Genomic DNA, 109309 nt, shown 5'->3' on the forward strand with positions numbered 1-109309 from the left:
ATGCGCGCCGACAGCCTTGGCGGCTTCGATGACCTCTTCGCGCGTCGCTTCCGCCTTGTTGTAGCGGATGTTCTCCAGCACCGTACCGGTGAAGAGGAAAGGCTCCTGCAGCACCATGGCGATCTGCCGGCCGAGCGAGTCCTGGGTGAGGGACCTTACGTCATGGCCGCCGACCAGCACCTGGCCCTGCTGGACGTCGTAGAAGCGATGGATGAGCGCCATCGAGCTCGACTTGCCCGAGCCCGTCGGGCCGATCAGCGCCACCGTTTCACCGGGATTGACCCTGAAGCTGACATTCTTCAGCACGGGATGCTCGGGATTATAGCCGAAAACGACGTCGCGGAATTCGACCGAGCCATCCATGTCGCGCGAAAGCTCGACAGCGTTTGGCGCATCCTTGATGTCGATCGGCACATCGAGCACCTCGGTCAGCCGCTGGCCGGACGCCATGGCGCGCTGCATGACCGAATATTGCATGGTGAGCGAGCGGATGGGGTCGAAGAAGCGCTGAATGTAGAACAGGAAGGCGACCATGATGCCGACATCGAGCCTATGGTTCAGCACCATCGAACCACCGACGATGATGACGATCGCCATCGCCATGCCGGTCAGCGTGTCGACGATCGGCACCATGATCTGGGCATAGCGCGCCGCCGTCAGATGCGTCTGGAGATTGGCATGGGCCTTGTCGTCGAATAGGGAGAAGTTGACGCCTTGCCGATGCATGCCCTGAACAGCGCGCACGCCGTGGATCGCTTCCGCCAGCGCGCCATTGGTGACGGAGTTGGTTTCATGCGCGTTCATGAAGGCGACGCGCGCCTTCGGCAGCCAGAACAGCCGCACGATGAAGAGGATCGGCATGACGGAAAGCGTCAGCAGGCCGAGCCGGAAATCGAGCGACAGCATGACGATGACGATGCCGAAGAGCAGGGCTATGTCGCCGACGGAAAGTACGGACGTTTCAAGGAATTCCTGCATGGAGTTAACGTCGCCCTGCAGGCGCGACATCAAGCGTCCGACTTCCGTTTTGTCCATGAAGGACAGCGAGACGCGCTGCAGATGCGCAAACATCGCACGGCGTATGTCGAACAGCACCTCTTCCGCGACTTGGCCGACATAGGTTTCCTGCACATAGCTCGCGCCGTAATTGACGAGGATCGCCGCCGCGAAAATGGTCAGGGACAGCCACAGCGCCGAGTAGTCGATGGCGCCGGGTGCCATCGCCTTGTCGATCGCATGGCGGATGACAAGCGGTATGACGATCTGCGATCCGGTGAACAGCAGAACGGCCGCGACCGAAATATAGATCTGGCGGTGATAGGGGCTGACGAAGGCCCAGATGCGGCGAATGATCTTGGTGTCGAAGACCTTGCCGAAGATTTCCTCTTCCACCCGGTGCGAGCCGACCACGGCTCGGGGAGGGCGTCGACCATCCTCGCGCACGTCATTGCGCTCGGTTTCGATGATTTCCGACATTGTCAAACCTCCCTTTTCGCCCTTTCGAGCGTGCCGCCGCTGGATGTCCTGAGGACATCGTCCTCCGGGCGAACCTGCAGATCGTAAAGCGCCTTGTACCGCCCTCCCGCGGCCAGCAGCTGCTCATGGGTGCCACGCTCGACGATCTCGCCATCCTCGATGAAGAGAATCTGGTCGGCATGCATCAGCGAACTCAGCCTGTGGGCGACGATCAGCGTCACCCGATCCCGCGCAAAGCGCTTCATGGCGCTGCGGATACGCTGCTCCGTCGCCGCGTCGATCGCCGCCGTGGAATCGTCGAACACCATCACGGCCGGCTTCAGCATCAACGTGCGGGCGATCGTCAGGCGTTGGCGCTGGCCACCGGACAGCGATACGCCGCGCTCGCCGACAACCGTGCCGTAGCCGCCCGGCAGGCCGAGAATGTAATTATGCAGCTGTGCCGACTCCGCTGCGCGCTCGATGCGGGTTTCCTTTGCCCAGGGGTCACCATAGGCGATGTTGTTCTCGATGCTCGTCGTGAACAGGAAGGAATCCTGCTGCACGACGGCAACGTTCTGCCGCAGCGATTGCAGCGTCGCCTTGCGGATATCCTGGCCGTCGAGTGTGATCTGTCCGGCCGTGACGTCGTAGAAGCGCGGAATGAGGTGGGCGATGGTGGACTTGCCGCTGCCGGGCGGGCCAACGATCCCGATCGTCTCGCCGCGCTTTGCCTCGAAACAGATATTCTTCAGCACCGGCCGTGTTTCCGAGCCGGGATAGTTGAAGTCGACATTCTCGAAACGCAACGTACCGTCGGCCACGACAAGCGGCTTGGCATCCGGCGCGTCCTTGATGGGGATATCGAGATCCAGCAGCGCAAAGAGGCGTGATCCGCAGGTCGACGCGCGCGCAAAAGCATTCACCATCAGGCCGAGCTGGCGCACCGGCATCTGCAGGATGGTCATGAAGGTCAGGAACGAGGCCAGCGTGCCGACGCTGATCTCGCCCGCGATAACCTTGAGGCCGCCAAGCCAGAGCACCAGTCCCATCGACACGAAGAAGGAGAGGTTCATGGCGCTGGTATTGACGACGCGGATGCCGACGCGCTTATGGGCGAGGGACAGCGCGTTGTGCGAAGCACGGTCGAACTTCATGAGTTCGTGCGCCTGCGCGGCGAAGGCGCGAACGACGCGGATGCCGCCGAGATTTTCCTCCATCACGCGCGTCAGTACCGAGAGCCGTTCCTGCAGGTCGAGCCATGTCGAGCGCAACCGCAACTGCGTGGCGGAAGAGCGCCATGCGACGAAGGGCACGAAGCTCAGGGCCAGCAGGCCAAGCGCCACATCGGTCGAAAGCAGCATGTAGGCGCCGACGCCGATCAGCATGGTCAGCAGCACCATGCGCACCAGCGCGGTCGAGAAATACATGCGCACACCTTCCAGATCGAGCAGCCCGACGGTGATGAGATCGCCGGAATGGGCCTTGTCGTGGAAGCTGAAGGAGAGCTGCTGGATCTTCTCGTAGCAGGCGAGGCGAAGCTCGTAGCCCATATGGTGGCCGACGGACTCGCTGTAATAGTTCTGCACCATCGTGAACAGGCCGCGCAGGATGCTGACGACGAGCAGCAGCAGGGCGGTCGTCAGCAACGCATTCTCTGCGATCTGGCCGGCGGCACCGCCAGCAACCGCCGTTTGTGTCTGGTCGACGGCTCGCCCTAAAAGCCTGGGGATCGTCAACTGCAACGTTGCAGCTACAAAAGTAGCCCCTATGGCAAAGCTTGTCTGCCAGGGGTGGCGCAGCGTCATATGGGTGATGCGAACGATCGTCGACAGGCCTTGGCCCCAGCCGACCGCGTTGATATGCGCGCGCGAAACCAATGGCCGCGCCGCGCTTCTTGATGAATCGCTGCTCACGCTTTTATCCAGGCATGTTTAAACGAGGCGGGCCCGCAGACGGGTTCGTATCTCAGGGGAAGTATTGATAGGATGAATTTCGCCGATTCCGTGGCGACGTTCAAGAGTCAATCGGTCACAAGTCCCACGCGAACGTTAGATTGCGTGTTCAAAAAAGATCGATGATATGTCGGCGTCGAAACCGGTGAGACGTCCTTCGGGCATAATGCCAGACAAGGAGGATATCATGCGCAAGGTCGTAGCAGCCACATTCATCAGCCTCGACGGCGTCATGCAGGCACCCGGCGGTCCGGATGAGGATCCGACCGGCGGTTTCAAATATGGCGGCTGGGTATTCCCTTATGCCGACGAAGAAACCTTCAAGACACTCTTCGAAGTGTTCGAAAAGCCGTTCGATCTGCTGCTCGGACGCAAGACCTATGATATTTTCGCCGCCTATTGGCCCTATATCGACAACGACAATCCGATCGCCGCCAAATTTAATAGCGTCACCAAATATGTTGCGACGCGCGGCAACGTCGAGCTGAAATGGAGAAAGAGCCAGTCCCTCGGCAAGGATGTCGTGTCGGCGATCAAGGAGCTGAAAGCAGGCGAGGGGCCGGATCTCCTCATCCAGGGCAGCGGCGATTTCATTCAGACCCTGCTGCGCCACGGACTGATCGATGAATTCAACCTGATGATCTTTCCGCTCGTGCTGGGCGGTGGCAAGAAGCTGTTCGCTGGCGGAGCGATTCCCGCCGCAATGAAACTGCTGCGCACCCGGTCGTCTCCGACCGGCGTCATCTTTGCCACCTATCAGCCGGACGGCCCGGTGAAGACGGGTTCCTTCGTCGGGCCGGATCCGTCCGAAGAGGAGATCGAGCGCCGCAAGCGGTGGAAATAGACAGTCGCATGGTCGGGGCGGTCGAAGGATGCCTCGCCACGACTACATCGCATGTTCGACCGTCCGAAATTCGCGAAGGGATTTCATGATTTCGCGAAGACCTTTCGTGAGATGCTTGTCCCGGCGCAGCACCATGCCGAGTTGCCGAACAAGTCTCGGCCGGAGCGGCGAGGTAACCAGCAGGTCCGACCTGTCGCGCTTCAGCGCCATTTCCGGGAGGATGGACCACCCGAGGCCCGCCGCGACCAGCTCCTTGATGGCCTCGACGCTTCCGAACTCCATAGCCGGCTCGGGACGGACTCCTTCCGCCTCGAACCAGTCATCGGTGGCGCGACGCGTGTTGCCGCCTTCGTAAAGCAGCAGCGTCTTGTCTTTCATGAATTCCACATTCGGTCCGCCATCCGGCATCACGCTTCCCTTCGGCGCCACGGCCAAAAGCTCGTCGTCATGGAATGGTTCGACTTCGAGGGAACGACCGGCGGCGGGCAGGGCGACGACTGCGAGGTCAAGCGCATTGGCTTCGAGATCGCGCAGAATCTCTGCAATATTGCCGATGCGGACGATGATCTCGAGATCGGGCATCCGCTTCTTCGCCATGGCGATGGCGCGGGGCAGCAGGCGGATCGAGGCAGTGCCGCCGCTGCCGATCCGCACGCGGCCGACCGACCCCTCGCGAAACGGCATCATCGCCTCTTCCGCCATGGAGCAGGCTTCGATGACGCGGCGCGCATGCGGAAGCAGATCGATGCCGGCCGGCGATGGCTGCGCCCGCCGACCGGCACGCTCGATCAGTTTCACGCCGAGGCGCTGCTCCAGAAGCTTCACCTGCAGGCTGACGGCCGGTTGCGTCAGCCCGGCCCTGTCGGCCGCGGCGGTGAAGCTGCCGAGATCGACGACGCTGATAAAGGCGGCGAGCTGATCCAGATTGAGCATCAGAAGAATTCCTTATGGATTGCATAAAGATCATAAGCTTCATTCGTTGCCAATACCAGTGCATCCTGAAGCCATGTTGATGCGGGTCTAAGGAGCACGAAGATGACGATCGATATCGATAGAACAATGCCGGCGGCGGCTGGCTCGGGCAGGGGGTGGCGAAAGCCAGGATTTCTGCGAGCGGCGCTTACGAAATTTCTGGCCTATCTCGAAAAGCGCGAAACAAGATGGGACCTGCGCGACCTGACCGACGATCAGCTTCGCGATATCGGCATGACGCGCGCCGAAGCGCGAACCGAGGTCGGCAAATCATGGTTCTGGAGCTGAATGGCCCGGAGTTGCGTGATGGGAAAGTTCCGGAGAAGGGCCGCATGACGCTGTTGTTTGCATCGACGGGACCATGCAGGGCTGATCCTTGGGTCGGGCAGGGCCGGCGTTCCGGATGATCCCGGCTTCGGTGCACAGCAATTATGCGTCATGCAGCCCTTTTTGTGGCAGCGTTCTTCTTTCCGCCACAGAATTGTCTGATCCATCGCCTTCCAAATTCAGCGATGCCTTTCGACCGCTGCCCGCCTTCGCCCGGATCGTCAATATAGAGTGCCAGATAGAGTTCCATGCTCAAGACAACTTCCCTGCTCCTCACCACGGCGCTTTCGGCCGCATCCCTTCTTGGCAGTCTTTCGATAGCGCAGGCCGGGCAGGCAAGTTATGTCGTGGATGCCCATAGCGGCCAGGTGCTCGAGGCATCGAATGAGAACGAGCTGAACTATCCGGCATCGCTCACCAAGATGATGACGCTCTATCTTGCCTTCGAAGCGCTGCATGGCGGCCGCCTGAAGTGGGATCAGAAGCTGACCATGTCGGAAAACGCCGAAGGCAAGGAGCCTTTCAAGTTCGCCGTGGGTGTTGGCCGCAAGGTCACCGTGCGCGAAGCTGTCGAAGGCATCGTCGTCCTGTCGGCCAATGATGCGGCCGTCGCGATCGGCGAGCAGCTCGGCGGCTCCGAGGACAGCTTCGGCCGGATGATGACCGAAAAAGCGCACAAGCTCGGTATGAGCAACACCGTCTTCAAGAATGCCTCGGGCCTGCCGGATCCGGAGCAGGTGACGACCGCCCATGACATGGCGACGCTCGGTGTCGCGCTGATGCGGGATTTTCCGGAGGAGTTCAAGCTCTTCTCCATGCGCGGCATCAAATTCCGCGGCATGAAGCTGCGTGGTCACAACAATCTCATGTATCGCTATGCCGGAGCCGATGGGATCAAGACCGGCTATACCGACGCCTCCGGCTATAATCTCGTGACCTCTGCGACAAAGAACGGTCGCCGCGTCGTCGGCGTGGTCATGGGTGAGAAGACCGCCGAAATTCGCGACAACAAGATGGCAAGCCTTCTGGACACGTATCTGGTCCCAGTGGCGACAACAGCCACGGTATCGACCGGTGCTCCCAAGCAAAGCTCGGCGAACTGATTTCTGCTCGATTTCAGCATCCAGCCGGCCATTCATCTTTGGACAGCTGACAGGAAGATGGCTCCGCTTCCGGAGTTGCTCCGCCGACGGAGAAGCTAAACCAACCACATCATGCCTATCGTACAGGGTAGGGGATCGGGTTTCTTCGTGCAAAAGTGCGATGAAAACCCCGACACGGTTGAATGCTGAGATGGCTCTCTTACGATAAATAGTTGAGTAATGATTGCCGAGCTGGCGGGCTGCCCTATGTCTTCTGCGGAAGTTGCTCGTTCGTTGCGCTTGTCATGATCTGGTAGGAATCAGCGCCGAACTGCGAATTCGCGTAGGCGGAGATATCTGGTTTCAGTTTGTTATTCTCCGGAAATGAAGGATCCATCATTGGCCGCGACCGGCCGGATGCTCCTATAAGATCTCGCAAACATTTCAACGCATTAGGTCAAGTTGGGAGGACCGGAATGACGTATGATGCACGTTTGACGCGTGAGCGCGACTTTCACAATGAACGCTTCGGTGCGGTGGAGGAGCGCAAGGAGGACTCGTTCTATTTCGCCGTAAAGCCCGCTGTGGACGCCTATTGGCGGCTGGTGAGGGCGGCCTGTCCCGAAAGGGACGTGCTTGAATATGGATGCTCAAACGGCATGAGCAGCATTGGTCTCGCGCACTCCGCCAAGCGGATTACCGGTATCGACATTTCGGACGTCGCTATTCAGCAGGCCACGGATACGGCGGTTCGCCGCGGCATCGACAATGTGGCGTTCCAGGTCGATAATGCGGAAGATATGAAGCTGCCGTCGGCGGGTTTTGATGTCGTCTTCGGCAGCGGCATCCTGCACCACCTGGTCCTGGAGAAATCACTTAGCGAGATCCGGCGTGTGCTGCGACCCGGCGGCAAAGCCTTCTTCTTCGAGCCACTCGGCCACAATCCCGTGATCAATCTCTATCGCAACCGGACGCCAGCCGCCCGTACGGTTGACGAGCATCCGCTCTTGAAATCCGACTTCGAGATCGTGCGCAAGCATTTCTCGAAATGCAATCTGGAATTCTTCGGGCTTGCTGCGCTTGCCTCGATCCCGTTTCGCAGGAGCCCGCTCGGCGCCGCGGTCCGGGGCACCGGCGAACAGATCGACAATTTGCTGCTCAAAATCCCGGGCGTCAGATGGCAGGCCTGGATCGTCGTTATGACCCTGGAGGCATGAGGGGCAGGCCTGTTCAATTACGCAAAAGAGCAGGCCATTCCATCCTCAAGAAATCATGGCCGGTGCTGTCTCTGTCGCATTTGAAAATGGAATCCACCCCGGTACATGAAAATATCAGATAAGATAGATTATGGAACAAAATCGGGTGTGACCGCGATGAAGGAGATCGCCATTTTTCGGTTTATTTCAGATAATTGGCAAGATTTTCGAGAGTCGATTTCAAGCCCTCGTCATGGTCTTTCTTGCCGATGCCATATGGCACGTCCTCGCAAACTACGGTGACCTTCGTACCGGACGGCACCTCCACCCACGACCACGTAATAATCATCGTGCCGGCGAATGCTGCGTCGTCAGATTCGAAATCCACCGCCTGAACGATGCGCTTGTCAGGAACGATTTCGAGGAACCGGCCGGAAACGATATCGGTGTGCTCGGAGGATTTTCCGGGTGTCGAATGATCCGCTGCATCATAGTACAGCGCCAGCCGATAATTGCCGCCTTGATGTGGCTCGAAGACGTGAACATGCCCCGTCATGCCTTCGGGCGGAAGCCAGGCGATCAATGCATCGGGATTGACGAACGCATCGAAGACCGCGTGTGGCGTGGCGCAGATTATTCTGGAAGCCGTGTCGGTTCTCTTCGTGCCTGTTGCCTCGCGCATTACGTCCTCCTCGTCGTGAGTATCGTAGCGGTTCGTCCGGCTCGGCCGATCAAATGCCCACGGCGTCGCCGCTTCAGTTCGCCTTGATGCGGATCGCCTTGGCTGCGATCTTCTCGGCCAGCAGTTTCGGATTGCAGGCGAAAATACTGTCCGGGCGTCCGGCCGCGCACCAGACCTGATCATACGCCAAAAGGCTCTCATCCATGAAAACAGGCAGGTCGACGAGATGGCCGATCGGTGCGACGCCGCCGATGGCAAAGCCGGTTTCGTCGCGAACGCGATCGATATCCGCACGCTTCAGTCGAACCCCGTAAGCCGTTGCAATATAAGCCGTATCGGCATTATGGTTGCCCGAAACAAGAAGCAGCGTCAGTTCGTGCGTATCGGCGTTGACGAAGACCAGCGACTTGACGATCTGGCCGACGGCGCATCCGACCGCCTTGGCGGCTTCCTCGGCCGTCCGCGTCGATTGCTCCATGCGCCTGATCGAAATATCCAGGCCCAGATTGCGCGCCGCCAGCTCGACGCGCTCCAGGCTCGAAAGCTTTCTGGTGTCTTCGCTCATGGATCGTCATCCTCCACGTCAAGCTCGATCTGCATCTGATCGTAGGCCGGCTCGACATGATCGGGCGTTTCTGCCAGCACGGTGTCATAATCCAGCGGCGTATGCATATGGGTCAAGATGGCATGTTTCGGCCGCAAGCGTTCGATCCATCCAAGCGATTGTTCCAGCGATAGATGGCTCGGATGTGGCCGATACTGCAGAGCGTCGATGATCAGGACGTCGAGATCCTCAACTTTTTCTACCGATTCCGGCGGAAAGTCGCTGATATCGCTGCAATAAGCGAGCTTTCCGATACGAAAGCCGAGCGAGTGAATATCGCCGTGCAGCTGCTTGTGAGGCCAGAAACGGATCGGACCGCCCGCCCCCGCGATCGTGAAGCTTGTCTCGAGGCTTTCTATCAGCACCGGCCGCACGATGGGCGGATAGCTGCTGCCGGGCGGTGTCTCCAGACAGTAACGAAACCCCTCGCGAATGCGATCCATGGTCGGCGGATCGGCGTGGATCGGTATCAGCTCTTGCGAGATATGAAAGAAGCCGCGCAGGTCGTCGATGCCGTGAATATGGTCGGCATGGGCGTGAGTATAGAGCACGGCGTCGATGGAGCTGACGCCGGCGCGGATCATCTGTTCGCGGAAATCCGGTCCCGTATCGATAACGACGGTGGTAATCCCGCCATCCGGCGCGATCTGTTCGACGAGAAACGCCGCGCGCGTGCGCCGGTTCTTCGGGTTCTTGGGATCGCAATCGCCCCAATCCCCGGTAATGCGGGGAACACCCGGCGACGATGAGCAGCCCAAAATGGTGAAGCGTCGCCGGTATGTCACGACGTCAGACCCTCGTCATCTTGGAGAAGCAGCGGAACGCGTTCGCCGTGGTGATCTCCGCGATCTCCGCCGTGCTGACGCCGATCGTATCGGCCAGCACCTCGGCGGTGTTGACGACATAGGACGGTTCGTTGCGTTTTCCCCGCCAGCGCTTCGGCGCAAGATATGGCGCATCGGTCTCGACCAGCAGCCGGTCATGCGGGATCGTCTTGGCGATCTCCCGCAGTTCCTCCGATTTCGGGAAGGTCAGAATGCCGGAAAAGGAGATGTAGCCGCCGAGTTCGACGCCCGTGCGGGCAAGGGCAGGGCCGGCGGAGAAGCAATGGAGAATGAAGGGGAAGGCCCCCTTCCCCGTCTCTTCCGTCAGGATCGCCGCCATGTCCTCATCGGCGCTACGGCTGTGAATGACCAGCGGTAGCTTCGTTTCGCGCGCGGCAGCGATATGGCGCAGGAAGCCGGTCTTCTGGTCTTCTGGCTTGACGGTATCGTAGAAATAGTCGAGGCCCGCCTCGCCGATCGCCACGATCTTTTCATGCTGATTTGCCAGCCGCACCAGGTCTTCCGTCTGGATGTCCAGCTCCTGGTCGGCGCTGTTCGGATGCGTGCCGACCGAGCAGAAAACCGACGGATAGCGCTCGGTGAGCGCAAGCAATCCATCGAGCTTCCTGACCTTGGTCGAGATGGTGACCATCTGCTTGACGCCGACCTCATGGGCGCGCGCGACGATCGCGTCGCGCTCCTCCTCGAAGTCGGCAAAATCCAGATGGCAATGCGTATCGATCAGCATGGAAAACCCTATTCGACGGTCGGCGCGACATAGCGCGGGAAGACCGGTTTCGGTGCCTCCAGCGGCGTTCCGGCAACGAGGCGGCCTGCCTCGCCGAGCGCCGCGAAATCACGCTTGTCGGCAGGGATTGCAATGAGGTCTAAAAGCTTTGCAGAGGATTCCGGCATGAAGGGCTGCAATAGAATGCCAATCTGGCGCACGACATCGGCCGTGACATGGAGCACGGTCGCCATGCGTGCCGGGTCGGTCTTCTTCAGCGCCCAGGGCTCCTGGCTCGCGAAATAGCGGTCGGTCTCGGAAACGACTGATATGATGGAAGCAAGCGCGCGATGGATGAGCTGCTTGCCCATGTCCTCGCGGTTCGAGGCCAGCAGAGCGTCGGCCTGCGCGAGAAGTGCCTTGTCCTCGTCGGTCAGCGGACCGCATTCGGGGATCTGGCCGTCGCAGTTCTTGACGATCATCGACAGCGAGCGGCTGGCGAGGTTGCCGATACCATTGGCGAGATCGGAATTGATGCGCGTGCCGATCGCCTCTTCGCTGTAGCTGCCGTCCTGGCCGAAGGAGACCTCGCGCAGGAAGAAGTAGCGCACCTGGTCGAGGCCGAAGTGGTTCACGAGATTGACGGGATCGACCACATTGCCGAGCGACTTCGACATCTTCTCGCCCTTGTTGAGCAGGAAGCCGTGGGCATAGACGCGCTTCGGCAGCGGCAGCTTCGCCGACATCAGGAAGGCGGGCCAATAGACGGCGTGGAAGCGGATGATGTCCTTGCCGATGACATGCAGGTCCGCCGGCCAGTATTTCGCCCGGGGATTGTTGCGGTCTTCGATATAGCCGGTCGCCGTGATGTAGTTCGTCAGCGCATCGACCCAGACATACATGACGTGAGCCGGATCGTTCGGCACCTTGATGCCCCAATCGAAGGTGGTGCGTGAGATCGACAGATCCTTGAGGCCCGACTTCACGAAGGAGATCACCTCGTTGCGCCGCTCGGCCGGACCGATGAAGTCCGGGTTCTCTTCGTAAAGCTTCAGCAGGCGGTCCTGGTATTCGGAAAGCTTGAAGAAATAGCTCTCCTCCTGCACCCACTCGACCGGCGTGCCCTGCGGCCCGTAGCGCACGCCGTCGGCGCGCAGCTCGGTTTCATTTTCCTGGTAATAGGCTTCGTCGCGCACGGAATACCAGCCGGCATAGGAATCCTTGTAAATGTCGCCGGCATCGGCCATCAGGTTCCATATGTTCTGCGACGTCTCGTGATGGCGCGGCTGCGTGGTGCGGATGAAGTCGTCGTTCGACGCGTTCAGCAGCTTACCCATTGCCTGGAATTCGTCTGAATTACGGTTGGCGAGCTGTTGCGGTTCCATGCCCTCGGCGCGTGCCGTCTGCTGCATCTTCTGACCATGTTCGTCCGTACCCGTCAGAAAGAAGACGTCGCGGCCATCGAGGCGCTGGAAACGGGCCATCGCATCGGTGGCGATCAGCTCATAGGCATGGCCGATATGCGGCTTGCCATTGGGATAGGCGATCGCGGTGGTGATGTAGAACGGAGTTTTTTCGGTCATGTCGGGCAGTGGTCCGCTTTTACTGTTGCGTCTCTGTTATTCTTGGCTCCGCTCGCTTTAGCGCATGTTTGCCGGGAGCGAAACACCAAGTTTCGCGCCCGCAGCATTCGGAACTTCGGGATGATGCCTTGCTTGACTCGACCCCGCCTCGCCTTTACCCCTTCGGAAGACGGGAACGCAGGACAGAGATGACCGTGAATTTCATCGTTTTATGGGTTGATCCGCCCAACGGCTTCAAGGGCCTCTGAATTTGAGTTTGATTGGTTCCTTTCAGCCGCTTTATTCCGTTTCCGGCTTTTTCGTCGGTATGCTGGTCGGCATAACCGGCGTCGGCGGCGGCTCCTTGATGACGCCCCTGCTCGTCCTGCTCTTTGGCGTGCACCCGGCGACGGCCGTTGGCACCGACCTGCTCTATGCCGCAATCACCAAGACAGCGGGAACGGCCGTGCACGGCATTCACGGGCGGGTCAATTGGCGGGTCGTCGGTCTCCTGGCCTCCGGCAGCGTCCCGGCGGCGCTCGCCATGCTCTGGATCATGGCCGGCGTCAATCGCGAGAGCCCTGCCGTCGCCCATACCATCACCCTGTCCCTGGGCTGTCTCCTGGCTTTGACGGCACTGATGCTGATCTTCCGTGGCCAGATCCTGGCGGCCATTCGCAAATGGCGCGGCGAGCGCGGAACCATATCGCCTCGCAACATCGCTTTGCTGACAGTCCTTCTCGGCCTTATACTCGGCATTCTTGTCACCATGACCTCTGTCGGCGCGGGCGCGCTCGGTGTCACCGTCCTGCTGGTGCTTTATCCGCAGACGGATGTGCGCGAAATCGTCGGCTCGGACATCGTCCATGCCGTGCCACTAACCCTGATCGGCGGCATGGGCTATTGGTTCATCGGCGAGATCAACTGGACAATGCTGTTCGCCCTGCTGGTAGGCTCGATCCCGGGCATTGTTGCCGGCAGCCTGCTGGCGCCGCGCCTGCACGAGCGGTCCGTGCGCATCATCCTCGCCGCCACGCTGGCCATCGTCGCCTGGAAGCTGATCCTTCCCTAGCGTATTCAAAGATAAGTGCGGAATTGGGTAGTGCGTGCGATCAACCAGATTCCGTTACCGGATGGGCGGCAATGTGCGAGGGGCGGTCATTGAAAATTTTCGCCAGTTATCATTAAAGGGAACCTCGGTTGTTGCCATGACATCGATCAACGAGGTTCGATATGAATCGGCTTGGTATAGCGTTCCTCGCGTCGAATAATGGAACATCCTTTCGCGCCGTCAACGAGGCCATTCGCGCGAATAGAATAGACGCGGCAGCCGTCGTGCTGATCAGCAACAAAGCTTCTTCCTCGGCGCTTGCCTATGCTGAAGCCAATGGCATTCCCTCGTTTCACATCCCGACAAAAGACAGGGAGGCGGATGCAGGCAAACAGCTTCGGGACACGCTCATCGACCATGGAGCTGAACTCGTTGTCTTATCTGGCTATCTCAGGAAACTAGGCCCCCTCTCGTTGGAGGCGTTTGATCGACGGATATTGAATGTTCATCCAGGGCTCTTGCCGAAATACGGCGGGTTGGGAATGTATGGGCGCAGGGTGCATCAAGCGGTGCTCGAAAATGGAGAGACCGAAACGGGCGCAACGATCCACCTTGTCGACGGAGAATATGACCATGGTGGAACAGTGGCCACTGCGACTGTTCAAATCGATCCATTAGATGACGTGCTTTCGCTAGAGCAGCGGGTTATGGCTGCGGAATGCGACCTTTTCGTTGACCTCATACGTCGCATCGCAACGGGCAAACTGCGACTACCTTTGTAAATTGGCATCTGCTTTGGGCCGCGAGCAGCAGACGCCATCAATTCCGGCAAACTGCGCAGCGGTTTTCCGTCAGCGATTGCATAATAAATCTACGCCGAAAGTTGCTGCTTGAGCTCGCCGAGAATGGTGATCAGCGTTTGCTTGCGGTCGAGATTATAGGCTTGCGACACGTTCAGCCGCTCGGTGGTCTCGAAATGCAGGCGGGCCAGCTTTTCGGCCGTGGCAACGGAACCGTCGAGCGCGGCGGCGCGGGCGCGATCGATGATGTCATCGCCGATATGAGCCACGAAGAAGCCGAAGATCGTGTCGCTGTCCTTGCCTGAAAGCGCATCGGCGAGGCGGTGCATTGCCTTGCGGGCCGCGGGGCCATCCGCTGAAAGCGCCTGGCGATAGGCCTCGATGATTTCACCGCCGCCGTAATTCAGCAGTTTGAGCGCCTCGCTGACGCTGCCCTTGGCGGCCGCGAGCAATTCGCTCCCCTGCCCGGCCGGCACGCCTAGATTTTCGAGCGCCATGCGCAAGGAATCATCTGCAAGCGGCGCGAGCTTCAAAGGCAGGCAGCGCGAGCGGATCGTCGGCAGAAGCCGGCCCGGCGCATGCGAAAGCACGAGGAACAAAGCGCGCTTCGGCGGCTCCTCGAGGATCTTCAGGATGGCATTGGCGGCGCTGCGGTTGAGATCGTCGGCTGGATCGATGATGACGATCCGCCAATTGCCCGTGCCCGAGGTCTGCGAGAAGAACTTTCCGGCGCGGCGCACCTCGTCCACGGTGATTGCCGACTTCACCTTGCCGGTCTTGTCATCGACCGGTCGGCTGAGATGCAGCAGATTGTGGGAGGCGCCACCGGAAATCTGCCGGCTGACGGCGGATGCCGGGTCCGGATCGCCGATCGTCTCCGGCGCGGATGCGGGATCGGGATGGGAGAGAACATGATTGGCGAAACGAAAGGCAAGCGTCGCCTTGCCGATGCCCTCAGGCCCCTCGATCAGCATGGCATGATGCCCCTTGCCGGAGCGATAGGATTGGGCGAGGAAAGCCTCGGCCTGCTCATGGCCGAAGAGCTTCACATTGTCCTGTGGAGGAATGGCGCCGTCGAGGACGCCCGGCCGTTCGTCACTCATTGTGCCGCTTCCGATCCCGCGGCGATATTGGCAGCCCCAAGTCGCTTGTCCACGATCCCGGCTATTTCCGCCGCGATATCGTCTTCGGACCGCTGTGCGTCGATGACGTGGCAACGATCGGGTTCGCGGGCGGCGATATCGAGAAAGGCCTCGCGGCGTTTCTCATGGGTTTGCATCTCTTCCTTCTCGAAGCGATCGGGCGCGGCGACGGCGGAGGCGCGTTTGCGTGCGCGCTCCAGGCCGATTTTGGCCGGGATGTCGAGAATGAGCGTGCAGTCCGGCACGACGCCGTTGACGGCGACCCTTTGCAGGGCCTCGACATAGTCAGGCTCGAGATTGCCCGTCACGCCCTGATAGACGCGCGAGGAATCCATGAAGCGATCGCAAAGGACGATGGTGCCGCGCGAAAGCGCCGGACGAATGACTTCCTCGACATGATCGTTGCGGGCGGCGGCGAAGAGAATAGCCTCCATTCGCGTGCCGAACATTTCCGCCGCGCCGGAAAGCAGGACGTGTCGCACAGCTTCCGCGCCCGGTGATCCGCCGGGTTCGCGCGTCACGAGAACCTCATGGCCACGGTCGCGCAACCGTTCAGCCAGCCGGCGAATCTGGGTGGATTTGCCGGCCCCTTCCCCGCCTTCGAAGCTTACGAATAATCCGTTTGCATCAGCCAATGATCATGTCCTGCACTTTTCGCGTGCCATCCGTCTGGTATGCGATACGCATCCTGTTTAACCCAAGACATGCCTCGGTGGAACCGTGCATGTCTCGATGTGCGTGACTCTATATGGGGTGTGAACAGAGATTTCGCGAGCCGTTCGGCTCTCTCAGCTCGGCAAAGGCTTATCCCATAGCCAGGAAAACAGCAGGGATTCCGTCAATTCCATGAAGGCATCGAAGGCGCGGCGGCCCAATGTGCCCTGCCCGACCGATTCCTTCGTGTAGAGCGGGAGTTCACGCACCAGCCGCGCGCCGAGGAACACGCGAAGGGTTCCCGCTTCGTAGCCTGCGGCCACGGGCGCGGCCAGCGGCCAGCGATAGACGATGCGCGCCGACAGCCGATCCGGCGTTTCGATCGGGACATAGACATCGACGGGTATCTTCGCCTGCAGGCCGACGGTGGAGGCGGCGCCACCATAGACGCTGGCATCGCCGATCACTTCGCCATCGGCGAAGATGCGTTGGCTCTTGAAGTTGCCGAGGCCCCATTCAAGGACGCGCCGCGTCTCCTCGATGCGTTCCTTGTCGCTTTTCAGGCCTCCAAGCGCCAGGAACAGCCGGCGGCCGTCGCGCTGGATGGAGGCGACGATCGAAAAGCCTTCGCCTTCGGCAAAGCCGAGCCCCAGGCCGTCCACGCCGATATTGAGCAAAAGCATCGGGTTCTTGTTGCGCTGATAGATCTTGTTCCAGGTGAAGTCGGCCTGCCCGAAATATTTGTAGAGATCCGGGTGCTTCTCCTGCAGGTCCTGCGCCAGCATGACCATTTCCCGCGCGGAAACCTTGCTGCCGCCCTTGGGGTCGCTCGCATCGGGTAGGCCGGTGGAATTGGTAAAGGTCGCCCGCGACATGCCGATCTCGCGCGCGCGGGCCGTCATGCGCCGCGCGAACTCGCGTTCGCTGACGGACATGCCTTCCGCCAGAATAATGCAACCGTCATTCGCCTGCTGGACGGCCACGCCCTGGATCAAGTCGCCGACGCGTACGCGCGATTTCAGCGCGGCGAACATCGTCGATGCGCGCGAGGGAGCGCCGCCCGTCCGCCAGGCGTTTTCCGAGACGGGATATTCGGTATCGAGGCTGAGTTGCCCTCTTCCGATCGCGTCGAAGACGACATCAAGCGTCATCAACTTCGCAAGCGATGCCGGCGAAATCAGCTGGTCCTCGTTCTTCGCAAGCAGGATTGTGCCGGTCGAGGCCTCGATCAGGAATGCCTGCGCGGCCTTGGTATCGAAAGTACCAGGTGCCGCCTGCGCAAAGGCGGAGGCGTGGCCGATCCCGAGGACAAAAAGGAACAAAAGAATCAAGCGCTTTGGCATATCGTCCCCTTCATCCGATCACCGGCACGATTATTTTAGTGACGGGTTGAGATTCAGGCAATGATACCGATCAATCCGCCTGCGTCGCGCCTTGATGCCCGCGGTGATAGGACGAAAGGATCGATTCCTGCGTCAACCCGTCATTGCGAACCATGACGGCATCGAAGGCGAGATTGACATAAACCGTCTTGACGGGAGCTTCCTGGTAGGCGGCAACGGTCGAGCCCGGGGTTTCATCCTTCAGGCTTGCAAGACGTCGCGAGAAGTCCGGCCGTTCATAGGGGATCGGGCCGATTCTCGGAAGGACGACCATGGACGGATCTCCCGACTCCGCTGCCGGCATGGCGCCGCCGTTCCATTCCATCGGCGGCGGATCGTTGCGCTTGCTGCGGTTGTAACCGGCATCCGGCGTCGAGCCGGCGAAAGCCGTCGTCGCGTAAGGCGATTGGCGCGGAATGGGAGCGATCGCCGGCGCGGCGTCATAGCTGCGCTGCTGGCGGCTTGCGCGAAGCGGGGTTTCGGAATCAGGCAGCTGATCTGCGGTCATACGGCCTGCGGAAGCAACCATCACGCCCGTCGCGATCTGACCGCCCGGATTGATACTGGGCAAGCGCGAACCCTTCGGAATGTAGGAAGCCATCAGATAAGGGTCGTCATGGCCGTCCATCCGGGCGCGGCCGACATATTGCACGCGCACATCGCCGGTGCCGCTGTGCTGCAGATCGAGCATCTGCGCGGTCTTATTGGAAAGGTCGATGATGCGGCCGGGGTGGTAGGGGCCGCGATCGTTGACGCGCACGATGATGGATGAGCCGGTCTCGACATTGGTAACGCGGGCGTAGCTCGGCAGCGGGAAGGTCGGATGCGCGGCGGTCAATGCCTGCTGGTCGTAGACTTCGCCATTGGCCGTCAGGCGGCCGTGAAAGGCAGAGCCGTACCAGGAAGCGATGCCGACCTTGCTGTAACCGTAATCTTCCTTGGGGTAATACCACTTACCCTTCACCTGATAGGGATTGCCGACCATGAAGCGGCCGCCGCCCTTCGGCACGGGGCCGTTGTTGACGACGCGAGGGCTCGCCTTCACGCCATATTCCTTCTCGGAGAAATATTCCTTGCCGTGTTGGCGCGTCGAGGCGACCTTCTGAGACGTTCCGCAGGCCGTGATGGTTGCGCACATCAGGGAAAGAGCAAACCAACGCATACCCGTTGCGCATGTCACCGCACGATTTTCTGATGTCATCTGTCCCAAGCCGCTACTCATTACTTTGACGGAGGTATGCTACCGGCACATTCCCTCATTCCGGTATCCTGCTACGCTCCAATCACCTAACGGTGCTTTAATCATGATTACAGTTTGTCGTTTTTGCGATGCAAATTGAGCGCACTGAAGAAATTCTGAAAGTCATGGTTAATGCACGGTAAAGCGGCGCCGGCTTGAAGTAGCGAGGGGGACCGTTTCGCATCCGGTTCTTCGCGCCGTCAACCATCAATGGGGCATTGCGCCGATAATGTGTTGCAGCTTGTCCGGGTTGCGCATGCAATAGATGGCAACGACCTTTTCGCGCTCGATGTGCAGCGCGGTCGTCTGCACGACGTTCCCGCCTTCGATCGTTACGAAGCCTGGCAAGCCGTCGATGACGGCATAATGGATCAGTCGCGAGGGCTCCGTGCGGAAAAGCCGCGCCAACTGCTCATGAAGCAGCATGACTGCCGGAAGCCCGATGTGCGGTCGCCGCGAGGTCGGTACCTTGCCACCGCCGTCGGCATAAACAACGACATCCTCGGAAAGCAAGGCGCGAAGAGCGGCCATGTCCCCCGTTCGCGACGCGGTGAAGAAAGCGGTGGCAAATTTGAGCCCCTGTTCCCTGCCCACGGCAAAGCGCGGCCGCGCCTCGGTGACATGCGCCCTCGCCCGGCTGGCAAGCTTGCGGCAAGTGGCGGCCTCGCGGCCGATCGCGAACGCAACGTCGTCGAAATCCATGCCGAACACGTCATGCAGGAGAAAGGCGGCACGCTCCAGCGGTGACAGGCGTTCCAGCGCCAGCATCAACGGCAGCGTTATGTCGTCGGCCGCATCGGCATCTTCCGGATCGAAGATCGGCTCGGGCAGCCAGGAGCCCACATAGGATTCCCGGCGACGGCGTGCCGATTTCAGCTCGTTCAGGCAAAGCCTGGTGACGATGGTTCGCAGAAGCGCGGCGGGCGTGCGAACGGCAGCACGATCGATCGCCAGCCAGCGCAGCCAGGTATCCTGCACGACGTCCTCGGCATCCGCGACCGATCCGAGCATGCGGTAGGCAAGCCTAACGAGGCGCGGGCGCAGTTCGGAGAAGATCGGATCCGAAGGCGTTTCACTCATGGGCGGCAAGCTCGCGCGGGAATGACATGATTTCGCAGCCACGGGCGAATTGCAGCGTCGTCAGCGCCACCCGTCGCCCAAGATGGCGGGCGGTGGCGAGATCGGATGCAGGCGGCGCGGTCTCCGGGCCTTCATCCGTGTTCGCCTGCGCCGCCGCGCCAAGCCAGAAGCCGAGGCGGTTCATATCCTCTTCGGAACCCGTCGAAGAGCAGTTCGCCGGCGGAAGATCGAGGCCGACCCAATGCATTCCGTGCTGGGCTGCGAAGATCACCATCTGCATCAGCGTCGAAAGCTTGTCGCCGGATCGTGACCCCGAGGTGGTGAAGCCCGCCGCGATCTTGTCCTTCCACAGGTAGCCCTTGGCGAGAACGGCATTCGATGTTGCCTCCTGGAACGCTTTGAACGATGCGGAAACCGCGCCCATATAGGTCGGCGACCCGAAGATGATGGCCTGCGCGGCATTGAGATCATCCCAGTGGCGCTCCACCTTGTCCACCGTCAACAGCATGGCCTCGACGCCATCCACCTGCTCAACCCCCGCCCTCACGGCTTCCGCCTGCCGGCCCGTATGCCCATAGCCGCTATGATAGACGATTGCGATGCTCTGCCGGATCATTCTCATCTCCTTCGAAATTGGTGTTGCGAAGGGGATGACAAGGCATGGGTGCGGATTGTGACATGCCGGGATTTTATGGGAAGGTAAATTTTGGAAAAATCTACTGGCGGCCCGTGTCCGACGATAATGAGCATTACTTTTGCGCTGTAACCCTCTAACGCCGCGCGGCGCTAAGATCGGCAGAACTCAAATATGCACGTCTCGCGCCTCCTGCTGAGTCAAGCGTAGGGCTGCCTGTGCGACGAGATCAGCAATGCGTTCCGACAGCCCAGGATCTGAGACGGCTCGGGCAAGCGTAACGCCTCCGCTGAGCATAGCGAGCAGCACGATTGCCTGATCGTCTCGCGAAGCTGCGAGCGCGTTTGGATCCCGGTTCTCTGGCAAACCTGCGGCCACCTCTTCGACGAGGCGCTTCAGCTCCACCGTATAAGCGGCTCGCGTATCATCGTCCGAGCGCATAACGTCAGGGGACAGACTGGGCAAGGCACAGCTTTCGCCGAGATCGCAGGTTCGCTTATAACCAAGATAGAAGCTCACGAAGGTCGTCAGCCAGCCTCGCGGCTCTCTGGCTCTGAACGTCGCCACACCTTGCCGCAACTCTTCCAAGCCCGATAGCACAGCAGTGCGGAAAGCCTCGCTCTTGGACTTGAAGTGTCCATAGAAAGCGCCGTTGGTCACGCCTGCAGCCTTGGTCAATGCATCAATGCCGGCGCCACCATAGCCCTCCTTCCGAAAAACTTGCCCCGCCGCCGCTACGACCTTGGCTTTAGTCTCTTGTTTATGTTCCGCGCTGTAACGCATGCCGACTCCATTGAGAGTGACCACTCTTTATATCTTGCATAGAGAGTGATCCATGTGTATGGATAGAGAGCATTCGATATATATCAAATGCTATCCCTATTCAAATGAGGAGAAATCCATGCCCATTACGCTCACCGTGCCCGAAGGCTTACTGTCGCCGGAAGCTCAGGCCGAAGTTTTCGCCGGACTGACTGACGCGATCCTCGAAGTCTCGGGTCTGACTGGGAATACCTTCATGGCGGCCAATATCGTTGGTTCGATCAACGTGCTGCCGAAGGAACATGTACTTGCTGGTGGCAAGCCGGTGGCGGCAGCTTTTGTCGAACTCAAGCTGCCGGAAATCGCGCTGGCGACGCCGGATGCAAAAAGGATATTCATCGCGAGGGCTACCGATGTCGTCGAAAAAGCCGGCGGAGGACGGTTGAAGCGAGAGCATATCTGGTCAAACATTGTCTACGCGCCCGAAGGAGCCTGGGGCATAGCAGGACGCAGCTACGACAATGCGGGTTTGGTCGAGGCCATATCGGGCGCCGCTAGCGCACTCTAGCGATTATCAGCTTGAAATTCCTCAAAAGCTGGACCGCGCGAAGCGAAGAATTCGCGGTCTGGCGCCACCTTGTTGGAGACCGTGTCATGCAGCTTGCCAACTATCTCTTTTTTACGACTCAGTGTGAGGCGGCGCTTGATTTCTATACCGAATGTGGACTTGGTCGGGTCACGACACTAATGCGTCATGGCGATCATGGTATGCCACTCGCCAGCGAGGCCATGCGGGGCAAAGTCATGCACGCTCGCTTCGAGGGGCCAGGACTCCTGTTCTTCGCCTCGGACAATCACGACGCTGAGCCCATGCGCGGCTCGGCTCACATGCTCATCATGGACGATCGTGCCACCACCGACAGATTATTCACGAGGCTCGCCGATGGCGGCAAGGTCACGACGCATCTCGCGTTGCAACCGTGGGGGAGTTACTACGGCAAACTTACTGATCGGTTCGGTGTTCAGTGGATGCTGGACTGTCTTTTGTAGACGTGAGGTAGTCGGCGGTATTTGCTGAACCGCCGCCAGCTTAAACTTGCGACTGAATCGTCGCCCAGGATCGTCCGTCTTCATCAGTCCTCCCAATGGAGAACTGTTACCTATGTCTCAGGAATAAAACCTAACCTATGTGTCCGGGCTGGACACTGCGGAACTGGCGGAAGAGGTGGGATTCGAACCCACGGTACGGTTTCCCGCACGCCGGTTTTCAAGACCGGTTCCTTAAACCACTCGGACACTCTTCCAAGTCATTGAAAAGGCTAAAAAATCGACACTTTGTTGATTCTTCGAAATCGGATGCGGTTGCCGATTTTCTACCCAATCACTCGACGGCTGGCTTTTTAGCAGCTTTGATCGCCGCGTCAATGTGTTCCGCCTACCTCTCTTGCATTCTCGACATCAGATGGATGGTGATTGAGAATGATGTCGATCGAGCGCCTGGCGGGGCAGTGCGCGAGGTTCGTTTCGTCAAGGCGACACAGATAAGGTGGCCCGGCCGCTGGAGACGGTCGAGCCACCTTCGCCAGGTCAGGGGTCAAATCTGACTGAAGCAGGTCATTAATAAGCTAAGCTTAGTTATTGTCAATTATCAACACGTTGGGCGCGAAGACCTTGATTTCTCGACCTCGTGTTGATGGCTTCGGCTATCCGGGATAGTTTCCTTGCCATGACTTCTGACGATCATTCCCTGTCGCTCGGCGCCAAGCCCCTCGCCGGTCCTGCCCTTACTAGCTTTTTCAACCGAGATGCCGTCGTGGTCGCGTCCGATCTCATCGGCGCGCGTTTCACGGTTGCGGGCATAGGAGGTCGCATCGTCGAGACGGAGGCCTATCGGCCCGATGACGAGGCTTCCCACGCATATCGCGGGCCGACGCCGCGCAATGCGGCCATGTTCGGACCGGCCGGCCATGTCTATGTCTACCGCTCCTACGGCATTCACTGGTGCCTGAATTTCGTCTGCACCAAAGCGAGCGCGGTGCTCATCCGGGCGATCGAGCCGGAAAATGGCATCGAGGAGATGATCCGGCGGCGGGGGCTTGCCGATATCGTCTCGCTCTGCAATGGGCCGGGCAAGCTTTCGCAGGCGCTTGCTGTCGATATAAGCCTCGACGGCCGCTCGCTGGATGCGGCGCCGTTTTCGATATCCCTGGCGGAACCAGTGCCGGTTGTCTCGGGCAAGCGCATTGGAATCACCAAAAACATCGATCCGCTCTGGCGTTTCGGCGCGGCGGGCTCGCGTTTCGTCAGCCGGCGTTTCCCATGATCTTGGTCAAAAAGACCGCCGGGGTGGTGCCCGGCGGTCGCTGCGCCACGCAGTGAAACTGGAAAGGCTGCGTGGCAAGCATTTCTGCTTTTCCTCGAATCGCGAAAACGCTTTATCTTTTTATTTCCCAGCGCATTCCGGACGGAAAACCGCTGCGCACTTTTGCTGGAAATGCTCTATTCCATCGCGACGCTGTGGTCGACGGCCGGAGGCGCCTTCGGCTTGCGCAGCAGCACCAATAGCGGCATGGCGAAGATCGACATCAGCATCAGCAATTTGAAGTCGTCGATATAGGCGATGACGGTTGCCTGGGTGGTGATCATGCCGTCGAGCGTCGCGCGGCCGACCGCCGTGAAGGGGCTCACGCCCTGCGCGGCCGTCGCATCGAAATGGCGGTTGAACGGCGTCACATAGGCGGCAATGTTGGCGTGGTTGACCTGCATGTTCTCGGTAATGAGCATCGAAACGACGGAAATGCCGACGCTGGAACCGATATTGCGCGAGAGATTGTAGAGACCCGTCCCCTCGCCGCGCATCTGCGCCGGCAGCGTCGCAAAGGCGACCGTCGTCAACGGCACGAAGAGGAAACCGAGGCCCGCACCCTGGACGAAGCCGACTGATATCAGCGTCCATTGCGAGACATCCGGCGTCCAGCCGGTCATGTCATACATCGCCCAGGCCGTCAGCGCGAGGCCGATGAACAGCAGCCAGCGCGTATCCACCTTGCCGATCAGGCGCCCCACCAGGAACATGCAGAACATGGTGCCGAGGCCGCGCGGTCCCATGACGATGCCGGCGGTGACGACCGGATAGCCCATCAGCGTCTGCAGATAGGGTGTCATCAGCGCCAGCGAAGCCAGATAGGTCACGCCGACGATGAAGATGAACAATATGCTGACGGCGAAGTTCTGGTCCATGAAGAGCCGCGGATTGACGAAGCTTCGCTCGGCCGTGAACATATGGACGATGAAGAGATAGAAGGCGCTGACGCAGACGAGCGCCTCGATGATGATTTCGCTCGAGTAGAACCAGTCGAGCTGTTCGCCGCGGTCGAGAAAGAGCTGCAGCGCCGCAATCGTGATCGAAAGCATGCTGAAACCGAACCAATCGAGTTTGGCGAGCGCATCGAGCTTCGTTTCCGTCACGTAGACGACGATGCCGAAGAAGGCGAGCGCGCCGATCGGCACGTTGATGTAGAACACCCAGCGCCAGCTGATATTGTCGGTCAGCCAGCCGCCGATGACCGGCCCCAGCACCGGACCGACCATGACCGAGACGCCGAACAGCGCCATGGCGCGGCCGCGTTCCTCGACACTGTAGATATCGAGCAGGATGCCCTGCGACAGCGGCACCAGCGAGGCGCCGAACAGCCCCTGCAGCAGGCGGAATCCGACGATCTGCGCCAGTGATTCCGACAGGCCGCACAGGACGGAAGCGGCGACGAAGCCGGCGATCGCGACCAGCAGGACGCGCTTGCGGCCGAACTTCGCCGAAAGGAAGCCGGAGGGCGGCGTCATGATCGCCGCCGCGACGATGTAGGAGGTCAGGACCCAGTTGATCTGGTCGGCGCTGGCCGAGACGTCGCCCTGGATATGCGGCAGCGCGACGTTGGCGATCGTGGTGTCCAGCGCCTGCATGATGACGGACAGGATGACGCAGGCGGTGATCGCGCCGCGATTGGCGACGGGCGCCGACGGTGAAGCGGTGGTAGCGTTACTCATGATCCTGGCCGCGGGAATGGCCCAGTAGGTTGGCAACGAAGTCCGGCAGGCCGCGGGCATGGCCGGTGTCGACACCGGCGATGACGCTCATCCCGACGCGCAGCGGCGGTTTGCCCTGCATGTCATCGATGCTGATGATCATCGGAATGCGCTGCACGACCTTGACCCAGTTGCCGGTCGTGTTCTGGGCCGGCAGCAGCGAGAAGCTGGAGCCGGATGCGGGCGAGATGCTGGCCACCGTGCCCTTCCAGGTCACTTCCGGATAGGCATCGACCGAGATGTCGACCTTCTGACCGGGGCGCACATAGGTAAGCTCGGTTTCCTTCGGGCTCGCATTGATCCACATATGCGTGGTCGAAACCAGCGAGAATCCCTGCTGCGCGGCCGTCAGATAGGCGCCGACCTGAAGCGAGGGGACGTTGGCGGTGATGCCGTCGAAAGGCGCGCGCACCACGGTATCGTCAAGCTCGCGCTGCGCATTGTCGACCGCGGCCTTGGCTTGGAGATAAAGCGGATTTTGCTCGACGGGCTGATCGGCGGTGCCCTCGCCGCCCAATTGTGCGAGTGTCGTTGCCGCCTGCGCTTGCGCGACCGATACCTTCTGCTGCGCGGCCTCGAGGTTGTGCTTGGCTTGGTCGAATGCCGCCTTCGAGGCAACCGAGCTGTTGATCAGGTTCTGTTGGCGCTCGAATTCCGTCTGGTAATAGGGAATGTCGGCCTGTGCCTGGGCGATTTCGGCCAGGGCCTGCTTGTAATTCGCCTGCAGGTTCAGGATCTGGTTCCTGGCGTTGCCGAGCTGCGCCTTTGCACCCTCCAGTGCGATCCGGAAGGAGTCGGGCTTCAGGCGGAAGAGCACCTCGCCCTTTTTCACCGCTTCGTTCTCATGCACATCCACCGAGATCACTGTGCCCGAGACATCCGTGGAAACGCCCACCATGTCGGCCTGGATATAGGCATTGTCCGTGGACATGATCTGTCCGCCGGTGACGTAGTAATAGCCGCCGATGACGAGCGCGACGGGGAGCAGTGCAAACAGGACCGGTCGCGTCGGATTGCGGCGCTTGCGCGGCGATTCCGGGCGCGCGATCGGGGCCGTGGCTGCAGGCGCCGCGGGCTGCGGCGACGGATTGGAGGACGGGGCCTCGGCCACCGGGGTCTCATTCCGTTCAGCGGAATTTGCGTTTGCGGGCATGCGAAGTGAAGAAGATGCGTCAGCCATGTTGTAACTCTTTGTCGACTGCCTTCGAACGGCAGGCGCTAAGCAGGTTCGATTTCATGAGGGTAAGCAATTCATGAAGGCGCTCGTGATCCTCCTCTGAGGTTCCTTCGAGCGCTTCCTTGCGTGTCTGGTCGCCCATATCGCGCATGGTATCGATCAGCGGCCGGGCTTCCTCGCACATGTAGAGAAGCCAGCTTCGCCGATCATTCGGATGCTGCCGGCGCTCCACCAGGCCGCGCTCGCTCAGCTTGTCGAGGATGCGAACCAGCGTAATCGGCTCGATCTCCAGCATTTCCGCCAGGCCGGCCTGATGGATGCCTTCGTTGTTTGCGAGATAGGCGAGCGTCTGCCATTGAGAACGCGTCAGGCCCAAATCTTTGGCGCGCTGCTCGAACCGCTTGCGAAGCAGCCTGGCAACGTCATGGAGGAGAAAACCGAGGGTGGGTGTCGAATTCATGGTATGAAAAGCCTGCTATTGATAAGCAACCTCATAATTGCCGATACGTATAGTAAGCGCCCACGTGATACAAGAGGGCGAGCGATCAAGAAATGGCTGTTGTCGAAGATGTCGCAGGGGTGTCGCAAAGATGCCGCAGTGCCCCCTCGTTTTCACGGGTGAGGATTCCCTGACGGATCGAAAGCGGCCGAAACTGCCCCGATATCGGCATATGCAGGGCATCGTGGCAGGCGTCCGTTTGGAAACATCCAAAAATATATATGTCATAATAATAAAATATATTAATGGTTGCGTATTTCTAAATTCTTTGTATATTAGAATTGCCTAAAACATTATGGGAGGAATTGGAAAAATGACTAGTGCAATCAATGCTCTAACCAACCAGGTCGATGACAGCTCCGGCCCGAAATACCAGCCGCCTTGGGATTTCATTCCGGTGGATACAAATACCGGCGTTGGCGGAAAATATATCTACATCGGTTATCAGCGCGGCAGCAACAACCCGGTTACCTCGCTCAATTTCGTCGCCTACGATCAGGCCCAATCCAATCCTCCCTCGGGTTGGAGTTGGACCGGGCAGGATCTGAAGCAGGGCGCGGGCGGCAAATTCATCTATATGATCTGGAAGAGCGGCGAGGCAAGAAGCCCCATCACGGCGATTACGCTTCTCGTGACCAACCAGTCGTCGCCGCCGTCGATTCAAGGCTATGAATCGATTAGGCAGGATTTGAACCAGGGCGCGGGTGGACCTTTCATCTGGCCATATTTCAGCACGACCATATCGATGGCCCCGAAAGAAGAAGCGGTGACCCACAAGGCGTAGCAAGCCGACCCTTTCCCAGGCGGACAACCGGCCGGCGCAGGCAACTGCGTCGGCCGTAGATTGAGTCGATGAAGAAAAGATGAGATCACAGTATGAAGCGGCAGGTTGGCCGCCTAGAGCAATTCCAGGAAAAGTGCGCAGCGGTTTTCCGTCCGGAATGCGTAGCAAAACAAGAAGGTAGGGCGCTTTCGCGATTCGAAAAAAAACGGAAATGCTCTAACGTCGACTGAGAAGGCCGATGAGATAGCCGATGCCGGCTGCGGCAGCGACCATGAAGATCGGCTCCTCGCGAACTCTCTCGCGTAACTGTTCGGTGATCTCCTGGGCTTCCTCCGCGACGACAGATTTCGCTCCCTGTCCCACGGCTGCCATGCTCTGCGACAACCTCGACAGATCTTCGCGCAGCGCAGCGACCTGCGCGGCAAGGTCCTCCATTGCCATTTCGGTCTGTGCTCGCGCGGAAGAAGATTGAGCGGAAGCCGATTTCGTCTCTGCCATCGTGTGCTCCTTGTTGTCTTCTGGTTCGTAGAACGCCGCTGTCTGTCAAAGGTTCCGGTGCGTTCGTTCGCATGCCGTCCGGCGATTTCCCCAGTGGCCCTTCAATTCCGGTTCGGATTGTTCTAAGGAACTCCGATTGTTTCGCCCGCGTGCGAAGACTTGATGATGACGAGGTTTGCTTTCCGATGTTCGACGTGCTGAGAAAAATCGCCCAGACATGGCTTGCCAAGGGCTTGTTGCTTCTTCTTGCGGCAGCCTTCGGTGTATGGGGCGTCGAGCGGTCCCTCATCAGCGGCGGCAGCAGCAATACGGTTGTCACCGTTGGCGATCAGCACATCGATACCAATGAATTCCGCCTCGCCTACCGTCGCCAGATTCAGGCGATCAGCCAGCAATTGCGCATGCAGATCACGCCCGAGCAGGCCCGCGCCTTCGGCATCGGGCAGCAGACGGTGGCGCAGCTCGTCGCCGGCGCCTCGCTCGACCAGCTTGCCGCCGACATGGGCCTCGGCCTTTCCCAGGACCGGCTGGCCAAGCTGATCGGCGACGATCCGGCCTTCAAGGCGACGAACGGCGCTTTCGACCGGCAGAAATTCGACACGCTGCTTCGCAACAGCAATATTTCGCCCGACGACTACATCAAGGAGCGCAGCAAGGTTGCGATCCGCGGCCAGATCGTCGAGGCGGTATCGAACGGCTTTACCGCACCGCAGGTGCTGGTCGACGCCGTCAAGCAATATCACGACGAGAACCGCAGCATCGACTATCTGCTGCTCACCAATGCCAATATCGACCCCGTCAAGGCGCCGGCCGACGATGTCCTGCAGAAGTGGTTCGACGGCGTCAAATCGAAATATCGCGCTCCGGAATATCGCAAGTTCGGCTATGTGAAATTGCAGGCCGAGGATATTGCCGATGCGGCGAGCGTGTCTGACGACGAGGCGCGCGCGCAATTCGACAAGCGCAAGGACAGCTTCACGACGCCGGCGACCCGCACGATCGAGCAGCTGACCTTCGCCAACAAGGACCTCGCCAACGCCGCAGCCGATGCGCTGAAGACCGGAACGACCTTCGATCAGCTGGTTTCCGATCAGGGCAAGAAGCCCTCCGATGTGCTGCTCGGCACCTTCACCAAGGATCAGGTTCCGGACAAGACCGTTGCCGAAGCCGCCTTTACCGTCACCAAGGAAGGCGGCACGAGCCCCGTCGTCGACGGTTCGTTCGGCCCGGTCATCCTGCGCGTGACCAATGTGAAGAATGAAACCGCCAAGAATTTCGACGAGGTCAAGGAAGATATCCGCAAGCAGATTGCGCTCAGCAACGCCGCCAACGAAATTACCAGCGTCCACGACAAGTTCGAGGACCTGCGCGGCTCCGGTGTATCGCTGCAGGAAGTTGCCTCGCAGCTGAAGCTGAAACTGATCGCCATCGATGCCATCGATCATACCGGCCTCGACCAGAACGGCAATGAGGTCAAGGATCTGCCGGCACGCCAGCAGCTGCTTTCGGAAATCTTCAAGGCCGATCAGGGTGGCAACCCCGCCCCTATGACGGTCGGCAACGATGGCTATATCTGGTATGACGTCATGAACGTCACGCCCGACCACGATCGCCCGCTTGCGGAAGTTCGCGAAAAGGCTGTTGCCGACTGGACTGCCGAACAGCAGAAGATCGCGCTCGCCGCCAAGGCGACCGAACTGAAGCAGGAGGCGCAGAAAGGCAAGTCGCTTGCCGATATCGCCGCGCCGCTCGGCATTGCCGTCGAAAACAAGACCGGTATCAAGCGCTCGACGGATGATCCTGTTCTGGGCCGTGGCGGCATCGCGGCAGTCTTCTCCGGCCCGGTCGATGCGGTCGCCAATGCCGTCGGTGCCGATGATACGACGCAGATCCTGCTGAAGGTTACCGATGTCAACGACAATCCGACGACGGATGCGCTGAGCAATGACGATCAGCAGGTCGCGCAGATCGCCAACGCCGCCGGCGACGACATCCTCGATCAGATGGTCAGCCAGCTGCAGGGCAAATATACCGTCTCAGTCAACCAGAGCCTCGCCGAACAGGCGATGTCCCGCTAGGCCCGCTCGGGAGGATGGATAGCCGATGAGCGAATTGAAGCCTTTCCTCGCCAAGGTCGCCAATCGCGAGGCATTGACGCGGGACGAAGCCCGGCGGGCATTCGAAATCCTGATGTCGGGTGAGGCCACGCCGTCTCAGATCGGCGCATTCCTGATGGCTCTGCGGGTGCGCGGCGAAACCGTTGACGAAATCGTCGGCGCCGTGACCACGATGCGCGCTAAGATGCTGCCGGTGAAAGCCCCGGCCGATGCCATCGATATCGTCGGCACGGGCGGCGATGGCGTCGGCACATACAATATCTCGACGCTGGCGGCATTCATTGTTGCCGGCGCAGGCGTGCCGGTTGCCAAGCACGGCAACCGCGCTCAAAGCTCCAAGGCCGGCACCGCCGATACGCAATCCGTGCTGGGCATCAAGCTCGATATCGGGCCGGAGACGATCGCCCGCTGCATTCGCGAGGCCGGCATCGGCTTCATGTTCGCGCAGCTGCACCATTCGTCGATGCGCCATGTCGGCCCTTCGCGCGTCGAGCTCGGCACGCGGACCATCTTCAATCTCCTTGGCCCGCTTTCGAACCCGGCTGGCGTGCGCCGGCAGCTGCTGGGCGTTTTCGCGCCGCAATGGGTATTGCCCCTGGCCGAGGTGCTGAAGGATCTCAATGCGGAAAGCGTCTGGGTCGTGCACGGCGACGGTCTGGACGAGATTACGACGACCGGCGCGACCTCCGTCGCGGCGCTTGAGAACGGCAAGATCCGCACCTTTGAACTGACGCCGGCCGACTTCGGCCTGCAGCATGCCGACCTTGCCGACCTCAAGGGCGGTGATGGCATTGCCAACGCGGCGGCGCTCCGGGGCGTGCTCGGCGGCGCAAAGAATGCCTATCGCGACATCGCGCTCGCCAACGCCGCAGCGTCCCTGGTCATTGCCGGCAAGGCGGAAACGCTCCATGATGGCATGAAGCTCGCGGCCCATTCGCTCGACAGCGGCGCCACGGCCGTTGCATTGGAAAAGCTTGTTGCCATTTCCAACGAGGAAGCAGAGGACTAGGACGTCATGACCGATATCCTTCAAAAGATCGAGGCCTATAAGCGCGAGGAGATCGCCGCTGCCAAGGCCAAGCTCTCTCTTGCCGATCTCAAGGCGATGCAGGCCGGGCAATCCGCGCCGCGTGGCTTCCACAAGGCGCTGCTCGCCAAGGAAGACGCCGGCGTTTTCGGACTGATTGCCGAGATCAAGAAGGCAAGCCCCTCGAAAGGCCTCATCCGCCCCGATTTCGACCCGCCTGCCCTCGCCAAGGCCTATGAAGCCGGCGAAGCCGCGTGCCTTTCCGTGCTCACCGACACGCCGAGCTTCCAGGGTGCGCCGGAGTTCCTGACGGCTGCCCGCGCCGCCTGTTCGCTGCCGGCGCTGCGCAAGGATTTCATGTTCGACACCTACCAGGTGCAGGAAGCCCGCGCCTGGGGCGCCGACTGCATCCTGCTGATCATGGCTTCGCTCTCCAATGATGACGCGCAACGCCTGCAGGACGAAGCATTCGGCCTCGGCATGGATGTGCTGGTCGAGGTTCACGATGCGGAGGAGATGGAACGCGCGCTGAAGCTGTCTTCGCCGCTGATCGGCATTAACAACCGCAATCTGCGCACCTTCGAAGTCAGCCTCACGGTTAGCGAGAAACTTGCCGCGATGGTTCCCGAGGGAAGGCTGTTGATCGGCGAAAGCGGTGTCTTCACCCATGCCGATTGCGAGCGTCTCGAAGCCGCCGGCATCACCACCTTCCTCGTCGGAGAAAGCCTGATGCGCAAGGATGACGTCACGGCGGCGACGAAACTGCTGCTGAACGGCGAAGCCGGCATTCTGGCGGCCGAGTGAAATGAGCACCGAGAAGGCCGCTCTGACCCATATCGACGCTTCCGGCGAAGCGCATATGGTCGACGTCGGCGATAAGGCGGAGACCGCACGCAGCGCCACGGCGACCGGTTACGTCAGAATGAAGCCGGAAACATTGACGCTGATCCGCGACGGCAATGCCAAGAAGGGCGATGTCATCGGCACGGCGCGGCTTGCCGGCATCATGGCCGCGAAGCAGACGAGCAATCTCATTCCGCTCTGCCATCCTCTCATGCTGACGAAGGTTGCCGTCGATATCGAAGAGGATGCCGCCCTGCCCGGCCTGCGCGTAACGGCGACGGCAAGGCTGACCGGCCGTACCGGCGTCGAGATGGAAGCGCTGACGGCGGTTTCCGTTGCCTGCCTGACGATCTATGACATGGCCAAGGCCGCTGATCGGGGCATGGAAATCGGCGGTATCACATTATTGGAGAAATCCGGCGGCAAATCCGGAGATTTCCGCCATCCCGAGGCGTGACAGATGAGCCTATTGCCCGTTGCCGAAGCGCAAGCGCGCCTGCTTGATAGCGCCGCGCCGATCCATCGCTTTGAGAGCGTTCCGCTCGATATGGCGGAGGGCCGGATCTTGGCCAGGGATCTGACCGCTCGCCTGACCCAGCCGCCTTTCGATGCATCGGCGATGGACGGCTATGCATTGCGCTTCGAGGACGCGGCAACGCCGGGTTCGGAACTGCGGGTCATCGGCGCCTCCGCAGCCGGCCATGCCTTCGAGGGAGCCGTCGGCAAGGGCGAAACGGTTCGCATCTTCACCGGCGCGCCGGTTCCAGAGGGCGCCGATTCGGTTCTCCTGCAGGAAGATGCGGAGCGGCTGGAAGGCGATCATATCCGCACGACCTATCCCCTGCGCAAGGGGCAGCATATACGCCCGCGCGGACAGGATTTCCTGGAAGGCGAAGCCGTACTTCCCGCCGGCACGGTCATGGACTTCTCGCGGCTCACTGTCGCCGCGGCCATGAACCATCCGGCATTGGATGTCTACCGCCGGCCGCTGGTGGCGATTCTCGCGACCGGCGACGAGCTTGTGGCGCCCGGCAATGAACCAGGCCCCTCGCAGATCATCGCGTCGAACACCTTCGGTATCGCCGCGCTGGCGCGCAACGCGGGCGCCCATGTGCTTGATCTCGGCATCGTCGCCGACGACAGCGACGAGATCACCGCTGCCATTGGCCGGGCGCAGGTAGCCAAGGCCGATATCATCGTCACGCTCGGCGGCGCCTCGGTCGGCGATCACGATCTGGTGCAGGCGACGATGATCGCCGCGGGCATGAAGCTGGATTTCTGGCGCATCGCCATGCGCCCCGGCAAGCCGTTGATGGTCGGCAGCCTCGGCGACATGCATGTCCTCGGCCTTCCCGGCAATCCCGTTTCCAGCCTCGTCTGCGGCCTGCTTTTTCTCGAGCCGTTGATCCGCAAGCTCGCATCCCTGCCGCCCGTCAAGCGTGAAGGCGTTGCGCGTGCCGCCGTGACCTTTGCGGCGAACGATCAGCGCCAGGATTATATACGCGCGACGCTGACGAAAGCTGCCGACGGCGGCTGGCTCGCCGAGCCCTTCTCGAAGCAGGATTCGTCGATGATGAAGGTCTTTTCGCGCGCCGACTGCCTGGTCGTCCGCCCGCCGCATGCACCGCAGCTTGAAGTCGGCTCGCCCACTCCGGTCATATTGCTGCGGCCCGATTTGCTCGGGTAAGGTTATCTTTGGAAATGCGCATGGCGATTTCCGTTCTGGAGTTTTGTGGCGGACTTCATATCAATCGGAATGATTGAGGCGATAGTGAAGACGTACGCATCCTCTATCCAGCGCTTGCGCGCTGATGAGCTTTGGACTGGCGCGATAGCCTGCAGAGGGAAACAGCGGGCGCCCGCCGCCCAGCAACTCCGGCATGAGATAGATTTCGAGCTCGTCAAGAGCACCCTTTTGCAGGAAGCTCATTTGCAGTTGCCCGCCTCCGAGCATCCATACGTCACCATCTTCCAGCACACGCAACTCGGCGATGAGGGCATCGACGTCGCTGCGCACCTCAAGTTTCCCTTTCGGACTATCGATGGGGCTTGAAGTGACAACCAGGACCCGTTGGTCTCCATAGCTCCATGGTGTCGGATCGTTGGCGATAAAGTCGTAGGTGCCGCGCCCCATGACAACCGTGCGGATACGCTTGATAAACAGCTCGTAGCCGTGTTCTCCCAAGTTCATATCGTTGTATTTGAAAAGCCAATCCAGGTTGTCGTTTTCGTCGGCAATGAAGCCGTCGAGACTCGAGGCAATGTAGCCGAGAATCCTCGCCATTCTTTTCCATCTCCTGTTGATTCATAAATGAACGTATGTTTATTAATTAGCCATGGCAAGACACAAGAGCATATCTGACGAGGCCATCCTCGACGCCGTGCTGGATCAAATGCTGGCAGCCGGCCCGTCCAACCTGACCCTCGCTCAGGCAGGTAAGGCCGCCGGGCTCTCACCAGCGACGCTTGTGCAGCGCTACGGTGATAAGGACACCCTCATCGAAGCGGCTCTTCTGCATGCCTGGAATTTGTTGGATCAGGCGACGGCGCTTGCGGATTTAGAGGAGCCTTTGACGCCGGAAGGCGCGATCCGCCTGTTGCTGCGGTTGGTTACCCGCGAGAACGCCGAAAAGAACGAGACCGATGGGTTGCTCATACTGCGCGAGGATATTCGCAATCCGATCCTTCGCGCACGAGGTGCCGCTTGGGGCGCGGCTCTTGCTGCCGCCTTGGGCCGGAGATTGACCGACGATGCCGCCAAGGCAACGTCACTAGGATGGCAGATGGCGGGTGTCTGGATCGGCGCGCGCATCTGGTGGGCATTCACGCGCACAGAAACATTCGACATCGCGATACGCTGCTCGTTGGAAGAGTGGTGCAGCGTCGCGACCCGCGTCACTTCGCAATAAAGTGCTGCAACGTTGTCCGAAGCACGGGGAGACTACGGAAACGTTCGTCGCAGAAGTCATTCGCAAAGGTAGCTTGGCGAATGACTTCTACAAATCGATAGAGCAATTACTTGACAGGCTTCTCGTGGTGGCCGCCGAAGCCGGCGCGCATGGCGGAGAGAACCTTGTTGGCGTAATCGTCATTGCCGCGCGAAGCAAAACGGCCGTAAAGCGCAGCACTCAGCACCGGCGTCGGAACGCCCTCGTCGATCGCGGCCGAGATCGTCCAGCGGCCTTCGCCGGAGTCGGAAACGCGGCCAGCATACTGCGAGAGCGCCGCGTCGCCATGAAGGGCGTCTGCCGTGAGGTCGAGCAGCCAGGAGGTGATCACGCTGCCGCGGCGCCAGACTTCGCTGATTTCGGCGATGTCGAGATCATACTGGTAGTATTGCGGATGCGAGAGCGGCGCGGTTTCGGCATCCTTCTCGGCGGTCACCTTACCGATATTGGCATGATGCAGCACGTTCAGACCCTCGGCATAGGCAGCCATCAGGCCGTATTCGATGCCGTTATGGACCATCTTGACGAAATGGCCGGCGCCGGAGGGGCCGCAATGCAGGTAGCCCAGCTCCGCCGTGCTGTTCTTGGCGGCTTCTTCGGAGCGCATCTTCGACGGGAGTACGTCGCCGACACCCGGAGCAAGCGTCGCGAAGATCGGCGAGAGATGCTCGACCGTTTCCTTCTCGCCGCCGATCATCAGGCAATAGCCGCGCTCGAGGCCGAAGACGCCGCCGCTGGTGCCGACGTCGACATAATGGATGCCCTTGGGCTTCAGCTCTTCGGCGCGGCGAATGTCGTCATGATAGTAGGAGTTGCCGCCGTCGATGACGATGTCGCCTTCCTCAAGAAGCGGAACGATCGCTGCCAGTTCCTGATCCACGATCGCGGCCGGCAACATCAGCCAGACGACGCGCGGCTTCGCGAGCTTCGATACGAAATCTTCGAGTGACTTGCTGCCGGTGGCGCCGAGCTGCTCCAGCCCTGCGATGCTTTCCGGACGCGCATCGAAAACAACCGCGCTGTGACCGCCCCTCATCAGGCGCTGCACCATGTTGTTGCCCATGCGGCCGAGGCCAATCATACCGATTTGCATATTTCAGTCTCCTAGGACGGTTTCAATCGTTTTGAGTACTCAATAAAGACATTTCGCAATCTTTTCCAATGAACAAATGACGGGCGAGCTATGCGCTGGCTCGGGAGCGCAGAAAAAATTGCACGCTCACGCATCTGTGATATCGCCGGCCGAAACCTCGCGCTTTTTGCCATGATCACGCTTTTCCGGCCTTGAGGAAATCTGTATTTTGCCCTTCTGTTCGAGTTCATAAATTTAGCATCGGTTCCGACTCCTAGTACATTCTCTTCAGGCCCACGCTCGCCATGGAGCGTTAAAGGAGGCATATGGCTGCGTCTCTGAAACTTCCGCTCATTCCCGCCGCGTTCTTCGGCATGGTGCTGGGGCTCTCCGGCCTCGCCAATGCCTGGCGGGTTGGTGCCCGCATCTGGCAATTGCCGGCGGTTGTTGGAGAAGTGCTGACCTTTGTCAGTCTCGCCATCTGGCTGGCGTTGATCGTGCTTTATGCGCTGAAATGGGTAATTGCCCGCGACGAAGCCCTCAAGGAGGTGGCGCATCCCGTCCAATGCTGCTTCATCGGCCTGGCTGGCGTGGCGACCATGCTGGTCGCCGGAGGGCTGTTGCCCTATTCGCGCATCGGTGCCGAAACCATATTCCTGCTCGGCGCCGCCTATACGCTCGCATTCTCCGTCTGGCGTACCGGCGGCCTTTGGCAGGGCGAGCGCGATATCGCCGCGACGACCGCCGTGCTCTACCTGCCGAGCGTCGCGGGAAGCTTCGTCACCGCCATCGTCGGCGCAGCCCTCGGTTTTCCCGAATGGGCTCAGCTTTTCTTCGGCGCCGGCTTCTTCGCCTGGCTTGCCATCGAGTCGGCATTGCTGCACCGCCTGTTGACGGGACCGGCATTGGCTCCGCCACTGAGGCCGACGCTTGGAATTCAATTGGCGCCGCCGGCCGTCGGTGCGCTCGCCTATATCAGCGTCATGAAAGGCCCTCCCGACATGCTGGTGCATGCAATGATCGGCTACGGCTTGCTGCAGGTCCTGATCATGCTTCGTCTTCTGCCCTGGATCACGAAGGAAGGCTTCAGTCCCGCCTATTGGGCTTTCACCTTCGGTGCGACGGCGCTGGCGACTGCTCCGATGCGGCTGGTCGAGCGCGGCGATGTCGGGCCGGTCACGCAGCTCGCGCCAATCCTCTTCGCCATTGCCAATGTCGTCGTCGGTCTGATCGCACTGGCAACGATCTGGCTGATTGCCAACCGCAAGCTGGTGATCGGCTGGGTCGAACTTACCGACCGCGATGCCGGTGCGGTCGGACAAGGTTAGGGAAGCGCAAGGGCGCGATTTGGAGGACGGCATGCTTGATCACGTGACGATCGGCGTTCGCGACCTGGAACGTTCGAAGATATTCTACGATAGGGCATTGCGCCCTCTCGGCATCGAACGCCTGTACGCGGAAGGCGAAACCTTTGCGGGCTATGGCGCCGGACCGAAGGCATTCTTGTGGATCGGCCAGCGTGATGCACCGCAGACAAGCGCGCATGTAGCCCTCACGGCCGGAAGCAGGGAAATCGTCGACGAATTTCACCAGGCGGCACTTGCGGCCGGCGGCATCGACAATGGCGCTCCCGGGCTTCGTCCTCACTATCACCAGAACTATTATGGCGCCTTCATTCTCGATCCGGATGGCCACAATATCGAAGCGGTTTGTCACTTGCCGGTGAATTGAGTGCGGCGCTGCATTTCCGGCCAAATCACTGCACCGGCGGGCCGACATAGCGTGCACGCGGCCGGATCAATCGGCCGCTGGTCGCCTGCTCCATGGCGTGAGCGAGCCAGCCCACCGTCCGCGCCAGCGCGAAGATGATCAACGGCGCATCCTCCGGGAGATGATAGGCATGGGTCATCGCCGTCAGAGCGAAGTCAACATTGACGCGCTCGCCGACCAGTTGTTCGCCGACATCGCGAACCCCGGCAAATAGCGGGGGAAGCGTAAAACAGCGTAGCAGCGCCTCGGCACGGATATCGACATCCGGATAAAGCTGATGACCGAAGGCCGGCAATGCCCGGCCCTCTGACAGATAGCTGCGAACCGCCTCCTCCGCGCCGGTTACAGCGGCTCGGGCGATCAGCGAGCGCACGCTTTGCCATGCGCCGCCGTGCAACGGCCCCGTCAGCGTGGAAAGGCCGGACAAGGTGGCGGCGGATAGTGTCGCTCCCGCGGATGCCGTGATTCTTGCGGTGAACGTCGAAGCATTCAATTCATGATCGGCGAGCAGGACGAGACTGCGGCGTATCAGATCGCTCGCGTCGGGACGGTTCCAGGCAGAGGCAAGGCGACGATGCAACGGTTCGTTCCATGCGCCGGGAGCCAAGACTTCGGCCACCGTATCGAACACACTCTCCGCTTCGTTCTGCAGGGCTGGGAGCGAGCGCCCGAGTGACGGCAGGTCTCTCGTTATGCGCTCGGCAAGGGCAGAGAATGCGGCATTCAAGGAGGGAGTCTTTTGCCGCGCCTCGTTTTGCTCGAAACGTAGCGGCCGCTTCATGTCCCAAAGCAGCAGCGCGACATCCTCCAGAGCAGCGCCTTCGGCAAGCAATGCCACATCCCTGCCGCGATAAAAGAGCCTGCCGTTCGAAACCGTCGACAGCGCCGATGGCAACACCGGATCGCCCCATTGGATGGCTTCGGCTGCCACCGCCTCCGTCTTGCGCCGGCCGGCATGGCGCGTGGCCAGCCGCTTGACGTCGTCGGCAAAATAGAGACTGCGCCGCGTATCGGCGGGATCCGGCTTCGCGCGAATGCGCCCGCGGCTGACATTGGCGTAGAGCGTCTGTGGTTTCGTTCCCAGCAGGTTCAGCGCCTGCTCCGCCGTCAGCCAGCTCATCATCCCTCATATTGATCAATTACATCAAGATTGACGTCAATAAGAATAGGTCCGATCTAATCAGATAGTCAAAGGAGAACGATGATGAAAAGTGGTCTTGAAGACGTCATTGCCGCAGAAACCAAGCTGTCTGACGTCGATGGCGCGGCCGGTCGTCTGATCATCCGCGGCGTGTCGCTGGATGATCTGGTGGCGACGAGCCGCTTCGAGGATGTTGCGGCGCTGTTGCTGGATGGCCTGTTCGATGAACATGTCGATGCAGCCGCCATCTGCACGCAGCTCGGTGTAGGCCGCCTTGCGCTCTTTGCGTATGTGCAGGCTGCCGATGCCGCTGTGCTCGCCCTGCCGCCGGTCGATGCTGTGCGTGCTTTGCTGGCGCGCCTCGGCGACGGCGAGGACTTTGCGACGGCGATCCGCTTGATGGCAGCGCCGGCTGTATTCCTGCCGGCCGTATTGCGATTGCAGCGGGGTGAAACGCCGATCGAGCCGGATGCGTCGCTTTCACAATCGGCTGATATCCTGCGCATGCTGACGGGGCGTGTGCCGACAGCGGAGCAGACGGCGGGCCTGGATGCCTATCTGGTGACGATTTCCGATCATGGCCTCAACGCATCGACCTTCGCAGCGCGCGTCATTGCCTCGACCCATGCGGGCCTGACCTCCTCCGTGCTTGCGGCAATCAGCGCCCTCAAGGGTCCTCTGCACGGCGGCGCCCCCGGCCCGGTGCTGGATATGCTCGACGCTGTCGGCAAGCCCGAAAACGCCCGCGGATGGCTGTCGCAGGCGCTCGATCACGGCGAGCGGCTGATGGGTTTCGGCCACCGCATCTATCGCGTCCGCGATCCGCGCGCCGATGCCCTGAAGACGGCACTGAAGCCGATCTTTGCCAGCGGACAGGCGGATGCGGCACGCATCGCCTTGGCGGAAGCGATCGAGGCGGCGGCACTCGCGCTTTTGAAGGAGCGCAAGCCGGATCGGCCCCTGGACGTCAATGTCGAATATTATACCGCCCTACTGCTCGATGCGCTCGGCTTCCCGCGCAATTCCTTTACCGGCGTCTTCGCAATCGGCCGCACGGTCGGCTGGATCGCCCATGCGCGCGAACAGACGCTCGACGGCCGTCTGATCCGCCCGCAGTCGCGCTATGTCGGCCCCTTGCCGAAAGCGGCATAAGTTAGAATTAGCGGTTCCAATGAATGCTCAGGCGGCCGCTGATTGACGCGGCCGCATCATGCCCTCGCGGATGTAGCGGGCAAGCTCCAGCGTCTGCGGCGTTGCGTTCCCCTTGGGCAAATGCAGGTTGATCGCAAAGACCGGCAGTTCTGGCAGCCCTTGCTCGACCGTGAGGATATCGAGATCGGCCGGAACGGTGGAGGCTAGCCACGCGGTGACAGCCAGATCCGTACGCACCGTCGCCGTGGTCGCCTCGATATTGCCGTTCTCGAAGACCGTCCGCCAGCGACGCCCGTCATTGCCGAGGGCCGCAAAGACCGATGGGCGAAAGGCGCAGGTGTCGGCCACCATCGAGATCGGCAAAGGCACCTTGCGATGGGCATTTCCCGCCCTCGCGCCTACCCAGACAAGCCGCTCGACGCTGAGGCATTCGCCTTGTGATGGGCCGAACGGTTCTTCTACCACACAGAGGTCGACGGTTCCTTTTCCCAGTTCTTCCAGCAGTTCCGGCGACGAGGCGCAGACCAGCGAAATCTCCACTTGCGGATGACGCTCGGCGTAAGACCTCAGTACGGGCGCCAGTGTTGCTCCCACGAGATCGTAGGGAACGCCGAGCCGGACACTGCCGCGAACGCTCCTCTCCGTCATGTCGTCCCAGATCTGGTCATTCAACGCCAGCAGGCGGCGGGCATTGCCGAGCAATCGTTCACCCGCTTCCGTCAGCCGCAATCCGCGCCTGTCCCGTTCGAATAGGGTACAATCAAGCATCTCCTCCAGCCGCTTGATCTGCTGGCTGACGGCGCCCTGGGTCATATGCAGCACATTGGCGGCAATCGTCATGCTGCCCTTGTCGGCAACGGCGGCAAAGGTTCGGATAAGGGCTATATCGAAGTTCCGGATCATGGTTCGCATTATAAATGCTAATGCTGCGATCCTTCAATATTCGTTTTGCTGATGAAGACCGTTTCTCTATCCCTCCTCTCAAAATCGAGAAAGGCTGGAGATGACTGTAGAAACCCTGTTGCCGCTGATCCTCTTCGCATTGGTTTCGACCATAACGCCGGGAGGTGCCACGACGCTCGCAACCGCATCCGGCGCGCATTTCGGCTTTCGCCGGTCGATACCGGTCATGGCCGGCTTCGCAGTCGGCCTTGGCTCCATGGCTGGAGCGACGGCCGCGGGGCTTGGCGGCGTATTGCAGGCCCTGCCGATGCTGCAGATTGGCATGAAGACGTTCGGTTCCCTCTACCTGATCTGGCTTGCCATCCGGATCGGCGGGAGCGGCCCGCCGAGCATGTCAGGCCAGATGGCGAGGCCTACCGGGTTTATCGCCGGTCTCTGGATGCTCTGGCACAATCCGAAGGGCTGGGCGATGACCATGGGCGCTGCCGCTTCTTTCGCCGCGCTGGCGGAAAACCCCGTCAAACTAGCGACCCTGCTCGGCGCGACCTTCTGCCTGGTCGCTGCCTTCTCGCTTACCGTCTGGTGCATTCTCGGACAAATGCTCGGGCGCCTATTGAAAACGGCATGGCAGTGGCGCGCCGTCAATGTCTCCCTCGCCTGCCTCCTGGTGATTTCGATCATTCCGATGTGGCGTGAATGAAAGCTAAAGCAATTCCAGGAAAAGTGCGCAGCGGGTTTTCCGTCCGGAATTGCGGGAAAACAAAAAAATAGAGCGGTTCAGATATTCCGTGAAAAGCTGAACCGCTCTAACACGCAGATCGGCATTAATCACGTTCGGCTGCGCCAGAGCCATATGGTCAATGTCCCGGCGCGGCCACGCAAGCTTGTTTGGATCGGGCCGTCGAGGCTCCCTTCCCTGAAGGGAGTGCTGTCCCGACCGGCGGAGAGCAACAGCTCGTCGCTGACGGCGATCTCGGCGCGCTTGCTGGCGGCGACCTCCATCAGACGGCTGGCGACGTTGACCGTGTCGCCGGTTGCCGTGATCTGCTGGCGCCCGCCACCGCCGAGCCTCGAGGCGACGATGGTGCCGAAATGCGCGCCGATCTTGAAGCCGATGCGTGACGCGACCGTCTCCGGCAGAGCCGAGAGCCAGCCTCGCATCCGCCCGGCTAGACGAATGCAACAGCGCGCCGCATCGGCGGGGTCGCTCGGTTTCGGCTGCGGCAGGCCGAAAAGGATCATCGCTCCATCCCCCATGAAGCTGGTGATGGCGCCGCCGCATGCAGTCACCTCCTCGTCGACGAGGTTATAGAAGCCGTTCAGCAGTTCCCGCACGGCAGCCGGGCCGATCGTTTCGCTGAGACCCGTGAAACCGTTGATATCGATGAAGACGACGGCAGCTTGCTGATGCACCGGGCTTGCGAGGAAATCGGGATCACGCGCAAGATGTTCGGCAAGACCGGGCGCCTCGATGCGCTGCAGGAGCTCACTTTGCTCGGCGAAGCGCGTGGCCCGCCTGCGGTCGAACCAGAGCTGCGCCGCGCCAAACAGCAGCGCCGGAGGTACGCTCGCGGCAATCGGCAGGGCGGCACTCAGCCAGATCCCATGCTTGAAGGCGCTGAGATTGACCGCGAACCAGATAAGCACGGCGCCGAGAGCTGTTATCAGGCCGATGGTGCTGCGCTGCCAGGAGAGAAGGCCGACCACGAGCAGCGGTAAGCCGATGGCGAAATAGAGGTCGATGAACCGAATGTTGCGGTCGCGTACCAGGCCGTCTCCGGCAATCAGATGCGTGATCGAAGTGGAGATAACCTCGACACCCGGCAGGACGGGATCGAAGGGCGTTGGAAAGACATCGCCGCCGCCGGTAACGGTTGCGCCGATGACGACGACATGATCCCTGATCGCAGCTTCCGGCAATTGCCCGTTAAGCGCCGCGCTGGCGCTGATGGTGCGGATCGTGCCGCGCGGACCGTAGAACGAGAGCGGCAAGAGATAGCCGGTATCGGTCTGGATGGACCGGTCACCGATCTTGATACGATCGGAGATGACGGTTGTCTGCTCATCGGTTGCGGCGGAAACGACGCGCAGCGAAAAGGATGGCTCGATCCGCTCGCCGCTGCGAAACAGCATCGGAACGAAACGCGGCGTTCCCGCCTTGTCGGTCTGCACATTGACGACACCATAGCTTGCGGCGTCGGCGAATCGCTGTTGCGGTTCGAGGAATTGCAGCGCGCTGGGCACGCGGGCGAGAGGTTCCTTGCTGTCGTCAACGACGCGCTGTCGGCTTTCGGGAAAGATGCCGGCCGCGGCCAGCACGACTTTCGTTCGCTTCAGCGATTGCTCCAATGCGGAATCGCCCGCCTCGTCGCCGGGATCGACCAGAAGCAGATCGAGCGCGATGGCTTTCGGCCCCAACGCGCCGATGGCATCGATGATCTTGGCGAGCGTGGTCCGTGGCAAGGGATAGTGCCCCGCCACACGCGACGTATCGTCGTCTATGGCAACGATGGTGACGAGATCGGGTGGTTGGTGGCTGCCGCCGAGTGTATTGCGGAGGTTCGTCAGCGTCGCTTCGGCGTTGTCGACAAAGGGAATGTCACCGTGCAGATGCGCGATGCCAAGGCCCAATCCCCAGACGGCAGTCAAGAGAAGCGCAATCAGCGTCTGCACCGGTGGTCTGCGCATGGCGTCGCGATCTCACTGGCCGAGGCGAGCCATCAAAGCGTTTATGCGCGGCTGTCCCCATTGGGTGACATGCAATGGGGAGCGGCTGCGGTCGGCATCGACGCCTTGCCCTCGCCCCAGCGTAACCCCCTGCCCGGTCGATACCTTGTTGACCGCGACCCGGCCGCGCAAGACAAGCACGGATGTATTGGCTCGCTTCACGTCGACCGCCCATCGCGTGCCGCGCACGGCGGCGATTGCCTGTGGCGTCACCACTTCGAATCCGCCCGGAACGCGACCGGCATCCACATCGATCAACGCTGCCTTGCTGTCGAGCACCAGGGCATCCACGCGGCCATCACGGTTCCGGTCCGCAAGCCGGTAGTGCGCGCCGCGCTCGACGGTGATGCTAAGTCCAGCTTCGCAATTCAACGTCTGGCGTTCGGCGCTGACAGCGGGCCGCAACGGACAATTCGCAAAGGTTTGCGCGGAAGCGGTGCCGGCGCTGATGATACACAGGGTACCTGCCGCCAGCGCCAGGCTGCGAATATTGCTTGCATAGATCATGATTGTGACCCCTCATCGCATAGATAACTGGAGCCGCGGACGGCGATTTCCAGTCACGGCATGCTCGATCCCTGCGGGCGATGATGCGTCATGAGCGATTGATCTGCAAGTTGTCGTAGCCTCTGGCTTTGTAGAGCACGGTTGAAATCAGCCAGCTCAGCAGGAAAATGCCGACGACGGCGAAGCCGAAATTGGCAAGATTGTCGTTAAGCTCGCCGATGAAACTCCAGAAACCGCCTTCAAGACCGAGCTTGTCGGAGATCAGCCCCAGCGCCTCGATGCCGCCGATAAAGATGGCGACGACAACGGAAGCGGCCGTGATCGTCAGATTGTACCAGAGCTTGCGCACCGGCTTGACGAAGGCCCAGCCATAGGCGCCGGTCATGAGCGTGCTGTCGAGCGTATCCATCAGCGACATGCCGGCGGTGAAGAGTGCCGGGAAGACGAGGATGGTCCAGAAGGACATGCCCTGCGCGGCTTGAGCTGCGGAAATGCCGAGAAGCCCGATTTCCGTCGCGGTATCGAAGCCGAGGCCGAAGAGAAAGCCGATCGGATACATGTGCCACGAGCGGGTAACCACCTTGAACATCGGCCGGAAGATGCGCGCCAGAAAACCGCCGCCGGCAAGCAGCGTATCCAGATCTTCGTCCGCGATCCTCTCGCCCCGCTGCGCCCGCCTGAAGGCGGACCATACGCCCCTGAGGACAAAGAGATTGGCAACGCCGATCAGCAGCAGGAAGACGGCCGATACCGTCGTGCCGATGACGCCGCCGATGTCGTGGAAGGAATCGAGCTGGCTCTGCATGGCGGCCGCAGTCGCCGCAATCAGGATCGAGGCGATCACCACGATCGAGGAATGGCCGAGCGAGAAGAAGAAGCCGACCGCATAGGGTTGCTTCTTTTCCTGAATGAGCTTGCGCACGACGTTATCGATCGCGGCGATGTGATCGGCATCGAAGGCGTGGCGAAGCCCGAACATGTAGGCAAGAAGCGCAATGCCCAGCAGCGACGGCTTGTCGGCGAAGGCGACCCAGGCCCAGATCCATGCGGCAATGTTGAATGCTATCAGCAATGCGAAGGTGACGGCGATCTTGGCCTTCGGCCTTTCCGCGCGATCGTCAAATGGATTGAGGATCATACTTTTGTTCCCGTTATGCTTACTGGCAAAGTGCCACGGAAACGAAAGCGGCGCGACAGTCAAATGACGTAGGTGCCGAAATTTTTCGCAGTGTCATAAAAATGAGCAAACCCGGCATGGCCGGGTCAGCTCCATGCCTGATTAGCCTCTTTCGAAAGGGTGGCCCTCATCGGCCCAGCCGGTCATGCCGCCGATCATGACCTTCACGCGCTTGCCGAGCGAGCCCAGCCGCCAAGCCGCCTTGTCAGTGCCGTTGCAATGCGGCCCGGCGCAATAAACGACGAATAGCGTATCCTCAGGCCATTCCGCCATCTTCCGCGCGGTCATCTTGCCGTGCGGCAGGTTGATCGCGCCGGGAATATGCTGCTCCTGGAACAGGGCCGGACCGCGAACATCGATCAGCACGAAATCCACATTGCCTGATGTCATGGCCTGGCGCACGTCTGAGCAATCGGTCTCGAAAGCGAGTCTACGGGCATAGTGTTCCGCAACGAGGTTCGAGGCGGCTGCGGGGATTTCACTGATTAGGGACATGGAACGCTCCTTCTTGGTTCGGTGCATTCATGCCCGAGCGATCCCGGAGTTGAAATTGGCCGAAATGCCATATAACGTCAACATCATGCCAAACTCCGATAGCCCAAATCTTCTCGGCCCGCATGTCGTCACCCTCGTCTATGACGGGCTGTGCACCTTCGAATTCGGCGTCGCCTATGAAATCTTCGGCCTGCCGCGGCCGGAGATGGGCGATAATTGGTATCGCTTTTCCGCCTGCGCGATCGAGGACGGCCCGCTTCGCGCCGCCGGCGGGCTCACGGTACAGGTTGATTATGGGCTCGAGGTCATTGCCGATGCCGATCTGATCGTCGTCCCCGGCTGGCGCGGGATCGGGACGCCTGTCCCCGCCCCCTTGGTTGCCGAGCTGCAAGCGGCCAGCCGCCGTGGCGTGCGCGTCATGTCGCTATGTTCCGGCGTCGCGGTCCTCGCCGCCGCCGGATTGCTCGCTGGCCGAAAGGCGACCACGCATTGGCGCTACGTCGATTCCATCGCCGCGCGTTACCCGGATATATCAGTCGATGCCGATGTGCTCTATGTCGAGGAAGACAACGTGCTGACAGCCGCCGGCAGTGCCGCCGCCATCGATCTCTGCCTGCATGTCGTGCGGCGGGATTTCGGGCCGGACGCTGCCAACAGCGTCGCCCGCCGTCTCGTGGTGCCGCCTCACCGCGAAGGCGGCCAGGCGCAGTATATCGAGACCCCGGTTCTGCGACAGCGAGAGGGAGCACGCTTGGGTCCCTTGCTCGAATGGATGCGCGAGCACGTGCAGGAGGATCAGCCCATTGCTGCGCTTGCGGCGCGGGCCGGCATGAGTGTGCGGACCTTCCAGCGCCGCTTCGAGGCGACCACCGGCATGGCGCCGGGAGAATGGCTACTCAGCGAGCGGCTGCGGCGCGCCCGCGATCTGCTCGAAAAACAAACAGCCATCTCGTTGGACGATGTGGCGGTGGCAAGCGGATTTGGATCGCTCGCCACCATGCGCCATCATTTTCGGGAGAGGCTTGCGGTCAGTCCGAGCGACTACCGCAAGCGGTTCGCCGCTCTTACACCAGACGGCTCTGTTCCGTTGCGGCTTCGATGAAGCTGGAGAACAGCGGATGCGGTTCCAGCGGCCGCGACTTCAGCTCGGGATGATACTGGACGCCGATGAACCACGGATGATCCGCATATTCGACCGTCTCAGGCAGGACGCCATCCGGTGACATGCCGGAGAAGGTCAGGCCGCAATCTTCCAGCCGGTCCTTGTAGTCGACATTGACCTCGTAGCGGTGACGATGGCGCTCCGAAATATCGGTGGAACCATAGATTTCGGAAATCTTCGTGCCCTTCTTCAGCGCCGCCTTGTAGGCGCCGAGACGCATGGTGCCGCCGAGATCGCCGGATTTTGTGCGCTTCTGTAGCTCATTGCCCTTCAGCCATTCGGTCATCAGGCCGACGACCGGTTCCGGCGTCGGTCCGAACTCGGTCGACGAGGCATGTTCGACACCGGCCAGATTGCGGGCCGCTTCAATGACAGCCATCTGCATGCCGAAGCAGATGCCGAAATACGGCACCTTGCGCTCGCGTGCGAAGCGGGCAGCCAGGATCTTGCCTTCCGAACCGCGCTCGCCGAAGCCGCCCGGCACGAGAATGCCATGAACCTTTTCGAGATAAGGCGCCGGATCTTCCTTTTCGAAGACTTCCGACTCGATCCATTCGAGCTTGACCTTGACCCGGTTGGCGATGCCGCCGTGATGAAGCGCCTCGATCAGCGACTTATAGGCATCCTTGAGGCCGGTATACTTGCCGACGATGGCAATGGTCACCTCGCCTTCCGGCGTGCGGATGCGGTTGCAGACTTCTTCCCACTGATCGAGACGCGGCTTGGGCGCCGGCTCGATGCCGAAGGCATCAAGCACTTCGTTATCGAGGCCTTCCTTGTGGTAGGCCATCGGCACGTCGTAGATGTTGGCGACGTCGAGCGCCTGGATGACGGCCGAAGGACGGACGTTGCAGAACAGCGAAAGTTTGCGGCGTTCGGCTTCCGGGATCTCGCGATCCGCGCGCACGAGCAGGATGTCCGGGTGAATGCCGAGAGCCTGCAGTTCCTTGACGGAATGCTGCGTCGGCTTGGTCTTCAGCTCGCCGGCGGCCGGAATGTAAGGCATCAGCGTCAGGTGGACATAGATCGCCGTGCCGCGCGGCAGGTCGTTGCCGAGCTGGCGGATCGCTTCCATGAAGGGCATGGCTTCGATATCGCCGACGGTGCCGCCGATCTCGCAGATGACGAAATCATAATCGTCATTGCCCTCGATAACGAAATCCTTGATCTCGTTGGTGACGTGCGGAATGACCTGGACGGTGGCGCCCAGATAGTCGCCGCGGCGTTCCTTGTCGATGATGTTCTTGTAGATGCGACCGGTGGTGATGTTATCGGTCTTGGTGGCCGAGCGGCCGGTGAAGCGCTCGTAGTGGCCGAGATCGAGGTCGGTTTCCGCACCGTCGTCGGTGACGAAGACCTCGCCGTGCTGGGTCGGGCTCATCGTGCCCGGGTCCACGTTCAGATAGGGGTCGAGTTTGCGCAGGCGGACTCGATAACCACGAGCCTGCAACAACGCTCCGAGAGCCGCGGCCGCAATTCCTTTTCCGAGGGAAGAAACCACGCCGCCAGTGATGAATACATATCGCGCCATGGGAGTCACCGGATACCTTTTCACAAATGATTCCGCTAGCCCTAAAATTCGTTTCCGGAATTTTGGCTACAGAACGCGGAATATGGACAAAACAAAACCGGCAGATCCAAGGACCTGCCGGGGATGATCTTCGGCGACCGGAATTACTTACCGGTCGGCACGCCGCCGTTTTCGGCCGGCGCAGGAGTTGTCGTCGCCGGCGCGGTCTGCTGACCGGTTGCGGCCGGAGTCTCCTGCTGTGCAGGCGCCGTAGCGGCGGGCTGGTTCGTCGTTGCAGGCGGCGTCGCTTGCGACTGCGGAGCGACGGCGCCGCTGTTCGGAACGCCGCTATTGTCGGCCGGCTTCGGCTGGGTGGTTGCCGGCGCCGGGCTTTTCTGGCCGCCGAGCGAATCGAGAATGCCGTTGCCCTGACCCGCCGTGCCCGGGATACGGTTGAGAATGTCGGTCGGGCGAGCTTCGAAACGCGAAAGCACGTTCATGCCGAGCGCGAGCGCGAAGAACAGCGCTGCCAGAATGGCCGTGGTGCGCGTCAGCGCGTTGGCCGTACCGCGTGCAGACATGAAGCCCGATCCGCCGCCGATGCCGAGGCCGCCACCTTCGGAGCGCTGAATCAGCACAACGCCAATAAGGGCGACGACGATCATGAGATAGATAACAAGCAGTACGGTTTGCATGGATCCAGTCCTGCCCGCTGGCGGGCATCAAAAAGAAAAGCTCGCGGCTCTTTACATGAGGCTCTCGCCTATTCCAAGCCCCTTTAAGGCTGGAATACCAGGCAAGTTGTTGCTTCAGGCGAGCTGCCGTTCGAATGCGGCATAAATGGCGAGGAAGTCGACCGCTTTCAAGCTCTGCCCGCCGACAAGGACGCCGTTGACATGGGGAATGTCCAGAAGGTCGCGCGCATTGGCGCCGCTGACCGATCCGCCATAGAGGATTCGCATGTTCGCCCCTTCCCTGCCGAAGCGCTCGATGAGTTCGATACGGATGAAGGCATGCGCCTCCTCCACGTTTTCGCGGGTCGGCACCACGCCGGTACCGATCGCCCAGACCGGCTCATAGGCGATGACCGTCGTCCCCGCCGTAGAGCCATCCGGAATGGAGCCGATGAGTTCCCGCTTCAGCACATCGAGCGTCTGACCGCTGTTGCGCTCATAGGCGGTCTCGCCGATGCAGATGATGGCGATGAGCCCCGCATCGTGCGCCGCCTGGGCCTTGGCCCGCACCAGCATGTCGCTTTCCGCGTGGTTCCTGCGGCGTTCGGAATGACCGACGATGACATGGGTGCCGAAGCAGTCCGCAATCATCTCGGCGGAAATATCGCCGGTATGGGCACCGCTGACCTGTTGATGGCAATCCTGGGCGCCGATCGCAAGCGGACTGTCGTCGCAAAGTGCGGTCGCGACATAGAGCAATGTGGCCGGGGGGCAGAGCAGCGTATCGATTTTCTCAGACAACGGCGCCTTGACGCCATCCGCGATCGCCTTGATCTGGTCCAGGCTCGCGCGCGTCCCGTTCATCTTCCAGTTTCCGGCCAGAAGCGGCCGCATGGTCTTCGTCATTCCGGTTGTCTCCCCCTTATTCCATCAGTCGGACTAACAAAAAGGAGGAGGAAAGGAAAGTTATCGAATGTGGTCGAAACCAGTTCAAATCGTTTGAAAAAATGCTTACCCGGAAAATAATTCGAATTGCCGGAGCGTTTTACGACGCCTGCGGATCGGCGATCCAGTTGAGCACCTTGCGCCAATCGGTCATGCGCACGGGTGTTCCATGGTTGCCGGTTTCGAAAAGTGTGAAGCGCGTCGGGTAATGCGCCTTGTAGAGTTTCTCGAACAGTGCCTGCTGGTCCGCCGCGGCATAGACCGGGTCCTTGCTGCCATGCGTGAACCAGAGCGGCAGCCTTGCCTTGTAGAAGGCGCTCTTGGTGAAATCCGGATCGGTGACCCCGCTCAGGATCGCCATGCCCTTCAGGCGCTTGACGCTTTCGGCATCGCGGGTGATGCCCCAGCAGATGAAGCTGCCCATGGAGGCGCAGGTGAGGATGACGGGCTTGCCGGCCGACTGTTCGTAGGAATAGCGGATCAGCGCGGCGATGTCGGCGACCCCGTTGCTGTCGAAACCTTTGACGCTTGGCGCATAATAGGTGCCGCCATTGCGGTAGGCGAGGTTTTTCAGCCGGTTGAAATTGCCGCCGAACGTATAATCGTTGGAGCCGAGCCGGCGGTCGCCGCCGCGGCCGTGGATGAAGATGACGGTAAAGGCCTGTTTCGAAGCCGGACCTATACGGGTGACGTCGACCTTGCGGTCACCGAGCTGCAAGGTCTCGTCTTCCTGCGCTTTCCAGCGCACGCCCGTGTCGATGTAGGGCGGCTTGACGCGCTTTTCCGGGATTTGGTCGCGGCCGTTGATATCACGCACTTCCTGGTAATCGATCGTCTGGAAAGCGCCATTGTCGTGGTTCTCGATGACGGTCTGGTTGGAAAACAGCTCATCCTTGAAGGGCTTCAGCATGTCGGCAGAGGCGCCTTGGGCGGCCGCCAGAAGCAGAATGCCCGAAACTACGGACAAGACAGGCAAATGAACTGTGGACATTGGCATGCGGATACTTCCTCCGATCGGCCATCGGGCTTGCCATTCGTCACCCGCCGACGCAAATCTCTTTATAAATCGGCCCCGTCGTGGGGCGCCATCGCTCTTGTGTGCCGTTTCTGGCAGAATCACCGTGATTCGCGAATACCGGCGACAAATGCGATAATAAAAGGGGTCTGGCCCCACCAGAACAAATCTGAGCAGCTTGAAGTTCTATGGATAACAGCAACGATCTCTTCTCCGGACTACCCCGTTCCCCGAAGCCGGAGGCAGCGGAAAAGCCTGACGTGAAGGTTGAAAAGCCCGCACCGGCGCAGCGCGCAGCACCGGCGACCTCTTCCGCGGAAGAATATGGCGCAAGCTCCATCCGCGTTCTGGAAGGACTCGAACCGGTCCGCATGCGTCCCGGCATGTATATCGGCGGCACGGACGAAAAGGCGTTGCATCACCTTTTCGCCGAAGTCATCGATAACGCCATGGACGAAGCCGTGGCCGGTCACGCCAATTTCATCGAGGTCTACCTCGATCGGCAGGGATATCTGACCGTCACGGACAATGGTCGCGGCATTCCTGTGGAAAACCATCCGCAAGTGCCCGGCAAGTCGACGCTCGAAGTCATCATGACCAAGCTGCACGCCGGCGGCAAGTTCGACGGCAAGGCCTACGAGACGTCGGGCGGTCTGCACGGCGTCGGCGTTTCCGTCGTCAATGCGCTGTCGGATGATCTGGAGGTCGAGGTTGCCCGCAACCGCAAGCTCTATCGCCAGCGATTTTCGCGCGGCCTGCCGGTCGGCGGCCTCGAAGAGCTGGGCGATGTGCATAACCGGCGCGGCACGCGTGTCCGCTTCCATCCAGATCCGCAGATCTTCGGCGATCACGCCCGCTTCGATCCGGCCCGCGTGTTCCGCATGGCCCGTTCGAAGGCCTATCTGTTCGGCGGCGTCGAGATCCGCTGGGCTTGCGATCCGGAGCTGGCGCCCGAAGGCGCCGACGTTCCGGAAAAGGCGGTCTTCCACTTTCCGGGCGGCCTGAAGGACTACCTCAAGGCGACGATGGGCAACGAGTTCACCGTCACCCGCGAGATATTCGCCGGCAAGTCGGAGAAGGAAAGCGGCCACGGTTCGCTCGAATGGGCGATCACCTGGTATGGCGGCGACCCGCAGGTCCACTCCTACTGCAACACGATTCCGACGCCTGAAGGCGGCACGCACGAAGCCGGCTTCCGCATCGCCCTCACCAAGGGACTGAAGAACTACGCCGACCTCACCCAGAACAAGCGCGCGGCCAATATCACGACCGACGACGTGATGATTTCGGGCGTCGGCATGCTGTCGATCTTCATCCGCGAACCGGAGTTCGTCGGCCAGACGAAGGACAGGCTTGCGACGGTCGAAGCGCAGCGCATTGTCGAAAACGCCCTGCGCGATCCCTTCGATCACTATCTCACCGACAATCCGGGCGAAGCCGAAAAACTGCTGGAATGGGTGATCGAGCGCTCGGAAGAGCGCATGCGCCGCCGCAAGGAAAAGGAAGTTAACCGCAAGACCGCCGTGCGCAAGCTGCGCCTGCCCGGCAAGCTGGCGGATTGCTCGCAAAGCGCCGCCGCTGGCGCCGAACTCTTTCTCGTCGAGGGCGATTCGGCAGGTGGCTCGGCCAAGCAGGCGCGAAACCGCATGAATCAGGCGATCCTGCCGCTGCGCGGCAAGATCCTCAACGTTGCCAGCGCGGGGCGCGAAAAGCTGTCCGCCAACCAGCAGATCACCGACCTCGTCCAGGCGCTCGGCTGCGGCACGCGCTCGAAATATCGGGAAGAAGATCTTCGCTATCACCGCATCGTCGTGATGACCGATGCCGACGTCGACGGCGCCCACATTGCCTCGCTGCTGATCACCTTCTTCTATCAGGAGATGCCGGAGCTGATCCGTCAGGGCCATCTCTTCCTGGCCGTGCCGCCGCTCTACAAGATCACGCAGGGTTCGAAATCCATCTACGCCCGCGACGACGCCCATCGTCTCGAGCTGATGGAGACGGAATTCAAGGGCAGAGGCAAGGTCGAGATCAGCCGCTTCAAAGGCCTGGGCGAAATGCTGCCGGCCCAGCTCAAGGAAACGACGATGGACCCGTCCAAGCGCACCTTGCTGCGCGTCGAGATCGACGAGGTGGATTTCGAAGGCACGCGCGATGCCGTCGATAATCTGATGGGCACCAAGGCCGAGGCGCGCTTCCGCTTCATTCAGGAACGGGCGGCTTTTGCCGAGGCTCTGGATATCTGACGGTAGACCAATCGTCGGTTGCCGCGACGAACGGGCTTCGCGACATTTTTACCGGATTGTCTGATATCCGTTACGAAGACGTCATGAGTGGATGTGTAGATGGCGGCATTGCTCGAATGCCGCCATTTCATCATTCGGATTGACGATTTCGCCATGTTGAAGCCATTTCTGACGACCGCCGCCGTTCTCCTCTTCAGCCATGCCGCCCATGCGCTGGATATCGGGACCACCATCGACGTTCCCTGCCCCTTCGGCGACTGCAAGGCCGGCATCGGCCTTTCCTATCTCGGCACTTACGATATTCCGACGGGCTTCATGGAAAACGGCGTGGAAGTCGGCGGGCTCTCGGGCATCGACTTCGATCCCTCCACCGGCCGCTACATCGCAATCAGCGACGACCGCTCCGAAAAGGCGCCCGCCCGCTTCTACGACCTCGATATTGATGTCGACGCCAGCGGCCTGAAGGGTGTCGCTGTGGTCGATCACGTCACGCTGAAGGACAAGGACGGCCAGCCTTTTGCGATCAAGAAAGTGGATGGCGAATCCATCCGCCTGGGCAAGGATGGCATCTATTGGAGCAGCGAAGGCGACGGCAAGGCGCTGCTACCGCCCTTCGTGCGCGTCGCCAATCGCGACGGCAGCTTCGTCCGCGAATTCTCATTGCCGGATGGTTTTGCCCCGATGGCCGACAAGCATACGGGGATTCGCGACAATCTCGCCTTTGAAGGCCTGACCTTCCTCTCAGGCGGCGACCTTCTCGTTAACACCGAATCTGCGCTCTATCAGGATGGGCCGGTCACGACGCTGACCAACGGCGCACTCGCGCGCATCATTCGGTATGACGCTGCGACCGGCATGCCGAAGGCGCAATATGCCTATCCGGTCTCGCCGATTCCGCAGACACCCTCCACCGCGAGTGGCTGGAACGACTTCGGCCTGTCCGAGATCCTGGCGCTCGACGACCGCCACCTGCTTTCGATCGAGCGCGGCTACGCGCAGGGCGTCGGCAATTCGGTCGTCATCAACATGTTCGATCTCGACGGCGCCACCGATATCTCGAATATCCCGTCGCTCATGGCCACCGATCAACGGATCGTGCCGGTGCGCAAGACGGAGATCATGGATTTGCGCGCGCTCGGCCTTGCTCCCGACAATATCGAAGGCGTGACTTTCGGTAAGTCCAGGGACGGTACCGACGTGCTGATCTTCGTCGCCGACAACAATTTCAACTCGACGCAAAAGACGCAGTTTTTCGCGTTCAAGGTGATCCGTCGCCCCTCGTGACACCTTGCTCCGGCCGCGAGCCGATCGTCTTCCAGTCGTCTTAATGTCATGCCCGCATAATAAAGAGGCTTTCAGGCTGTTGCTCTTGAAACAGCCAAGATCATACCCCATAACCGGGTGATCTAGTAAAAAGGGGCGAAGTAAGTCCGGTGGGTGTATTTGAACGTCATAAGCCGAAGGAGCATCGGTGGCTGGGGCCGAGCGCGCATGCGCGCATGCCTTTGATACCATCCATTTCCGCGGCGCGCTGGCTGCTGATCCTGATTGCCATCGCCGGCATTTATTTCTTCTACGGATTTCTCGTTCCAGTCCTCGCAGCGGCTGTTATCGGCTTCGCCACCTGGCCGCTTTACAGCGATGTGGTGCGCCGGACGGGCGGAAACACGACGCTTGCGGCCACCATCGCCCTCGTGTTCATCGTGACCTTTCTCGTCCTGCCGATCGTCCTTTCCGCCATTTATATGGCCGGCGAGGTACGCGAATGGTTCGGCTGGGCCGTGCATGTCAACCGTGACGGTGCGGCGCCGCCGCAATGGATTCTGGCCTTGCCTGTCATAGGCTCGTGGCTCGGCGAACAATGGACGCAATATGTCGGCAGCCCCGGCTCGCTCGGCGAACTGGCGCAGCTCGTGAGCGGCGCGCATATCGGCAATATCTATCGCGCGGTGCTCGCGGCCGGCGGCGGGGCGTTCCATGTCATCCTGACCCTGCTGTTCATGCTGATCGCGCTGTTTTTCATCTATCGCGACGGCGCGACATTCGTTCGCCAGGTCGATCTGCTCGGCGAGCGCATCCTGCCCAACCGCTGGGAACGGATTTCCCGGGTTGTTCCCGCGACCATCAGCTCGACCGTCATGGGCATGACGCTGATTGCCATTGGTGAAGGTATCGTTCTCGGCGTGGCCTATTGGATCGCCGGCGCTCCCTCCGCCATCACGCTCGGCGTCCTTACAGGCGTCATGGCCCTGGTGCCGGGTGGCGCTCCGCTGTCGATGTCGCTCGTTTCCATCTATCTCGTCGCGAGCGGCTCGCTTTGGGCGGGCGTTGGCCTCTTCCTCTGGGGCACGATCGAGCTCTTCATCGTTGACAAGACCCTTCGCCCGAAGCTCGTCGGCGGCCCCATCAAGCTGCCCTTCCTGCCGACTTTTTTCGGTCTCGTAGGCGGCGTGAAAACCATGGGCTTTCTCGGCCTCTTCATCGGGCCTGTCCTGATGGCGATCATGGTCGCCATCTGGCGCGAATGGATCCGCGAGGCCGAATTGACCGAGGAGCAGCAAACGCAGGAACCGGAACTGCAGTTGCATGTCCGCGACGCCGCCGAGCGCTGAGCCCTTGCCTACTTCAGCGTCAGACGCTTCTCCATGAACAGGCTGAGAGGATCCGGCCGATAGCTGCCGAAGGCAGCGATTTCGACATAACCGAACCTCCGGTAGAGGCCGATTGCTTCCGGCTGATATATTCCTGTCTCCAGCCGGATCGCTGAAAGGCTTTTTTCCAGCGCCGTCGCTTCGAGCGCTTCCATCAGCTTGCGCGCAACGCTGCGTCCCCTGGCGGCGGGATCGACGAACATGCGCTTGATCTCTGCGGTGCCATCACCGGCCTCCACCAGGGCGCAACATCCGGCGATGGCCTCCTCCACCCTTGCGACCCAGAAGGTCACATCCGGTTTCTCCAACGAAGACAGATCAAGGATATGATTGCTCTCAGGCGGATAGAGCGCTTCCGCATAGGCGCTCGACATGTCCAGAAGGCGGATGACGCCTTCCTGGCGCGGGGATTCGATGGCGATCGTCAGCGGCAAATTGAACCTCGGAAAATGAGACCCGCGCTGGATATCACGCGGCGGCGAGTGTCGCCAGAGCCGCGAAGCTGCGCGCGGCCTGTCGCCGTTCGGCATTCGCCAGCTTCTCCACCATGTCGAGTAGCTGCGTCGCGGCGGCCTGAGGCTGTTCGGCAAGGCGGAATTTGCGCATCAGCCGCGAAGAGACGTTCTCCAGCATGGCGGTGCCGTTCTCGCGGGACGCATCGCGCCAGATCAGGGTCGCCTCGACGAAGATCGTGCTGATATCCCGGGTCAGTCCGGCGCTTTCGTAAAGCGCCCGGATGGCATGGATGCGGCCCCTGGAGATGATGGAACGCACGCGCCGCTCATCGCAGCCGGAAAGATTCGTGATCGTGCAGGCGAAGAAATCGACCTTGCCGGAGCACAGCGCATGCATCAGGAAGGCTGGCGTCAGCCAGCCGCCTTGCCGCAGATGCTCGACGAGATCAGGGAGCTGCTCGTGCTGTGCCGTTCCCGCGATGGCGACGGTCGCAGATTCGGTCGCTTCGCGCGTCACCTGCTGCAGCCTGCCGCTGCCGATAAAGCTCTGGACCAGCGTCGATTCGGATAGCGCCGCGCTGATCCGGCGCATCAGCAGATGCCTGGCATCCGAAGACAGGGCGTCACGGGAAAGAAGCAGGCCGCGTATATCGGCGCAATCACCCAGGCGCTCGGCGATGCGCTTAAGCGACGCCGGCGAAAGCAACGCGCCGTCATTTTCGAGCAGGCACAGGATTTCCGCCTCCCCGCCGATCTCCGCAAGCGCCGCGCAGACAGCACGCGGCACCTGGCCTCGGGAAGCAATCAGGACCCGCGTCACATCACTGCCATGCAGCACCAGATCGACAAGATCGGCATCGGTGAATACCGGCGAAAACAGGATGATCTGCCCCGCTATTTCCGGCTGGTCCCCAGCCAGGGAGAGAATGACATTGCGTGGAGCACCGGCCGCGCGGGCAACCGCTTCGGCAAGCGCAAGCCGGACGCGCGGAGACGGATCATCGAGCAAATAGGTCATCGCCATTTCCGCGGCGGCACGCTCTTCCCTGGGCATCTCCGACTGCAGATAGGCTCTGCCGAGCGCATTGGCCGCCCGAGCCCTGCTTTCTGCCTTGGCGGTCTCAGCCCAGCGAAGGAATGCTTCTATGATCACTTAATGCCCCGATATCGGCGAGGCGATTCTTGCCCCGCAAACTCATATCCCTCACGCTATCGAGGAAAGGTTTACGGGACGTTTACCGTGCTTATTAACCTTTTGCATATCAGTGCGACGGCCCGTTCAGGGAGTCTTTGGCCGCATCATCTCGAACACGTCGCTGCCCTCGCTATAGTCCATGTAACCCATGCGCGCGACGGGCCGCGCAAGCGCCATGTCCAGCCTGCCGTCACGGATGATCGCCTCGTCGATGTGGATGCCCACGACCTGACCGATGACCATGATGTTTTCCGACACCTCGCCATTGAGACCTTTGGGCTGCAGCACCTCGGTCACGCGGCATTCAAGGACCGCAAAGGCTTCGCCCACATAGGGAGCGTCCACAAGCTTGCCAGGGTTCGCCGTCAGCCCGGCCAGCTCGAATTCGTTGACGCCATAGGGAACGGCAATCGACGAATGATTCATCTTTTCCACGATATGGCGACTGACGAGATTGGCGGTGAAAACGCCGGTTTCCTCGACATTGCGCACGCTGTCCTTTCGTCCGGCGGATGAGAACATCACCAGCTTTGGCCGGTCGCTGACCGCGTTGAAAAAGGAATAGGGGGAGAGGTTCAGCGAGCCGTCCCTGCCCTTGCTGCCGATCCAGCCGATCGGCCTTGGCGTGACGATGGCCTTGAAGGGATCATGCGCCAGCCCGTGGCGATTGCTGTCGGTCGTGTAGAACATCATGCGTCCTCCCCGCCGATCCAGCTTACCGTTTCCGACAGTTCCGGGCGCGGGCGCTCGACGGGAGGGAAGCTGGAAGAGCCGATATGAATGAAGCCGGCCACCTTCTCGCCCGGCTGGACGCCGAGTAACGGATAGGCGCGCTCATCATAGGCGAACCATTCGGTCAGCCAATTGGAAACCCAGCCATGAGCATTCGCCGCGATCAGCAGGTTCAGGCAAAGCGCGCCTGCCGACATCAGCTGCTCCCATTCCGGAATCTTGAAATGCGGCGCCGCCTTGCTGACGACGGCGATGACGACCGGAGCGCGGGTGAAGCGAGTGCGCTCGACCTGGATCATTTCCTCGGAAAGATCCGGCTTTGCCTCCAGCGCGAGTGTCAGCAATTCCTCGCCGATACGCGCCCGCTCTTCGCCGCGGTAGACAATGAAACGCCAGGGGGCAAGCTTGCCATGATCCGGCACACGCGAGGCCAGCCGGATAATCTCCTCGATCTCAGCCCTGCCCGGCCCCGGTTCCGACATTTGAAACGCGGGAATGGATCGGCGCATAGCGAGATAATCGACCAGCTTGACATCGGTTTTCATTGAGGAACTGCCTTCATTTTGGCGAGTGATAGGAGGTAGGTCTTGAATTTGCCACTGCATTGGTTTTGAAGTGGCTTGTGTTTTATCGGAAGTCAATCGGTTGGGTATCCATGTCAGGCATTTCATCCGCTCGCCGATTGAGTGCTGTTGTCGCGATGCTCGCGAGCGTGAGCACGGCCGCCTCCGCGCAGGAAGCCTTCAAGGAATTCAAGCAGCTGGACGGCAGCGTAAAGATGCCGAAGCTCAACGCCTTCGTGGCACCCGATGGGGGGAGTTCGACGTCCCGCACCCTGCGTGACATTTCGCTCGAAGCCAGGATGACGCCACAGAGCAGCCCGCAGCAGCAAGGCCTCTCCTGGTATGTTTTCAGTCCCGTTGCCGGTGCAGACGGCAAGCTGCCGCTTGTCGCCAGCTCCCGGGGAGGCTCGGCCTCCTTTCACCTTCTGCCGGGCGACTATTTCGTCAATGTCTCCTTCGGCCGCGCCGGCGTCACCAAGAGGTTGAGCGTGGCGCAAACGGGAGAAACGCAGAAGCAGACGATGGTGCTCGACGCCGGCGGCATGGTCTTGAATGCCGTATCCGGATCCGATGTCCGAATCCCGCCGAACGAGCTGAGCTTCTCGATCTATTCCAGCGAAGCCAAGGAAGACGGGGAACGCGGCCTTGTCATGGACGATGTGAAGCCGAATACGCTGGTCGGCCTCAGCGCCGGCACCTATCACATCGTTTCCGAATATGGCGAGGTCAACGCCGTCATCCGCGCCGATATTCAGGTCGAGGCCGGCAAGGTGACGCAGGCGACCATCCAGCACAGGGCGGCAAAGATCACGCTCAAGCTGGTGTCGGATGCCGGCGGCGAGGCGATCGCCGATACCGCCTGGTCGATCCTGACATCGGCGGGCGATATCGTCGGCGAAAGCGTAAGCGCCTTTCCGACCATGGTGCTTGCCGAAGGTCGCTATACCGCCGTCGCCCGCAACAAGGACAAGATCTATCAGCGCGACTTCGCCGTCGCCGCAGGTGTGAATACGGATGTGGAAGTGTTGATGAAGCAGCAGCAGCCGCAGGATGCCGATACCGAACTGCCGGCCCGCCAGCTTCCGATCCAGATGCCGCCGATGCGTCAGAGCCAGACACCCTCTGCAACGACCAATCAGCAGCCGCTGCCGACCTATGAACAATTGGCGCCGGCTGGCGGCGATGACGGCGACAGCATGGATTGACGGTACGCCCGACGCCAAACCTCAGCCTTCAATCCCGTTTTCTCGCTCGTAGCCCGACTTAGGTTTCGGCGATATCGCCCCGTTGCGCGACGAGATAGGAGCGAAACATGATTGTGAGCTGCTTTTCGGCCTCGGCCCCATCGGAAGGGCTCAAAACCCGATGGCAGAAGGCCGGAACAGTACCGTAAAGGGCTGCGGTGAGGGTCTGAGCGACCAAGCTCGGATCGGCCAAACGGCCATCGCCTGTGGTGGACAGCATTGCTTCGATTGCCCGCGCACTCCGCCGGGACGCCAACTCCATCAGCTCGCGAGCGTCGAGTTCCATGGCGATGCGATAGAGGGCGGGGGAAACCTCGGCTTGCGCCATCTTCGCCTCAAGATAGGCTTTCACAACGATCTCGGCGAGCGTCTCTGCCGTAGGGCACGGGTTTTCGTCACGCGCCTTCTCTATGGCGTCAGCCAGCATTGCGAGGTGCTGATCCATCACCGCGAAGAGCAAGGCCTGCTTGTTCGGAAAATACTGATACAGCGTCCCGACCGAAACGCCAGCGCGACGCGCGACGCGTGTGGTGTTCAGTCGGAACAGACCATCGCTCAGCAAAACCTGAATGGTTGCCTCGAAAATGGCATCCACGGTGGCGATGGACCGGCCCTGACGCGGTGATTTCCGGGGGGTTAGCGATGGCAGAGGGCCTTTTCCCATAAGCGAATCCAAAAGCTGAATGATGCTTCATATATAACTCCCGGCCCCGCCGCTCCAGCAATCATGCACTTTATGTCGGGGTCATTCAGAGACGAATTGGAGACGAATATGGGTAAATTGGACGGTAAAGTCGCTGTCATCACGGGCGGCAACTCGGGAATGGGACTGGCGACGGCCAAGCTGTTTGCACGCGAAGGCGCGAAAGTCGTCATTACCGGACGCGATCAGGCGACGCTCGATGCTGCGGCGCAAAGCATCGGAAATGGCGCTGACGCCGTCCGCAGCGATATTTCTAGAATGTCTGATATCGACGCGCTTCGCGACCATGTCGCGAAAAAGCATGGCCGCGTCGATATCATCTTTGCGAATGCCGGCGGCGCGCGACCGAACATGTTTGAATATATGTCGGAGGAAGAATTCGATTTCACTGTCGCCAACACGTTCAAGGGAACCTACTTCACCGTGCAGAAGCTCCTGCCGCTGATGACATCAGGCGGCTCGATAATCCTCAACACCTCGACCCTGAGCACGCAAGGGCGTCCATATGTCAGCGTCTATTCGGCGACGAAGGCGGCCATTCGCTCGCTGGCACGGTCGCTCACCGCGGAATTGACTGAAAAGGGGATTCGAGTGAATGCCATGGCGCCTGGCTACATCGATACGGATCTTGCGCGTAAAGGGGGAATGAGCGAGGAGATGATCGAACAAACGAAGGCCCAGGTGCACGCGCAAATCCCAATGCACCGCAGCGGCACCGTTGATGAGATTGCAAGAGCCGTTCTGTTCTTCGCCTCCGATGACTCGACCTACGTGACAGGTAGCGAATTATGCGTTGATGGCGGCTGGGCCCAGATCTGACCGCACTTCCCGGCGCTCTTCACGAGCGCCGGTTCGCATCCTGCGCATGTCACTATCGCAAAACCGCCGTACGGAGTCGTCACCGATTGGTGATCCGGAACCAGACGCCTTTGATTACCCGGCCCTGCGCCGCAGCATCTTTCTTGGCGGCGCCATGGAGAAGACCGCGCCATAGAGCTTCGACAGCAGATCCTTGCGGTCGCTGCCTTCGCTGAGCGCCTCCCAGCTTCTGGGAGCGCCGATATGGGCGGTAATGGTGCTGCCGGAAAGGCGGCGGAATTCGCGGATCAGCAGCGAGATGCGCAAGGTCATCGAGATACGGCTCGCCAGATGGAACAGCCGGCCATTCTGCCCTTCGAAATAGATCGGAATGACGCTTGCGCGCGCTGCCTGGATGAGCTTGGCGGGGAATATCTTCCACGGCAGATCCTCGGCGCGACCGAAACCCTTTTTGGCGGTCGCAACGCCGCCGGCGGGAAAGACGATGATGGTCGTGCCTTCCTTCAGCAGACGAACGGCCTCATGCCGCGTCTTCATGTTGATCGCCATCGCTTCCTTGGTTTCCTCGAAGGAGACCGGCAGCGAATAATCAAGCATTTCAGGCACTTTCAACAACTCGTTGTTGATGAGAACCTTGAAGGGGCGCCCCAACTGCTCGGCAAGGGCCAGTACCGCGATTCCGTCGCCGATGCCATAGGGATGGTTGGCGACGATGACGATCGGCGCCTCGGGAATTTGGCTCGGCGGCCATTCGCCCTTGATGAGCAGGCGCACGTCGATGAGATCGAGCATCTTGCCGAAAATGCGCTCGCTCTTTCCGACGATATCGGTGCGCCAGATATCGTAAAGCCGGGTGTAGCGGTCCCGGCCGGACAGGCCTTCGATGGAGCGGATGAACCAGCGCTTGATGCGCGGATCCCGTTCGTTGGCGTAGGATAATTCTTTGAATTCCAAGTGCGCGACGGGGCTGCCCCGCTCCTATCGTTCAGTTGCGTCACATGTTGCAGCCACAGCAACGCTTTGATTCATCAACTATATGAATGCTGTATGACAATTGTCTGACGGCGCCCTGAAGCGCCGTCAGATATTAGTGGCCGTCAGGCGGCCTTGATACGCCGTGCCGCGCGTTTGCGCAGGATGTCCGGTGCCGTCGCCTCGAGGGAAAGCGAAGCGATGGCTTCGTCAAGCGACATCGAGGTCTGAGCCTGGCTGCCGAGGCGGCGGATGTTGACCGAGCGCTCTTCGGCTTCCTTCTTGCCGCAAACGATAATGACGGGCACCTTCGTGACCGAGTGCTCGCGGATCTTGTAGTTGATCTTCTCGTTGCGGAAGTCGGTCTCGACCGTGAGGCCGGCATCGCGCAGCGCTTCCGCCACCTCTTCGCCATAGGCATCGGCTTCGGAGGTGATGGTGGCGACGACCACCTGCAGCGGCGAGACCCAGAGCGGCATATGGCCGGCAAAGTTCTCGATCAGGATGCCGAGGAAGCGTTCCATCGAGCCGCAGATGGCGCGATGGATCATCACTGGCTGCGTCTTTTCCGAGTGCTGGTCGATGTAGAAGGCACCGAAGCGTTCCGGCAGGTTGAAATCGACCTGCGTCGTGCCGCACTGCCATTCACGGCCGATGGCATCCTTCAGCGTATATTCGAACTTCGGACCGTAGAACGCGCCCTCGCCCGGCAGGATGCCGGTCTTGATGCGTCCTTCGGACTGGGCCTCGATGGTCTTCAACACATCCATCATCACGCTTTCGGCGCGATCCCAGAGTTCGTCCGAACCGACGCGCTTGTCCGGGCGGGTCGAGAGCTTGACGACGATCTCCTGGAAGCCGAAGTCCTCATAGACTGACAGGATGAGATCGTTGATCTTCAGGCATTCGGCGGCCATCTGCTCGTCGGTGCAGAAGATGTGAGCGTCATCCTGCGTGAAGCCGCGCACGCGCATCAACCCATGCAGCGCGCCCGAAGGCTCGTAACGATGAACTGCACCAAATTCCGCAAGCCGGATCGGCAGTTCGCGGTAAGACTTCAAGCCATGCTTGAAGATCTGGATGTGACCCGGGCAGTTCATCGGCTTGAGCGCGAAGACGCGATCGTCATCGGTATCGTCGCCGGCAACGGTGACCTTGAACATATTGTCGCGATACCAGCCCCAGTGACCCGAGGTCTCCCAAAGCGACTTGTCGAGCACCTGCGGTGCATTGACTTCCTGGTAATCGCCCTCCAGCCGCCGGCGCATATAGGACACCAGCGTCTGGAACATGCGCCAGCCCTTGCCGTGCCAGAAGACGACACCGGGGCCTTCTTCCTGGAAATGGAATAGATCCATTTCGCGGCCGAGACGGCGATGATCACGCTTTTCGGCCTCGGCAAGGATGTGCAGGTAGTTGTCGAGATCGGCCTGCTCGGCGAATGCCGTGCCGTAGATGCGGGTCAGCATTGGATTGTTGCTGTCGCCGCGCCAATAGGCGCCGGCCACCTTCATCAGCTTGAAGGCCGTGCCGATCTGGCCGGTCGAGGCCATGTGCGGGCCGCGGCAAAGGTCGAACCAATCGCCCTGATAGTAGATCTTCAGATCCTGACCTTCGGGGATGGCATCGACCAGCTCCACCTTGTAGCGCTCGCCCTTGGCGGCAAAAACTTCCTTTGCCTTGTCGCGGGACCAGATCTGCTTGGTGAACGGCGCATTGCGCTGAATGATCTCGCGCATCTTCTTCTCGATGACTGGCAGATCATCGGGCGTGAAGGGCTCGTTCTTGGCAAAATCGTAATAGAAGCCGTTCTCGATCACCGGGCCGATGGTCACCTGCGTACCCGGCCAAATCTCCTGCACTGCTTCCGCCATCACATGCGCCGCGTCATGCCGGATAAGCTCCAGCGCGCGATCGTCCGTGCGGGTGATGATCTCGATCCTGCCGTCGGTTACCGGATCGGAAAGGTCGCGCACGGTGCCGTCGATAGCGATAGCGACGGATTTCTTGGCCAGCGACTTCGAAATGGATTCGGCGACATCGCGACCGGTCGTGCCGGCAGCGAAGCTGCGCACGGAACCATCGGGAAATGTCAGGGAAACGGGTTGCGACATCGATATTCTCCTTGTCCAGTCCCGCCAACGAATGCGGGTGGTTTCGTAAAATGAGGACTAAGTAAATACTTACTTATGTCCGCGCGCCTGATAGCTGTATTTCGTGATCTAGTAAAGAAAAAGCAGCGTTAGCGGCGGATCATCTCGGCCAAACCGCGCACCGTGTTCCAATTCCGCATCGTTCCGATGCCGAGCCGCTTTGTCGTCAGAGCCGGCAACAGCTTCGTCTCGCTGGCCTTATGGCCGAAATCGATCCAGAGATCGCCGTCGACAATTGCCATGCGCTCGGCGTTCCGCCGGTATGGCGCAAGCGTATCGAGAGTTTGAACCCCAAGCGGCTGGCGCATGACGCGAATGATGACCTCGCTGCCGATGCCATCGACGAAGGGATTGCCGTCGGCTAACTTCAGCCATGTCTCGGCGTCCCGCACGATGATGTCGACATGCTTGCCGAAAGTAGCGGCAAAACCGCTCTCGAGTTTTGCCTCGATCGAAGCAATAGGCTGAGATTCTGCGTCGAAAATCAGGTTGCCGGTGGCAACAAGCGTGCGGGGATTGCGAAAGCCAAGCCCCTCCGCCATCGCCTTGAGATCGCCCATGACCAACCTGCGGCCTGTTCCAAGAACGATGCTGTGCAGCAGCGCTACATAGACCGCCATGTAGTCAGGCAGCCTTTTGCCCGAGGCGGAAATAACGCCACGGCGTCCACCAATGATAGCGGCGTTCCAGTTCGCCGGGCACCGGATCGAGCCCGCTTGTGCCTCCCGGCCCACAGCGCGCAACGCGAAACAGCGTCATCCAGCCGCCTGCCCAAAGCCCGTGGCGCGCAACCGCTTCATAGCCATATTCCGAACAGGTCGGGATGTGGCGGCAGGAATTGCCGATGAAGCCGGAAAGCGTCAGTTGATACAGGCGAATGAGGCCCATGCCGAAGAGCCGGTCCGGTGTTTTGCGGAAGGGACCGGTATAGTTTCGCGATTTGGCTGCGCTGTGACCTGAAGGCGATACGTCACGCCGCGCATGTTTCGAAGGAGCCGCGCCGCCCTCGTCTTCATCGTCGTCCTGCATGAGACAGAATTGACACATCGCCCGGTGCCTCAATCAGACGGCTTCAGCCGTTTTGGCGTTTCCGCCCTCGCGCGCCGCCTCGATCTGCCCGATCGCATCCACAACCGCATCGAATGTCAGCATGGTCGAGGCATGACGGGCCTTGTAATCGCGGACCGGCTTCAGATAGCGCATGTCCTCAAAACGCCCGCCCGGTCCCTCGCCGTCAGCCTTGAGCATGGCGAGCATATCCAAGCGGGCTTTTCGCACTTCGTTCGCCGAAGCGCCGACGACATGGCGGGCCATGACCGAAGACGATGCCTGGCCAAGCGCGCAGGCCTTGACGTCATGGGCAAAATCGGTCACGACATCGCCGTCCATTTTCAGCCAGATTTTTACGCGAGAACCGCACAGTCTGGAATGGGCCTGGGCACTGGCATCGGCGTCGGGAAGGCTGCCAATACGGCCGATATTGCCGGCAAACTCCAGGATTTTGCTGTTGTAGATGTCGTCCATCACAGATTTTGCTCCGATGCACCCGTTAGAGCATGATGCCGAAAAGTGTAGGCGGTTTTCGGACGACATCATGCTCTATTTATTTGATCTAGAGCGGATTCAGATTTTAGGTCGAGCAGACCTAAAATCATCCGGCTCTAGTGTTTCGTAACAAAAAACACAGCGTGTCTGTTTAGGACACTTTCACAGGGCCAATGCCATACTATATGTATGTCGTTCGAAGACCATCGAAATGCAATGGTCTTCTGTAAGTTTGATGGGAAACCGTGCAGGACGGCAGGCTTGTCCGCCAGCCAGAACGCCCCGGAGCCCGCCAAAGGTACACAATCTCCGTGCCTCGGGGAATGCCAGTGGCGAGTCCGACAGATGATATCCGCGTAGCGGGTCAGGAGATCCACAGGTAATGGACGCCATTGTAAAGAATTTTCCGCAAGTCGTTGAATCCGAACGTCCGACGCAGAAGGAAGCCGAAGACGCCGTCCGCGTTCTGCTTCGCTGGGCCGGCGACGATCCGCAGCGCGAGGGCCTGCTTGATACGCCCGCGCGCGTCGCCAAGGCCTACCGCGAGCTGTTCGGCGGCTACGAACTGAACCCGGAGGATGTACTCGGCCGCACCTTTGAAGAGGTGTCCGGCTACGACGACGTCGTCTTGGTGCGTGACATTCCGTTTTTCTCGCATTGCGAACACCACATGGTGCCGATCATCGGCAAGGCGCATGTCGCTTACCTGCCGAACGGCCGCGTGCTTGGCCTGTCCAAGATCGCGCGCGTCGTCGATATCTTCGCGCGCCGCCTGCAGACGCAGGAAGCAATGACCGCCCAGATCGCCAATGCGATCGACGACACGCTGCGCCCGCGCGGCGTTGCCGTCATGATCGAGGCCGAGCACATGTGCATGGCCATGCGCGGCGTACAGAAGCAGGGCGCGTCGACGCTGACAATGACATTCACGGGTGCCTTCAAGGCCGATCCGGCCGAGCAGGCCCGCTTCATGTCTTTGGTCCGGGGTCGCTGACCGGGCTTCAACGAAAGAGCTGGGGATGAATCTGATTTTCAATGCGCCTTCCGAAGATAAGTCCGAGTTGGAGGACGCAGGCGATTTCACGCCTCGCTTCGACGATCGCGGCCTGATCACCGCGATTGTCACCGATGCGCATGACGGCGAACTCCTGATGGTCGCCCATATGAATGCCGAGGCGCTCGCCCTGACGATTAAGACGGGCACGGCGCATTATTTCAGCCGCTCGCGCGGAAAAATCTGGAAAAAGGGTGAAACCTCCGGAAACCTTCAGACGGTGAAGGAAATCCGAACGGATTGCGATCAGGATGCCATATGGCTGAAAGTGGAGGTCGCCGGACACGACGCGACGTGCCATACTGGGCGCCGTTCCTGCTTCTATCGTACGGTTGAGCTTGAAGATGGTAAGCCCGTTTTGAACGTGGTCGACGATCATCTGCATTTCGATCCGGGCGAAGTCTACAAACAGTAGACCTGAAGGCGAAATGATCAAAGAAGCCACAACCGATATACGATTTGGAAACGAAAAAGGGACAGTGTTTTAGCGGAGGCACATCGGGCCTCGGAGGAGGCTTTAGATGCTGAATTGGGGGTTGAATCGTCACAGCGGCGGACAGAACTTGACCGGTTCAGGCCTCTCGCAGGATACGTCTACCCCGCTTCTCCCTCCCGCTCCACCCAAGAAGGTCAAGATCGCCCTGGCGCTCGGCGGCGGTGCCGCGCGAGGCTGGGCGCATATCGGCGTTCTGCGCGCGCTCGACGAGGCAGGTATTGAAGTCGGCATGATTGCCGGCACGTCGATCGGCGCCCTGGTCGGCGGCTGCTATCTCGCCGGCAAGCTTGATGAGCTCGAAGCCTTTTCCCGTTCGCTGACGATGCGCCGCATCGCCAGCCTTCTCGACCTGACCATCGGCGGCAGTGGCCTGTTCGGCGGTATGCGGCTGACCAAGCGCATGCAGGAGCACCTGGAAGGTTTCTCGATCGAGGATTTGGACCGTCCCTTCGTTGCCGTCGCGTCGGAATTGAATACCGGACATGAAGTCTGGATTGCCAATGGCTCCCTGATCACGGCGCTCAGGGCTTCCTATGCCCTACCCGGCATTTTCGAGCCGGTGCGAACCAATGGCCGTACGCTGGTCGACGGCGCCCTGGTCAATCCCGTGCCGGTTTCGGTATGCCGTTCCTATGAACAGCCGCTCGTGGCGGCGGTCAATCTGAATTACGACCTCTTCGGTCGCTCGGCCGTGGTCAAACTCAATGTCGGCCAGCTGAACGGCGATCTGGTGCGGCGTGAAGACACGCCACCCATGAAACTTGGCATGACTGGCGTCATGGTCCAGGCTTTCAACATCATCCAGGATAGAATTGCCCGCGCTCGTCTGGCCGGCGATCCACCGGATCTCGCGCTGCATCCACGCCTTAGCGATATCGGCCTGTCGGAGTTCCATCGCGCCGGCGAGGCTATCGAACGCGGCTACGAGGAAGCTCTGACAAGATTGCCGGAAATCCGCCGTATGCAGGAAGCCTACGCGCGCTAAAGCAATTCCAGGAAAAGTGCGCAGCGGTTTTCCGCCGGGAATTGTGAGAAAACAAAGAGACAGAGCGGTTCAGAGTTTCCGTGAAAAGCTGAGCCGCACTAAGGTGTAAATCAAAGTTGGTAGATCAATTTGGGCCTCTCCGCCGAGAGCAGGAGAGGCTCTGTCGATGCCGGACAATCCGGCCCTTCGCTTTCTGCTCAAGACGTTCTCCGCGACAATCGACCCGCTGGGTCGATTGCTTCGGCGACACCGAACCGCTCCTCACCCTCACCCGGCGATATAGGCTTTGATCTGCTCGGCCTCGAGTTCGATCTCGCGGATGCGCCATTTGACGACGTCGCCGATCGAGATGATGCCGGAAAGCTTGCCTTTTTCCTCGACGGGGACGTGACGGAAGCGGCGCATCGTCATCAGCTCCATCAACTCGTCGGTCGTGGTGTCTTCCTTGCAGCGATGCACCTTCGCCGTCATCAGCGAGGCGATCGGCTTTTCAAGGCATTCATGGCCATACTTGGCAACGGCATTGACGACATCCCGCTCGGTGAAGATGCCGGAAATCTTACCGCCCGGCCCGACGACCACGATGGCGCCGATGCGCTTCTCGTTGAGAATCTTCGCGGCCTCGGCAACGGTCGTGTTGCCGCCGGTCGTAACGACGTCGCGACCCTTGGCTTCCAGTATGGCCTTTACGGAAACTGGCATTCGATCCTCCCATCTCGAAAGCATGATGAACACTTGAAGGTCCGATATGTTCCGAAATTACCCCCGGAGCTCAAACCGGCGCCTGCCCGTCGGTCGGGTCGATCTCCTCTATCCGCGACCGACGGATGATAATGGTGCGCCTGTGTCTGCGAGAAAGCAACAGCTCATTCATCGAGCGCTAAGGGTTCCTGGGCCTCCTCGCGCGGCTGCCGGTCGAACAATGCAAAAAGCAGAAATCCGAACAGGAAGCCACCGATATGGGCATCCCATGCGACCGGCTGCGAACTGTCGCCGGCAAGCGTGATTCCGAAGGCGACGAGCGCATTACCGGCAATCCACATGACGATATAGGCAACGACGGTACGGCTTCGAAGCGAGCCGAGAATGGTGAGACGCGGATTGAGATGCGTCTCCCGCATGGAGATCCGCCGACCGTCCATGGCCGGGAAAGCGAAGCGGCAAGCCGCACCCATGAGCGCCGAGACGACCCCGGACGCCCCTATCAGAAGCGTCTGGTCACCCCAGTAGAGTGCGGCATGCATGAAGGCGGAAGCTGCGGATGAGAAAATCCAGAAAATGACGTAGCGCAGCGTTCCGATGCGCCGCGCCACGGGTGCCGCGAAAACCATCAGCCACAGACTATTGAAGACGATGTGCTCGATCCCGCCGTGCAGCAGAGAATAGGTGACCGGCGTCCAAAGCCATTCCAGGCCCTGCTGCGCCAGGGGAAAGGCATAGCGGGCCGGGATGAAGCTGAAGGTGAAATAAATCCAGTTCAGCGTATCGTCCGACCACCACGGCAGGTTCATGACCGCGAAAACGATGATCAGGACGGCCAGGCTTGCCAGAATGACGGGAGGCAGATTGAAAGCCGGGGTTCGTTGCCGCGGCCGCGGATCTTCCGGCTCTTGGCGCGGCAGCTGTTCGTCATCCATGTCTTGCTCGGCTTTTCTATGAAGGTCACCGACACATAGCGCAGTGAAAATCAAAAAAAAAGCCGCCCAGCAACGCCGGGCGGCGATCGGGCGCTTCTTCCGGAATTGGCCTTGAGGGCCGGTCCGGCGCCCGTGAAGTTCGTGCTGAAGGTCACTTCGTGAAGTGATGAACAATTCCTTTCATTTGCCGGCGCGAAAGGCAATCGAAACCATTCGTTAACCCTAACGACGCTGCTGTGGCATGGAATTCGCAACGCTGGAACTGGAGGCAATGAATGTCTCGGCAATTGAATTGAAATGGGACACGGACGCGGTATGCGCCAGAAGACGAGCATCGACATATTTACCTATTGGGAACAGATACGCGGCAGCGCGGATGCCCCCTTGCGCAATTTGATACAGCCGTTGGCCGTCAGTCATATTCTTCCGGAGTTGTTCATCCTGGAAAATACCGCGGACGACAATCCGCGTTTCCGGCTGGCCGGTACGGCGATCTGCAATCTCATGGGGCGCGAGATTCGCGGCGAAAATTTCGCGGCGCTATGGGCCAGCAGCCAACAGGACGATCCGGTGCGCATCGCCGCCGGCGTGATGACGCACGTCATTCCAGCCTCCATCCATGCCACGGGCTATTGCATCAGCGGCCGCAGCATGACCTTCGAAATGATATTGATGCCGGTACGGTCATCCAGCGACATTTGCGACAGGTTGCTGGGATGCCTGACGCCCACCATTCATTCGACATGGCTCGGCAATGAGCGTCTGGAATTTCTGGCGCTGGACCGCAGCCGTTTGCTCTACGAGCGCCCGGCGCGGCTCGTGGACCCTCCTCCCCATCCCGATCCGACGGATCTTCTGCCGCTTCAGGGAGGCACCGGTCTCGCTGAATGGATGCGCCGAAAGTTGAACCAAGCAAAGAATAGCCGCGATCATGCCAGAATTGACCCGGTACGGGACAGAATCGGCCGTCGCCTTTGAGTTATGCCTCAGGAAAGACAACCTTACTTTAAGGAGTTGCGGCTAATAGTTGGAAGAGACGCAATAGGATTCAAGACGCTTCCATGCACTCGTTCCAGTCGGCCCAAGCGACTCGGCCCAACCAATTGGCAGGCAATGCCGTCCGCGGTGATCAACGGACCTTTCAGCGGGTTCCGATCAACATGCAGGGCCGTCTGATGCTGGCCAATTATGAGGAGTTCGAGTGTCTGGTGACGGAGATGTCGCCGGGCGATCTCTATGTCACCTGCGTGGGACGTCCGCGTGCCGACGAGCGGGTCATTGCCTATATCGACCATCTTGGCCGCGTCGAGGGCAATGTCGTAGCCGTTGACGGCCGTGGTTTCAGCATGTCGATCAACGCGACCGAGCGCAAGCGCGAGAAGCTTGCAGCTCAGCTGACCTGGCTTGCCAACAAGCATGAGCTTGGCCTGCCGGAAGACCGTCGTCACGACCGCCTGACGCCGCGTGATGTGCGCAGCGAACTCACCCTCGATGACGGCACGAAATATGTCTGCCGCATCATGGATCTCTCACTTTCGGGCGCCGCCGTCGACGTCGAGGTACGCCCGGCGATCGGGACGCCGGTACGTCTCGGCAACATGCGGGGCCGCGTCGTGCGCCATTTCGTGGAAGGCGTGGCGATCGAGTTTCTCTCCCTGCAGTCGCGCGAGACCTTGCGCGAATTTCTCTGATACTGTCATCCTCCTGTCACGCAGCGCCGCGAAACAGCGACGCTTGTCTTTTCCTTGATGCGTGACGGCAAGATGCTCTACCCGGACACAACTCCCTTCGATGAAGGCCTGCTTGACGTCGGCGATAGCCAGCGGATTTGTTGGATGCTATCGGGCAATCCAGAAGGTATTCCCGTCCTCATCCTGCACGGCGGTCCTGGATCCGGCAGCTCCGCCGGGACGCGACGCTATTTCGACCCGCAATATTACCGGATCATTCAGTTCGACCAGCGCGGCTGCGGAGGCAGTCACCCGCATGCGTCGGAACCGGCGATCGCTCTCTCGGCCAACACCACATGGCATTCCATTACCGATATCGAGCAATTGCGGTTGGAGCTCGGTGTCGAACGCTGGATCGTATTCGGCAACTCGTGGGGCTGCACGCTTGCGCTGATCTATGCCGAAACCCACCCGCATCGAGTCGAAGCCTTGCTGCTCGTCGGCGTCACCATGACGAGACAATCCGAAATTGATTGGCTTTATCGCGGACTTGGCCGGTTCTTTCCGCAGGAATGGGCGCGCTTTCGGGCTGCAGTGCCAGAACAGGATCGCCACGGCGATCTGGTAGCCGCCTATTATCGTCGTCTATGCGATCCGGATCCCGCAATTCATGTGAAAGCCGCCAGGGACTGGCACGACTGGGAGGCTGCCTCGATCCTGGTCGATCCGCGTGCGACCCTGTCGCCGCGCTGGTCCGATCCACGCTATCTGACGGCGCGGGCACGGATCATCACTCACTATTTTCACCATCTGGCCTGGCTTGAGGATCGGCAGATCCTGCGCGATATCCATCGGCTTGCCGGCATCCCCTGCACGATGATCCAGGGACGGCTGGATCTGGAGGCACCGGTCGTCACCGCCTGGGAATTGTCGCAGGCCTGGCCGGAAGCAGATCTTGTGATCGTCGCGAATGCTGCCCACTCGCCCGTAGTCGCCGAAATGGCCGCGGCGATCATTCGTGCGACCGACGGCCTTCGCAGCGATTTCAAGCGATAAAAATCCAAAATATTTTTTGAGCCGGCTTTCTCAAAATGGGACGCGTCCGGCCACAAACGGCCGTTTTCAGCGCCTCGATAGGGCGTCGGCGCGATTGCCATGTTTCATTGTGGCACGCTTTCGGTCGAAAGCGACCCCTCGATGTTAAGAAATCCATTTCGGGAAATCCTTTCAGCGCAGCACGATGCGGGATTTCGCCTCCTCGCATCCAATACCGAAATCACTCAAATTTTAATCGAATTTTCCGCGAACTTGAATCAAGTTTTCTGCGCGTTTTATGAAAGTTTGATCCAGATTTGAATAAACTAAGTCCTTAATTTTATTGCGCAATTTTGCGCAGGATAAAAACATGCGTGTCATTCTGATCCCAATAAAAAAGGGACAGGGACATGAACCTTCAATTCGCAATTCGCGGCGGCGCCGCGTTGATACTCGCCACTCTTGGCTTCTTCGGTCTTGCTCAGGCCGCACCCGCCAACATGACGATCACCGGCGATGCCGCTCCTCCGATCGGCCACTATGAGTTCTGCAAGGAAAATCCGCGGGAATGCGTCTATGCCGGCGGCGATGCCGGTCCGATCATCCTCACGCAGGACAGCTGGAAGACAATCCTGAAGGTCAACTACACCGTCAATACGACGATCAAGCCGATGACCGACATGGAACTCTACGGCGTCGAAGAGAAATGGGCCATCCCGACAACCGCCGGCGACTGCGAGGATTTCGCCCTGCTGAAGCGCAAGCAGCTGATCGATGCCGGCTTCTCGCCTTCCGATCTGCTCATGACCGTCGTGCTGCAGCCGAACGGCGAAGGCCACGCCGTCCTGACGGTTCGCACCGATCGCGGCGACTTCGTCCTCGACAACATGCGCAACAAGGTGAAGCTCTGGTCCGAGACCGAATACACCTTCCTCAAGCGTCAATCCGCGGATGATCCGGCCCGCTGGGTCAAGATACAGGATGGCCGCGCCGTCGCAGTCGGCAGCTTGAAGTAAGCCTTCGGCATACACGATCGTCGGCGTCGACGGTCAAAGTCCAAGGCCCGGTCTCGTCCCCTGATTTCTGTCCAGGCCGGTGCCTCTGAGCCGTTCCCACTGTCCCGGGGAACGGCTCTTTTCTATTGAGCGGCGCCCTGAAAGCGGGTGCGGGCAATTTCCTGAGAATTAACTGTGCCGTTAGCATGGCTTGCGATGTATATTTAACCACCGGTTAACCATCGTGGCGCCAATCATCATTTCCAATGAGACTCATCCAGTCAGGCGCCGCGCGGCTCGGCCATTGGCAGCCGGAGCGGAAGGAAATGAAGGCAACAGCATGGCTCCTCCTCTGTCATCCGCCTCAATGATCGAAGAAAGGCCGCTGATTTCAAGCGGTTTCGTCCATCGGCTCACGGCGGGCGTTGCCGTCCTGGCTACCCTTACCGTTGCCATATCCATCGGCGGTCACTGGCTTGGCGAGAAAATATCGTTGGCCGGCCATACGACCGATGCCAAGCCCATCTCCGTCACGATCGGCGACGATGCCTTGCGTTTGGCTGCGAACACGATCCGCTTCCCGAGCGAGCGCGTGGATGGCACAGTCGAGCGCATCGACCTCTACCTGACCTGGCCGCAGATGCAGGGCTATAGCGAGGCGGATCGGCTGCGCTTCGATGATATCTCCCAGTCGTCGTCGCTGATCTTCCTGCAGATCAGCCAGAGTACGATGTCCCGCGACATGTCGGGCAGGTTGGAGCCGATCTATTCGCAATTGATGGATGGTGCCGCCTATGCCGGTCCTTTCGGTCTGACGGCGCATCGGCTGCGCGCGGATGCCGGCTACAATGGCGAAGTCCTTCTGACAGCCCCGCGTCCTGGCGAATCCGATTATGCCGTGCGCTGCCTCCTTGCCTCCCCACCGGCTCAGGCAACCAGCGGAGACTGCCAGCGAGATGTCAAGCTCGGCAAGGATTTGAGCGTCCTTTACCGCTTTTCCAGCAATCAGCTCGGGGATTGGCGCGCCATGGACGCCGCTGTCCAAAATTTCATCAGGGCGCGCATTGTGGATAAGGTCAACGCCGCGGCAGCAGCCGAGGTCGGCCGCTAAAATGGCGCAAAAACTTGAAACCAACTGTTCATCATAAACCGATTGGTAACGCTAAGCTCCTACTGTCGAACGCAACGGGCGTTCATGGAGGCGGCGGCCGGATAATCGAGAATGTAAAATGCAAGCAGAGAGTGATTTAGTGTCCAGATTAGTTCTTTCCGTTTCATCGTCTCAAACCGGTAAGATTCTGGCGAGAGCGCTTCTTGGCTTTTCGATCGCGACGGCAACAGTCACCGTGACGACGGATGCGAATGCTGCTGGCACGAAATATGCGGGTATCGTCATCGATGCGAATACCGGCAACGTTCTCTACAGCGAAAACGCCGACACGCTCCACTATCCCGCCTCCTTGACCAAGATGATGACGGTCTACCTGACCTTCGAGGCGCTGGAGGCTGGACGCATCACCCTCGATACTCCCGTCGTCTTCTCCAGGAATGCCGCGGCCCAGGCGCCGACGAAGCTTGGGATTGGCGCTGGCCATTCCGTGACCGTTCGCGAGGCCATCCTCGGCATCGTCACCAAATCCGCCAATGACGCCGCCATGGGGCTTGGCGAAATGCTTGGCGGTTCAGAGGAAGGCTTTGCCCGATTGATGAACGACAAGGCGCGCGCGCTCGGCATGACGCGCACGACCTATCGTAATCCGAACGGTCTGCCCAATACTGCCCAGATGACGACCGCACGTGATCAAGCCCGCCTCGGCGTGGCTCTGCGCGAACATTTCCCGCAATATTACGGCTTCTTCTCCGAGACGAGCTTCCGCCTCGGCAGCCGGGTCATTCCTGGCCACAACCGCTTGATCGGCTCCGTACGGGGTGTTGACGGCATCAAGACCGGTTACACCCGCGCGGCTGGCTATAATCTGGCGACTTCGGTGAAGATCGATGGGCGCTCCATTGTCGGCGTCGTCCTGGGCGGCGCCTCGACGCCGGCCCGCGACAATCAGATGCGCAAGCTGATCGCGGAATATCTGCCTGTCGCGTCGACGAAACATATCGCTTCGAATGTTATCGCGCAGGCGCCGGCCGCGACGCCCAATCTCCAGGCCGCCAGCGCGCGCATGGCCGACATGGGCCGCGCGAAAATCAAGGACGACGAGACGGCGGAAGCCACCGATACGCATCCCTCCAGCGCGGCTGCCTTTGCTGCTGTTGCGCCTCAATCCAGCAATCCGTTGCTGTCGGCAAAGCCCGTCCAGCGCCCCTCTTCCGAGGAAGTCGCTTCTGTTGCGACTTCGGACGACGGCGATGAGGACGAAGTCGATACCGTGACGACGGCATCGACGAAGGCCGATACCAAGCTCGTTAAGCTGCAGCAGGCCGATAAGTCTGAAAAGGTAGCAAAGGCCGCCAAAGCTGAGCGCGAGCCGGCCGGCTGGGTCGTTCAGATCGGCGTTTCCCCGAGCAAGAACGGCGCGAGCGACCTGCTCGATACGGCGAAAAGCAAGGGTGGCAAGGCGCTTCGCTCGGCCAAACCCTACGCGGTCGCCTTCGATGGTGGCTATCGCGCCCGTTTCGGCGGCTTCGAAGATCAAGGCGCGGCACTCAATGCCTGCAAGGCGCTCAAGCGTGCCGGCGTGAAGTGCTGGGCAAGCATGGAATAGGAATGCGGCCGCGATTTTCGCGGCGCATGGTTTGCAGATTGGCCGGGCTATGTGTCTCGCCCGGCTTTCCGGTCCCGAATGTCAAACGGGCCGGCCCTGAGTTTGTAACGTGTACGGGGTTTTGAAATGGCAATGAACGAGAACTTTCCCGGTTTCTCGCTCGATGGCGGGGGCAAGATGAAACAGAAGAGCTTTGCTCTTCATCCGCTGCATGAGGCGGCGATGCGACTGGCGGACCTCGGTCTCAGCCGCTCGCGCTCGCGCAACAAGACGAAAGACCTGATCGGCATCCTGCTCTGCCACGGCGCGCGGGCATGGCGCTACTCGCAGCCGGAAGCGCATATTCATCTGCACATCACCGCGCCGACCGGCCGTGCGCCGATCATGATGCGGCTGCGCTGAGCATTTCCAGGAAAATGCCCAGCAGTGCGGTGCTCCATCTGGAATTATGCAAAAACAATAGGATGGGCCGGTTCAAGGGCTGCGTACGAAACTGAACCGCTCCAGGCTGCTGCCTAAAGCAATCCGAGTTCAGAGAGCTCCCGCCGAAGATCGGCGGGCAACTCGGCGGCAGCGCCTAAGCTGTCGAGGTCGCGGGGCACATCGTCTTGCGGCAGATAACGCCAGCCTTGAAAAGGACGCCGAGGCTGGCCGGTGGTTTCGATGACGCTCGGATCGAGAATGAGCCGGCAGCGATGAATACCTTCCGCGTCGGTGAAGGTCTCGATCCCAAGCAGTTTCTGCCTTGCCTGCACCTGTCCTTTGATCACCCAATAGAGCGAGCCGCCGTCCAGCAGCTCCTCGACTCGTTTCGGCACCATGCGTGTCGTATGGGTCGTATGCGGCTCCAGGCCGGCGGCAATGGCGTTCATCGCCCGCTCGGAGACCCATTCGCGCAAATCCTCAATCGAATCCGCGCCGACGCATAATTTGATGAGATGCAAAGCCATGGTGCCGTTGAAGTCCTTTTGGCCGGCAGCGTCAAGCTTTTACATCAGGCGTCCACACTCAGCATTCCACGACATTCACAGCAAGGCCGCCGGTCGAGGTTTCCTTGTATTTTTCGCTCATGTCGTAGCCGGTCTGGCGCATGGTCTCGATGCAGGCGTCAAGCGGTACGAAATGCTGGCCGTCGCCCTTGATCGCGAGCGAGGCGGCGGTGACCGCCTTGACCGCGCCGAGGGCGTTGCGCTCGATGCATGGAACCTGCACCAGGCCGGCGATCGGGTCGCAGGTCATGCCGAGGTGATGTTCCAGCGCGATCTCAGCTGCATTCTCGATCTGCTCCGGCGTTGCACCCATGACGGCGGCAAGTCCCGCCGCCGCCATGGCGGCCGCCGAACCCACCTCGCCCTGACAGCCGACTTCGGCGCCGGAAATCGAGGCATTGTGCTTGATGATCCCGCCGACTGCAGCTGCAGTCAGCAGGTAATTGCGGATGCCGTCCTGATCCCAATCCTCATGGAAATGCTGATAGTAGCGGATGGTTGCCGGAATGACGCCGGCCGCGCCATTAGTCGGCGCCGTCACCACGCGTCCGCCGGCCGCATTCTCTTCGTTGACCGCCATGGCGTAGACGCTCAGCCAGTCATTGGCGAGCAGCGGGTTGATACGGTTGCTGCGCCATTCCTCCTGCAGCTTGTCATGGATGGCGCGCGCGCGCCGGCGCACCTTCAGGCCGCCGGGCATGATGCCGTCGACTTTGAGGCCGCGATCGATGCAGCTGCTCATGGCTGCCCAGATGCGGTCGAGGCCGGCGTCCAGCTCTTCCGCGCTCATGCGCGTTTCTTCATTGGCGCGCTTCATCTGCGCGATCGAGAGGCCGGAGCGCTCGGACATTTCGAGCATCTGCTTGGCACTGGCAAAGGGGAAGGGAACGCGCTCGCCCGCGGCGGCCGGCTTCTTCTTGTCCGCCCGCATCTGCTCCAGTTCCGTATCGGTGACGACAAAGCCGCCGCCGACGGAATAGTAGATGCGCTTGAGGAGCAGGCGATCGTCCTTGTCGAAGGCGGAGAAGCTCATGCCGTTGGCATGGCCGGGCAGCGGCACCTTCTTGTCGAAGATGAGATCGGTCCTGGGCTGGAATTCATAAGCTGGATGGCCCGGCGGCGTGATGCGCCCGCTGCGCTCGACCTCGTCGATGATGCCGTCCATATGGTCTGGATCGACGCTATCCGGCCTCGCGCCCATCAGGCCGAGAATGACCGCCCTGCCCGTGCCATGGCCGATACCCGTGTGGGCCAGCGAACCATGCAGGCTGACCTTGATCGAAGCGACATGCACGTTCGAGGACGGGCGCGGCCATTCGTTCGAAAGCACGAGGTCGAGGAAGCGATTCGCGGCCGACATCGGCCCCATCGTGTGCGAGCTGGATGGTCCCACACCGATCTTGAACACATCGAAAACTGAAAGAAACATGGACCTTTGGTGCCTCCCAGGCAAATCGATTTCCGGCAAGGCTACGCTATCGGGGCAAGCTTGCACGGCGATTGGCCGACATTGGATTTCACGGCAGCGACATTACATATAGGCATTCGGGGAAGCAAACAGAAGGCCATTGCGCACCGTCCGCGCTGCGCTACAGTCCACATCGGATCGATCTGGAGAATCTGCCTTTATGACGACTGCCGACCATGTCGCCCTCGCCCTGTTCATCCTTCTCTGGGTCGCGCTGAACTGGATCACCAGCAGCGCGACATTCTTCAACCGCATCAGCCTGACGCTGGCGATGAACGAGCGCCGGCGCGAATGGATCTACAATTCGCTGCGCCGCGATCTGAAGATGATCGACACGCAGATCCTCTCCGGCCTGCAGAACGGCACCGGATTCTTCGCATCCACCTCGATCTTCGCCATCGGCAGCTGCTTCGCCCTGCTCGGCGCCACCGATAAGGTCAACGCTTTCTTCTCCGACCTGCCCTTCGTCTTCAATAGCGGCCGTACGGCCTTCGAGATCAAGGTCGCGGGGCTTGCCTGCCTTTTCGGCTACGCCTTCTTCAAATTCGGCTGGGCCTATCGTCTGTTCAACTATTGCACCATCCTCTTCGGCTCGTTGCCGATGCGCGAGGAAGCCATTCTCGATCCGCTGGGCGCCGAACGGGCGGCGGATCGCGTGGTGCGCATGAACATCATCGCGGCGCGCAATTTCAATGCCGGCCTGCGGGCGATCTTTCTATCCATCGGCTATCTAGGCTGGTTCCTCAGCCCCTATGTCTTTATGGGCACGACCATCTTCATCATCATCGTGCTGATCCGCCGGCAGTTTTTTTCCGATGCCCGTCTGGCCATTATGGATGCCGATATGCCATGACAAGGCCGCGTCGGCTCTAAGCCGGCGCGCAAGATTTGAGTTCATGCCTGGAAGGACCTCCCAATGGCCGCCATTGCCGAGAGCGCGGACACCTATCAAAAGACGCCTCGGATCGGCATTCTGGATACGGCGCGCGGCCTCGCCCTTCTGGCGATGGCAAGCTACCATTGCACCTGGGATTTCGAGTTCTTCGGCTATCTCGACGCCGGCACGGCTGAAACGGGCTGGCTGAAGCTTTATGCCCGCGCCATCGCCAGCACCTTCCTCTTCCTGGCCGGCTTCAGCCTCGTGCTCGCCAATACGCCGGAGATTCGTTGGCGCTCCTATTGGCGACGGATGGGCATGATCATCGCCGCTGCCGCGGCGATTTCGCTGGTCACCTTCATCGGCCTGCGTGACGAATGGATATTCTTCGGCATCCTGCACGGCATCGCGGCCGCAAGCCTCGTCGGCCTGCTATTCCTGCGACTGCCTGTATTCGCCACCCTTCTCATCGCGGCCTTGCTGACGGTCGGCATCGTCATCGACAATGTCATCGCCCCCTTTTCGCTGCATTCGAGCCTTTTCGATGCGCCGTGGCTCTGGTGGGTCGGGCTCTCGGAAAACATCCAGCGCTCGAACGACTATGTGCCGCTCTTTCCATGGCTGACGCCATTCCTGTTCGGTCTCGGCGTCGCGCAATTGGCCATATCGTTCGGCTGGCTCGATCGCCTGGCGAAATTCGGCCCCGGTCGCAATCTGATCGCCAGCGCCGGCCGGCACAGCCTTATCTTCTATCTGGTCCACCAACCTGTTCTGTTCAGCCTCGTCTATCTCCTGTCGCTGGTGGCGCCGCCGCCGCCGCAGGATCCGACGGTCGGTTACATCAGGCAATGCGTGGCCTCCTGCACGCGGTCGGGCACGGAAACCATGTGCCGCAGCTTCTGCCAATGCACGCTCGACAAGTTGCAGGCCCAGGATCTCTTTAAACCCTTGGAATCCGGGTCGATCAAGGCAGATAGCGATGAACGCGTAAGCCGAATCGCGATACAATGCACGGAACAAGCGCAATGACAGGGTTATTCCATGAATGCCTATCGTTCGAAGTCGCTGAGTTTTCCGTGGCCGCCGCTGCTCTATAGCCTTGCCGTCATTGCAGCGCTTTATCTCCAACGGTGGTACCCGTTGCCATTGCCCTTTGTATGGGCACTTCTTGCCTGGGTGGTCGGAGCCCTTCTGACCATTCTAGCGGTGACCCTGAACGTCTGGGCGGTCAAGACGCTGCTGGAGAGCCGCACCACCGTCCTCACACAACGCTGCACCACCCATCTGGTGACGACAGGCCCCTTCCGTTTCACCCGCAATCCAACTTATCTCGGCTACACGCTGCTGATGGCCGGTATGGGCCTGATGATCGGTAATCTTTGGTTTCTGGCAATGGCAGCAGCCGCAGCAGCAATGACGACCTTGCTCGTCATCCGCTGCGAGGAGATGCATCTCCTGTCACGATTCGGCTGTGAGTTCGAATTTTATTGCAGGCGTACGCGCCGCTGGGTTTGAAACGGGAACTAAAGGGCCGTCCAGCGGTAACTAGTTTCCAACGAAAAAGAAAATGCGACCCATATTCGTTCTCTTGATATAAACCAGATCATTACTGTGTGACACACCGTCTCCGGCGTAGAGCTCAAATTGACGAGACCTTTCTCCGCCGACAGCGTTTTCCAGCTTGGCGGACGTGCTCTCGTCGAGGAAAGAGCAGTCGGGTTCGCTGCACTGAATGCTGACTTCTCCCGACAGATGTTGCGTCGAATCGATAGTCACACTCACTTCAACACGGGCCTTCTGGTCGTCGATAAGCTGACAGGGAGAGTGAACATGGCAAACCTGTTGGCCATAGATCGCGTCCTTCCCGTCAAGCAAAAGGCCATAGGCGACCGGAACATTCGACTGTGCGACGTCGGCGGCAGAACCACCCTCAGGGTTTGCGAGGATAGCCGCAGCGAGTATAGTAACGATTGACGAGATTCTTGTGATCATGCCACGAAATCCCCTGAGAACGCTTGCTTCTATAAAGCGTTCTGGCCGGAACTATGGCTGAGAAATTGGCTACTCACGCCATGATAGAGGTCATCACGTCCCGACGCCGATTTCGGCGAGACGTCCGAGACAGGCCTCTTCGACATTGTCGAGTTCGCTCAGCGTATCGTCGATATCCTTGCGCTTCTGGCGAAGCTCGTCGCGCTTTTCATCGACACGCTTCATCAGCAGCTTCAGCTGACCGATCTCGCCCGGTGGCTCCCTGTAGACCTGAATGATCTCGCGGATTTCAGCGATGGTGAAGCCGATGCGGCGGCCACGGAGGATTTCGGCAATGAGGCGTCGGTCGGCGGGCCGGAACAAGCGTGTGCGTCCTCTGCGCTCGGGTTGAATGAGGCCTTCGTCCTCATAAAACCTCAACGTCCGGGTCGAAACCCCGAATTCCCGAGTAAGCTCCGTTATGCTATAATATCCGTCGACCAAGAATCCGCCCCTATCTGCTGCCCATCATAATATTGACTTTTACGTAATAGTCAATTTTCACTGATTTTGCGGCATGCAGTTTCCAGCAAGTGAAGCGCGTACCATCAGGAAGTCAGCTGTCGCCTCGCGGCTCGCCCGAATCGGGCAGTGGAAATGGGGAAATACCATTATGCACCGATTGCGCCCTTGGTGGCCGGAGGCAGCATCCCCGTCGGAAGAATCACGCTCGCATTTTGCGCAAGACTGGGAAAATCGTCGTCATGTTAAGGGCGTCGTTATGCTCGTCTTCATCGGCCATTCCCGATTGCTCGGTATTTCAGCTCGGATGGCTGAATAGAAAATTGAATAGTAACAATTGGATAAAAGAGAAAGCTGATAAAAAGGATTCAGCTATCGAGACGGTGGCAATGTTGCCACCTCACCCTTATCCTGGGCGGCTATAATGTCCTTTCATCCGACAGAGAGTATCAATGCCCGCCCGCCCCATCATCCGCTTCCCAGATCCGCTATTGCGAACCGCCTGCGCTCCGGTGACTGTCTTCGACGACGACCTGCGAATGCTCGTCGAAGACCTGCTGGATACGATGCGCGCCGCTCCCGGTGTCGGCATCACCGGCCCACATATCGGTCTCCTCAAGCGGGTGGTCGTGATAGAACTCAGCCGCAAGGATGGCGTGCGTGCCTATATCAATCCGGAGATCCTCTGGTCCTCGCAAGAGACCATGCGGCATATGGAAGGCAGCGTTTCCATGCCTGGGGCAACCGAAGAGATCGTCAGGCCCAAATCGATCCGCTTTCGCTATCAGGATGTCTCCGGCGAAGCGCATGAGGCGGAGGCGGAGGATTTTCTCGCCATCTGCATTCAGCACGAGATCGACCAATTGGACGGGATCTTCTGGCTTCAGCGGCTTTCCAAGCTCAAGCGTGATCGCCTTGTAACGAAATGGGAAAAAAACCGGGTCTGAGGTTCACAACAGAAAACGGGCGCCGCGAAGGCGCCCGCTCGATAGAAGGCCTATTGGCGGATCAGCCCTTGAGCTTGGAGTTGCAGAGGCTGTAGTAGCCGCCGCCCTTCTGGATCCATTTCAGGCCGCCGAGCGAATTGCTGGTCTTGGCGGCATTATAGGCATCAACGCAAGTATGGAAGCGACCCTTGCCTGGCGTCTCGCTGGCATATTTCGCGTCGATCTTTGCGGGGAAGGTCACGCCGGCCGGAGCAGCAGCCGTCGGCTTTGCCGGCTCGCTTGCCGGCGGCTTGGTGGCGTCGGGCTCGTTGGCATCGACCTTGGCTGCCGCGGTCGTCTTCGCTGCCTTGGAAGGCGTCGTGGCGGCCGGTGCGGTGGTTGCCGGCGCAGTCGTGGTGGCGCTGGCATCGGCGCTGCACTGCGTCGTGCGGAAGTCGTTCCACTTTTGGCCGTTCAAGGTACCAGCGGTCTTGGCCGCCTGGTATTTGGCGCTGCACTCTTTCATGGTTAGCGCAGAAGCCGAAGAAGCGAGGCCCATCGAGCCTACAACTGTGAGAGACGCAAAAGACATCAACAGAATGGCACGACTAGTCATTGGCATTTCCTCCGCTCTATGACGAATGTCGAAACTATTAATCGTATCGTCCCTATCGATTGTCAATCGACGCGCGATTTCTGGGGCGACGGAAAACACCATATGCGGACGAACATGAACGCAAACTGTACAAAAATAGCCATCAAAAAGAGCGGCTTGGCAGAACCAGCAATCGTTGATGGCAGTCCGCGGAGCGCCGGATTCAGCTGGAGGTAGATAAGGTCGCGATGCCGATATGAACACAATGTCCCTCGATTAACTTGGGCCCTGTTCGGCATCTTCGGGATGATAGAAGCGCCAAGATCTCGCAACGACAGTGCGACGAACCGACGGCGATCAGTGTTTCGCGAGGTGAAGGAGCGATTGTTGGCGCGATATAATCTATCGTGAGATTCGGGCCTTGAAGTGCGGGCACGTCGCCCTACTCTCTTCCTGGCAGTTCCCCTCTCTATGCCCTGGATGCTCTCCCTTCCAGGGCATTTTTCTTGGCTGGCACGCCATGCGGCGAGATGCGTCGGCCAAAATGATTCGCCTTGGGTCCAGAATGAGCCTAGGTTGCCCTATCGCTGGCTACCGAACCCGTAGGCGCCGGCGGCTGGGAGAGATGACACACTCTCGCCTGCGGAGGTCAAGGAGTTCCTACGTGACCTCGCATGACAATCGAGACAATATACTCAGCGATCAGAAGCTGCATGATCTTCTCAAGGCAGAAGACAAGATGGATCGTCTGGAGAGGGCGAAGCTTGGCCCTCGGGATGAGCCTGTAGTGTCCGCCGAAAAAGGTGCCCAGGAGCCTTGCTTGTGAGAGCTCTTTGATCCGTCCGGTTTCGACGCTGAAATCTGAATACCTGCCTGCGTGAAAACGCTGGAGCAGGTCTTACGCGTCGTTGACCGTCTGCCCGAAAACCTGCTCGAAGGCATCGCGAAGGCGGATGTCGACATCGGTCATCATGACCGGCAGGCCGAGATCGATGAGGCTGGTGACGCCGTAAGCGGAAATCCCGCAGGGAATGATGCCGGTGAAATGGCCGAGATCGGGATCGACGTTCAGCGAAAGGCCGTGAAACGTCACCCATTTGCGTACGCGGATGCCGAGCGCGGCGATCTTGTCTTCCGCCACGGTACCGTCAGGCAGAACCGGCTTTTCCGGACGCCTCACCCATACTCCGACTCTATCCTCACGACGTTCGCCGCGCACATTCATCGATTCGAGCGTACGAATGATGACTTCTTCAAGCGCGCCCACGAAGGCGCGGATATCCTGCCGCCGACACTTCAGGTCCAGCATGACATAGGCCACGCGCTGGCCCGGCCCATGATAGGTATATTCACCGCCGCGTCCGGTCGCGAATACCGGAAATCGATCCGGCTCGATGAGATCGGCGGCATCGGCGCTGGTGCCGGCGGTATAGAGCGGCGGATGCTCGACCAGCCAGACCAGCTCCGGCGCCCGCCCCTCGGCGATATCAGCGACTTCCGCCTCCATGGTGGCAACGGCCTCTTCATAAGGCACGAGTACATCGCTGATCCGCCAGCGAACGGGCGGCGTACCGTGAACGGGAAACATCTGGTGAGAAAGTTCGGTGCGAAGCATATGGCAGTCCTTTGCGCACCCGCGGGCCGCACTTGTGGAAATCCTGCGCGCCGACGGGTTGTCCACATATGGCGCTATTCGGGCGGGAATTCAAACATCTAAGGCGTTTCCACCGCATCCGGACGGATACGATCGGAGGAGCTGTGAAGGAATTTAAAAAAACTGACACATCGCTCTTGTGCCCCCCGAATGCTTTTGCTACATGCAGCCGCGCCGGAGAAATCCGGCCTACCACGATGCGGTCGTGGCGGAATTGGTAGACGCGCAGCGTTGAGGTCGCTGTGGGGCAACCCGTGGAAGTTCGAGTCTTCTCGACCGCACCAAAAGAACCCGGCTTAGGCCGGGTTTTTTGTTTTTCAAACAGTGCTTTACGCAAGCGTGTACTCCCCAATGAAACGGGTCGCAGAACACAACGGATATCTCTCCGCGCTGTTGACCACTTGTTCTGTTGAAATCAGCTTTTGTCGATATCGACCGCCCAGTGTCCCAGCCTCATATATTTTCGTATCGTTCAGGGCGTTCATGTTGTTCTCCCGCCTTGCTCAGCAAGAGCCGTTAGGTCTCCATGGTTACTTGACTTCGCGCCGCTCTCTGGCACCGTGAAATTCTTCAAAAATCGGAGGATGCATGACGCCAGAACGCTTTTCCGAATGCCTTTTGCATATCCGCTGGACGCCGATCAATCTGGCGAGCGCCCTGCAATGCGACCTGTCATGGGTGGAGGCAATGGAAGTTGGAAATGCCGAAGTGCCGGCCGGATTGGCAGAGTGGCTGGAAACTCTCGCGCAATGCCATGAGGAGGCTGGCGTCCCGACCACGTATCGCGGACGCGGGCACGACTGAGATCGACGGAGATGAACCTGGAAAACAAATGGCAGTCCGGCAAACAGCGGATAATTCACTCCAAACGGGGGGATTTGAGATGAATGATGATTTTCGCTTGAAGCTTATCAAAATCAGAGGCGAAAAGATCGCCCATCGCAACGAACTGCTGGCGATGAAGATGCAGGGCGCAAGCGCAAAAGGGGGTGCGGAGGTTATCGATCTTGACGGTATGATCGCCCGCGAACAACTCGCGATCGACAACCTCGATGATACGATTGCCCGCCTGAGCTAGAAATGCCCAGCGCCGCGCTCAATGCGCCACATCCTTGCTGAGATTGCGCAGCCTGATCTGATGATCGAGACGTTCGAGTTGTTGAGTCGTTGTTTCGATCAGCCGGCCGATTTCCTGATAGGCCGCGCGTAGCCGCGAAAGCTCGTTTCGGACAGCTTCCAATGCGCGCTCGTCGCTATCCTCTCCAGGACCATCGCCCGCCCCGGTCATCAACCATGCGGGGGAAACATCGAAAAGAGCCGACATCTTCACCAGAGCGGAGGAATTTGGCTCGGCGCGATCGGATTCCCAGGCAAGCATCGTCTCTTCGCTGACGCCGAGTTGGCTCGCCAGTGTTTCGAGGCTGATGCCGGCGGCATCGCGGGCCATGGACAGGCGACCACCCAGGGTATCGTCGCCCTCATCCGAAAAAACGGTCGTCTCTTGTTCGGATTTGAACATCGGTGCGATCCTTTTCTTGGCTGCGCCGGCGAATTTTTGTGCGGCGCATTTATGTTTTAGCCGTTTCCGAAGGCAGAGATAGGTCTAAGGGCGTCATCCCGCCATTGCGATCCGTCCCAAATGGAAAAGTGTGACGTTTTGCGATGGCTGTCTTCGCGCATTGCAATCCGCTTCCGATCGCGCCTTGATTGCATGCCCTTCCTGTGTTTGATGAACGTGATGACCGTCGCTCCCGCCGTTTCCGCACAGCAAAATCCGCTCCGAGGCATGACGATCATGGCAAGCGCCATGATCCTGCTGCCGACGATGGACGCGATCGCCAAATACATGGCGAGCTTCGAAGGCATGTCGCCGGGTCAGGTGACCTTCTATCGTTTCTTCTTTCAGATTGTCTGCATGCTGCCGCTGCTGGTGACGACAACCGGGCGGTCGGCTTTCTCGGCAAAGCGCCCCTGGATGAACCTCCTGCGTGGCGCGCTGCATGGTGCCGCCAGCCTGCTCTTCTTCGCAGCGGTCAAATACATGCCGCTCGCCGATGTTTTCGCGATCTATTTCGTCGAGCCATTCATGCTGACGGCCCTTTCAGCACTGTTTCTAGGCGATAAAGTCGGCTGGAGGCGCTGGCTGGCGATCGTCATCGGCTTCGTCGGCGCGATGATCGTGATCCAGCCGAGTTTCGAGATCTTCGGATTGAAGGCGCTGCTGCCTGTAGCCTGCGCCTTCCTCTTTGCGCTCTATCTGTTCATGAACCGCGCCGTCGGCGAGGCGGATTCGCCGTTGACGATGCAGGTTATGGCCGGCGTAGGCGGCACGCTGTTCATGGCATTCGTGCTCTTCGCCGGCGCTTCGGCCGGCATTGGCGATTTCGAACCTTCCCTGCCCGCCTCTGCACTCGGCCTCGTGCTTTTGCTGATTCTGGGATCGATTTCAGGCTATGCGCATATGCTTGTCGTTCGCGCCTTCCGGCTGGCACCGCTCTCGCTACTCGCCCCGTTCCAATATTTCGAGATCATTTCCGCCACCGTCCTCGGCTACGCGATCTTCGGCGATTTCCCCAATCTTTCCAAATGGATCGGCATTGCCATCATCGTTAGCTCCGGTCTTTTCATAATCTGGCGGGAGCGCGCGCAGTCCCAATTGGAAAAAACCGCATGAGCACCGATATCTTCGCATGGACCGGCCATGCAATTTATGGCTAAAACACTGACTGAATAGAGTATTTGGGCGGAGATCGCATGTTCAAGAAAATCCTGATCGCCAATCGCGGCGAGATCGCCTGCCGTGTGATCAAGACCGCGCGCCGGATGGGTATCTTGACGGTTGCGGTCTATTCCGATGCCGATCGGGACGCATTGCACGTCGAAATGGCCGATGAATCAGTCCATATCGGTCCGGCACCCGCAGCCGAAAGCTATCTCGTCGCCGAGAAGATCATCGCCGCCTGCAAAGAGACCGGCGCCGAAGCGGTTCATCCGGGTTACGGCTTTCTTTCCGAGCGTGCCGCCTTCTGCGCGGCGCTGGAGAAGGAAGGCATCGTCTTCATTGGCCCGAAGCCGAAGGCGATAGAGGCCATGGGCGACAAGATCGAATCGAAGAAATTCGCCAATGCCGCCAAGGTCTCCACCGTTCCGGGCCATCTCGGCATCATCGACGACGCCGATCATGCCGAGCGGATCGCCGGCGAGATCGGCTATCCCGTCATGATCAAGGCCTCCGCCGGCGGCGGCGGCAAGGGCATGCGCATCGCCTGGAGCAAGGACGAGGTGCGCGACGGGTTCGAGCGCGCCCGTTCGGAAGCGAAAAACTCCTTCGGCGACGACCGCGTCTTCATCGAGAAATTCGTCGTCGATCCCCGGCACATCGAGATCCAGGTGCTGGCCGATGCCCATGGCAACGTCGTCTATCTCGGCGAGCGCGAATGCTCCATCCAGCGTCGGAACCAGAAGGTCGTGGAAGAGGCGCCCTCGCCGTTCCTCGATGGAGCGACGCGCAAGGCGATGGGCGAGCAGTCCGTGGCGCTGGCCAAGGCCGTGGATTATCAAAGCGCCGGTACGGTCGAATTCATCGTCGATCGCGACAGGAATTTCTACTTTCTCGAAATGAACACCCGCCTGCAGGTCGAGCATCCGGTGACGGAGCTGGTGACCGGCATCGATCTCGTCGAGCAGATGATCCGGGTTGCCGCCGGCGAAAAGCTGCCATTCAAGCAGACGGATATTGCGCTCAACGGCTGGGCGATCGAAAGCCGCCTTTACGCAGAAGATCCCTATCGCAACTTCCTGCCCTCGATCGGCCGTCTGACGCGCTATCGCCCGCCGCGCGAGACGAGGACGGAAAAATCGGTCGTCCGCAACGACACCGGCGTCTTCGAAGGTGCCGAGATCTCCATGTACTACGATCCGATGATCGCCAAACTCTGCACTTGGGCGCCAACCAGGCTGGAGGCGATCGAAGCGATGGGCGAGGCCCTAGATGGCTTCGTCGTCGACGGTATCGAACACAACATGCCATTCCTTTCCGCGCTGATGAAGCATCCGCGCTGGCGCGAGGGTCGTCTCTCCACCGGCTTCATCGCCGAGGAATATCCCGACGGCTTCGCGCCCGTGACGCCGGATGAAGACCAGGCCGCCCTGCTTGCGGCAGTCGCCCTTTCCTGCAGCCTGACCGAATCCAATCGCCGCGAGCGTTATGCCGATCGCTTGCGCCCTGCGGCTGGCCCATTGCCGGAGAACTGGATTGTCAAGCTCGACACCGATTATCTGCCGGTGGCGCTGCTCGAAGGCGTGGTGACCATTCCTTTCGAGATGGACATGCAGGTGGGCGGCAAGACTGTGACCGTTTCAACCGACTGGCGTCCCGGCGATGCCGTTTGGGCCGGCACCGTAGGCGGCCGCAAGCTGACCGCCCAGATCCGCACCGTGCTGAACGGTTTGCGCATAGATTGGCAGGGAATTTCCGTCAGAGCCAAGATATTCACCCCGCGTCAGGCTGAGCTCGACAAGCTCATGCCGGTCAAATTGCCGCCCGATACGTCGAAGCTGCTTCTCTGCCCCATGCCCGGCCTGGTCGTCGCCATTGCCGTTGCAGAGGGACAGGACGTCAAGGCCGGCGAGACGCTGGCCATCGTCGAGGCGATGAAGATGGAAAATGTCCTGCGCGCCGAACGCGACCTGGTCGTCGGCAAGATCAACGCCAAGCCGGGCGAAAGCCTCGCCGTCGATGCCGTGATCATGGAATTTGCCTGATCCGGATATAAGTATCGCCACCTTTTCGGAAAAACCGCGCGGCGATTGCTCGGCTAAAACATGATAATTGCGACGCTAAGTGTCTGATTTTGGCTTGAGCCGCCCGGCGCGCCCGTGCCAATGTCGTGCGGACCAAATCATAGCAAAAAGGGATGAGATCATGGACGTTCGCGCCGCCGTTGCCGTGCAGGCAGGAAAACCGCTTGAGGTGATGACGGTCCAGCTTGAGGGGCCGAAGGCCGGCGAGGTGCTGATCGAGATCAAGGCGACCGGCATCTGCCACACCGACGACTTCACCCTGTCTGGCGCCGATCCGGAGGGCTTGTTTCCGGCGATCCTCGGCCATGAGGGTGCCGGCATCGTCGTCGATGTCGGACCGGGCGTGACGTCGGTGAAGAAGGGCGACCATGTCATTCCGCTCTATACGCCCGAATGCCGCGAATGCCCGTCGTGCCTGTCGCGCAAGACCAACCTGTGCACGGCGATCCGCTCGACGCAAGGCCAGGGCCTGATGCCGGACGGCACCTCGCGCTTCTCGATCGGCAAGGACAAGATCCATCACTATATGGGCTGCTCGACCTTCGCCAATTTCACCGTGCTGCCGGAGATTGCCGTTGCCAAGGTCAATCCCGACGCCCCCTTCGACAAGATCTGCTATATCGGCTGCGGCGTCACGACAGGCATCGGCGCGGTCATCAACACCGCCAAGGTGGAGATCGGGGCAACGGCGATCGTCTTCGGTCTCGGCGGCATCGGCCTCAACGTCATCCAGGGCTTGCGGCTGGCCGGCGCCGACATGATCATCGGCGTCGATCTCAACAATGACAAGAAGGCCTGGGGCGAGCGCTTCGGCATGACGCATTTCGTCAACCCGAAGGAGGTCGGCGACGACATCGTACCCTATCTCGTCAACATGACGAAGCGCGGCGCCGACCAGATCGGTGGTGCCGACTATACCTTCGACTGCACCGGCAACACCAGGGTGATGCGCCAGGCGCTCGAAGCTTCGCATCGCGGCTGGGGCAAGTCGGTGGTCATCGGCGTTGCCGGCGCCGGCCAGGAGATCTCGACGCGTCCGTTCCAGCTGGTGACCGGCCGCTCGTGGATGGGGACGGCCTTCGGCGGTGCGCGCGGCCGCACCGATGTGCCGAAGATCGTCGACTGGTACATGGAGGGCAAGATCGAGATCGATCCGATGATCACCCACACCATGCCGCTCGAAGACATCAACAAGGGCTTTGAGCTCATGCACTCCGGAAAAAGTGTCAGGGGCGTGGTGGTTTACTGAGCATCCAGGAAATTATGGATCGGAGCGACACTCATCGCTCCGGTCCAATTTATTCATGAACGGCTGCATCTGTTGTGCTACTGTTCCGTGGGTAAGGACCAGGACATCGTCATGCATCGAAACCAATCTGTTTCATTGACCGACCGCCAGCAAAAGCTTGTCGACCAACTCGTCGGATCGGGCCGTTATCACGGCGCGAAGGATGTCATCGCAGCGAGCTTACGCTTACTTGAAGACCACGAAAAGCAGGCGAATGCCTTCATCGCGGATATGGAACGAGAGATTGCTCTCGGTTTGGAAAGCGGTGAGGCTAAGCCGATGGAATCGGCGGACGAATTGCTGTCGAAGTTCCGTCGGCAGAAGTAACGCATGGCAGGACAGATAATCCGAAGGCCGCTTTTCGTTGAAGATGTTCGCTCGGCCTGGGCATACATTACGGAAGAAAACTCCGCCGCAGCGGATGCTTCGGTTCGGGAATTGGAAAAACGATATCAGATCCTCGCCGTTAATCCGCTGCTCGGCGTTCAACGGTTTCCGAAATATCCAAATCTTCGTATGTTTCCTTTCAGACAGTACATCATAATCTATGATCCACTGGCGAACGGTTCCGGCGTAGAATTGATCCGCTTCCTTCACGCCGCGAGAGATTATCATCGCTTCTTTGATGATTGATGCCATGTCTTTCATCGTTCCCGGATGTTCCATTTTAAGCTTAGCACAATGATTTATGTCGATGCCGATGCCTGTCCGGTGAAGCCGGAGATCCTGAAAGTTGCCGAACGCCACGGCATCGAGGTGACTTTTGTCGCAAATTCCGGGCTGCGGCCGTCGCGGGATCCGATGGTGCATAACGTCATTGTCTCCAACGCCTTCGATGCCGCCGACAACTGGATCGCCGAGCATGCGGGTGCCGGCGACATCGTCGTCACCGCGGACGTGCCGCTTGCCGGCCGTTGCGTCGCGACCGGAGCGCTGGTGACGGGGCCGACCGGCCGCATCTTTGACAAAACGAATATCGGCATGGCCACGGCCATGCGCGATCTCGGCGCGCATCTTCGCGAAACCGGCGAAAGCAAGGGCTACAATGCCGCCTTCTCGCCACGCGACCGCTCCGCCTTTCTCGAAACCTTCGACCGGCTCTGCCGGCGTGCTAGAGCATGATCTCAAAAAGTGCGCAGCGGTTTTTGGATAAGATCATGCAAAATCAAAATATTAGAGCGTAGTGGCGGTTCGAAGAAAAGCCATAACGCTCTAAAATCCATCAAACGCCTGGAGGCCAGCAGTGAACATCATTTCCCAGAACACAGCATTCGGCGGCATGCAGGGCGTCTTTTCGCATGAGTCCGAAGCCTGCAAATGCGAGATGACCTTCGCCGTCTTCGTGCCGCCGCAGGCGATCAAGGAGCCCCGCCCCGTCCTTTGGTATCTTTCCGGCCTCACCTGCACCCATGCCAACGTCATGGAAAAGGGCGAGTATCGCCGCATGGCCGCCGAGCTCGGCCTGATCATCGTCTGCCCGGACACAAGCCCGCGCGGCAACGATGTGTCGGACGAGCTGACCAATTGGCAAATGGGCAAAGGCGCCGGCTTCTATCTCGATGCCACCGAAACGCCCTGGGCCGAAAACTACCAGATGTACAGCTACATTGCCGAGGAACTGCCCGCGATCATATCGAAGCAATTCCGTGCCGATATGAGCCGCCAGGCCATCTTCGGCCATTCCATGGGCGGCCACGGCGCCATGACGATCGCGCTGAGGAACCCGGAGCGCTTCAAGAGCTGCTCGGCGTTCGCCCCGATCGTACAGCCGTCGACGGCCGATTGGTCCGCACCTGCCCTCGAAAAATATCTCGGCAGCGACAAGGCCGCATGGCGCCGCTACGACGCCTGCGCACTCGTCGAAGACGGCGCCCGCTTCCCCGAATTCCTTGTCGACCAGGGCAAGGCCGACAGCTTCCTTGAAAACGGCCTGCGTCCCTGGCTGTTCGAAGAGGCGATCAAGGGCACCGACATCGATTTGACCCTGCGCATGCATGACCGCTACGACCATTCCTATTACTTCATCTCCAGCTTCATGGACGATCATCTGAAGTGGCATGCCGAACGCCTGGCACGGTGAAGATGGCATGGCTGCCATGCGGTTCTTGCCTTGAAAAGTGCCTTCGGCAAAGGCATATAGGCAATACGCAGACGACTGCGGCGGCCGGCGCCCATAACCGGCCGCAGACACCGCGGGGACGGCCTCGCTCTTAACAAAGGAGCGTAAAATGGCTTGGTTCCTGCTTTTCCTCGCAGGCTTGTTCGAAATCGGCTGGGCGGTCGGCCTCAAATATACCGACGGATTCACCCGGCCGATGCCGACGGTTCTCACCGTCATATCCATGATCATCAGCGTCGTGCTGCTCGGTTTGGCCGTAAAGACCCTGCCGATGGGCACCGCCTACGCGGTCTGGACCGGCATCGGCACGGTTGGCACGGTTCTGCTCGGCATATGGCTGCTCGGCGATCCCGCGACTTTCGTCCGACTGCTCTGCATCGGCCTGATCGTGGCCGGCATTGCCGGCCTCAAGCTCGCGGCCTGACGGGCTACGGGCGGCGCTGGCGATTGTCCAGCGCCCATTTTCCCGATCCGGCAAACACCAGAAACAGGAAGATGAAGCAGAATAGCACCGCGCCATCTCCCTCATTATTGGCCGGGAAGAAATTGATCGGCATATGCACCTTGAAATAGGCGATCGCCATTTCGCCGCTGAGGAGGAAGGCGACTGGGCGGGTGAAGAGACCGAGCAGGATGAGGATACCGCCCACGAACTCGATGATCGCAGCCGCGAAGAACAGCGTCGTGATGGCGTAAGGTGCCGGCGGAAAGCCGAAGAGCTTCTGCGTGCCGTGTTGGATGAACAACAGGGCAGTGATGATTCGCAGAATTGCGAGGGCTGCAGGCTGATAGGGCGACAAGCGCTCGGAAAGTGACATGAAGATCTCCGTTCGAAGGGGGAATGCGAAGGGAGATCCTGTCGAAAGTATTCTCGCTTCGCTGACAGAGGCATCAACACGCGAGAGACGGATTTATTCGGCGGGCTCGAGCACCAGCCCGCCGAATAAATGGATTACTTCTTGTTGTTGTCGAGCGCCAGAAGGCCCGGACCTGCGAAGATCAGGAACAGGAAGAGGAAGCAATAGAGGATCGCTCCGTCACCGCCATTGTTGGCCGGGAAGAAATTCTTCGGATAATGCGCCATGAAATAGGCGACCGCCATATTGCCGCAGAGAATGAAGGCAACCGGGCGGGTAAAGAATCCGGCGACCGTCGCCAATCCCCCGACGACTTCGATGATACCCTGAACCAAAAGCAAGGTCGGCAGCGGGCTTGGAAATTGACCGCCGGCCGGAAAGCCGAAAAGCTTCTGCGTGCCATGTTCGATGAACAGCAGGCCGGTGACGATACGCAACACAGTAAGAGCATAGGGCTGATACTGATTCAGCCGATCGGAAAGCGCCATTTTAAACTCCAGTTCTAACTCCCCCACGAGGAAGCATTAGTGTGGATGGTCGCGAACGTGAAAACACGGATTCTGACGTCCAATCAATTTTCCGTGCGAAATCCGTGACTTGTTGTCACAGACTTACAACGGGATGTTGTCGTGCTTCTTCCAGGGATTGGTCAGGTCCTTGTTGCGCAACATTCTGAGCCCCTGCGCCAGCCGCCGCCGCGTCGAGCGCGGCATGATCACCTCGTCGATGTAGCCGCGCTCGGCGGCGACGAATGGCGACAGGAAACGATCCTCGTACATCTTCGTATGCGCTGCAATCTTTTGCGGATCGGCGATATCCTTGCGGAAGATGATTTCCACCGCCCCCTTGGCGCCCATCACGGCGATCTGTGCCGTCGGCCAGGCATAGTTGAGATCGCCGCGCAGATGCTTCGAGGCCATCACGTCATAGGCGCCGCCAAAGGCCTTGCGGGTGATGACGGTCAGTTTCGGCACGGTCGCTTCGGCATAGGCAAAGAGCAGCTTGGCGCCATGCTTGATCAGCCCGCCATATTCCTGCGCGGTTCCCGGCAGGAATCCGGGCACATCGACGAAGGTGACGATCGGGATATTGAAACAATCGCAGAAGCGCACGAAGCGTGCCGCCTTTCGCGATGCATCGCTGTCGAGAACGCCGGCGAGCACCATCGGCTGATTGGCGACGAAGCCGACCGTGGCCCCTTCGATGCGACCGAAACCGCAGACGATGTTCTTGGCGAAGCTTTCCTGTATCTCGAAGAAATCGCCCTCGTCCGCGATCTTCAGGATCAGTTCCTTGATGTCGTAGGGCTTGTTGGCATTGGCCGGGATCAGCGTATCGAGCGAGTTATCGGGCTCGGTCACGGATTGATAGCATTCGATCTCCGGCACTGTCGCCGTGTTCGACTGCGGCAGGAAATCGATGAGACGGCGCACCTGCAGCAGCGTATCGACATCATTGTCATAGGCCGCATCGGCGATCGACGATTTCGTCGTATGCACCGAGGCGCCGCCGAGCTGCTCGGAGGTAACGGTCTCGTTGGTGACGGTCTTCACCACATCCGGCCCGGTGACGAACATGTAGGATGTGTCGCGCACCATGAAGATGAAGTCCGTCATGGCGGGAGAATAGACGTCCCCACCGGCGCACGGGCCCATGATGATGGAGATCTGCGGAATGACGCCCGACGCCAGCACATTGCGCTGGAACACTTCGGCATAGCCGCCGAGCGCGGCCACGCCTTCCTGAATGCGGGCGCCGCCCGCGTCATAGATGCCGATGATCGGCGCGCGGTTCTTCAGTGCCATATCCTGTACCTTGGTGATCTTTTCCGCATGTGCTTCCGAAAGAGATCCACCGAAGACCGTGAAATCCTTGGCAAAAATGAAAACGGTTCGGCCGTTGACTGTGCCCCACCCAGTCACGACGCCGTCGCCGGCGATCTTGCTCTTGTCCATGCTGAAATCGGTCGAGCGATGTTCCACGAACATGTCGAATTCCTCGAAGGAGCCCTCGTCGAGAAAAATATCGATGCGCTCGCGCGCCGTCAGCTTGCCGCGCGCATGCTGCGCGTCGATGCGCACCTGCCCGCCTCCAAGCCTCGCGACACCGCGACGGCGCTCCAGTTCCTGCAGGATTTCCTTCATGCGGTTCTCTCTCCTTCACCGCTTGGACTAGAGCATTTTCGCTCTAGCATGGCCCAAGCACCGTTTGAAGCTGCCGGCTCAGTCCGCCAGCCGCGGCGTCGTCAGCGAAAAGATGGAGCGGACGCGAGCAGCGATATCCTCTGCCATCAACTCATCCGCCGTGGCCGGATCGGGAGCGGTGGTTTTGGTCTCGAAAGATGCCATGGCGACCACGGCGCCGCCGTCCAACGCCGCAGCGTCGATGTTGACCTTGGCGCTGTTGCGATCGCGGTTGAAGCCGCGCGCCCTGCGAACATCGGTCAGCCGGACGGTGATTGCGACCTGTGGCAAGGGTTGATTGTAGGTCGTTGCGGCGATCGCCGCATTGACGCGATCGTTGACGGCTGCGGCCAGCGCCGGCGATACCGGCGGCAGAGCCTGATCCGCAATCACGGTGGCGCTACGCAGGGCATAGGTAGGAGGCGGAGGGTCGACGGACCAGCTTGAGCAGGCTGCCAGCGCCAAACATCCCACGAGCGCCGAAGCGACACCCGACCTCAACCACGACATGATACCCGTCCAGACCTACGAACTTTTAAGATACGAAGACCGATATAAAGGACTGGAAATCAACAATGTTCAACTGCGAAGCGCGGAAAAAACATCGGTCGCGGCCTGAAATTCCTCAAAACGTTGTGCACGACGCTGTTCGGCCTCTTCGTCGCTGCCCCAATGCTCGATCGTCCAGTCCTCGTCGAGATGGGCAAGCGACCAGACATCCGTGAGCGGCAGGAAACCTTCGGCAAAGGCCAACGCCAGGATCGCCGAGCCGGTGAGGGTTGTGATCGTATGCAGGCTCGCAAGTTCCATCGGCGTGTCATACTTGCGCAACGCGGCGGCGAAGGCTGTGGTGGCTTCGCCTAGCTGTTCCTGATGCATGACGCCTTCGGCCAGGATGAAGCGGGCGCCGATATCGCGCGCCGCCCATTCGATCACCGGGTTCCAGCGTTCCGATTGCCGTTCGACAAGGCGCTCCGGTCCGTCGGCGCGGTAGCAAAGCAGATCGCTGCCGGAGAAGCGGACGATTTCGTCGAACACGGCCTGGCTCTCCGTCGCAACACCGTCGATGGCCGTGTTGACGAGGCGTGTTACCGGCATGCTGGCCGGGTCGATCACGTCGACCTGTCGCGCCCATTCGGCGGCCACCAGTCTGGCAAGCGCTTCCGTCGGCAGGGCCAGCGAATGCCGCGCCGGCGTCTTCACCACCTTGCCGTCGAGAGCGATGGCGTGACCGCCCTCGTCCGCGCTGATCGTCACATCCTTGTAGAAGCGCTTGGGCAACGGCTTCTTCATCTGGATCTGCGCACGGCGGATCGGATCGGGATGGCTAAGACCTTCGGAAAGATCGTTCAACAGGTCGCGCATGGCGTCACCTCAGAGAATATGGCTCAACAGGTCGTTCGGATGGTGGGCGATGGCATCGGCTCCGGCCGCCAGCAGCTCTTCCACCGAGGCATAGCCCCAGGCGACGCCGATGGCGGTCGCGCCCGCCGCCTTCGCCATCTGCATGTCGTAGATGGCATCGCCGATCACGATGGTATCGTGCGGATCCATGCCTGTTTCGTCGCAGCATTCCGTCACCATCGCCGGATGCGGCTTGGACGGGCAATCGTCGGCGGTGCGCGAGACTATGAAATAGGGCGTGAAATCGTTGACCTCAAGGATGTGGGTCAAACCGCGGCGGGATTTACCCGTCACCGCGCCGATCAGCAGTTCATCGCGGCCCGCAAGCGTCTCGATCAGCGGCTTGATGCCGTCGAAGAGCGGCGTCTGCATGTCGGCCTCGTCCCGCACGTCGGGAAAGATCGACTTGTAATGCGCCGTCATCGCGATCGCTTCCTCGTCCACATGCGGCTTGCCCTGCAGGCGGGAAATGGCGATATCGAGCGACAGGCCGATGATCGACTTCGTCGCCGAAACGTCGGGGCGCTTATAGCCGAAGGCGACAAAGGTTCGCGCCATGACCTCGTGGATCAGCCGCGCGCTGTCGACCAGCGTGCCGTCGCAGTCGAAAAGGACCAGCCTCATTCGTCGTCCGGCTCCCCCGCCGATTCCATGTCAAAGCCAAGAAGGTTCCAGGTCTGCACCATATGCGGCGGCAAAGGCGCGGTGACGCGGAGCCGCCCGCCGTTCGGATGCGGGATATCGATGTGACGCGCATGCAGATGCAGGCGCTTCTGAACACCGCCCGGAAAATCCCAATTCGGATCATCATCGAAATATTTGGGATCGCCGATGATTGGATGGCCCATATGCAGCGCGTGGACACGCAACTGGTGCGTGCGGCCGGTATAGGGTTCCATTTCCAGCCATGCGAGGCTCTGCGCCGCGGTTTCGAGCACGCGATAGTAGGAGATGGCGTGATCCGCGCCCTCCTCGCCATGCTTGGCGATACGCATGCGGTCGCCATCCGGCGTCGCTTCCTTCACCAGCCAGGTGGAAATCTTGTCCTCGTGCTTGCGCGGCACGCCCTTGACCAGCGACCAATAGGTCTTCTTGGTGTCGCGCTCGCGAAAGGCCGCCGTCAGCTTCTGCGCGGCACCACGGGTGCGGGCAACGACAAGTACACCGGATGTGTCGCGGTCGAGACGGTGCACCAGGCGCGGCTTTTCGCCCTTCTTGCTCGTCCACGCCTCCAGCATCTTGTCGATATGACGTGTGAGGCCGGAGCCGCCCTGCACCGCAAGGCCCGCGGGCTTGTTCAGCACATAGACCTTGTCGTCTTCATGCAGCAGCATGCGCGCAAGAAGCTCGCCGTCGCCGGCGTGTTTGAGGTCGTTGCTGGCGATCGGACCACTCTTCAGCGCCTTTGCATCGACATCGAGCGGCGGCACGCGCACCGTCTGCCCCGGCTGCACGCGCGCATCCGTCTTCACGCGGCCACCATCGACACGCACCTGTCCGGAACGCATCAGCTTCTGCAATTGCCCGAAGCCGAGCCCTGGAAAATGCACCTTGAACCAGCGGTCGAGGCGCATGCCGGCTTCCTCAGGCTCGACCTGTATATGTTCAATCCCGGCCATACTTCTTCTTTCAAATACCGCGGCATGCCCCAGGGAGCGCCACGCGCTCGTTGGACGGGGTCATGCGAATTCAAACGACGGGACCATCAGCCCCGCGGCCGGAGATTTCCTGGCCTTTTGACGTGGCTTTAGAGCATTTCGAGGAAAAGTGGAAACCGGAATTATACGGCAGGATAATTTTCTGGCTCAGTTCCCCTTGGCCGAGACGATAGGCAGATTGATGTCGACCATGCCGGCCTTGTCGAACATCAGCATTACGGGCACCGTGCCGCCCTGCTTGAAGGGCGCCTTCACCTGCTTAAACATCATGTGCATCGTGTTGGGCGCAAGCGTCACGGTGGCGCCGGCGGGAATGGCGATGCCGCCCTTGATTTCACGCATCTTCATGATCTCGCCATCCATCTTCATCTCATGCAGCTCCACCTTGCCGGCGGCCGACGAGGTCACGGAGGCGAGCTTGTCGTCCGCCTTTCCGCCGTTGTGGATTGTGATGTAGCCGCCGCCGACCGGCTGACCTGGAAGCATGGCGCGAACATAGCCGCCGCTGATATCGAGATTGCCGAGCTTCGCCGCAGCGGAGCCGGAAGGCGCCGCGCTGGCGTCCATATGCATTCCGGGCATGGACTTCATCGCGCCGCTGTCCTGCGCCATTGCCCCGCCGAGGGACAGCGACAATGCGCCGATCGAAATCAGCAATGTGGCGGCCTGGTTGCGGTTCATCGTCATCTCCTGCCCGGTTCCTCAATCGACCAGAAGGGATAGCCTCTCCCATGACAGTTGCAAAGGCCCGTAATCATTAGGGAACGCAGGATTGATCGGCGCGACAAAAATTTGTTCAGCGGCGACATTTGCCCCTTGCCATCTTCGATCGGGACCGGATAATGGCAACTGACCTTGTTGGGAGAATCCGGCGCAAGCCGGTGCCGAAGGAGCAACCGCCCCGGAAACTCTCAGGCCAAAGGACCAGCAAGGGGCAGACGGAACTCTGGAGAGAAGCGCGCAAGCGTTCGCCGAAGGGATAACAATCTCAGGCAAACAGACAGAGGGGGCTCATCGTCAGGCGCAGTCGCGCCGAAATTGTGAGCTCTGCGCTTCGAGATGAGCGCAAAACCCGGAGGCGTCATTTGGACGAGACCGCTGCCCTCAAGACAACACCCCTTCACGCCCTGCATCTGTCGCTCGGTGCCCGCATGGTGCCGTTCGCCGGCTATGACATGCCCGTGCAATATGCCCCCGGCGTGCTGAAGGAACATCTTTGGACCCGATCCTCCGCCGGCCTGTTCGACGTGTCGCACATGGGTCAGGTAACGATCCGCGCCCGCTCCGGCAAATATGAGGATGCAGCGCTTGCGCTGGAAAGCCTCGTGCCGGTCGATATTCTCGGCCTCGCCGAAAATCGCCAGCGCTACGGCTTCTTCACCGACGACAAGGGCGGCATCCTCGACGATCTGATGATCGCCCATATGGACGACTATCTTTTCGTCGTGGTGAACGCCGCCTGCAAAGAGCAGGATTTCAAGCATCTTCAAGAGCATATAGGCGAGAGCTGCGAAGTTACATTACTCGATCGCGCCCTCATTGCCCTTCAGGGACCGCGCGCCGTCGACGTGCTTGCCGAACTCTGGGCCGACATCGCCCACATGAAGTTCATGGATGTGCGCCATTGTCGCCTTCACGACGTTTCCTGCCTCGTGTCGCGCTCCGGCTATAGCGGCGAAGACGGTTTTGAAATCTCCGTGCCATCCGACAAGGCCGAGGATATCGCCCAGCGGCTGCTGGAGCATCCGGACGTCCAGCCGATTGGCCTCGGCGCCCGCGACTCGCTGCGCCTCGAAGCCGGCCTCTGCCTCTATGGCAACGACATCGACCAGACGACGACGCCGATCGAAGGCGCGCTGGAATGGGCCATCCAGAAGGCTCGCAAGACCGGCGGCGCGCGCGCCGGCGGCTTTCCCGGCGCAACCCGCATTCTCGCCGAACTCGATGGCGGCACCTCGCGCCGCCGCGTCGGCTTGAAGCCGGAGGGCAAGGCACCGGTGCGCGGCCATGCCAAGCTCTATGCCGATGCCGAAGGCAAGGCGGAGATCGGCGAAGTCACCTCAGGCGGTTTTGGCCCGAGCGTCGAATCTCCGGTCGCGATGGGCTATGTGCCGACTGAATTCACCTCGCCCGGCACTATCGTTTACGCCGAGGTGCGCGGCAAATACTTAGCCGTCGCCGTCAGCGCCCTGCCTTTCATCAAGCCAACCTACAAACGTTGAACGTCTTTTCCAGAGAGGATTATCCATGCTGAAATTCACCGAAGAACACGAGTGGCTGAAGATCGAAGGCGATGTCGCCACAGTCGGCATCACCGCGCATGCGGCCGAACAGCTCGGCGACCTCGTTTTCGTGGAATTGCCCGAAGTCGGCGCCCGCTTCTCCAAGGGCGACGACGCGGCAACCGTCGAATCCGTCAAGGCGGCCTCTGAAGTCTATTGTCCGCTCGACGGAGAGATCACCGAAGTCAACGAAGCCATCACCGCCGATCCGGCGCTCGTCAATTCCGACCCGATGGGTGCCGGCTGGTTCTTCAAGCTCAAATTGAAGAATGTTGGCGATGTCGATGGTCTTCTTGATGAATCCGGTTACAAGGAGCTGATCGGATAATGACGACGCCTACGGAATTCACATTCACCGACTACCAGCCATATGATTTCGCCAATCGTCGCCATATCGGCCCGTCTCCCTCCGAGATGGCCGATATGCTCAAGGTGATCGGCTACAACAGCCTCGATGGCTTGATCGACGCGACGCTGCCGCCAGCCATCCGCCAGAAGGCGCCGCTCGCCTGGGGCGCGCCGATGACGGAGCGCGAGGCGCTCGACAGGCTGCGCGAGACCGCCAACAAGAACAAGGTCCTGGTTTCCCTCATCGGCCAGGGCTACTACGGCACGATCACGCCGCCGGTCATTCAGCGCAATATCCTGGAAAACCCGGCCTGGTACACGGCCTATACGCCCTACCAGCCCGAGATCAGCCAGGGCCGCCTCGAGGCTCTCCTGAACTACCAGACGATGATCAGCGATTTGACCGGTCTCGATGTCGCCAATGCATCCTTGCTCGATGAAGCGACCGCCGCGGCCGAAGGCATGGCGATGGCGGAACGCGTCGCGAAATCCAAGGCAAAAGCCTTCTTCGTCGATGCCGAATGCCACCCGCAGACCATCGCGCTGATCAGGACCCGCGCCGAGCCGCTCGGCTGGACCGTCATCGTCGGCAATCCCTTCACCGATCTCGACCCCGTCGACGTCTTCGGCGCCGTCTTCCAGTATCCGGGCACGCATGGTCACATCAACGATTTCACCGGTCTGATCGCACGCCTGCACCAGACCGGCGCAATCGCCATCATGGCGGCCGATCTCCTCTCCCTGACGCTGCTGAAATCACCCGGCGAAATGGGCGCGGATATCGCCATCGGCTCCTCGCAGCGCTTCGGCGTGCCTGTCGGCTATGGTGGCCCTCATGCTGCGTTTATGGCCGTCAAGGACGACTACAAGCGCTCCATGCCCGGTCGTCTCGTCGGCGTTTCGGTCGATGCGCGTGGCAATCGCGCCTATCGCCTGTCGCTGCAGACCCGCGAGCAGCATATCCGCCGCGAAAAGGCGACGTCGAACATCTGCACCGCCCAGGTGCTGCTTGCCGTCATGGCCTCCATGTATGCGGTCTTCCACGGCCCGCAAGGCCTCAAGGCTATCGCCCAGCAAGTGCACCAGAAGGCCGTACTGATGGCCAAGGGGCTGGAGAAGCTCGGCTATACCGTCGAACCGGAAAACTTCTTCGACACGATCACCGTCGAGGTCGGTCACATGCAGGGTCTCATCCTGCGCGCGGCCGTCGCCGAAGGCGTGAACCTGCGCAAGGTCGGCGAGACGAAGATCGGCATCAGCCTGGACGAACGCACCCGCCCGGCAACGGTGGAAGCCGTGTGGCGCGCATTCGGCGACGATTTCCGCATTGCCGATTTCGAGCCGTCCTATCGCCTGCCGAAGAGCCTGTTGCGCACCAGCGAATACCTGTCGCACCCGATCTTCCACATGAACCGCGCCGAAAGCGAGATGACGCGTTACATCCGTCGTCTCTCCGACCGCGATCTGGCGCTCGACCGTTCGATGATCCCGCTCGGTTCCTGCACGATGAAGCTCAATGCGACCGCGGAAATGCTGCCGATTACCTGGCCGGAGTTTTCCGATATCCATCCATTCGTGCCGGCCGATCAGGCGCTCGGCTACCGCGAGATGATCGATGATCTGACGGACAAGCTCTGCGCCATTACCGGCTACGACGCCTTCTCCATGCAGCCGAACTCCGGCGCGCAGGGCGAATATGCCGGCCTCCTGACCATCCGCAACTACCATATTGCCAATGGCCAGGGTCATCGCGACATCTGCCTCATCCCGACCTCCGCGCACGGCACCAATCCCGCCTCGGCACAGATGGCGGGCATGAAGGTCGTGGTCGTCAAGGTCAGCGACGACGGCGATATCGACATGGCCGATTTCCGCGCCAAGACCGAGCAATATGCCGACAACCTCTCCTGCTGCATGATCACCTATCCTTCGACGCATGGCGTCTTCGAGGAGACGGTGAAGGAGATCTGCGATCTCGTGCACAAGCATGGCGGCCAGGTCTATCTCGATGGCGCCAACATGAACGCCATGGTCGGCCTCTCGCGCCCCGGCGATATCGGCTCTGACGTCAGCCACCTGAACCTGCACAAGACCTTCTGCATTCCGCACGGCGGCGGCGGCCCCGGCATGGGCCCGATTGGCGTCAAGGCGCATCTGGCACCCCACCTGCCCGGCCATCCGGAAACGGACGGCCGCAGCGGCGCGGTCTCGGCGGCAGCCTTCGGCTCGGCCTCCATCCTGCCGATCTCCTGGAGCTACTGCTTGATGATGGGCGGCGAAGGCCTGACGCAGGCGACGAAGGTGGCGATCCTCAACGCCAACTATATCGCCGCGCGGCTGAAGGGCGCCTACGATGTGCTCTACAAGTCCAAGGCCGGACGCGTCGCGCATGAATGCATCATCGACACCCGCCCGCTGGCCGCAAGTGCCGGCGTGACGGTCGACGATGTCGCCAAGCGCCTGATCGATTGCGGCTTCCACGCACCGACCATGAGCTGGCCGGTTGCCGGTACGCTGATGATCGAACCGACCGAATCGGAAACGAAGGCCGAGATCGACCGATTCTGCGAGGCGATGCTGGCGATCCGCGAGGAAGCCCGCGCCATCGAAGACGGTCGCATGGACAAGACCGACAATCCGCTGAAGAACGCTCCGCACACGGTGGAAGACCTCGTCGGCGAATGGGATCGCCCCTATTCGCGCGAACAGGCCTGCTTCCCGCCCGGCGCGTTCCGTGTGGATAAATACTGGTCCCCGGTCAATCGCATCGACAACGTCTATGGCGATCGCAACCTGATCTGCACCTGCCCGCCGCTGGAATCCTACGCCGAGGCAGCCGAATAGGATTTTTGCGAAAAAGCGAAGCGGTTCAGTCGCTTCGCTGGAAACAGACATAAATCTATTGCGAAACTTGTCTATGAAAACGCCGCGCGTCCTACCGGATGCGCGGCGTTTTTGACGACGCGGCAATGGGGCCTTGGAATTCAGATTTATGCCGGAACAACCGGATTTTCATTTCGTCGCCGGGGGGCGAACGGAGGCTTGCTTGCGGATGCGATCACGCCGCAAAGCCCGTATAAAGCTGCTTGCCCTGTTCCGATTCTGGTCGGCTTCTCCAATGGAGCCACCGTGGCCGCATCGGCTCCGCGCCGGGAATAATCCGCGATCGGCTTGTACGGAAAGGCATATGACATGAACCAGGAGAATCTTTTGGACGCGGACAATCCCGACGGCTACATCGCGGCCGCCTTCGCAACGGACGATCCGTCCTCCATCGCCAGGGCATTGGGCGAAGTCGCCCGCACGCGCAACATGAGCAAACTCGCCAAGGATGTCGGCATGAACCGATCGGCGCTCTATCGGGCTTTGAGCGGCGAGGGAAATCCTGAATTCGCGACGATCCTGAAAGTCGTCAAGGCGCTCGGCCTCAAGCTGACGCCGGTGCCGGCGGCACGATGAGAATTCGAAAGACCTGCGAATAGCGCTTCGAAGTCGCGCAATCTCGGCCCTGCACGATGCTCGATGATTCGCCAGGGACGACCGATCGGTCACCGTCAGCCGATCGCTTCCTCAAGCAGAAGAAGTATGAGAAACCCCGCGAAGAACATCACCGTCACCCAGGGGCGATCGGGTGTTTCATGGGCTTCGATCAGCAATTCCTCGGTGACGAGATAGAGAAGTGCAATCAGCCCGAAGGCGAAAAAGCCGGTTAAAATGGGATCGGGCAGCGAAGCGATTGGCGTCCCGAGCAAAGCGCCGATAGGTAACAGGAGCGCAAGTGCCGCCGTGACGGCGACGATCCTTGCACGGGAACGTATGCTCTCACCAAGCACGTTCGCCACGGTCAGGCCAAGGAACAGCACCTCGATCGTCAGAGCGATCGTCAGCAGCAAACCGACCTTCGGGCCAGCTGCAAACCCGATGCCGAGCACGAGGCCGTCGATCAGGATATCGATGCCGATGGCCGCAAGGAGGCCGACCGGCCCCTTGGCCCAATTTTCCAGTTGCTTGACCAATAGCATGACGACGACGCCGATTGCGCCGCCGATCACCGTTGCCAGGGGAGAGCCGCGATGCATGACATCCGGCAGGATTTCGCCGGCTGCCGCCGCGAACACGACGCCGGCGGCAAAGTGCTGGATTGCGCTGACAAGGTTGGGTCCCGGCCGCGTATTCACCGCAACAGCGGCACCCGCGATGGCTGCTGCCGCCGGGATCAATGTGTAAATCCATGCCGAAGCCACCACAAAGTCTCTCCGTTGTTCGCCTTGTCGACTTAATCCGGCTGCGCCGGTCAGCCAAGGAGGCGACAGAGAAACCTACGCATGCGTCGAGCAAAGCACGAAACGCATCAAGGTGAAATACGACGAAATCTGCTTTTAGGCGGGTTGCGCAGCCTGCCGTTGTGCCGCAAGGGCTGCAAGATCGGCGGGCTTCAATTCGACGGATTCGCCGCAGCCACAGGCCGAGGTCTGGTTCGGATTGGTGAAGATGAAGCCCGAGCGCAGCGTCGTCATCTCGAAGCCCATTTCCGTGCCGAGAAGATAAAGCACGGCCGACGGCTCGACCCAGACCCTCACGCCATCGCGCTCGATCAGGTCGTCCTTCGCGTTCGGCTCGGTCACCAGGTCGATGGTATATTCCATGCCCGCGCAGCCGCCCTTCTTGATGCCGACGCGAACGCCCTTGGCATCCGGGCCGGAATTCTCGACGATCGCCTTGACGCGGGCTGCTGCCGCATCCGTCATGCTCATGACTGCAAAGCCCATGGGTTCATTCTCCTTCCGCAACCGGGGTCAAGATCCGGCGCTTCGAGTCTTAATGTAAAGCCGGCGGCTGAAAGCTTCAATACCAGCCGACGGCGACCTGCGCTTCTTCGGACATGCGATCCGGCGTCCACGGCGGATCGAAGGTCATGCTGACCTCAACGCCGGACACGCCTTCGACGGCGCCGACGGCATTCTCGACCCAGCCCGGCATCTCGCCGGCGACAGGGCAACCAGGTGCTGTCAGCGTCATGACGATCTTCACCATGCGGTCGTCTTCGATATCGATCTTGTAGATCAGCCCGAGCTCGAAGATGTCGGCGGGAATTTCAGGATCGTAGACCGTTTTCAGCGCCGAAATGATGTCGTCGCTGAGGCGCGCCAGCTCATCCTCGGGGATGCTGGAATGCACGATCCCTTCGCGCACGTCGATCTTCTGTTCGCTTTCGTCGAGTGACATCGCTTGCCTCCTTAGGCAAAGAATTTCCGTGCATATTCCAGTGCGTCAGCCAAGGCATCCACCTCGGCGCGCGTATTGTACATGCCGAACGATGCACGGCATGTGGAGGTGACGCCGAAGCGTTTCAAGAGCGGCTGGGCGCAATGCGTCCCGGCGCGAACGGCCACGCCCTGCCGGTCGATCACCATCGAGACGTCGTGGGAATGAATTCCCGCCAGCTCGAAGGAGAAAATGCCGCCTTTTCCGGGCGCCGTGCCGATCATGCGCAACGAATTGATATCCCGCAGCCGTTCCGCCGCATAGGCGGCAAGATCGGCCTCGTGGCGCGCAATCGCTTCACGGCCGATGCTATCCATGTAATCAAGCGCATAGCCGAGACCGATCGCCTGTACGATCGGCGGCGTGCCGGCTTCGAAGCGATGCGGCGGCTCGTTGTACGTGACGTTTTCCTCGGTGACATCGAAGATCATCTCGCCGCCGCCCTGGAACGGCCGCATCTCGGCAAGCCGCTCCTTCTTGCCGTAGAGAACGCCGATGCCCGAGGGGCCATAGAGCTTGTGACCCGTCATGACGTACCAGTCGCAGTCGATATCCTGCACGTCGACAGGCAGATGCACCGCACCCTGCGAGCCGTCGATCAGAACGGGAATGCCCCGCTCATGTGCGATACGGCATACTTCCTTCACCGGAACGATCGTTCCGAGCGCATTCGACATATGGGTGATGGCGACGAGCTTGGTGCGCTCCGTCAGGCTCTTCTCGAAATCCTCGATATGGAACGCGCCCTCGTCGTCGACAGGCACCCAGACGAGCTTCGCGCCCTGCCGCTCCCGGATGAAATGCCAGGGAACGATATTGGAGTGGTGCTCCATGATCGAGACGACGATCTCGTCGCCCTCCCCGATCTTCGGCATGCCCCAGCCGTAAGCGACCGTATTGATCGCTTCCGTCGAGTTCTTGGTGAAGACGATATCGTCGACCGACGGCGCATTCAGGAACCGGCGCACCTTCTCGCGCGCCGCTTCATAGGCTTCCGTCGCAGCATTGGACAGGAAATGCAGGCCGCGATGC

The 109309-nt window shown here is 60.2% G+C and carries 117 protein-coding genes, 2 tRNA genes and 2 riboswitches (2 of these 121 only partly in view); of the genes, 55 read left to right on the plus strand and 64 right to left on the minus strand.

Going from position 1 to position 109309, the window contains the following annotated elements; genetic code table 11:
- Both CCGE531_RS09845 and CCGE531_RS09850 read right to left on the minus strand, forming a co-directional pair.
- Nucleotides 1-1476, minus strand: partial view of an ABC transporter ATP-binding protein gene (locus tag CCGE531_RS09845; protein ID WP_120663986.1) — the 5' portion only. 426 nt of this gene lie to the left of the window's left edge; the window shows 1476 of its 1902 coding nt (coding positions 1-1476); the start codon lies at nt 1474-1476; its stop codon lies off the left edge, out of view.
- Between the two features lie 2 nt (nt 1477-1478).
- Nucleotides 1479-3371, minus strand: coding sequence for an ABC transporter ATP-binding protein (locus tag CCGE531_RS09850; RefSeq protein ID WP_120663987.1), 1893 nt, complete (start codon nt 3369-3371; stop codon nt 1479-1481).
- Nucleotides 3372-3597: 226 nt separating this feature from the next.
- On the opposite strand from CCGE531_RS09850, the gene CCGE531_RS09855 reads away from it, so the two are divergent.
- On the plus strand, nt 3598-4254 hold the full coding sequence (locus tag CCGE531_RS09855; RefSeq protein WP_120666686.1) for a dihydrofolate reductase family protein: 657 nt from the start codon (nt 3598-3600) through the stop codon (nt 4252-4254).
- Nucleotides 4255-4296: 42 nt separating this feature from the next.
- On the opposite strand, the gene CCGE531_RS09860 is transcribed toward CCGE531_RS09855, so the two are convergent.
- Entirely contained in the window at nt 4297-5187 is an 891-nt protein-coding gene (locus tag CCGE531_RS09860) for a LysR family transcriptional regulator (protein ID WP_205586480.1), read from the minus strand.
- A gap of 102 nt (nt 5188-5289) precedes the next feature.
- Here CCGE531_RS09860 and CCGE531_RS09865 point away from each other — a divergent pair, with 102 nt between their 5' ends.
- Complete coding sequence (locus CCGE531_RS09865; RefSeq protein ID WP_120663989.1) at nt 5290-5514, plus strand: DUF1127 domain-containing protein; 225 nt, start codon at nt 5290-5292, stop codon at nt 5512-5514.
- A 148-nt stretch (nt 5515-5662) separates the two neighbouring features.
- On the opposite strand, the gene CCGE531_RS34225 is transcribed toward CCGE531_RS09865, so the two are convergent.
- Nucleotides 5663-5803, minus strand: coding sequence for a hypothetical protein (locus tag CCGE531_RS34225; protein WP_162943882.1), 141 nt, complete (start codon nt 5801-5803; stop codon nt 5663-5665).
- Between CCGE531_RS34225 and CCGE531_RS09870 the strand changes: the two genes are divergently transcribed.
- Together CCGE531_RS09870 and CCGE531_RS09875 are read left to right on the plus strand one after the other, a co-directional pair.
- Entirely contained in the window at nt 5802-6656 is an 855-nt protein-coding gene (locus CCGE531_RS09870; protein ID WP_120663990.1) for a D-alanyl-D-alanine carboxypeptidase family protein, read from the plus strand. The two genes, CCGE531_RS34225 and CCGE531_RS09870, sit on opposite strands and share 2 nt — an antisense overlap.
- 455 nt (nt 6657-7111) lie before the next feature.
- Nucleotides 7112-7852 carry a class I SAM-dependent methyltransferase gene (locus CCGE531_RS09875; protein WP_120663991.1) on the plus strand — a complete coding sequence of 247 codons (741 nt, stop codon included), beginning with the start codon at nt 7112-7114 and terminating at the stop codon, nt 7850-7852.
- 181 nt (nt 7853-8033) lie between these two features.
- Here CCGE531_RS09875 and CCGE531_RS09880 read toward each other — a convergent pair whose 3' ends face one another.
- The 5 genes from CCGE531_RS09880 to metG form a co-directional block, all read right to left on the minus strand.
- Entirely contained in the window at nt 8034-8513 is a 480-nt protein-coding gene (locus CCGE531_RS09880; protein ID WP_120663992.1) for an SRPBCC domain-containing protein, read from the minus strand.
- 73 nt (nt 8514-8586) lie between these two features.
- Nucleotides 8587-9078, minus strand: a complete 492-nt coding sequence (locus CCGE531_RS09885; protein WP_120663993.1) for a YbaK/EbsC family protein — start codon at nt 9076-9078, stop codon at nt 8587-8589.
- A complete protein-coding gene (locus CCGE531_RS09890) occupies nt 9075-9902 on the minus strand; it encodes an MBL fold metallo-hydrolase (protein WP_120663994.1) in 828 nt (275 codons plus the stop codon). Before CCGE531_RS09890 ends, CCGE531_RS09885 begins: the two co-directional genes overlap by 4 nt.
- 4 nt (nt 9903-9906) lie before the next feature.
- Complete coding sequence (locus CCGE531_RS09895; RefSeq protein WP_120663995.1) at nt 9907-10689, minus strand: TatD family hydrolase; 783 nt, start codon at nt 10687-10689, stop codon at nt 9907-9909.
- Nucleotides 10690-10697: 8 nt separating this feature from the next.
- Complete coding sequence (gene metG / locus CCGE531_RS09900) at nt 10698-12251, minus strand: methionine--tRNA ligase (RefSeq protein ID WP_120663996.1); 1554 nt, start codon at nt 12249-12251, stop codon at nt 10698-10700.
- Between the two features lie 250 nt (nt 12252-12501).
- Here metG and CCGE531_RS09905 point away from each other — a divergent pair, with 250 nt between their 5' ends.
- The gene (locus CCGE531_RS09905) at nt 12502-13302 is read left to right on the plus strand and encodes a sulfite exporter TauE/SafE family protein (RefSeq protein ID WP_120663997.1); all 801 of its coding nucleotides are present in this window, start codon (nt 12502-12504) and stop codon (nt 13300-13302) included.
- 161 nt (nt 13303-13463) lie between these two features.
- Entirely contained in the window at nt 13464-14063 is a 600-nt protein-coding gene (locus tag CCGE531_RS09910; protein WP_120663998.1) for a phosphoribosylglycinamide formyltransferase, read from the plus strand.
- Nucleotides 14064-14152: 89 nt separating this feature from the next.
- Here the strand turns inward: CCGE531_RS09910 and CCGE531_RS09915 are convergent, their stop codons facing one another.
- The 7 genes from CCGE531_RS09915 to CCGE531_RS09945 all read right to left on the minus strand — a co-directional run bounded on the left by CCGE531_RS09915 (nt 14153) and on the right by CCGE531_RS09945 (nt 20996).
- Nucleotides 14153-15184: a DNA polymerase III subunit delta' gene (locus CCGE531_RS09915; protein WP_120663999.1), complete on the minus strand. Its 1032-nt coding sequence runs from the start codon at nt 15182-15184 to the stop codon at nt 14153-14155.
- Nucleotides 15181-15858 (minus strand): dTMP kinase, encoded by a 678-nt coding sequence (gene tmk, locus CCGE531_RS09920; RefSeq protein WP_120664000.1) that lies wholly within the window; start codon nt 15856-15858, stop codon nt 15181-15183. The genes CCGE531_RS09915 and tmk overlap by 4 nt, the downstream gene beginning before the upstream one ends.
- Before the next feature lie 153 nt (nt 15859-16011).
- Nucleotides 16012-17220 (minus strand): D-alanyl-D-alanine carboxypeptidase family protein, encoded by a 1209-nt coding sequence (locus CCGE531_RS09925; protein ID WP_120664001.1) that lies wholly within the window; start codon nt 17218-17220, stop codon nt 16012-16014.
- A 70-nt stretch (nt 17221-17290) separates the two neighbouring features.
- A complete protein-coding gene (locus tag CCGE531_RS09930) occupies nt 17291-18481 on the minus strand; it encodes a septal ring lytic transglycosylase RlpA family protein (protein WP_120664002.1) in 1191 nt (396 codons plus the stop codon).
- A gap of 225 nt (nt 18482-18706) precedes the next feature.
- On the minus strand, nt 18707-19579 hold the full coding sequence (locus CCGE531_RS09935) for a sigma-70 family RNA polymerase sigma factor (RefSeq protein ID WP_120664003.1): 873 nt from the start codon (nt 19577-19579) through the stop codon (nt 18707-18709).
- A complete protein-coding gene (locus CCGE531_RS09940) occupies nt 19572-20195 on the minus strand; it encodes a flavodoxin family protein (RefSeq protein ID WP_120664004.1) in 624 nt (207 codons plus the stop codon). The genes CCGE531_RS09935 and CCGE531_RS09940 overlap by 8 nt, the downstream gene beginning before the upstream one ends.
- Before the next feature lie 186 nt (nt 20196-20381).
- Nucleotides 20382-20996, minus strand: coding sequence for a TetR/AcrR family transcriptional regulator (locus CCGE531_RS09945; RefSeq protein ID WP_120664005.1), 615 nt, complete (start codon nt 20994-20996; stop codon nt 20382-20384).
- A gap of 118 nt (nt 20997-21114) precedes the next feature.
- On the opposite strand from CCGE531_RS09945, the gene CCGE531_RS09950 reads away from it, so the two are divergent.
- Together CCGE531_RS09950 and CCGE531_RS09955 are read left to right on the plus strand one after the other, a co-directional pair.
- Entirely contained in the window at nt 21115-21543 is a 429-nt protein-coding gene (locus CCGE531_RS09950) for a Tautomerase enzyme (protein WP_120664006.1), read from the plus strand.
- 86 nt (nt 21544-21629) lie between these two features.
- On the plus strand, nt 21630-22025 hold the full coding sequence (locus tag CCGE531_RS09955; protein WP_120664007.1) for a VOC family protein: 396 nt from the start codon (nt 21630-21632) through the stop codon (nt 22023-22025).
- Between the two features lie 164 nt (nt 22026-22189).
- Here CCGE531_RS09955 and CCGE531_RS09960 read toward each other — a convergent pair.
- Nucleotides 22190-22279: transfer RNA gene (locus tag CCGE531_RS09960), tRNA-Ser, on the minus strand.
- A gap of 422 nt (nt 22280-22701) precedes the next feature.
- Here CCGE531_RS09960 and CCGE531_RS09965 point away from each other — a divergent pair.
- On the plus strand, nt 22702-23298 hold the full coding sequence (locus CCGE531_RS09965; protein ID WP_120664008.1) for a DNA-3-methyladenine glycosylase: 597 nt from the start codon (nt 22702-22704) through the stop codon (nt 23296-23298).
- Between the two features lie 176 nt (nt 23299-23474).
- On the opposite strand, the gene CCGE531_RS09970 is transcribed toward CCGE531_RS09965, so the two are convergent.
- Genes CCGE531_RS09970 through CCGE531_RS09980 form a run of 3 tightly spaced genes read right to left on the minus strand, consistent with a single transcriptional unit; the run spans nt 23475 to nt 26695 of the window.
- Entirely contained in the window at nt 23475-25019 is a 1545-nt protein-coding gene (locus tag CCGE531_RS09970) for a DHA2 family efflux MFS transporter permease subunit (protein WP_120664009.1), read from the minus strand.
- Nucleotides 25012-26238, minus strand: a complete 1227-nt coding sequence (locus CCGE531_RS09975) for an HlyD family secretion protein (protein ID WP_120664010.1) — start codon at nt 26236-26238, stop codon at nt 25012-25014. The genes CCGE531_RS09970 and CCGE531_RS09975 overlap by 8 nt, the downstream gene beginning before the upstream one ends.
- Complete coding sequence (locus CCGE531_RS09980; RefSeq protein ID WP_120664011.1) at nt 26231-26695, minus strand: MarR family transcriptional regulator; 465 nt, start codon at nt 26693-26695, stop codon at nt 26231-26233. The genes CCGE531_RS09975 and CCGE531_RS09980 overlap by 8 nt, the downstream gene beginning before the upstream one ends.
- A gap of 352 nt (nt 26696-27047) precedes the next feature.
- On the opposite strand from CCGE531_RS09980, the gene CCGE531_RS09985 reads away from it, so the two are divergent.
- The gene (locus CCGE531_RS09985; RefSeq protein WP_120664012.1) at nt 27048-27518 is read left to right on the plus strand and encodes a hypothetical protein; all 471 of its coding nucleotides are present in this window, start codon (nt 27048-27050) and stop codon (nt 27516-27518) included.
- Between the two features lie 216 nt (nt 27519-27734).
- Here the strand turns inward: CCGE531_RS09985 and CCGE531_RS09990 are convergent, their stop codons facing one another.
- The gene (locus CCGE531_RS09990) at nt 27735-28016 is read right to left on the minus strand and encodes a hypothetical protein (protein WP_112343080.1); all 282 of its coding nucleotides are present in this window, start codon (nt 28014-28016) and stop codon (nt 27735-27737) included.
- A gap of 185 nt (nt 28017-28201) precedes the next feature.
- Between CCGE531_RS09990 and CCGE531_RS09995 the strand changes: the two genes are divergently transcribed.
- The 5 genes from CCGE531_RS09995 to glp are packed head-to-tail and all read left to right on the plus strand — an operon-like array spanning nt 28202 to nt 33690.
- A complete protein-coding gene (locus tag CCGE531_RS09995; RefSeq protein ID WP_120664013.1) occupies nt 28202-30094 on the plus strand; it encodes a peptidylprolyl isomerase in 1893 nt (630 codons plus the stop codon).
- Nucleotides 30095-30119: 25 nt separating this feature from the next.
- Nucleotides 30120-31142, plus strand: coding sequence for an anthranilate phosphoribosyltransferase (trpD, locus tag CCGE531_RS10000; RefSeq protein WP_120664014.1), 1023 nt, complete (start codon nt 30120-30122; stop codon nt 31140-31142).
- A 6-nt stretch (nt 31143-31148) separates the two neighbouring features.
- Nucleotides 31149-31964: an indole-3-glycerol phosphate synthase TrpC gene (gene trpC, locus CCGE531_RS10005; RefSeq protein ID WP_120664015.1), complete on the plus strand. Its 816-nt coding sequence runs from the start codon at nt 31149-31151 to the stop codon at nt 31962-31964.
- Between the two features lies 1 nt (nt 31965).
- Nucleotides 31966-32460, plus strand: coding sequence for a cyclic pyranopterin monophosphate synthase MoaC (gene moaC, locus CCGE531_RS10010; RefSeq protein ID WP_120664016.1), 495 nt, complete (start codon nt 31966-31968; stop codon nt 32458-32460).
- Between the two features lie 3 nt (nt 32461-32463).
- Nucleotides 32464-33690, plus strand: coding sequence for a gephyrin-like molybdotransferase Glp (glp, locus tag CCGE531_RS10015; protein WP_120664017.1), 1227 nt, complete (start codon nt 32464-32466; stop codon nt 33688-33690).
- A gap of 60 nt (nt 33691-33750) precedes the next feature.
- On the opposite strand, the gene CCGE531_RS10020 is transcribed toward glp, so the two are convergent.
- Nucleotides 33751-34287: a dihydrofolate reductase family protein gene (locus CCGE531_RS10020; protein ID WP_120664018.1), complete on the minus strand. Its 537-nt coding sequence runs from the start codon at nt 34285-34287 to the stop codon at nt 33751-33753.
- A 52-nt stretch (nt 34288-34339) separates the two neighbouring features.
- Here CCGE531_RS10020 and CCGE531_RS10025 point away from each other — a divergent pair, with 52 nt between their 5' ends.
- Nucleotides 34340-34912, plus strand: a complete 573-nt coding sequence (locus CCGE531_RS10025) for a TetR/AcrR family transcriptional regulator (RefSeq protein WP_120664019.1) — start codon at nt 34340-34342, stop codon at nt 34910-34912.
- Nucleotides 34913-35018: 106 nt separating this feature from the next.
- Here the strand turns inward: CCGE531_RS10025 and gnd are convergent, their stop codons facing one another.
- Nucleotides 35019-36044 carry a phosphogluconate dehydrogenase (NAD(+)-dependent, decarboxylating) gene (gene gnd, locus CCGE531_RS10030; RefSeq protein WP_120664020.1) on the minus strand — a complete coding sequence of 342 codons (1026 nt, stop codon included), beginning with the start codon at nt 36042-36044 and terminating at the stop codon, nt 35019-35021.
- A gap of 305 nt (nt 36045-36349) precedes the next feature.
- Between gnd and tehA the strand changes: the two genes are divergently transcribed.
- Together tehA and CCGE531_RS10040 are read left to right on the plus strand one after the other, a co-directional pair.
- On the plus strand, nt 36350-37351 hold the full coding sequence (gene tehA, locus CCGE531_RS10035; RefSeq protein ID WP_120664021.1) for a dicarboxylate transporter/tellurite-resistance protein TehA: 1002 nt from the start codon (nt 36350-36352) through the stop codon (nt 37349-37351).
- 31 nt (nt 37352-37382) lie between these two features.
- Nucleotides 37383-37754, plus strand: coding sequence for a VOC family protein (locus CCGE531_RS10040; protein WP_120664022.1), 372 nt, complete (start codon nt 37383-37385; stop codon nt 37752-37754).
- A 25-nt stretch (nt 37755-37779) separates the two neighbouring features.
- On the opposite strand, the gene CCGE531_RS10045 is transcribed toward CCGE531_RS10040, so the two are convergent.
- Complete coding sequence (locus CCGE531_RS10045) at nt 37780-38913, minus strand: citrate synthase (RefSeq protein ID WP_120664023.1); 1134 nt, start codon at nt 38911-38913, stop codon at nt 37780-37782.
- A gap of 84 nt (nt 38914-38997) precedes the next feature.
- Here CCGE531_RS10045 and CCGE531_RS10050 point away from each other — a divergent pair, with 84 nt between their 5' ends.
- Entirely contained in the window at nt 38998-40086 is a 1089-nt protein-coding gene (locus tag CCGE531_RS10050) for a citrate synthase/methylcitrate synthase (RefSeq protein WP_120664024.1), read from the plus strand.
- A gap of 27 nt (nt 40087-40113) precedes the next feature.
- Here the strand turns inward: CCGE531_RS10050 and CCGE531_RS10055 are convergent, their stop codons facing one another.
- Nucleotides 40114-40989, minus strand: a complete 876-nt coding sequence (locus CCGE531_RS10055; protein ID WP_120666687.1) for a LysR family transcriptional regulator — start codon at nt 40987-40989, stop codon at nt 40114-40116.
- A gap of 100 nt (nt 40990-41089) precedes the next feature.
- Between CCGE531_RS10055 and CCGE531_RS10060 the strand changes: the two genes are divergently transcribed.
- Nucleotides 41090-41689 carry a LysE family translocator gene (locus CCGE531_RS10060; RefSeq protein ID WP_120664025.1) on the plus strand — a complete coding sequence of 200 codons (600 nt, stop codon included), beginning with the start codon at nt 41090-41092 and terminating at the stop codon, nt 41687-41689.
- A 128-nt stretch (nt 41690-41817) separates the two neighbouring features.
- On the opposite strand, the gene CCGE531_RS10065 is transcribed toward CCGE531_RS10060, so the two are convergent.
- From CCGE531_RS10065 to CCGE531_RS10080, 4 genes are all read right to left on the minus strand, one after another.
- Nucleotides 41818-43677 carry an adenylate/guanylate cyclase domain-containing protein gene (locus CCGE531_RS10065; protein WP_120664026.1) on the minus strand — a complete coding sequence of 620 codons (1860 nt, stop codon included), beginning with the start codon at nt 43675-43677 and terminating at the stop codon, nt 41818-41820.
- 12 nt (nt 43678-43689) lie between these two features.
- Nucleotides 43690-44223: a FecR domain-containing protein gene (locus CCGE531_RS10070; protein ID WP_120664027.1), complete on the minus strand. Its 534-nt coding sequence runs from the start codon at nt 44221-44223 to the stop codon at nt 43690-43692.
- 88 nt (nt 44224-44311) lie between these two features.
- A complete protein-coding gene (locus CCGE531_RS10075; RefSeq protein WP_120664028.1) occupies nt 44312-45361 on the minus strand; it encodes a HoxN/HupN/NixA family nickel/cobalt transporter in 1050 nt (349 codons plus the stop codon).
- Nucleotides 45362-45502: 141 nt separating this feature from the next.
- Complete coding sequence (locus CCGE531_RS10080) at nt 45503-45895, minus strand: rhodanese-like domain-containing protein (protein WP_120664029.1); 393 nt, start codon at nt 45893-45895, stop codon at nt 45503-45505.
- A gap of 64 nt (nt 45896-45959) precedes the next feature.
- On the opposite strand from CCGE531_RS10080, the gene ftrA reads away from it, so the two are divergent.
- On the plus strand, nt 45960-46997 hold the full coding sequence (ftrA, locus tag CCGE531_RS10085; RefSeq protein ID WP_120664030.1) for a transcriptional regulator FtrA: 1038 nt from the start codon (nt 45960-45962) through the stop codon (nt 46995-46997).
- Here the strand turns inward: ftrA and CCGE531_RS10090 are convergent.
- The 4 genes from CCGE531_RS10090 to CCGE531_RS10105 all read right to left on the minus strand — a co-directional run bounded on the left by CCGE531_RS10090 (nt 46960) and on the right by CCGE531_RS10105 (nt 51183).
- Nucleotides 46960-48588 (minus strand): CTP synthase, encoded by a 1629-nt coding sequence (locus CCGE531_RS10090; RefSeq protein WP_120664031.1) that lies wholly within the window; start codon nt 48586-48588, stop codon nt 46960-46962. The two genes, ftrA and CCGE531_RS10090, sit on opposite strands and share 38 nt — an antisense overlap.
- Nucleotides 48589-48731: 143 nt before the next feature.
- The gene (gene secG / locus CCGE531_RS10095) at nt 48732-49262 is read right to left on the minus strand and encodes a preprotein translocase subunit SecG (RefSeq protein ID WP_120664032.1); all 531 of its coding nucleotides are present in this window, start codon (nt 49260-49262) and stop codon (nt 48732-48734) included.
- Nucleotides 49263-49376: 114 nt separating this feature from the next.
- A complete protein-coding gene (tpiA, locus tag CCGE531_RS10100; protein WP_120664033.1) occupies nt 49377-50147 on the minus strand; it encodes a triose-phosphate isomerase in 771 nt (256 codons plus the stop codon).
- Between the two features lie 139 nt (nt 50148-50286).
- Entirely contained in the window at nt 50287-51183 is an 897-nt protein-coding gene (locus CCGE531_RS10105; RefSeq protein ID WP_120664034.1) for an alpha/beta hydrolase, read from the minus strand.
- A gap of 206 nt (nt 51184-51389) precedes the next feature.
- On the opposite strand from CCGE531_RS10105, the gene parE reads away from it, so the two are divergent.
- From parE to CCGE531_RS10120, 3 genes are all read left to right on the plus strand, one after another.
- A complete protein-coding gene (parE, locus tag CCGE531_RS10110; protein WP_120664035.1) occupies nt 51390-53447 on the plus strand; it encodes a DNA topoisomerase IV subunit B in 2058 nt (685 codons plus the stop codon).
- Between the two features lie 153 nt (nt 53448-53600).
- A complete protein-coding gene (locus CCGE531_RS10115; RefSeq protein WP_120666689.1) occupies nt 53601-54731 on the plus strand; it encodes an esterase-like activity of phytase family protein in 1131 nt (376 codons plus the stop codon).
- A 149-nt stretch (nt 54732-54880) separates the two neighbouring features.
- Nucleotides 54881-56059, plus strand: a complete 1179-nt coding sequence (locus CCGE531_RS10120) for an AI-2E family transporter (protein WP_120664036.1) — start codon at nt 54881-54883, stop codon at nt 56057-56059.
- A gap of 8 nt (nt 56060-56067) precedes the next feature.
- On the opposite strand, the gene CCGE531_RS10125 is transcribed toward CCGE531_RS10120, so the two are convergent.
- From CCGE531_RS10125 to CCGE531_RS10140, 4 genes are all read right to left on the minus strand, one after another.
- A complete protein-coding gene (locus CCGE531_RS10125; RefSeq protein ID WP_205586481.1) occupies nt 56068-56532 on the minus strand; it encodes a GNAT family N-acetyltransferase in 465 nt (154 codons plus the stop codon).
- Nucleotides 56533-56566: 34 nt separating this feature from the next.
- A complete protein-coding gene (locus CCGE531_RS10130; protein ID WP_120664038.1) occupies nt 56567-57706 on the minus strand; it encodes a DUF2336 domain-containing protein in 1140 nt (379 codons plus the stop codon).
- Between the two features lie 126 nt (nt 57707-57832).
- Nucleotides 57833-58438 carry a flavin reductase family protein gene (locus CCGE531_RS10135; protein WP_120664039.1) on the minus strand — a complete coding sequence of 202 codons (606 nt, stop codon included), beginning with the start codon at nt 58436-58438 and terminating at the stop codon, nt 57833-57835.
- Complete coding sequence (locus CCGE531_RS10140) at nt 58438-59025, minus strand: nitroreductase (RefSeq protein ID WP_120664040.1); 588 nt, start codon at nt 59023-59025, stop codon at nt 58438-58440. Before CCGE531_RS10140 ends, CCGE531_RS10135 begins: the two co-directional genes overlap by 1 nt.
- A 155-nt stretch (nt 59026-59180) precedes the next feature.
- On the opposite strand from CCGE531_RS10140, the gene CCGE531_RS10145 reads away from it, so the two are divergent.
- Nucleotides 59181-60248, plus strand: a complete 1068-nt coding sequence (locus CCGE531_RS10145) for a hypothetical protein (RefSeq protein ID WP_120664041.1) — start codon at nt 59181-59183, stop codon at nt 60246-60248.
- A 58-nt stretch (nt 60249-60306) separates the two neighbouring features.
- Here the strand turns inward: CCGE531_RS10145 and CCGE531_RS10150 are convergent, their stop codons facing one another.
- Entirely contained in the window at nt 60307-60951 is a 645-nt protein-coding gene (locus CCGE531_RS10150; protein WP_120664042.1) for a TetR/AcrR family transcriptional regulator, read from the minus strand.
- A gap of 108 nt (nt 60952-61059) precedes the next feature.
- On the opposite strand from CCGE531_RS10150, the gene CCGE531_RS10155 reads away from it, so the two are divergent.
- A complete protein-coding gene (locus tag CCGE531_RS10155) occupies nt 61060-61809 on the plus strand; it encodes an SDR family oxidoreductase (RefSeq protein ID WP_120664043.1) in 750 nt (249 codons plus the stop codon).
- Nucleotides 61810-61923: 114 nt separating this feature from the next.
- Here CCGE531_RS10155 and CCGE531_RS10160 read toward each other — a convergent pair whose 3' ends face one another.
- The 5 genes from CCGE531_RS10160 to CCGE531_RS10180 form a co-directional block, all read right to left on the minus strand.
- Nucleotides 61924-62763, minus strand: coding sequence for a lysophospholipid acyltransferase family protein (locus CCGE531_RS10160; RefSeq protein ID WP_120664044.1), 840 nt, complete (start codon nt 62761-62763; stop codon nt 61924-61926).
- Nucleotides 62764-62906: 143 nt separating this feature from the next.
- A complete protein-coding gene (thrS, locus tag CCGE531_RS10165; protein WP_120664045.1) occupies nt 62907-64895 on the minus strand; it encodes a threonine--tRNA ligase in 1989 nt (662 codons plus the stop codon).
- A 128-nt stretch (nt 64896-65023) separates the two neighbouring features.
- Nucleotides 65024-65554, minus strand: coding sequence for a DUF1697 domain-containing protein (locus tag CCGE531_RS10170; RefSeq protein ID WP_120664046.1), 531 nt, complete (start codon nt 65552-65554; stop codon nt 65024-65026).
- Nucleotides 65555-65558: 4 nt separating this feature from the next.
- The gene (gene yidD, locus CCGE531_RS10175; RefSeq protein ID WP_120664047.1) at nt 65559-65981 is read right to left on the minus strand and encodes a membrane protein insertion efficiency factor YidD; all 423 of its coding nucleotides are present in this window, start codon (nt 65979-65981) and stop codon (nt 65559-65561) included.
- 15 nt (nt 65982-65996) lie between these two features.
- On the minus strand, nt 65997-66458 hold the full coding sequence (locus CCGE531_RS10180; protein WP_162943884.1) for an iron-sulfur cluster assembly scaffold protein: 462 nt from the start codon (nt 66456-66458) through the stop codon (nt 65997-65999).
- A 403-nt stretch (nt 66459-66861) separates the two neighbouring features.
- Between CCGE531_RS10180 and folE the strand changes: the two genes are divergently transcribed.
- The 3 genes from folE to CCGE531_RS10195 all read left to right on the plus strand — a co-directional run bounded on the left by folE (nt 66862) and on the right by CCGE531_RS10195 (nt 69014).
- Nucleotides 66862-67473 (plus strand): GTP cyclohydrolase I FolE, encoded by a 612-nt coding sequence (gene folE, locus CCGE531_RS10185; RefSeq protein ID WP_120664049.1) that lies wholly within the window; start codon nt 66862-66864, stop codon nt 67471-67473.
- A 25-nt stretch (nt 67474-67498) separates the two neighbouring features.
- Nucleotides 67499-67948 (plus strand): phosphoribosyl-AMP cyclohydrolase, encoded by a 450-nt coding sequence (gene hisI / locus CCGE531_RS10190; protein WP_120664050.1) that lies wholly within the window; start codon nt 67499-67501, stop codon nt 67946-67948.
- Nucleotides 67949-68054: 106 nt separating this feature from the next.
- Complete coding sequence (locus CCGE531_RS10195) at nt 68055-69014, plus strand: patatin-like phospholipase family protein (protein WP_120664051.1); 960 nt, start codon at nt 68055-68057, stop codon at nt 69012-69014.
- A 267-nt stretch (nt 69015-69281) separates the two neighbouring features.
- Here CCGE531_RS10195 and CCGE531_RS10200 read toward each other — a convergent pair whose 3' ends face one another.
- Nucleotides 69282-69716: a CBS domain-containing protein gene (locus CCGE531_RS10200; protein WP_120664052.1), complete on the minus strand. Its 435-nt coding sequence runs from the start codon at nt 69714-69716 to the stop codon at nt 69282-69284.
- A gap of 164 nt (nt 69717-69880) precedes the next feature.
- The gene (locus CCGE531_RS10205) at nt 69881-70651 is read right to left on the minus strand and encodes a rhomboid family intramembrane serine protease (protein WP_120664053.1); all 771 of its coding nucleotides are present in this window, start codon (nt 70649-70651) and stop codon (nt 69881-69883) included.
- 315 nt (nt 70652-70966) lie between these two features.
- On the opposite strand from CCGE531_RS10205, the gene CCGE531_RS10210 reads away from it, so the two are divergent.
- From CCGE531_RS10210 to CCGE531_RS10240, 7 genes are all read left to right on the plus strand, one after another.
- On the plus strand, nt 70967-71629 hold the full coding sequence (locus CCGE531_RS10210; protein ID WP_245458828.1) for a PAS domain-containing protein: 663 nt from the start codon (nt 70967-70969) through the stop codon (nt 71627-71629).
- 83 nt (nt 71630-71712) lie between these two features.
- Nucleotides 71713-72342, plus strand: coding sequence for a PilZ domain-containing protein (locus tag CCGE531_RS10215; protein WP_120664055.1), 630 nt, complete (start codon nt 71713-71715; stop codon nt 72340-72342).
- 57 nt (nt 72343-72399) lie between these two features.
- Nucleotides 72400-73377: a prolyl aminopeptidase gene (gene pip, locus CCGE531_RS10220; RefSeq protein ID WP_120664056.1), complete on the plus strand. Its 978-nt coding sequence runs from the start codon at nt 72400-72402 to the stop codon at nt 73375-73377.
- Between the two features lie 389 nt (nt 73378-73766).
- Entirely contained in the window at nt 73767-74372 is a 606-nt protein-coding gene (locus CCGE531_RS10225; protein WP_120664057.1) for a transglutaminase-like cysteine peptidase, read from the plus strand.
- A gap of 319 nt (nt 74373-74691) precedes the next feature.
- Nucleotides 74692-75462: a hypothetical protein gene (locus CCGE531_RS10230; protein ID WP_120664058.1), complete on the plus strand. Its 771-nt coding sequence runs from the start codon at nt 74692-74694 to the stop codon at nt 75460-75462.
- Nucleotides 75463-75580: 118 nt separating this feature from the next.
- Nucleotides 75581-77068 (plus strand): D-alanyl-D-alanine carboxypeptidase, encoded by a 1488-nt coding sequence (locus tag CCGE531_RS10235; RefSeq protein WP_120664059.1) that lies wholly within the window; start codon nt 75581-75583, stop codon nt 77066-77068.
- A 126-nt stretch (nt 77069-77194) separates the two neighbouring features.
- Nucleotides 77195-77470, plus strand: a complete 276-nt coding sequence (locus tag CCGE531_RS10240; protein WP_120664060.1) for a hypothetical protein — start codon at nt 77195-77197, stop codon at nt 77468-77470.
- Between the two features lie 113 nt (nt 77471-77583).
- Here the strand turns inward: CCGE531_RS10240 and CCGE531_RS10245 are convergent, their stop codons facing one another.
- Complete coding sequence (locus CCGE531_RS10245; protein WP_120664061.1) at nt 77584-78018, minus strand: DUF1489 family protein; 435 nt, start codon at nt 78016-78018, stop codon at nt 77584-77586.
- Between the two features lie 58 nt (nt 78019-78076).
- The gene (locus CCGE531_RS10250) at nt 78077-79486 is read right to left on the minus strand and encodes an L-serine ammonia-lyase (protein WP_120664062.1); all 1410 of its coding nucleotides are present in this window, start codon (nt 79484-79486) and stop codon (nt 78077-78079) included.
- Between the two features lie 199 nt (nt 79487-79685).
- Here CCGE531_RS10250 and CCGE531_RS10255 point away from each other — a divergent pair, with 199 nt between their 5' ends.
- The 3 genes from CCGE531_RS10255 to CCGE531_RS10265 all read left to right on the plus strand — a co-directional run bounded on the left by CCGE531_RS10255 (nt 79686) and on the right by CCGE531_RS10265 (nt 81917).
- Nucleotides 79686-80378: a DUF599 family protein gene (locus tag CCGE531_RS10255; protein WP_120664063.1), complete on the plus strand. Its 693-nt coding sequence runs from the start codon at nt 79686-79688 to the stop codon at nt 80376-80378.
- A 63-nt stretch (nt 80379-80441) separates the two neighbouring features.
- The gene (locus CCGE531_RS10260) at nt 80442-81431 is read left to right on the plus strand and encodes a DUF1624 domain-containing protein (RefSeq protein WP_120664064.1); all 990 of its coding nucleotides are present in this window, start codon (nt 80442-80444) and stop codon (nt 81429-81431) included.
- 12 nt (nt 81432-81443) lie between these two features.
- Entirely contained in the window at nt 81444-81917 is a 474-nt protein-coding gene (locus CCGE531_RS10265; protein WP_120664065.1) for an isoprenylcysteine carboxylmethyltransferase family protein, read from the plus strand.
- A gap of 30 nt (nt 81918-81947) precedes the next feature.
- Here the strand turns inward: CCGE531_RS10265 and CCGE531_RS10270 are convergent, their stop codons facing one another.
- Together CCGE531_RS10270 and CCGE531_RS10275 are read right to left on the minus strand one after the other, a co-directional pair.
- The gene (locus tag CCGE531_RS10270; RefSeq protein WP_120664066.1) at nt 81948-82394 is read right to left on the minus strand and encodes a hypothetical protein; all 447 of its coding nucleotides are present in this window, start codon (nt 82392-82394) and stop codon (nt 81948-81950) included.
- Nucleotides 82395-82487: 93 nt separating this feature from the next.
- Nucleotides 82488-82877, minus strand: coding sequence for a MerR family DNA-binding transcriptional regulator (locus CCGE531_RS10275; RefSeq protein ID WP_120664067.1), 390 nt, complete (start codon nt 82875-82877; stop codon nt 82488-82490).
- A 470-nt stretch (nt 82878-83347) separates the two neighbouring features.
- Between CCGE531_RS10275 and CCGE531_RS10280 the strand changes: the two genes are divergently transcribed.
- The gene (locus CCGE531_RS10280) at nt 83348-83842 is read left to right on the plus strand and encodes a peptide deformylase (RefSeq protein WP_120664068.1); all 495 of its coding nucleotides are present in this window, start codon (nt 83348-83350) and stop codon (nt 83840-83842) included.
- Between the two features lie 61 nt (nt 83843-83903).
- On the opposite strand, the gene CCGE531_RS10285 is transcribed toward CCGE531_RS10280, so the two are convergent.
- Both CCGE531_RS10285 and lipB read right to left on the minus strand, forming a co-directional pair.
- The gene (locus tag CCGE531_RS10285) at nt 83904-84437 is read right to left on the minus strand and encodes a hypothetical protein (protein WP_120664069.1); all 534 of its coding nucleotides are present in this window, start codon (nt 84435-84437) and stop codon (nt 83904-83906) included.
- A gap of 877 nt (nt 84438-85314) precedes the next feature.
- Complete coding sequence (gene lipB, locus CCGE531_RS10295; RefSeq protein ID WP_120664071.1) at nt 85315-86031, minus strand: lipoyl(octanoyl) transferase LipB; 717 nt, start codon at nt 86029-86031, stop codon at nt 85315-85317.
- Between the two features lie 238 nt (nt 86032-86269).
- Here lipB and CCGE531_RS10300 point away from each other — a divergent pair.
- From CCGE531_RS10300 to CCGE531_RS10310, 3 genes are all read left to right on the plus strand, one after another.
- Nucleotides 86270-86354 (plus strand) — tRNA-Leu (locus CCGE531_RS10300).
- 304 nt (nt 86355-86658) lie between these two features.
- Complete coding sequence (locus CCGE531_RS10305) at nt 86659-86874, plus strand: hypothetical protein (protein WP_120664072.1); 216 nt, start codon at nt 86659-86661, stop codon at nt 86872-86874.
- Nucleotides 86875-86902: 28 nt separating this feature from the next.
- Nucleotides 86903-87148: a hypothetical protein gene (locus CCGE531_RS10310; RefSeq protein ID WP_162943885.1), complete on the plus strand. Its 246-nt coding sequence runs from the start codon at nt 86903-86905 to the stop codon at nt 87146-87148.
- Between the two features lie 18 nt (nt 87149-87166).
- On the opposite strand, the gene CCGE531_RS10315 is transcribed toward CCGE531_RS10310, so the two are convergent.
- Nucleotides 87167-87589: a helix-turn-helix transcriptional regulator gene (locus tag CCGE531_RS10315; RefSeq protein ID WP_120664074.1), complete on the minus strand. Its 423-nt coding sequence runs from the start codon at nt 87587-87589 to the stop codon at nt 87167-87169.
- Between the two features lie 219 nt (nt 87590-87808).
- Here CCGE531_RS10315 and CCGE531_RS10320 point away from each other — a divergent pair, with 219 nt between their 5' ends.
- From CCGE531_RS10320 to sugE, 8 genes are all read left to right on the plus strand, one after another.
- On the plus strand, nt 87809-88744 hold the full coding sequence (locus CCGE531_RS10320) for a DMT family transporter (protein ID WP_120666691.1): 936 nt from the start codon (nt 87809-87811) through the stop codon (nt 88742-88744).
- Between the two features lie 80 nt (nt 88745-88824).
- Nucleotides 88825-90834: an acetyl/propionyl/methylcrotonyl-CoA carboxylase subunit alpha gene (locus tag CCGE531_RS10325; protein WP_120664075.1), complete on the plus strand. Its 2010-nt coding sequence runs from the start codon at nt 88825-88827 to the stop codon at nt 90832-90834.
- 160 nt (nt 90835-90994) lie between these two features.
- Nucleotides 90995-92122 carry an S-(hydroxymethyl)glutathione dehydrogenase/class III alcohol dehydrogenase gene (locus tag CCGE531_RS10330; protein ID WP_120664076.1) on the plus strand — a complete coding sequence of 376 codons (1128 nt, stop codon included), beginning with the start codon at nt 90995-90997 and terminating at the stop codon, nt 92120-92122.
- Between the two features lie 87 nt (nt 92123-92209).
- A complete protein-coding gene (locus CCGE531_RS10335; protein ID WP_245458829.1) occupies nt 92210-92488 on the plus strand; it encodes a type II toxin-antitoxin system ParD family antitoxin in 279 nt (92 codons plus the stop codon).
- Nucleotides 92489-92491: 3 nt separating this feature from the next.
- Nucleotides 92492-92794, plus strand: a complete 303-nt coding sequence (locus CCGE531_RS10340) for a type II toxin-antitoxin system RelE/ParE family toxin (protein ID WP_120664077.1) — start codon at nt 92492-92494, stop codon at nt 92792-92794.
- A gap of 48 nt (nt 92795-92842) precedes the next feature.
- Nucleotides 92843-93283 (plus strand): YaiI/YqxD family protein, encoded by a 441-nt coding sequence (locus tag CCGE531_RS10345; RefSeq protein WP_075850584.1) that lies wholly within the window; start codon nt 92843-92845, stop codon nt 93281-93283.
- 121 nt (nt 93284-93404) lie between these two features.
- The gene (fghA, locus tag CCGE531_RS10350) at nt 93405-94241 is read left to right on the plus strand and encodes an S-formylglutathione hydrolase (RefSeq protein ID WP_120664078.1); all 837 of its coding nucleotides are present in this window, start codon (nt 93405-93407) and stop codon (nt 94239-94241) included.
- Between the two features lie 148 nt (nt 94242-94389).
- Nucleotides 94390-94704, plus strand: a complete 315-nt coding sequence (gene sugE, locus CCGE531_RS10355; RefSeq protein WP_120664079.1) for a quaternary ammonium compound efflux SMR transporter SugE — start codon at nt 94390-94392, stop codon at nt 94702-94704.
- Nucleotides 94705-94708: 4 nt separating this feature from the next.
- Here sugE and CCGE531_RS10360 read toward each other — a convergent pair whose 3' ends face one another.
- The 8 genes from CCGE531_RS10360 to CCGE531_RS10395 all read right to left on the minus strand — a co-directional run bounded on the left by CCGE531_RS10360 (nt 94709) and on the right by CCGE531_RS10395 (nt 101063).
- Nucleotides 94709-95098, minus strand: coding sequence for a DoxX family protein (locus CCGE531_RS10360; protein WP_120664080.1), 390 nt, complete (start codon nt 95096-95098; stop codon nt 94709-94711).
- Between the two features lie 134 nt (nt 95099-95232).
- A complete protein-coding gene (locus tag CCGE531_RS10365; RefSeq protein ID WP_120664081.1) occupies nt 95233-95625 on the minus strand; it encodes a DoxX family protein in 393 nt (130 codons plus the stop codon).
- 123 nt (nt 95626-95748) lie between these two features.
- Nucleotides 95749-97281 carry an acyl-CoA carboxylase subunit beta gene (locus tag CCGE531_RS10370; RefSeq protein ID WP_120664082.1) on the minus strand — a complete coding sequence of 511 codons (1533 nt, stop codon included), beginning with the start codon at nt 97279-97281 and terminating at the stop codon, nt 95749-95751.
- Between the two features lie 78 nt (nt 97282-97359).
- A complete protein-coding gene (locus CCGE531_RS10375; protein WP_120664083.1) occupies nt 97360-97830 on the minus strand; it encodes a hypothetical protein in 471 nt (156 codons plus the stop codon).
- Nucleotides 97831-97899: 69 nt separating this feature from the next.
- Nucleotides 97900-98685: an ATP12 family chaperone protein gene (locus CCGE531_RS10380; RefSeq protein WP_120664084.1), complete on the minus strand. Its 786-nt coding sequence runs from the start codon at nt 98683-98685 to the stop codon at nt 97900-97902.
- A 9-nt stretch (nt 98686-98694) separates the two neighbouring features.
- On the minus strand, nt 98695-99348 hold the full coding sequence (locus CCGE531_RS10385) for an HAD-IA family hydrolase (RefSeq protein WP_120664085.1): 654 nt from the start codon (nt 99346-99348) through the stop codon (nt 98695-98697).
- Nucleotides 99345-100343 (minus strand): RluA family pseudouridine synthase, encoded by a 999-nt coding sequence (locus tag CCGE531_RS10390; protein ID WP_120664086.1) that lies wholly within the window; start codon nt 100341-100343, stop codon nt 99345-99347. Before CCGE531_RS10390 ends, CCGE531_RS10385 begins: the two co-directional genes overlap by 4 nt.
- Nucleotides 100344-100529: 186 nt before the next feature.
- Nucleotides 100530-101063 carry a copper chaperone PCu(A)C gene (locus CCGE531_RS10395; protein ID WP_120664087.1) on the minus strand — a complete coding sequence of 178 codons (534 nt, stop codon included), beginning with the start codon at nt 101061-101063 and terminating at the stop codon, nt 100530-100532.
- A 168-nt stretch (nt 101064-101231) separates the two neighbouring features.
- Nucleotides 101232-101315, plus strand: a riboswitch (glycine riboswitch).
- A 3-nt stretch (nt 101316-101318) separates the two neighbouring features.
- Nucleotides 101319-101396: riboswitch (glycine riboswitch) on the plus strand.
- Between the two features lie 71 nt (nt 101397-101467).
- Between CCGE531_RS10395 and gcvT the strand changes: the two genes are divergently transcribed.
- The 4 genes from gcvT to CCGE531_RS10415 all read left to right on the plus strand — a co-directional run bounded on the left by gcvT (nt 101468) and on the right by CCGE531_RS10415 (nt 106471).
- Nucleotides 101468-102604, plus strand: coding sequence for a glycine cleavage system aminomethyltransferase GcvT (gene gcvT / locus CCGE531_RS10400; protein WP_120664088.1), 1137 nt, complete (start codon nt 101468-101470; stop codon nt 102602-102604).
- Between the two features lie 25 nt (nt 102605-102629).
- Nucleotides 102630-102992 carry a glycine cleavage system protein GcvH gene (gene gcvH, locus CCGE531_RS10405; protein ID WP_120664089.1) on the plus strand — a complete coding sequence of 121 codons (363 nt, stop codon included), beginning with the start codon at nt 102630-102632 and terminating at the stop codon, nt 102990-102992.
- Complete coding sequence (gene gcvP / locus CCGE531_RS10410; RefSeq protein WP_120664090.1) at nt 102992-105856, plus strand: aminomethyl-transferring glycine dehydrogenase; 2865 nt, start codon at nt 102992-102994, stop codon at nt 105854-105856. The genes gcvH and gcvP overlap by 1 nt, the downstream gene beginning before the upstream one ends.
- A gap of 348 nt (nt 105857-106204) precedes the next feature.
- A complete protein-coding gene (locus CCGE531_RS10415; protein WP_120664091.1) occupies nt 106205-106471 on the plus strand; it encodes an addiction module antidote protein in 267 nt (88 codons plus the stop codon).
- A gap of 95 nt (nt 106472-106566) precedes the next feature.
- On the opposite strand, the gene CCGE531_RS10420 is transcribed toward CCGE531_RS10415, so the two are convergent.
- The 4 genes from CCGE531_RS10420 to CCGE531_RS10435 form a co-directional block, all read right to left on the minus strand.
- Nucleotides 106567-107259, minus strand: coding sequence for a transporter (locus CCGE531_RS10420; RefSeq protein ID WP_120664092.1), 693 nt, complete (start codon nt 107257-107259; stop codon nt 106567-106569).
- Between the two features lie 132 nt (nt 107260-107391).
- Entirely contained in the window at nt 107392-107781 is a 390-nt protein-coding gene (gene sufA, locus CCGE531_RS10425) for a Fe-S cluster assembly scaffold SufA (protein WP_120664093.1), read from the minus strand.
- Between the two features lie 76 nt (nt 107782-107857).
- Nucleotides 107858-108238 (minus strand): SUF system Fe-S cluster assembly protein, encoded by a 381-nt coding sequence (locus CCGE531_RS10430; RefSeq protein ID WP_120664094.1) that lies wholly within the window; start codon nt 108236-108238, stop codon nt 107858-107860.
- An 11-nt stretch (nt 108239-108249) separates the two neighbouring features.
- A protein-coding gene (locus CCGE531_RS10435; RefSeq protein ID WP_120666695.1) for a cysteine desulfurase crosses the window boundary here: on the minus strand, nt 108250-109309 show its 3' portion. 182 nt of this gene lie beyond the right edge of the window; 1060 of the gene's 1242 nt are visible here — the last part of the coding sequence; the start codon falls outside the window, past its right edge; the stop codon is at nt 108250-108252.

The organism is Rhizobium sp. CCGE531 (assembly GCF_003627795.1).
In the GTDB taxonomy this organism is placed as follows: domain Bacteria; phylum Pseudomonadota; class Alphaproteobacteria; order Rhizobiales; family Rhizobiaceae; genus Rhizobium.

Excerpts from the sequence above, each read along its gene's own strand:
- CCGE531_RS09880 (WP_120663992.1), bottom strand. The coding sequence starts at position 8,513 with ATGCGCGAGGCAACAGGCACGAAGAGAACCGACACGGCTTCCAGAATA.
- CCGE531_RS10150 (WP_120664042.1), bottom strand. The coding sequence starts at position 60,951 with ATGGGAAAAGGCCCTCTGCCATCGCTAACCCCCCGGAAATCACCGCGT.
- CCGE531_RS10305 (WP_120664072.1), top strand. The coding sequence starts at position 86,659 with ATGACGCCAGAACGCTTTTCCGAATGCCTTTTGCATATCCGCTGGACG.
- CCGE531_RS09925 (WP_120664001.1), bottom strand. The coding sequence starts at position 17,220 with ATGCCAAAGCGCTTGATTCTTTTGTTCCTTTTTGTCCTCGGGATCGGC.
- CCGE531_RS10430 (WP_120664094.1), bottom strand. The coding sequence starts at position 108,238 with ATGTCACTCGACGAAAGCGAACAGAAGATCGACGTGCGCGAAGGGATC.
- CCGE531_RS10115 (WP_120666689.1), top strand. The coding sequence starts at position 53,601 with ATGTTGAAGCCATTTCTGACGACCGCCGCCGTTCTCCTCTTCAGCCAT.
- CCGE531_RS10395 (WP_120664087.1), bottom strand. The coding sequence starts at position 101,063 with ATGAACCGCAACCAGGCCGCCACATTGCTGATTTCGATCGGCGCATTG.
- parE (WP_120664035.1), top strand. The coding sequence starts at position 51,390 with ATGGATAACAGCAACGATCTCTTCTCCGGACTACCCCGTTCCCCGAAG.
- CCGE531_RS10325 (WP_120664075.1), top strand. The coding sequence starts at position 88,825 with ATGTTCAAGAAAATCCTGATCGCCAATCGCGGCGAGATCGCCTGCCGT.
- CCGE531_RS10345 (WP_075850584.1), top strand. The coding sequence starts at position 92,843 with ATGATTTATGTCGATGCCGATGCCTGTCCGGTGAAGCCGGAGATCCTG.
- gcvH (WP_120664089.1), top strand. The coding sequence starts at position 102,630 with ATGCTGAAATTCACCGAAGAACACGAGTGGCTGAAGATCGAAGGCGAT.
- CCGE531_RS10195 (WP_120664051.1), top strand. The coding sequence starts at position 68,055 with ATGCTGAATTGGGGGTTGAATCGTCACAGCGGCGGACAGAACTTGACC.
- CCGE531_RS10415 (WP_120664091.1), top strand. The coding sequence starts at position 106,205 with ATGAACCAGGAGAATCTTTTGGACGCGGACAATCCCGACGGCTACATC.
- trpD (WP_120664014.1), top strand. The coding sequence starts at position 30,120 with ATGAGCGAATTGAAGCCTTTCCTCGCCAAGGTCGCCAATCGCGAGGCA.
- thrS (WP_120664045.1), bottom strand. The coding sequence starts at position 64,895 with ATGTCGCAACCCGTTTCCCTGACATTTCCCGATGGTTCCGTGCGCAGC.
- CCGE531_RS09855 (WP_120666686.1), top strand. The coding sequence starts at position 3,598 with ATGCGCAAGGTCGTAGCAGCCACATTCATCAGCCTCGACGGCGTCATG.
- tehA (WP_120664021.1), top strand. The coding sequence starts at position 36,350 with ATGGCTGCGTCTCTGAAACTTCCGCTCATTCCCGCCGCGTTCTTCGGC.
- CCGE531_RS09980 (WP_120664011.1), bottom strand. The coding sequence starts at position 26,695 with ATGAATTCGACACCCACCCTCGGTTTTCTCCTCCATGACGTTGCCAGG.
- CCGE531_RS10360 (WP_120664080.1), bottom strand. The coding sequence starts at position 95,098 with ATGTCACTTTCCGAGCGCTTGTCGCCCTATCAGCCTGCAGCCCTCGCA.
- CCGE531_RS10105 (WP_120664034.1), bottom strand. The coding sequence starts at position 51,183 with ATGCCAATGTCCACAGTTCATTTGCCTGTCTTGTCCGTAGTTTCGGGC.
- CCGE531_RS10265 (WP_120664065.1), top strand. The coding sequence starts at position 81,444 with ATGAATGCCTATCGTTCGAAGTCGCTGAGTTTTCCGTGGCCGCCGCTG.
- secG (WP_120664032.1), bottom strand. The coding sequence starts at position 49,262 with ATGCAAACCGTACTGCTTGTTATCTATCTCATGATCGTCGTCGCCCTT.
- moaC (WP_120664016.1), top strand. The coding sequence starts at position 31,966 with ATGAGCACCGAGAAGGCCGCTCTGACCCATATCGACGCTTCCGGCGAA.
- CCGE531_RS10135 (WP_120664039.1), bottom strand. The coding sequence starts at position 58,438 with ATGTTCTACACGACCGACAGCAATCGCCACGGGCTGGCGCATGATCCC.
- CCGE531_RS10310 (WP_162943885.1), top strand. The coding sequence starts at position 86,903 with ATGGCAGTCCGGCAAACAGCGGATAATTCACTCCAAACGGGGGGATTT.
- CCGE531_RS10270 (WP_120664066.1), bottom strand. The coding sequence starts at position 82,394 with ATGATCACAAGAATCTCGTCAATCGTTACTATACTCGCTGCGGCTATC.
- CCGE531_RS10285 (WP_120664069.1), bottom strand. The coding sequence starts at position 84,437 with ATGACTAGTCGTGCCATTCTGTTGATGTCTTTTGCGTCTCTCACAGTT.
- CCGE531_RS10250 (WP_120664062.1), bottom strand. The coding sequence starts at position 79,486 with ATGTTTCTTTCAGTTTTCGATGTGTTCAAGATCGGTGTGGGACCATCC.
- CCGE531_RS09930 (WP_120664002.1), bottom strand. The coding sequence starts at position 18,481 with ATGAGTAGCGGCTTGGGACAGATGACATCAGAAAATCGTGCGGTGACA.
- CCGE531_RS10155 (WP_120664043.1), top strand. The coding sequence starts at position 61,060 with ATGGGTAAATTGGACGGTAAAGTCGCTGTCATCACGGGCGGCAACTCG.
- CCGE531_RS09910 (WP_120663998.1), top strand. The coding sequence starts at position 13,464 with ATGAATCGGCTTGGTATAGCGTTCCTCGCGTCGAATAATGGAACATCC.
- CCGE531_RS09940 (WP_120664004.1), bottom strand. The coding sequence starts at position 20,195 with ATGATCCGGCAGAGCATCGCAATCGTCTATCATAGCGGCTATGGGCAT.
- CCGE531_RS10200 (WP_120664052.1), bottom strand. The coding sequence starts at position 69,716 with ATGCCAGTTTCCGTAAAGGCCATACTGGAAGCCAAGGGTCGCGACGTC.
- CCGE531_RS10075 (WP_120664028.1), bottom strand. The coding sequence starts at position 45,361 with ATGATCCTCAATCCATTTGACGATCGCGCGGAAAGGCCGAAGGCCAAG.
- CCGE531_RS09885 (WP_120663993.1), bottom strand. The coding sequence starts at position 9,078 with ATGAGCGAAGACACCAGAAAGCTTTCGAGCCTGGAGCGCGTCGAGCTG.
- CCGE531_RS10070 (WP_120664027.1), bottom strand. The coding sequence starts at position 44,223 with ATGATCTATGCAAGCAATATTCGCAGCCTGGCGCTGGCGGCAGGTACC.
- CCGE531_RS10020 (WP_120664018.1), bottom strand. The coding sequence starts at position 34,287 with ATGGCGAGGATTCTCGGCTACATTGCCTCGAGTCTCGACGGCTTCATT.
- sugE (WP_120664079.1), top strand. The coding sequence starts at position 94,390 with ATGGCTTGGTTCCTGCTTTTCCTCGCAGGCTTGTTCGAAATCGGCTGG.
- CCGE531_RS10320 (WP_120666691.1), top strand. The coding sequence starts at position 87,809 with ATGACCGTCGCTCCCGCCGTTTCCGCACAGCAAAATCCGCTCCGAGGC.
- CCGE531_RS09865 (WP_120663989.1), top strand. The coding sequence starts at position 5,290 with ATGACGATCGATATCGATAGAACAATGCCGGCGGCGGCTGGCTCGGGC.
- glp (WP_120664017.1), top strand. The coding sequence starts at position 32,464 with ATGAGCCTATTGCCCGTTGCCGAAGCGCAAGCGCGCCTGCTTGATAGC.
- CCGE531_RS10365 (WP_120664081.1), bottom strand. The coding sequence starts at position 95,625 with ATGGCGCTTTCCGATCGGCTGAATCAGTATCAGCCCTATGCTCTTACT.
- CCGE531_RS10090 (WP_120664031.1), bottom strand. The coding sequence starts at position 48,588 with ATGGCGCGATATGTATTCATCACTGGCGGCGTGGTTTCTTCCCTCGGA.
- CCGE531_RS09970 (WP_120664009.1), bottom strand. The coding sequence starts at position 25,019 with ATGAGTAACGCTACCACCGCTTCACCGTCGGCGCCCGTCGCCAATCGC.
- CCGE531_RS09955 (WP_120664007.1), top strand. The coding sequence starts at position 21,630 with ATGCAGCTTGCCAACTATCTCTTTTTTACGACTCAGTGTGAGGCGGCG.
- CCGE531_RS10235 (WP_120664059.1), top strand. The coding sequence starts at position 75,581 with ATGCAAGCAGAGAGTGATTTAGTGTCCAGATTAGTTCTTTCCGTTTCA.
- CCGE531_RS10330 (WP_120664076.1), top strand. The coding sequence starts at position 90,995 with ATGGACGTTCGCGCCGCCGTTGCCGTGCAGGCAGGAAAACCGCTTGAG.
- CCGE531_RS09995 (WP_120664013.1), top strand. The coding sequence starts at position 28,202 with ATGTTCGACGTGCTGAGAAAAATCGCCCAGACATGGCTTGCCAAGGGC.
- CCGE531_RS10055 (WP_120666687.1), bottom strand. The coding sequence starts at position 40,989 with ATGATCCGGAACTTCGATATAGCCCTTATCCGAACCTTTGCCGCCGTT.
- CCGE531_RS09990 (WP_112343080.1), bottom strand. The coding sequence starts at position 28,016 with ATGGCAGAGACGAAATCGGCTTCCGCTCAATCTTCTTCCGCGCGAGCA.
- CCGE531_RS10205 (WP_120664053.1), bottom strand. The coding sequence starts at position 70,651 with ATGGATGACGAACAGCTGCCGCGCCAAGAGCCGGAAGATCCGCGGCCG.
- CCGE531_RS10245 (WP_120664061.1), bottom strand. The coding sequence starts at position 78,018 with ATGGCTTTGCATCTCATCAAATTATGCGTCGGCGCGGATTCGATTGAG.
- CCGE531_RS09945 (WP_120664005.1), bottom strand. The coding sequence starts at position 20,996 with ATGCGTTACAGCGCGGAACATAAACAAGAGACTAAAGCCAAGGTCGTA.
- CCGE531_RS09950 (WP_120664006.1), top strand. The coding sequence starts at position 21,115 with ATGCCCATTACGCTCACCGTGCCCGAAGGCTTACTGTCGCCGGAAGCT.
- CCGE531_RS10180 (WP_162943884.1), bottom strand. The coding sequence starts at position 66,458 with ATGGACGACATCTACAACAGCAAAATCCTGGAGTTTGCCGGCAATATC.
- CCGE531_RS10225 (WP_120664057.1), top strand. The coding sequence starts at position 73,767 with ATGAACCTTCAATTCGCAATTCGCGGCGGCGCCGCGTTGATACTCGCC.
- CCGE531_RS10040 (WP_120664022.1), top strand. The coding sequence starts at position 37,383 with ATGCTTGATCACGTGACGATCGGCGTTCGCGACCTGGAACGTTCGAAG.
- CCGE531_RS10170 (WP_120664046.1), bottom strand. The coding sequence starts at position 65,554 with ATGGCGGTCTATGTAGCGCTGCTGCACAGCATCGTTCTTGGAACAGGC.
- ftrA (WP_120664030.1), top strand. The coding sequence starts at position 45,960 with ATGCCATATAACGTCAACATCATGCCAAACTCCGATAGCCCAAATCTT.
- CCGE531_RS10230 (WP_120664058.1), top strand. The coding sequence starts at position 74,692 with ATGGCTCCTCCTCTGTCATCCGCCTCAATGATCGAAGAAAGGCCGCTG.
- CCGE531_RS10065 (WP_120664026.1), bottom strand. The coding sequence starts at position 43,677 with ATGCGCAGACCACCGGTGCAGACGCTGATTGCGCTTCTCTTGACTGCC.
- sufA (WP_120664093.1), bottom strand. The coding sequence starts at position 107,781 with ATGGGCTTTGCAGTCATGAGCATGACGGATGCGGCAGCAGCCCGCGTC.
- CCGE531_RS10210 (WP_245458828.1), top strand. The coding sequence starts at position 70,967 with ATGCGCCAGAAGACGAGCATCGACATATTTACCTATTGGGAACAGATA.
- CCGE531_RS10080 (WP_120664029.1), bottom strand. The coding sequence starts at position 45,895 with ATGTCCCTAATCAGTGAAATCCCCGCAGCCGCCTCGAACCTCGTTGCG.
- trpC (WP_120664015.1), top strand. The coding sequence starts at position 31,149 with ATGACCGATATCCTTCAAAAGATCGAGGCCTATAAGCGCGAGGAGATC.
- CCGE531_RS10260 (WP_120664064.1), top strand. The coding sequence starts at position 80,442 with ATGGCCGCCATTGCCGAGAGCGCGGACACCTATCAAAAGACGCCTCGG.
- CCGE531_RS09935 (WP_120664003.1), bottom strand. The coding sequence starts at position 19,579 with ATGAGTGAAACGCCTTCGGATCCGATCTTCTCCGAACTGCGCCCGCGC.
- CCGE531_RS09875 (WP_120663991.1), top strand. The coding sequence starts at position 7,112 with ATGACGTATGATGCACGTTTGACGCGTGAGCGCGACTTTCACAATGAA.
- CCGE531_RS10370 (WP_120664082.1), bottom strand. The coding sequence starts at position 97,281 with ATGAAGGAAATCCTGCAGGAACTGGAGCGCCGTCGCGGTGTCGCGAGG.
- CCGE531_RS10280 (WP_120664068.1), top strand. The coding sequence starts at position 83,348 with ATGCCCGCCCGCCCCATCATCCGCTTCCCAGATCCGCTATTGCGAACC.
- tpiA (WP_120664033.1), bottom strand. The coding sequence starts at position 50,147 with ATGACGAAGACCATGCGGCCGCTTCTGGCCGGAAACTGGAAGATGAAC.
- CCGE531_RS10380 (WP_120664084.1), bottom strand. The coding sequence starts at position 98,685 with ATGCGCGACCTGTTGAACGATCTTTCCGAAGGTCTTAGCCATCCCGAT.
- CCGE531_RS10145 (WP_120664041.1), top strand. The coding sequence starts at position 59,181 with ATGCTCGCGAGCGTGAGCACGGCCGCCTCCGCGCAGGAAGCCTTCAAG.
- CCGE531_RS10340 (WP_120664077.1), top strand. The coding sequence starts at position 92,492 with ATGGCAGGACAGATAATCCGAAGGCCGCTTTTCGTTGAAGATGTTCGC.
- CCGE531_RS10045 (WP_120664023.1), bottom strand. The coding sequence starts at position 38,913 with ATGAGCTGGCTGACGGCGGAGCAGGCGCTGAACCTGCTGGGAACGAAA.
- gnd (WP_120664020.1), bottom strand. The coding sequence starts at position 36,044 with ATGCAAATCGGTATGATTGGCCTCGGCCGCATGGGCAACAACATGGTG.
- hisI (WP_120664050.1), top strand. The coding sequence starts at position 67,499 with ATGAATCTGATTTTCAATGCGCCTTCCGAAGATAAGTCCGAGTTGGAG.
- CCGE531_RS10060 (WP_120664025.1), top strand. The coding sequence starts at position 41,090 with ATGACTGTAGAAACCCTGTTGCCGCTGATCCTCTTCGCATTGGTTTCG.
- CCGE531_RS10140 (WP_120664040.1), bottom strand. The coding sequence starts at position 59,025 with ATGAAAACCGATGTCAAGCTGGTCGATTATCTCGCTATGCGCCGATCC.
- CCGE531_RS10255 (WP_120664063.1), top strand. The coding sequence starts at position 79,686 with ATGACGACTGCCGACCATGTCGCCCTCGCCCTGTTCATCCTTCTCTGG.
- yidD (WP_120664047.1), bottom strand. The coding sequence starts at position 65,981 with ATGTGTCAATTCTGTCTCATGCAGGACGACGATGAAGACGAGGGCGGC.
- CCGE531_RS10025 (WP_120664019.1), top strand. The coding sequence starts at position 34,340 with ATGGCAAGACACAAGAGCATATCTGACGAGGCCATCCTCGACGCCGTG.
- CCGE531_RS10390 (WP_120664086.1), bottom strand. The coding sequence starts at position 100,343 with ATGGCCGGGATTGAACATATACAGGTCGAGCCTGAGGAAGCCGGCATG.
- folE (WP_120664049.1), top strand. The coding sequence starts at position 66,862 with ATGGACGCCATTGTAAAGAATTTTCCGCAAGTCGTTGAATCCGAACGT.
- CCGE531_RS09895 (WP_120663995.1), bottom strand. The coding sequence starts at position 10,689 with ATGCTGATCGATACGCATTGCCATCTGGATTTTGCCGACTTCGAGGAG.
- CCGE531_RS09975 (WP_120664010.1), bottom strand. The coding sequence starts at position 26,238 with ATGGCTGACGCATCTTCTTCACTTCGCATGCCCGCAAACGCAAATTCC.
- CCGE531_RS10240 (WP_120664060.1), top strand. The coding sequence starts at position 77,195 with ATGGCAATGAACGAGAACTTTCCCGGTTTCTCGCTCGATGGCGGGGGC.
- CCGE531_RS10385 (WP_120664085.1), bottom strand. The coding sequence starts at position 99,348 with ATGAGGCTGGTCCTTTTCGACTGCGACGGCACGCTGGTCGACAGCGCG.
- CCGE531_RS09965 (WP_120664008.1), top strand. The coding sequence starts at position 22,702 with ATGACTTCTGACGATCATTCCCTGTCGCTCGGCGCCAAGCCCCTCGCC.
- CCGE531_RS34225 (WP_162943882.1), bottom strand. The coding sequence starts at position 5,803 with ATGGAACTCTATCTGGCACTCTATATTGACGATCCGGGCGAAGGCGGG.
- CCGE531_RS09915 (WP_120663999.1), bottom strand. The coding sequence starts at position 15,184 with ATGAGTGACGAACGGCCGGGCGTCCTCGACGGCGCCATTCCTCCACAG.
- CCGE531_RS09985 (WP_120664012.1), top strand. The coding sequence starts at position 27,048 with ATGACTAGTGCAATCAATGCTCTAACCAACCAGGTCGATGACAGCTCC.
- CCGE531_RS10050 (WP_120664024.1), top strand. The coding sequence starts at position 38,998 with ATGAAAAGTGGTCTTGAAGACGTCATTGCCGCAGAAACCAAGCTGTCT.
- pip (WP_120664056.1), top strand. The coding sequence starts at position 72,400 with ATGCGTGACGGCAAGATGCTCTACCCGGACACAACTCCCTTCGATGAA.
- CCGE531_RS10215 (WP_120664055.1), top strand. The coding sequence starts at position 71,713 with ATGCACTCGTTCCAGTCGGCCCAAGCGACTCGGCCCAACCAATTGGCA.
- CCGE531_RS10375 (WP_120664083.1), bottom strand. The coding sequence starts at position 97,830 with ATGTCGTGGTTGAGGTCGGGTGTCGCTTCGGCGCTCGTGGGATGTTTG.
- CCGE531_RS10315 (WP_120664074.1), bottom strand. The coding sequence starts at position 87,589 with ATGTTCAAATCCGAACAAGAGACGACCGTTTTTTCGGATGAGGGCGAC.
- gcvP (WP_120664090.1), top strand. The coding sequence starts at position 102,992 with ATGACGACGCCTACGGAATTCACATTCACCGACTACCAGCCATATGAT.
- lipB (WP_120664071.1), bottom strand. The coding sequence starts at position 86,031 with ATGCTTCGCACCGAACTTTCTCACCAGATGTTTCCCGTTCACGGTACG.
- metG (WP_120663996.1), bottom strand. The coding sequence starts at position 12,251 with ATGACCGAAAAAACTCCGTTCTACATCACCACCGCGATCGCCTATCCC.
- CCGE531_RS09870 (WP_120663990.1), top strand. The coding sequence starts at position 5,802 with ATGCTCAAGACAACTTCCCTGCTCCTCACCACGGCGCTTTCGGCCGCA.
- CCGE531_RS09860 (WP_205586480.1), bottom strand. The coding sequence starts at position 5,187 with ATGCTCAATCTGGATCAGCTCGCCGCCTTTATCAGCGTCGTCGATCTC.